106 protein-coding genes, 1 tRNA gene and 1 pseudogene (1 of these 108 cut by a window edge) are annotated in these 113,476 nt (G+C 67.7%); 56 read left to right on the forward strand and 52 right to left on the reverse strand.

Translation table 11 applies throughout. The features are described from left to right. The 15 genes and pseudogenes from JX613_RS04675 to recN all read left to right on the forward strand — a co-directional run. A pseudogene (locus JX613_RS04675) lies at positions 1-517 on the forward strand (hypothetical protein); the annotation flags it as partial. A 95-nt stretch (positions 518-612) separates the two neighbouring features. Continuing rightward, positions 613-1,356: a cytochrome c biogenesis CcdA family protein gene (locus tag JX613_RS04680; RefSeq protein WP_207100308.1), complete on the forward strand. Its 744-nt coding sequence runs from the start codon at positions 613-615 to the stop codon at positions 1,354-1,356. Between the two features lie 105 nt (positions 1,357-1,461). Next, positions 1,462-2,625 carry a putative lipid II flippase FtsW gene (ftsW, locus tag JX613_RS04685; RefSeq protein ID WP_207100309.1) on the forward strand — a complete coding sequence of 388 codons (1,164 nt, stop codon included), beginning with the start codon at positions 1,462-1,464 and terminating at the stop codon, positions 2,623-2,625. Next, a complete protein-coding gene (locus JX613_RS04690) occupies positions 2,625-3,725 on the forward strand; it encodes a UDP-N-acetylglucosamine--N-acetylmuramyl-(pentapeptide) pyrophosphoryl-undecaprenol N-acetylglucosamine transferase (RefSeq protein WP_207100310.1) in 1,101 nt (366 codons plus the stop codon). Before ftsW ends, JX613_RS04690 begins: the two co-directional genes overlap by 1 nt. After that, positions 3,722-5,149 carry a UDP-N-acetylmuramate--L-alanine ligase gene (gene murC, locus JX613_RS04695; protein ID WP_207100311.1) on the forward strand — a complete coding sequence of 476 codons (1,428 nt, stop codon included), beginning with the start codon at positions 3,722-3,724 and terminating at the stop codon, positions 5,147-5,149. Before JX613_RS04690 ends, murC begins: the two co-directional genes overlap by 4 nt. After that, positions 5,146-5,391 (forward strand): DUF2484 family protein, encoded by a 246-nt coding sequence (locus JX613_RS04700; protein WP_207100312.1) that lies wholly within the window; start codon positions 5,146-5,148, stop codon positions 5,389-5,391. The genes murC and JX613_RS04700 overlap by 4 nt, the downstream gene beginning before the upstream one ends. Then, on the forward strand, positions 5,388-5,756 hold the full coding sequence (locus tag JX613_RS04705) for a hypothetical protein (protein ID WP_207100313.1): 369 nt from the start codon (positions 5,388-5,390) through the stop codon (positions 5,754-5,756). The genes JX613_RS04700 and JX613_RS04705 overlap by 4 nt, the downstream gene beginning before the upstream one ends. A gap of 44 nt (positions 5,757-5,800) precedes the next feature. Further along, complete coding sequence (murB, locus tag JX613_RS04710; RefSeq protein WP_207100314.1) at positions 5,801-6,742, forward strand: UDP-N-acetylmuramate dehydrogenase; 942 nt, start codon at positions 5,801-5,803, stop codon at positions 6,740-6,742. A 197-nt stretch (positions 6,743-6,939) separates the two neighbouring features. Beyond that, positions 6,940-7,830: a D-alanine--D-alanine ligase gene (locus JX613_RS04715; RefSeq protein WP_237168370.1), complete on the forward strand. Its 891-nt coding sequence runs from the start codon at positions 6,940-6,942 to the stop codon at positions 7,828-7,830. Then, a complete protein-coding gene (locus JX613_RS04720; protein WP_336512269.1) occupies positions 7,818-8,768 on the forward strand; it encodes a cell division protein FtsQ/DivIB in 951 nt (316 codons plus the stop codon). Before JX613_RS04715 ends, JX613_RS04720 begins: the two co-directional genes overlap by 13 nt. A 3-nt stretch (positions 8,769-8,771) precedes the next feature. Continuing rightward, a complete protein-coding gene (ftsA, locus tag JX613_RS04725) occupies positions 8,772-10,106 on the forward strand; it encodes a cell division protein FtsA (RefSeq protein WP_207100316.1) in 1,335 nt (444 codons plus the stop codon). A gap of 221 nt (positions 10,107-10,327) precedes the next feature. Next, on the forward strand, positions 10,328-11,914 hold the full coding sequence (gene ftsZ, locus JX613_RS04730) for a cell division protein FtsZ (protein WP_207100317.1): 1,587 nt from the start codon (positions 10,328-10,330) through the stop codon (positions 11,912-11,914). Positions 11,915-12,135: 221 nt separating this feature from the next. Continuing rightward, a complete protein-coding gene (lpxC, locus tag JX613_RS04735) occupies positions 12,136-13,065 on the forward strand; it encodes a UDP-3-O-acyl-N-acetylglucosamine deacetylase (protein ID WP_207100318.1) in 930 nt (309 codons plus the stop codon). A 153-nt stretch (positions 13,066-13,218) separates the two neighbouring features. Further along, the gene (locus tag JX613_RS04740) at positions 13,219-14,067 is read left to right on the forward strand and encodes an outer membrane protein assembly factor BamD (RefSeq protein ID WP_207100319.1); all 849 of its coding nucleotides are present in this window, start codon (positions 13,219-13,221) and stop codon (positions 14,065-14,067) included. A gap of 35 nt (positions 14,068-14,102) precedes the next feature. Beyond that, complete coding sequence (gene recN, locus JX613_RS04745; protein WP_207100320.1) at positions 14,103-15,749, forward strand: DNA repair protein RecN; 1,647 nt, start codon at positions 14,103-14,105, stop codon at positions 15,747-15,749. A gap of 3 nt (positions 15,750-15,752) precedes the next feature. Here recN and JX613_RS04750 read toward each other — a convergent pair whose 3' ends face one another. From JX613_RS04750 to JX613_RS04780, 7 genes are all read right to left on the reverse strand, one after another. Then, a complete protein-coding gene (locus tag JX613_RS04750; protein ID WP_207100437.1) occupies positions 15,753-16,472 on the reverse strand; it encodes a sulfate/molybdate ABC transporter ATP-binding protein in 720 nt (239 codons plus the stop codon). Positions 16,473-16,482: 10 nt separating this feature from the next. Then, positions 16,483-17,346 (reverse strand): sulfate ABC transporter permease subunit CysW, encoded by an 864-nt coding sequence (gene cysW / locus JX613_RS04755; RefSeq protein ID WP_207100321.1) that lies wholly within the window; start codon positions 17,344-17,346, stop codon positions 16,483-16,485. Beyond that, entirely contained in the window at positions 17,339-18,178 is an 840-nt protein-coding gene (cysT, locus tag JX613_RS04760; protein WP_207100322.1) for a sulfate ABC transporter permease subunit CysT, read from the reverse strand. Before cysT ends, cysW begins: the two co-directional genes overlap by 8 nt. Positions 18,179-18,180: 2 nt before the next feature. Next, positions 18,181-19,170, reverse strand: a complete 990-nt coding sequence (locus JX613_RS04765; RefSeq protein ID WP_207100323.1) for a sulfate ABC transporter substrate-binding protein — start codon at positions 19,168-19,170, stop codon at positions 18,181-18,183. A gap of 24 nt (positions 19,171-19,194) precedes the next feature. Beyond that, positions 19,195-19,413 carry a hypothetical protein gene (locus JX613_RS04770; protein ID WP_207100324.1) on the reverse strand — a complete coding sequence of 73 codons (219 nt, stop codon included), beginning with the start codon at positions 19,411-19,413 and terminating at the stop codon, positions 19,195-19,197. A 170-nt stretch (positions 19,414-19,583) separates the two neighbouring features. Then, complete coding sequence (locus JX613_RS04775; RefSeq protein ID WP_207100325.1) at positions 19,584-20,714, reverse strand: aminotransferase class V-fold PLP-dependent enzyme; 1,131 nt, start codon at positions 20,712-20,714, stop codon at positions 19,584-19,586. A 75-nt stretch (positions 20,715-20,789) separates the two neighbouring features. Continuing rightward, positions 20,790-21,332 (reverse strand): LysE family translocator, encoded by a 543-nt coding sequence (locus tag JX613_RS04780; RefSeq protein ID WP_237168372.1) that lies wholly within the window; start codon positions 21,330-21,332, stop codon positions 20,790-20,792. On the opposite strand from JX613_RS04780, the gene JX613_RS19765 reads away from it, so the two are divergent. From JX613_RS19765 to JX613_RS04795, 4 genes are read left to right on the forward strand one after another with little or no spacing between them, the layout of a single operon-like run. Further along, on the forward strand, positions 21,217-21,534 hold the full coding sequence (locus JX613_RS19765; RefSeq protein WP_237168381.1) for a hypothetical protein: 318 nt from the start codon (positions 21,217-21,219) through the stop codon (positions 21,532-21,534). The two genes, JX613_RS04780 and JX613_RS19765, sit on opposite strands and share 116 nt — an antisense overlap. 21 nt (positions 21,535-21,555) lie before the next feature. After that, positions 21,556-22,254 carry a type 1 glutamine amidotransferase gene (locus tag JX613_RS04785; protein ID WP_207100327.1) on the forward strand — a complete coding sequence of 233 codons (699 nt, stop codon included), beginning with the start codon at positions 21,556-21,558 and terminating at the stop codon, positions 22,252-22,254. Next, complete coding sequence (locus JX613_RS04790; RefSeq protein WP_207100328.1) at positions 22,251-23,606, forward strand: glutamine synthetase family protein; 1,356 nt, start codon at positions 22,251-22,253, stop codon at positions 23,604-23,606. Before JX613_RS04785 ends, JX613_RS04790 begins: the two co-directional genes overlap by 4 nt. Then, a complete protein-coding gene (locus tag JX613_RS04795; RefSeq protein WP_207100329.1) occupies positions 23,603-24,910 on the forward strand; it encodes an NAD(P)/FAD-dependent oxidoreductase in 1,308 nt (435 codons plus the stop codon). The genes JX613_RS04790 and JX613_RS04795 overlap by 4 nt, the downstream gene beginning before the upstream one ends. Here the strand turns inward: JX613_RS04795 and JX613_RS04800 are convergent. From JX613_RS04800 to JX613_RS04850, 11 genes are all read right to left on the reverse strand, one after another. Continuing rightward, positions 24,907-25,353 (reverse strand): tellurite resistance TerB family protein, encoded by a 447-nt coding sequence (locus JX613_RS04800; protein WP_207100330.1) that lies wholly within the window; start codon positions 25,351-25,353, stop codon positions 24,907-24,909. The two genes, JX613_RS04795 and JX613_RS04800, sit on opposite strands and share 4 nt — an antisense overlap. A gap of 87 nt (positions 25,354-25,440) precedes the next feature. Next, positions 25,441-26,346 carry a polyphosphate kinase 2 gene (gene ppk2 / locus JX613_RS04805; RefSeq protein ID WP_207100331.1) on the reverse strand — a complete coding sequence of 302 codons (906 nt, stop codon included), beginning with the start codon at positions 26,344-26,346 and terminating at the stop codon, positions 25,441-25,443. Between the two features lie 60 nt (positions 26,347-26,406). Further along, on the reverse strand, positions 26,407-26,871 hold the full coding sequence (locus JX613_RS04810; protein WP_207100332.1) for a hypothetical protein: 465 nt from the start codon (positions 26,869-26,871) through the stop codon (positions 26,407-26,409). Between the two features lies 1 nt (position 26,872). Continuing rightward, positions 26,873-27,250, reverse strand: coding sequence for a monovalent cation/H(+) antiporter subunit G (gene mnhG, locus JX613_RS04815; RefSeq protein WP_207100333.1), 378 nt, complete (start codon positions 27,248-27,250; stop codon positions 26,873-26,875). Continuing rightward, the gene (locus JX613_RS04820) at positions 27,247-27,528 is read right to left on the reverse strand and encodes a K+/H+ antiporter subunit F (RefSeq protein WP_154763039.1); all 282 of its coding nucleotides are present in this window, start codon (positions 27,526-27,528) and stop codon (positions 27,247-27,249) included. The genes mnhG and JX613_RS04820 overlap by 4 nt, the downstream gene beginning before the upstream one ends. Beyond that, positions 27,525-28,010, reverse strand: a complete 486-nt coding sequence (locus tag JX613_RS04825) for a Na+/H+ antiporter subunit E (protein ID WP_207100334.1) — start codon at positions 28,008-28,010, stop codon at positions 27,525-27,527. The genes JX613_RS04820 and JX613_RS04825 overlap by 4 nt, the downstream gene beginning before the upstream one ends. Continuing rightward, complete coding sequence (locus JX613_RS04830; RefSeq protein WP_207100335.1) at positions 28,007-29,644, reverse strand: monovalent cation/H+ antiporter subunit D; 1,638 nt, start codon at positions 29,642-29,644, stop codon at positions 28,007-28,009. The genes JX613_RS04825 and JX613_RS04830 overlap by 4 nt, the downstream gene beginning before the upstream one ends. Further along, positions 29,641-29,988 (reverse strand): Na+/H+ antiporter subunit C, encoded by a 348-nt coding sequence (locus JX613_RS04835; RefSeq protein WP_207100336.1) that lies wholly within the window; start codon positions 29,986-29,988, stop codon positions 29,641-29,643. The genes JX613_RS04830 and JX613_RS04835 overlap by 4 nt, the downstream gene beginning before the upstream one ends. Next, complete coding sequence (locus JX613_RS04840) at positions 29,988-32,867, reverse strand: monovalent cation/H+ antiporter subunit A (protein WP_207100337.1); 2,880 nt, start codon at positions 32,865-32,867, stop codon at positions 29,988-29,990. The genes JX613_RS04835 and JX613_RS04840 overlap by 1 nt, the downstream gene beginning before the upstream one ends. Before the next feature lie 283 nt (positions 32,868-33,150). Then, positions 33,151-34,242, reverse strand: a complete 1,092-nt coding sequence (locus JX613_RS04845; protein WP_207100338.1) for an FAD-binding oxidoreductase — start codon at positions 34,240-34,242, stop codon at positions 33,151-33,153. 7 nt (positions 34,243-34,249) lie between these two features. Continuing rightward, on the reverse strand, positions 34,250-35,482 hold the full coding sequence (locus tag JX613_RS04850) for an aromatic ring-hydroxylating oxygenase subunit alpha (RefSeq protein ID WP_207100339.1): 1,233 nt from the start codon (positions 35,480-35,482) through the stop codon (positions 34,250-34,252). Positions 35,483-35,909: 427 nt separating this feature from the next. On the opposite strand from JX613_RS04850, the gene nrdH reads away from it, so the two are divergent. From nrdH to nrdF, 4 genes are all read left to right on the forward strand, one after another. Then, positions 35,910-36,131: a glutaredoxin-like protein NrdH gene (gene nrdH, locus JX613_RS04855; RefSeq protein ID WP_207100340.1), complete on the forward strand. Its 222-nt coding sequence runs from the start codon at positions 35,910-35,912 to the stop codon at positions 36,129-36,131. 7 nt (positions 36,132-36,138) lie between these two features. Next, positions 36,139-36,552 carry a class Ib ribonucleoside-diphosphate reductase assembly flavoprotein NrdI gene (nrdI, locus tag JX613_RS04860; RefSeq protein ID WP_207100341.1) on the forward strand — a complete coding sequence of 138 codons (414 nt, stop codon included), beginning with the start codon at positions 36,139-36,141 and terminating at the stop codon, positions 36,550-36,552. Next, positions 36,537-38,660, forward strand: a complete 2,124-nt coding sequence (gene nrdE / locus JX613_RS04865; RefSeq protein ID WP_207100342.1) for a class 1b ribonucleoside-diphosphate reductase subunit alpha — start codon at positions 36,537-36,539, stop codon at positions 38,658-38,660. The genes nrdI and nrdE overlap by 16 nt, the downstream gene beginning before the upstream one ends. An 81-nt stretch (positions 38,661-38,741) precedes the next feature. After that, entirely contained in the window at positions 38,742-39,713 is a 972-nt protein-coding gene (gene nrdF, locus JX613_RS04870) for a class 1b ribonucleoside-diphosphate reductase subunit beta (protein ID WP_207100343.1), read from the forward strand. On the opposite strand, the gene JX613_RS04875 is transcribed toward nrdF, so the two are convergent. Next, positions 39,710-41,317, reverse strand: coding sequence for an NAD(P)H-hydrate dehydratase (locus tag JX613_RS04875; protein WP_207100344.1), 1,608 nt, complete (start codon positions 41,315-41,317; stop codon positions 39,710-39,712). The genes nrdF and JX613_RS04875 overlap by 4 nt on opposite strands. A gap of 154 nt (positions 41,318-41,471) precedes the next feature. Here JX613_RS04875 and JX613_RS04880 point away from each other — a divergent pair, with 154 nt between their 5' ends. After that, a complete protein-coding gene (locus JX613_RS04880; protein ID WP_207100345.1) occupies positions 41,472-41,810 on the forward strand; it encodes a P-II family nitrogen regulator in 339 nt (112 codons plus the stop codon). Positions 41,811-41,889: 79 nt separating this feature from the next. Then, complete coding sequence (glnA, locus tag JX613_RS04885) at positions 41,890-43,296, forward strand: type I glutamate--ammonia ligase (protein ID WP_207100346.1); 1,407 nt, start codon at positions 41,890-41,892, stop codon at positions 43,294-43,296. 47 nt (positions 43,297-43,343) lie between these two features. Here glnA and JX613_RS04890 read toward each other — a convergent pair whose 3' ends face one another. From JX613_RS04890 to JX613_RS04925, 8 genes are all read right to left on the reverse strand, one after another. Beyond that, on the reverse strand, positions 43,344-44,225 hold the full coding sequence (locus JX613_RS04890) for a LysR family transcriptional regulator (RefSeq protein ID WP_207100347.1): 882 nt from the start codon (positions 44,223-44,225) through the stop codon (positions 43,344-43,346). Between the two features lie 82 nt (positions 44,226-44,307). Continuing rightward, positions 44,308-44,559 carry a hypothetical protein gene (locus JX613_RS04895; protein ID WP_207100348.1) on the reverse strand — a complete coding sequence of 84 codons (252 nt, stop codon included), beginning with the start codon at positions 44,557-44,559 and terminating at the stop codon, positions 44,308-44,310. A gap of 116 nt (positions 44,560-44,675) precedes the next feature. After that, entirely contained in the window at positions 44,676-45,185 is a 510-nt protein-coding gene (locus tag JX613_RS04900; protein ID WP_336512270.1) for a gluconokinase, read from the reverse strand. Continuing rightward, positions 45,182-46,558: a GntP family permease gene (locus JX613_RS04905; RefSeq protein ID WP_207100349.1), complete on the reverse strand. Its 1,377-nt coding sequence runs from the start codon at positions 46,556-46,558 to the stop codon at positions 45,182-45,184. The genes JX613_RS04900 and JX613_RS04905 overlap by 4 nt, the downstream gene beginning before the upstream one ends. A gap of 105 nt (positions 46,559-46,663) precedes the next feature. Further along, positions 46,664-47,542, reverse strand: a complete 879-nt coding sequence (locus JX613_RS04910) for a transglutaminase family protein (protein ID WP_207100350.1) — start codon at positions 47,540-47,542, stop codon at positions 46,664-46,666. Then, positions 47,542-49,929 (reverse strand): circularly permuted type 2 ATP-grasp protein, encoded by a 2,388-nt coding sequence (locus tag JX613_RS04915; protein WP_207100351.1) that lies wholly within the window; start codon positions 49,927-49,929, stop codon positions 47,542-47,544. Before JX613_RS04915 ends, JX613_RS04910 begins: the two co-directional genes overlap by 1 nt. Further along, positions 49,929-53,261 carry a transglutaminase family protein gene (locus JX613_RS04920; protein WP_207100352.1) on the reverse strand — a complete coding sequence of 1,111 codons (3,333 nt, stop codon included), beginning with the start codon at positions 53,259-53,261 and terminating at the stop codon, positions 49,929-49,931. The genes JX613_RS04915 and JX613_RS04920 overlap by 1 nt, the downstream gene beginning before the upstream one ends. Positions 53,262-53,336: 75 nt before the next feature. Beyond that, positions 53,337-54,257, reverse strand: coding sequence for an aminotransferase class I/II-fold pyridoxal phosphate-dependent enzyme (locus JX613_RS04925; RefSeq protein WP_207100353.1), 921 nt, complete (start codon positions 54,255-54,257; stop codon positions 53,337-53,339). Positions 54,258-54,459: 202 nt separating this feature from the next. On the opposite strand from JX613_RS04925, the gene JX613_RS04930 reads away from it, so the two are divergent. The 6 genes from JX613_RS04930 to JX613_RS04955 all read left to right on the forward strand — a co-directional run bounded on the left by JX613_RS04930 (position 54,460) and on the right by JX613_RS04955 (position 58,420). Next, entirely contained in the window at positions 54,460-54,963 is a 504-nt protein-coding gene (locus JX613_RS04930; protein WP_207100354.1) for a type III secretion system chaperone family protein, read from the forward strand. Positions 54,964-54,998: 35 nt separating this feature from the next. Beyond that, positions 54,999-55,811: a pyrroline-5-carboxylate reductase gene (gene proC / locus JX613_RS04935; RefSeq protein WP_207100355.1), complete on the forward strand. Its 813-nt coding sequence runs from the start codon at positions 54,999-55,001 to the stop codon at positions 55,809-55,811. Beyond that, the gene (locus JX613_RS04940) at positions 55,808-56,140 is read left to right on the forward strand and encodes a tRNA-binding protein (RefSeq protein WP_207100356.1); all 333 of its coding nucleotides are present in this window, start codon (positions 55,808-55,810) and stop codon (positions 56,138-56,140) included. Before proC ends, JX613_RS04940 begins: the two co-directional genes overlap by 4 nt. Then, positions 56,140-57,087: a 2-hydroxyacid dehydrogenase gene (locus tag JX613_RS04945; protein WP_207100357.1), complete on the forward strand. Its 948-nt coding sequence runs from the start codon at positions 56,140-56,142 to the stop codon at positions 57,085-57,087. Before JX613_RS04940 ends, JX613_RS04945 begins: the two co-directional genes overlap by 1 nt. 63 nt (positions 57,088-57,150) lie before the next feature. Further along, the gene (locus tag JX613_RS04950) at positions 57,151-57,354 is read left to right on the forward strand and encodes a CsbD family protein (protein WP_207100358.1); all 204 of its coding nucleotides are present in this window, start codon (positions 57,151-57,153) and stop codon (positions 57,352-57,354) included. 103 nt (positions 57,355-57,457) lie between these two features. After that, positions 57,458-58,420 (forward strand): magnesium transporter CorA family protein, encoded by a 963-nt coding sequence (locus JX613_RS04955; RefSeq protein ID WP_207100359.1) that lies wholly within the window; start codon positions 57,458-57,460, stop codon positions 58,418-58,420. Between the two features lie 13 nt (positions 58,421-58,433). On the opposite strand, the gene putA is transcribed toward JX613_RS04955, so the two are convergent. Continuing rightward, the gene (gene putA, locus JX613_RS04960) at positions 58,434-61,832 is read right to left on the reverse strand and encodes a bifunctional proline dehydrogenase/L-glutamate gamma-semialdehyde dehydrogenase PutA (RefSeq protein ID WP_207100360.1); all 3,399 of its coding nucleotides are present in this window, start codon (positions 61,830-61,832) and stop codon (positions 58,434-58,436) included. 110 nt (positions 61,833-61,942) lie between these two features. Between putA and JX613_RS04965 the strand changes: the two genes are divergently transcribed. Then, the gene (locus JX613_RS04965; protein ID WP_207100361.1) at positions 61,943-62,407 is read left to right on the forward strand and encodes an Lrp/AsnC family transcriptional regulator; all 465 of its coding nucleotides are present in this window, start codon (positions 61,943-61,945) and stop codon (positions 62,405-62,407) included. Here the strand turns inward: JX613_RS04965 and JX613_RS04970 are convergent. Together JX613_RS04970 and JX613_RS04975 are read right to left on the reverse strand one after the other, a co-directional pair. Further along, complete coding sequence (locus tag JX613_RS04970) at positions 62,400-63,332, reverse strand: ornithine cyclodeaminase family protein (RefSeq protein WP_207100362.1); 933 nt, start codon at positions 63,330-63,332, stop codon at positions 62,400-62,402. The two genes, JX613_RS04965 and JX613_RS04970, sit on opposite strands and share 8 nt — an antisense overlap. A gap of 42 nt (positions 63,333-63,374) precedes the next feature. After that, a tRNA-Ser gene (locus JX613_RS04975) sits at positions 63,375-63,464 on the reverse strand. Positions 63,465-63,555: 91 nt separating this feature from the next. On the opposite strand from JX613_RS04975, the gene JX613_RS04980 reads away from it, so the two are divergent. From JX613_RS04980 to JX613_RS04995, 4 genes are all read left to right on the forward strand, one after another. Then, positions 63,556-64,407 carry a DUF2059 domain-containing protein gene (locus JX613_RS04980; RefSeq protein ID WP_207100363.1) on the forward strand — a complete coding sequence of 284 codons (852 nt, stop codon included), beginning with the start codon at positions 63,556-63,558 and terminating at the stop codon, positions 64,405-64,407. Then, positions 64,404-65,486 (forward strand): NUDIX domain-containing protein, encoded by a 1,083-nt coding sequence (locus JX613_RS04985; protein ID WP_207100364.1) that lies wholly within the window; start codon positions 64,404-64,406, stop codon positions 65,484-65,486. The genes JX613_RS04980 and JX613_RS04985 overlap by 4 nt, the downstream gene beginning before the upstream one ends. Positions 65,487-65,567: 81 nt before the next feature. Next, positions 65,568-66,599: a cysteine synthase A gene (locus JX613_RS04990; protein WP_207100439.1), complete on the forward strand. Its 1,032-nt coding sequence runs from the start codon at positions 65,568-65,570 to the stop codon at positions 66,597-66,599. 6 nt (positions 66,600-66,605) lie between these two features. Next, positions 66,606-69,029 carry a DUF3772 domain-containing protein gene (locus JX613_RS04995; RefSeq protein WP_207100365.1) on the forward strand — a complete coding sequence of 808 codons (2,424 nt, stop codon included), beginning with the start codon at positions 66,606-66,608 and terminating at the stop codon, positions 69,027-69,029. A gap of 3 nt (positions 69,030-69,032) precedes the next feature. On the opposite strand, the gene JX613_RS05000 is transcribed toward JX613_RS04995, so the two are convergent. The 3 genes from JX613_RS05000 to JX613_RS05010 all read right to left on the reverse strand — a co-directional run bounded on the left by JX613_RS05000 (position 69,033) and on the right by JX613_RS05010 (position 73,460). Then, complete coding sequence (locus tag JX613_RS05000) at positions 69,033-70,100, reverse strand: AI-2E family transporter (protein WP_336512271.1); 1,068 nt, start codon at positions 70,098-70,100, stop codon at positions 69,033-69,035. Between the two features lie 50 nt (positions 70,101-70,150). Continuing rightward, on the reverse strand, positions 70,151-72,913 hold the full coding sequence (gene gyrA, locus JX613_RS05005) for a DNA gyrase subunit A (protein WP_419538810.1): 2,763 nt from the start codon (positions 72,911-72,913) through the stop codon (positions 70,151-70,153). Between the two features lie 73 nt (positions 72,914-72,986). Further along, a complete protein-coding gene (locus JX613_RS05010) occupies positions 72,987-73,460 on the reverse strand; it encodes a disulfide bond formation protein B (RefSeq protein ID WP_207100366.1) in 474 nt (157 codons plus the stop codon). Positions 73,461-73,642: 182 nt separating this feature from the next. On the opposite strand from JX613_RS05010, the gene ypfJ reads away from it, so the two are divergent. Next, positions 73,643-74,488 carry a KPN_02809 family neutral zinc metallopeptidase gene (gene ypfJ / locus JX613_RS05015; protein ID WP_207100367.1) on the forward strand — a complete coding sequence of 282 codons (846 nt, stop codon included), beginning with the start codon at positions 73,643-73,645 and terminating at the stop codon, positions 74,486-74,488. A 123-nt stretch (positions 74,489-74,611) separates the two neighbouring features. Here ypfJ and JX613_RS05020 read toward each other — a convergent pair whose 3' ends face one another. Next, positions 74,612-74,797 (reverse strand): hypothetical protein, encoded by a 186-nt coding sequence (locus JX613_RS05020; RefSeq protein ID WP_207100368.1) that lies wholly within the window; start codon positions 74,795-74,797, stop codon positions 74,612-74,614. Positions 74,798-74,876: 79 nt separating this feature from the next. On the opposite strand from JX613_RS05020, the gene JX613_RS05025 reads away from it, so the two are divergent. After that, positions 74,877-75,362 carry a type II toxin-antitoxin system RatA family toxin gene (locus tag JX613_RS05025; protein WP_207100369.1) on the forward strand — a complete coding sequence of 162 codons (486 nt, stop codon included), beginning with the start codon at positions 74,877-74,879 and terminating at the stop codon, positions 75,360-75,362. Between the two features lie 89 nt (positions 75,363-75,451). On the opposite strand, the gene metK is transcribed toward JX613_RS05025, so the two are convergent. The 6 genes from metK to JX613_RS05055 form a co-directional block, all read right to left on the reverse strand. Further along, entirely contained in the window at positions 75,452-76,633 is a 1,182-nt protein-coding gene (metK, locus tag JX613_RS05030) for a methionine adenosyltransferase (protein ID WP_473754212.1), read from the reverse strand. Further along, positions 76,630-78,021, reverse strand: coding sequence for an adenosylhomocysteinase (ahcY, locus tag JX613_RS05035; protein WP_207100371.1), 1,392 nt, complete (start codon positions 78,019-78,021; stop codon positions 76,630-76,632). The genes metK and ahcY overlap by 4 nt, the downstream gene beginning before the upstream one ends. 338 nt (positions 78,022-78,359) lie before the next feature. Beyond that, positions 78,360-79,007 (reverse strand): TetR/AcrR family transcriptional regulator, encoded by a 648-nt coding sequence (locus JX613_RS05040; protein WP_207100372.1) that lies wholly within the window; start codon positions 79,005-79,007, stop codon positions 78,360-78,362. Between the two features lie 299 nt (positions 79,008-79,306). After that, positions 79,307-81,127, reverse strand: a complete 1,821-nt coding sequence (gene typA / locus JX613_RS05045) for a translational GTPase TypA (protein ID WP_207100373.1) — start codon at positions 81,125-81,127, stop codon at positions 79,307-79,309. Positions 81,128-81,444: 317 nt separating this feature from the next. Then, entirely contained in the window at positions 81,445-82,200 is a 756-nt protein-coding gene (locus tag JX613_RS05050) for a hydroxypyruvate isomerase family protein (protein ID WP_207100374.1), read from the reverse strand. After that, positions 82,200-82,742 (reverse strand): DUF1285 domain-containing protein, encoded by a 543-nt coding sequence (locus tag JX613_RS05055; RefSeq protein ID WP_207100375.1) that lies wholly within the window; start codon positions 82,740-82,742, stop codon positions 82,200-82,202. Before JX613_RS05055 ends, JX613_RS05050 begins: the two co-directional genes overlap by 1 nt. Before the next feature lie 63 nt (positions 82,743-82,805). Between JX613_RS05055 and JX613_RS05060 the strand changes: the two genes are divergently transcribed. From JX613_RS05060 to lpxB, 8 genes are all read left to right on the forward strand, one after another. Further along, complete coding sequence (locus JX613_RS05060) at positions 82,806-83,813, forward strand: AAA family ATPase (protein ID WP_207100376.1); 1,008 nt, start codon at positions 82,806-82,808, stop codon at positions 83,811-83,813. Between the two features lie 7 nt (positions 83,814-83,820). Continuing rightward, entirely contained in the window at positions 83,821-84,705 is an 885-nt protein-coding gene (locus tag JX613_RS05065; RefSeq protein ID WP_237168368.1) for a DUF58 domain-containing protein, read from the forward strand. After that, positions 84,705-87,455 carry a DUF4159 domain-containing protein gene (locus tag JX613_RS05070; protein WP_207100377.1) on the forward strand — a complete coding sequence of 917 codons (2,751 nt, stop codon included), beginning with the start codon at positions 84,705-84,707 and terminating at the stop codon, positions 87,453-87,455. Before JX613_RS05065 ends, JX613_RS05070 begins: the two co-directional genes overlap by 1 nt. Beyond that, the gene (locus JX613_RS05075; RefSeq protein ID WP_207100378.1) at positions 87,452-89,572 is read left to right on the forward strand and encodes a hypothetical protein; all 2,121 of its coding nucleotides are present in this window, start codon (positions 87,452-87,454) and stop codon (positions 89,570-89,572) included. The genes JX613_RS05070 and JX613_RS05075 overlap by 4 nt, the downstream gene beginning before the upstream one ends. A gap of 60 nt (positions 89,573-89,632) precedes the next feature. Further along, on the forward strand, positions 89,633-90,112 hold the full coding sequence (gene fabZ / locus JX613_RS05080) for a 3-hydroxyacyl-ACP dehydratase FabZ (RefSeq protein WP_207100379.1): 480 nt from the start codon (positions 89,633-89,635) through the stop codon (positions 90,110-90,112). After that, complete coding sequence (gene lpxA, locus JX613_RS05085) at positions 90,105-90,887, forward strand: acyl-ACP--UDP-N-acetylglucosamine O-acyltransferase (protein WP_207100380.1); 783 nt, start codon at positions 90,105-90,107, stop codon at positions 90,885-90,887. Before fabZ ends, lpxA begins: the two co-directional genes overlap by 8 nt. Then, complete coding sequence (lpxI, locus tag JX613_RS05090; protein ID WP_207100381.1) at positions 90,884-91,696, forward strand: UDP-2,3-diacylglucosamine diphosphatase LpxI domain-containing protein; 813 nt, start codon at positions 90,884-90,886, stop codon at positions 91,694-91,696. Before lpxA ends, lpxI begins: the two co-directional genes overlap by 4 nt. 66 nt (positions 91,697-91,762) lie before the next feature. Continuing rightward, entirely contained in the window at positions 91,763-92,917 is a 1,155-nt protein-coding gene (lpxB, locus tag JX613_RS05095; RefSeq protein WP_207100382.1) for a lipid-A-disaccharide synthase, read from the forward strand. Here lpxB and JX613_RS05100 read toward each other — a convergent pair. Together JX613_RS05100 and JX613_RS05105 are read right to left on the reverse strand one after the other, a co-directional pair. Further along, positions 92,901-93,248, reverse strand: coding sequence for a RidA family protein (locus JX613_RS05100; RefSeq protein ID WP_207100383.1), 348 nt, complete (start codon positions 93,246-93,248; stop codon positions 92,901-92,903). The genes lpxB and JX613_RS05100 overlap by 17 nt on opposite strands. Before the next feature lie 2 nt (positions 93,249-93,250). Continuing rightward, positions 93,251-94,006, reverse strand: a complete 756-nt coding sequence (locus JX613_RS05105) for a sulfite exporter TauE/SafE family protein (RefSeq protein WP_207100384.1) — start codon at positions 94,004-94,006, stop codon at positions 93,251-93,253. 271 nt (positions 94,007-94,277) lie between these two features. Here JX613_RS05105 and JX613_RS05110 point away from each other — a divergent pair, with 271 nt between their 5' ends. The 6 genes from JX613_RS05110 (at position 94,278) to JX613_RS05135 (ending at position 101,132) form a co-directional block, all read left to right on the forward strand. Continuing rightward, positions 94,278-95,381 (forward strand): ABC transporter ATP-binding protein, encoded by a 1,104-nt coding sequence (locus JX613_RS05110; protein ID WP_207100385.1) that lies wholly within the window; start codon positions 94,278-94,280, stop codon positions 95,379-95,381. A 60-nt stretch (positions 95,382-95,441) separates the two neighbouring features. After that, the gene (locus JX613_RS05115; protein ID WP_207100386.1) at positions 95,442-96,512 is read left to right on the forward strand and encodes an ABC transporter substrate-binding protein; all 1,071 of its coding nucleotides are present in this window, start codon (positions 95,442-95,444) and stop codon (positions 96,510-96,512) included. Positions 96,513-96,604: 92 nt separating this feature from the next. Further along, a complete protein-coding gene (locus JX613_RS05120; RefSeq protein WP_336512272.1) occupies positions 96,605-97,681 on the forward strand; it encodes an ABC transporter substrate-binding protein in 1,077 nt (358 codons plus the stop codon). A gap of 56 nt (positions 97,682-97,737) precedes the next feature. Further along, positions 97,738-98,823 (forward strand): ABC transporter substrate-binding protein, encoded by a 1,086-nt coding sequence (locus JX613_RS05125; protein WP_207100387.1) that lies wholly within the window; start codon positions 97,738-97,740, stop codon positions 98,821-98,823. 56 nt (positions 98,824-98,879) lie between these two features. Beyond that, positions 98,880-100,178, forward strand: coding sequence for an ABC transporter permease (locus JX613_RS05130; RefSeq protein ID WP_207100388.1), 1,299 nt, complete (start codon positions 98,880-98,882; stop codon positions 100,176-100,178). A 3-nt stretch (positions 100,179-100,181) separates the two neighbouring features. Further along, complete coding sequence (locus JX613_RS05135) at positions 100,182-101,132, forward strand: ABC transporter permease (RefSeq protein WP_207100389.1); 951 nt, start codon at positions 100,182-100,184, stop codon at positions 101,130-101,132. A gap of 64 nt (positions 101,133-101,196) precedes the next feature. Here the strand turns inward: JX613_RS05135 and JX613_RS05140 are convergent, their stop codons facing one another. The 7 genes from JX613_RS05140 to JX613_RS05170 all read right to left on the reverse strand — a co-directional run bounded on the left by JX613_RS05140 (position 101,197) and on the right by JX613_RS05170 (position 107,259). Further along, positions 101,197-102,141: an AEC family transporter gene (locus JX613_RS05140; RefSeq protein ID WP_207100390.1), complete on the reverse strand. Its 945-nt coding sequence runs from the start codon at positions 102,139-102,141 to the stop codon at positions 101,197-101,199. Then, positions 102,138-102,956, reverse strand: coding sequence for an MBL fold metallo-hydrolase (locus JX613_RS05145; protein WP_207100391.1), 819 nt, complete (start codon positions 102,954-102,956; stop codon positions 102,138-102,140). Before JX613_RS05145 ends, JX613_RS05140 begins: the two co-directional genes overlap by 4 nt. Then, positions 102,953-103,747 carry a TatD family hydrolase gene (locus tag JX613_RS05150; protein ID WP_207100392.1) on the reverse strand — a complete coding sequence of 265 codons (795 nt, stop codon included), beginning with the start codon at positions 103,745-103,747 and terminating at the stop codon, positions 102,953-102,955. The genes JX613_RS05145 and JX613_RS05150 overlap by 4 nt, the downstream gene beginning before the upstream one ends. Before the next feature lie 3 nt (positions 103,748-103,750). After that, positions 103,751-104,857, reverse strand: a complete 1,107-nt coding sequence (locus JX613_RS05155) for a DNA polymerase III subunit delta' (RefSeq protein WP_207100393.1) — start codon at positions 104,855-104,857, stop codon at positions 103,751-103,753. Further along, positions 104,854-105,450: a dTMP kinase gene (gene tmk / locus JX613_RS05160; RefSeq protein ID WP_207100394.1), complete on the reverse strand. Its 597-nt coding sequence runs from the start codon at positions 105,448-105,450 to the stop codon at positions 104,854-104,856. The genes JX613_RS05155 and tmk overlap by 4 nt, the downstream gene beginning before the upstream one ends. Further along, positions 105,450-106,595, reverse strand: coding sequence for a D-alanyl-D-alanine carboxypeptidase family protein (locus tag JX613_RS05165; protein WP_207100395.1), 1,146 nt, complete (start codon positions 106,593-106,595; stop codon positions 105,450-105,452). The genes tmk and JX613_RS05165 overlap by 1 nt, the downstream gene beginning before the upstream one ends. Before the next feature lie 91 nt (positions 106,596-106,686). Beyond that, positions 106,687-107,259, reverse strand: a complete 573-nt coding sequence (locus JX613_RS05170) for a thymidine kinase (RefSeq protein WP_207100396.1) — start codon at positions 107,257-107,259, stop codon at positions 106,687-106,689. A gap of 96 nt (positions 107,260-107,355) precedes the next feature. Here JX613_RS05170 and JX613_RS05175 point away from each other — a divergent pair, with 96 nt between their 5' ends. Continuing rightward, the gene (locus JX613_RS05175; RefSeq protein WP_207100397.1) at positions 107,356-108,543 is read left to right on the forward strand and encodes a multidrug effflux MFS transporter; all 1,188 of its coding nucleotides are present in this window, start codon (positions 107,356-107,358) and stop codon (positions 108,541-108,543) included. A gap of 146 nt (positions 108,544-108,689) precedes the next feature. Here JX613_RS05175 and JX613_RS05180 read toward each other — a convergent pair whose 3' ends face one another. Continuing rightward, on the reverse strand, positions 108,690-110,060 hold the full coding sequence (locus JX613_RS05180; protein ID WP_207100398.1) for a DEAD/DEAH box helicase: 1,371 nt from the start codon (positions 110,058-110,060) through the stop codon (positions 108,690-108,692). A gap of 353 nt (positions 110,061-110,413) precedes the next feature. Between JX613_RS05180 and JX613_RS20135 the strand changes: the two genes are divergently transcribed. Continuing rightward, positions 110,414-111,373, forward strand: a complete 960-nt coding sequence (locus tag JX613_RS20135; RefSeq protein WP_207100399.1) for a calcium-binding protein — start codon at positions 110,414-110,416, stop codon at positions 111,371-111,373. Here the strand turns inward: JX613_RS20135 and dtd are convergent. Continuing rightward, a complete protein-coding gene (gene dtd, locus JX613_RS05190) occupies positions 111,370-111,819 on the reverse strand; it encodes a D-aminoacyl-tRNA deacylase (RefSeq protein WP_207100400.1) in 450 nt (149 codons plus the stop codon). The genes JX613_RS20135 and dtd overlap by 4 nt on opposite strands. Beyond that, the gene (locus JX613_RS05195; RefSeq protein WP_207100401.1) at positions 111,819-112,043 is read right to left on the reverse strand and encodes a hypothetical protein; all 225 of its coding nucleotides are present in this window, start codon (positions 112,041-112,043) and stop codon (positions 111,819-111,821) included. Before JX613_RS05195 ends, dtd begins: the two co-directional genes overlap by 1 nt. A gap of 108 nt (positions 112,044-112,151) precedes the next feature. Here JX613_RS05195 and JX613_RS05200 point away from each other — a divergent pair, with 108 nt between their 5' ends. Together JX613_RS05200 and JX613_RS05205 are read left to right on the forward strand one after the other, a co-directional pair. Next, on the forward strand, positions 112,152-112,403 hold the full coding sequence (locus JX613_RS05200; RefSeq protein ID WP_154762973.1) for a DUF2312 domain-containing protein: 252 nt from the start codon (positions 112,152-112,154) through the stop codon (positions 112,401-112,403). Positions 112,404-112,551: 148 nt separating this feature from the next. Beyond that, positions 112,552-113,476, forward strand: the 5' end (the start) of a protein-coding gene (locus JX613_RS05205; protein WP_207100402.1) for a DEAD/DEAH box helicase. Its footprint extends 932 nt past the window's final position; only the first 925 of its 1,857 coding nucleotides appear in the window; it begins with the start codon at positions 112,552-112,554; its stop codon lies beyond the right edge, outside the window.

Genomic DNA, 113,476 nt, shown 5'->3' on the forward strand with positions numbered 1-113,476 from the left:
CGCGGCCCCCGAGGGCGAGGGCAACGGCCGCCGCCGCCGCTCGCGGTCGCGCAACCGCCGCCGGGGCGGCGACCTGCCGCAGGCCGAGGGGCTGCCCGAGGTCGTCGATCTGCAGGATGCGCCCGGCGACCAGGCCGAATCGCTGCCCGGCCTGAACGCCCGGCCCGAGCCGGCCCTGCCCGCCGAGGAGGAAGGCGAGATCGTCCCCCTGTCCGAGATCGCGTCCGAACCCCAGGCCGCCGAGGCCGAGCCGCAGGCCGAGGCTTTCGTGCCCGCCGAGGTGGTCGCGGTGCATGTCGAGGAAACGGTGATCGAAGCCCTGGTGGTCGAAACGGACCGGCCCGAAGGCGCCGAGCCGGAGAGCGCCCGGACCGACGCGCCCCAGGAACAGCATGCCACCGCGCCCGAACCCGAGGCCGAACCGGCGGTGGAAGCCCCCGCCGAGCGCGAGCCCGAGATGGCCGAGGCCGAGGCCGAGCGGCCCAAGCGCCGCGGCTGGTGGTCGGGCAACCGCTGATGACAGGAAGGGCGCGGGGCAACCCGCGCCCTTTTCGCAGGAACGTGACGCAATGACCCATGGCCTGCCGCCCCGCAAAAGGTAAGCTGCGCGCCATGTTGGGAATCGAACTCGCCACCGCCGCCTTCCTGCCCGCCGCCCTTGTGGCGCTGCTGGCGGGCGTCCTGTCCTTTCTGTCGCCCTGCGTGCTGCCCATCGTGCCGCCCTATCTGGCCTACATGACCGGGGTGGGGGTGAACGGGCTGCGCGCGCAGGAACGCAGCGCCGTGCTGCCCGCGCTGTTCTTCGTGCTGGGCCTGTCCACGGTGTTCCTGATCATGGGCTTTGCGGCATCGGCATTCGGCCGGGCCTTCCTGCAATACCAGGACATGCTGGCCAAGATCGCGGGCGGCGTGGTGATCGTGATGGGGCTGCATTTCCTGCACGTGATCCGCATCCCCTTCCTGGATCACGAGGCGCGGATCGACGCCGGCCAGCAGGGCGGCGGCGCGGTGGGGGCCTATGTGCTGGGCCTGGCCTTCGCCTTTGGCTGGACCCCCTGCATCGGCCCGCAGCTGGGCATGATCCTGTCGCTGGCCGCCACCGGGGGCGAGATGTCGCGGGGCACGGCGCTGCTGGCCGTTTATGCGCTTGGCCTGGGGATCCCGTTCCTGCTGGCCGCCATTTTCATCAACCGCGCCATCGGGTTGATGAACCGCATCAAGCCCTGGCTGCACGTGATCGAGCGCGTGATGGGTGCCCTGCTGCTGGTCGTGGGCACGATGCTGCTGACCGGGGCCTTCTCGGCCTTTTCCTACTGGCTTCTGGAAACCTTCCCGGGACTGGCCAGCCTGGGCTGAACCGCCCGCGCAATCCCCAGTAGCGCCCACCCGATTTTCCCGCTATGCTGACCGGCAGACCCGGAAAAACCGGGCAGGATCAGAGGCAGTGACGGCGGTATCCCCATGACCGAGATGGTCTTTGGCACGACGCCCGTGCGGGCGGGCGACCCGATTCTTCCACGCTGGTGGCGCACCCTGGACAAGTGGTCGCTGGCCTGCGTGCTGGGGCTGTTCGCCATCGGCATCCTGCTGGGGCTGGCGGCATCCGTTCCCCTGGCGGAAAAGAACGACCTGCCGCGCTTCTATTATGTCCAGCGGCAGGGGGTCTTTGGGGCGATGGCGCTGGTCATCATGCTGGTGATCTCGATGATGTCGCCGCGCCAGATCCGGCGCATCGGCGTGATGGGCTTTGCCGCGGCCTTCGTCCTGATCCTGCTCTTGCCCTTCATCGGCGAGGATCACGGCAAGGGCGCGACCCGCTGGCTGTCCGTCGCTGGGATTTCCATGCAGCCGTCCGAGTTCCTCAAGCCCGGCTTTGTCGCCATCTGCGCCTGGTTCATGGCCGCGGCCCAGATGGTCGGCGGCCCGCCGGGCAAGCTTTATTCCTTCATCACCGCCATGGTGGTGGTGATCCTGCTGGCCCTGCAGCCCGATTTCGGACAGGCGTCGCTGGTGCTGTTTTCCTGGCTGGTGATGTTCTTCATCGCCGGGGCGCCGATGCTGTTCCTGATATCGGTGGCGGGGTTGGCCCTGGTGGGCGGCGTCTTCGCCTATGGCGCCTCCGAACACTTCGCCCGCCGCATCAACGGCTTCCTGAACCCGGAAATCGACCCGCGCACGCAGATCGGCTATGCCACCAAGGCCATCCAGGACGGCGGCTTCTTCGGCGTCGGCGTGGGCGAGGGCAGCGTGAAATGGTCGCTGCCCGACGCGCATACCGACTTCATCATCGCGGTCGCGGCCGAGGAATACGGCACCGTCATGGTGCTGCTGGTGATCGCGCTTTACTGCACCATCGTGGTGCGGTCCCTGCTGCGGCTGCTGCGGGAACGCGATCCCTTTGCCCGCATCGCGGGGGCGGGGCTGGCCTGCGCCTTCGGCGTGCAGGCGCTGATCAACATGGGCGTGGCCGTGCGCCTGCTGCCCGCCAAGGGCATGACGCTGCCCTTCGTCAGCTATGGCGGATCGTCCGTGATCGCGTCCGGCATCGCCGCCGGGATGCTGCTCGCGCTGACCCGGACCCGCCCCCAGGGCGAGCTGGCCGAGATCCTGCGGCGGGGACGCTGATGGCCCGCGACCTGAACACGGCCCCCCTGGCCCTGATCGCCGCCGGAGGCACCGGCGGCCACATGTTCCCCGCGCAGGCCCTGGCCGAACTGCTGCTGGCCGAGGGCTGGCGGGTGAGGCTTTCCACCGACGACCGGGGCGCGCGCTATGCGAACGGCTTTCCGGATGCGGTGGAACGCAGCATCGTGCGGTCCGCCACCACGGCGCGCGGCGGGCTGGCGGGCAAGCTGACCGCGCCCTTGAAGATCGCGGCGGGCGTGCTGGCGACCCGAGGCGCCTTTCGCGGGGACCGGCCCTCGGTCGTGATCGGCTTTGGCGGCTATCCGACGATCCCGGCCATGTCGGCGGCGCTGTCGCTGGGCGTGCCGCGCATGATCCACGAACAGAACGGCGTGATGGGGCGGGTCAACGGCCTCTTTGCCCGCCGCGTCCATCGCGTGGCCTGCGGCACCTGGCCCACGGCCCTGCCTGCGGGCGTCACCGGCATCCATACCGGCAACCCGGTCCGCCAGGCGGTGCTGGACCACGCCGCCACCCCCTATGCCCCGCCGGGTGACGGTCCGCTGCACCTGCTGGTGATCGGCGGCAGCCAGGGCGCGCGCGTGCTGTCGGACGTGGTGCCCGAAGCCATCGCGGCCCTGCCCGACGACATGCGCGCCCGCCTGCATGTCAGCCACCAGGCCCGGGCCGAGGACGGGGCGCGCGTGACGCAGGCCTATGCAGATGCGGGGATCGCGGCTGATGTGCAGCCCTTCTTCACCGACGTTCCCGAACGGCTGGCCCGCGCGCAACTGGTGATCAGCCGCTCGGGTGCATCATCCCTGGCCGACATCACCGTGATCGGGCGGCCCGCGATCCTGATCCCCTATGCCGCCGCCACCGGCGATCACCAGACCGCCAATGCGCAGGCCCTGGCCGAAACCGGGGCCGCGCTGATCCATCCCGAATCGGTGCTTGACGCCCCGGGCCTGACGCGCGACATCCGCGCGATCCTGAACGACCCCGCGCGCGCCGCCCAGATGGCCGCCGCCGCCCTGTTCCTGGCCCGGCCCGATGCGGCGCGGCGCCTGTACGACCTTGTCACGGAGATTGCCCGATGAACGCCGCCACCAAACTGCCGCACGAGCTGGGGCCGATCCACTTCATCGGCATCGGCGGCATCGGCATGTCGGGCATCGCCGAGGTGCTGTTGACCCTGGGCTATGACGTGCAGGGCAGCGACGCGAAGAAATCCAAGATCACCGACCGGCTGGAAACCCTGGGCGCCCGCGTCTTCGAGGGCCAGCGGGCCGAGAATATCGGGGCAGCGGGCGTGGTGGTGATTTCCACCGCCATCAAGAAGGGCAACCCCGAGCTTGAGGAAGCGCGCCGCCGCGGCCTGCCCGTGGTCCGCCGGGCCGAGATGCTGGCCGAACTGATGCGGATGAAGTCCAACATCGCCATTGCCGGGACGCATGGCAAGACCACGACCACCACCATGGTGGCGACGCTGCTGGACGCGGGCGGGCTGGATCCGACCGTGATCAACGGGGGCGTGATCCATGCCTATGGGTCCAACGCCCGGGCGGGCGCGGGTGAATGGATGGTGGTCGAGGCCGACGAATCCGACGGCAGCTTCAACCGCCTGCCCGCCGACATCGCCATCGTGACGAACATCGACCCGGAACATATGGAGCATTGGGGCAGCTTCGACGCGCTGCGCCAGGGGTTCTACAACTTTGCGTCCGGCATCCCGTTCTATGGCCTCGCCGTCTGCTGCACCGACCACCCCGAGGTGCAGGCGCTGGTCGGCAAGCTGACCGACCGGCGCGTCGTGACCTTCGGCTTCAACGCCCAGGCCGATGTGCGCGCGATGAACCTGCGCTACGACAACGGCATCGCGCATTTCGACATCGCGCTGCAGGGCGAAGGCCCCACGGAAACCGGCGATGTCGAGATGATCGAGGGCTGCAGCCTGCCCATGCCGGGCGATCACAACGTCTCGAACTGTCTGGCCGCCGTGGCGGTGGCGCGGCACCTGGGCATCAAGAAGGCCGAGATCCGCGAGGCGCTTGCCAAGTTCGGCGGCGTCGGACGGCGCTTTACCCGCGTGGGTGAAATCAACGGCGTCACCATCATCGACGATTACGGCCATCACCCGGTGGAAATCGCCGCCGTGCTGAAGGCCGCGCGCCAGGCCACCAAGGGCCGCGTGATCGCCGTCCACCAGCCGCACCGCTTTTCCCGCCTGTCCAACCTGTTCGACGACTTCTGCACCTGCTTCAACGAGGCCGATGTGGTCGCCATTGCCGAGGTTTATGCGGCGGGCGAGGATCCGATCCCCGGCGCGACCCGCGACGACCTGGTGGCGGGGCTGATCGCCCACGGCCATCGCCATGCCCGCGCGATCCTGGATGAAAACGACCTGGAGCGGCTGGTCCGCGAACAGGCCCGGCCCGGCGACATGGTGGTCTGCCTTGGGGCGGGCACAATTTCCACCTGGGCGAACGGCTTGCCGGAACGCCTGCAGGGGCGCGCCGCATGATCCATTCGGCGGTTCTTGCGCTGGCGGTGGTGGCGGGCTGGCTGATCCTGGCCCGCCTTGCCCGCAGCCTGCGCAGGCGCCAAAGGCAGCGCGCCCTGTGGGCCCTGGTCGCCACGGGCGTCCCGATCCTGGGCTGGCTGACCTATACCTGCGGTCCCTGGGCGGGCATCGCCTTCTTGTCGGTGGGCGTGCTTGTGCTGGTCCGCCTGCCGCTGCGGAGCCGGACCCGGGCCGCCCCGTGATCCCCTTCTATCTGGCCATCGCCCTTGTGGTGCTGTGGTCCGTCTGGACCGGGGCCACGCGCATGGCCGCGCGATCCTTTCGCCCCCTGCTGGCCGCGCTTGCCGTGCTGCTGGCGGGGGCAGGGGCCTGCTGGCTGATCGGGGCGCAAAAGTCCGACTATTCCGCCCTCTTCGCCACAATGATTGCCTTGCTGCCGCTGCTGGCCGCCGGGTCCGTCGCCTTTGGCGCGGCGCTGCGATGGGTGCATGACGTGACCCGCCGCCGCATCGCCTCTGATCCCGACTGGCCCCCGGCGCGTCCCTGGGACGTATGGGGCCTTTGCGCGCTGTCCGCCCTTTCGGTGATCGCCGCCCTTCTGGTCTGACCCGCCGGTTGACCCAAGGCCGCCCTCTGGCTACCACATCCGCCATGATGACCGATCTTCCCCCCGTTCGCGGTACCCTGACCCCCGACCGCCCCCTGGACAGCCTGACCTGGCTGCGCGTGGGCGGCCCCGCCGACTGGCTGTTCCAGCCCGCCGACGAGGACGACCTGGCGGGTTTCCTGCGCGACCTGGACCCTTCGGTGCCGGTCTTTCCCCTGGGCGTCGGCAGCAACCTGATCGTGCGCGACGGCGGCATCCGGGGCGTGGTGATCCGCCTGGGCCGGGGCTTCAACGCCATCACGGTGGACGGGGACCGCGTGACTGCAGGCGCCGCCGCGCTGGATGCGCATGTCGCCCGGCGGGCGGCGGACGGGGGGCTGGATCTGACCTTCCTGCGCACCATTCCCGGCAGCATCGGCGGGGCGGTGCGCATGAACGCGGGCTGCTATGGCAGCTATGTCGCCGACCAACTGGCCGAGGCGCGCGCCGTCACGCGCGCGGGCGAGCGAATCGTCCTGACCCCCGCCGACCTGCGCTTCGCCTATCGCCATGCCGACTTGCCCCCGGGCTGCGTGCTGACCGAGGCGACATTCCGCGCAGCCGCCGGAGACCCTGATTCCCTGCACGCGAAGATGACCGACCAGCTTGCCCGGCGCGACGAGACGCAGCCCACCCGGGAACGCAGCGCCGGATCCACCTTCCGCAACCCTGCGGGGTTCAGCTCCACCGGGCGGGCGGATGATGTCCACGACCTCAAGGCCTGGTCGCTGATCGACCGGGCGGGCTTGCGAGGGCACAGCTGGGGTGGCGCGCAGATGTCGGAAAAGCATCCGAACTTCCTGCTGAACACCGGCGGCGCGACGGCTGCCGAACTGGAAGCCCTGGGCGAACTGGTCCGCCGCCGCGTGCGTGAGGACAGCGGCCACGACCTGCAATGGGAAGTGATCCGCGTCGGCGAACCCTTGGCACAACCACAAGCTGATTAACGAATTACCCAACAATCTTTGGCAGATAGCGAAAATTACCCTTTTGTGATTTTCCTGCATCAGCTATCCTTTCGTCCAAGGGCAGGACCGGGGCAAACCCGGCTGCGCGGGGACAGAAAATCCCGGGTCAACCGGGACGAAAGGCGAAAAACGTGGCGGGCAGGTCGAGCAGGACAGCCCATACCGTAGCCGTTCTGATGGGCGGACCCTCGGCTGAACGAGAGGTCTCGCTGTCATCGGGGCGCGAATGCGCGAATGCGCTGCGGGTGGCGGGCTATGAGGTGATCGAGGTCGAGCTTGGGGCCGATCGCGGCGGCGACCTGGTCGCGCGCCTGGCGGGCCTGCGCTGCGATGTCGTCTTCAATGCCCTGCATGGCCGGTTCGGAGAGGATGGCTGCGTCCAGGGCATCCTGGAATGGCTGGACCTGCCTTATACCCATTCGGGGGTGCTGGCCTCGGCCCTGGCGATGGACAAGACACGCGCCAAGAACGCGCTGCGGGTGGCCGGTCTGCCGGTGGTGGACAGCGTCATCGCCTGCGCGGACGAGGTGCGCGCTCGCCATGTCCTGCCGCCGCCCTATGTGGTCAAGCCGAACGACGAGGGTTCCTCGGTCGGGGTCTATATCGTCCATGACGGCGCCAACCAGCCGCCGCAGCTGGCCCCCACCATGCCCGCGCATGTGATGGTGGAAACCTATGCGCCGGGCCGCGAGCTGACGACCGCCGTGATGGGCGACCGCGCCCTGGGCGTGACCGAGATCGTGACCGAGGGCTGGTACGACTATGCCGCCAAGTATTCCGTGGGCGGCTCGCGCCATGTGATCCCCGCCGGGATCCCGGCGGACATCGCGCAGGCCTGCCTGGATTACGCGGTGCGCGCCCACCGGGCGCTTGGCTGCCGGGGCCTGTCGCGCACCGATTTCCGCTGGGACGAATCGCGGGGCCTTGACGGGCTGATCATCCTGGAAGTGAACACGCAGCCCGGCATGACGCCCACCTCGCTGGCCCCCGAACAGGCCGCCCATGCGGGCATCGACTTTCCCGCCCTGATGCGCTGGATGGTGGAGGATGCGCTGTGCCCGAGGTGATCGATCACCGCCCGAACCGGGCCCTGCTGCCCGCTGACCGCATCAGGCGCGACCCCGCGCCGTCGCGCCTGCAATACCGGCTGGAACGCATGTGGCTGCGCCCGATCTGGCGGCGCGCGGTGCGGATCGGCGTCCCGGCCGCCCTGGCCATCCTGATCGGGGGCCTCTGGCTGGCGGACCCGGACCGCCGCGCGCTGCTGTCCGACGGCGTGCAGCAGGTCATGGACAAGATCCAGAACCGCAAGGAATTCCAGGTCACGACCATGGTGGTCGAGGGGGCCTCGCCCGTGGTGGACGCGGCGCTGCGCCAGATGCTGCCGGTCGATCTGCCGGCCTCATCTTTCGACATCGACCTGGCGGCGCTGCGGCTGCAGGTGATGCAGCTGGACGTGATCGAATCGGTGGACCTGCGCATCAAGCCGGGCGGCATCCTGTCCGCCGTGGTGAAGGAACGCGAGCCCGCCATCTTGTGGCGCCATGCCCGGGGGATCGAGATCCTGGACCGGACCGGCCACCGCGTCGCCTCGGTCACGTCGCGCGACGTGCGCGCCGACCTGCCGTTGATCGCGGGCGAGGGCGCGGATCTGGCGGTCCCCGAGGCGCTGTCGCTGATCGACGCCGCAGGCCCGATCCTGCCCCGCGTGCGCGGCCTGGTCCGCAAGGGCGAGCGCCGCTGGGATCTGGTGCTGGATCAGGGGCAAAAGATCATGCTGCCCGCGACGGGCGCGGTGATCGCGTTGCAGGCCGCGATGGCGCTGGACAAGGCGCAGGACATGCTGGGCCGCGACATCACGACGGTCGATCTGCGCGACCCGTCGCGCCCGGTGCTGCGGCTTGGCATGGACGCGCGCAACACCATCCGCGAGGCGCGGGGCCAGGCCCTGCTGGGGCCGGACGGCAAGGTCATCATTCCTGAAGACGACAAGAAGGGGGGCTGAACGATGGCGGAACTTTATCAAACGCAACGCGCGATGCGCAACATCCGCCGGGCCGCCCTGCAGCGTGGCGTGATCGGCATCCTGGACATCGGCACGTCCAAGATCGCCTGCCTGGTGCTGCGCTTCGACGGCACCGGCACCTTCCGCGAAACCGACGGCGTGGGGCCCATGGCGGGGCAGGTGAACTTCCGCGTGATCGGCGCCGCCTCGACCCGGTCGCGCGGGATGCGCCGGGGCGAGATCGACGTGATGGCCGAAACCGAACGCGCCATCCGCACGGTGGTCGCCGCCGCGCAAAAGGTCGCGGGCGTGCGCGTGGACCACGTCATCGCCTGCCTGTCGGGCGGGCGCCCGGCCTCATACGGATTGGCGGGCGAGATCACGCTGGAGTCGGGCCGCGTCCACGAACATGACGTGGCCCGCGTGCTGGCCGCCTGCGACGCGCCCGATTTCGGCCGGGGGAGAGAGGTGCTGCACGCCCAGCCGGTCAACTTCGCCGTGGACAACCGCAGCGGCCTGGGCGATCCGCGCGACCATGTGGGCAACCGGCTGGCCTGCGACATGCACCTGCTGACGGTCGATGGCGACGTGATCGGCAACCTGGTCCAGTGCATCCGCCGCTGCGACCTGGAACTGGCGGGCATCGCCTCGGCCTCCTACGCCTCGGCCCGCGCGGCGCTGGTCGAGGATGAACAGGAACTGGGCTCGGCCTGCATCGACTTTGGCGGCGGCGGCACGGGCGTGTCGATTTTCGTCAAGAAACACATGATCTTCGCCGACAATGTTAAGATCGGCGGTCAGCTTGTCACCCAGGATATCGCGCAAGGGTTGCGGGTGCCGCTGCCGGTGGCGGAACGCCTCAAGACCCTGAACGGCGGGGTCGAGGCGACGGGCCGCGACGACCGCGACATGCTGGACCTGGGCCCCGACGCGTCAAGCTGGGACGGCGAGCGCCGCGCGGTCAGCCGCGCCGACCTGATCGGCATCATGCGCCCCCGGGTCGAGGAAATTCTGGAAGGCGTCCGCGAAGTCCTTGATGCGGCAGGATTTGATTCGATGCCCAGCCAGCAGATCGTTTTGACCGGCGGGGGCAGCCAGATCCCCGGCCTGGACGGGCTGGCCGCGCGCATCCTGGGGCCGAACATCCGCTGCGGGCGTCCGCTGCGCATCGACGGGCTGGCCCACCAGTTCACCGATCCCGGCTTTTCCAGCGCGGTCGGGCTGGCCTTGTTCGCCGCCCATCCCCAGGACGAATGGTGGGATTTCGAGACGCCCGCCGACAGCTATCCGACCCGCAGCCTGCGCCGCGCCTACCGCTGGTTCAGGAACAACTGGTAAGTCCTTGAGGGCAAATATGTGGCAGCCCGGCCAGGGCCACCATATCCTGTCGCATTGGCAAGATACCGCCGAAATCACCTGCGAATACGGCCAGATTTTGCGGTTTTTGCGAGTTTTTTTGGTGACGGAATACTGGCTGCCCGCTAGGATTGAGACTGGCACGAGGGATTCGACGGGCGGCAGGTCATGACCCGATCGACATAGCAAAAACAGGCGGACTCATGAACCTCAATCTGATGATGAACGACGAGGATGAACTCAAGCCCCGGATCACCGTCTTCGGGGTTGGGGGCGCGGGCGGCAACGCGGTCAACAACATGATCGAGAAGAAGCTCGACGGGGTCGAGTTCGTGGTCGCCAACACCGACGCGCAGGCCCTGGCCGGGTCGCGCGCGACCAGCCGCATCCAGATGGGTCCGAAGGTCACCGAAGGCTTGGGCGCGGGCGCCAAGCCCGTCATCGGCGCCAAGGCCGCCGAGGAAACGATCGAGGACATCGTCGATCACCTGATGGGCGCGCATATGTGCTTCATCACCGCCGGCATGGGCGGCGGCACCGGCACGGGCGCGGCCCCGATCATCGCCCAGGCCGCGCGCGAGATGGGGATCCTGACCGTTGGCGTCGTGACCAAGCCCTTCCAGTTCGAGGGCACCAAGCGGATGCGCCAGGCCGACGAGGGGATCGAGGCCCTGCACAAGGTCGTGGACACGCTGCTGATCATTCCCAACCAGAACCTGTTCCGCATCGCCAACGAAAAGACCACCTTCACCGAAGCCTTCGCGATGGCCGACGACGTGCTGTACCAGGGCGTCAAGGGCGTGACCGACCTGATGGTCAAGCCGGGCCTGATCAACCTCGACTTCGCCGACGTGCGGTCGGTCATGGACGAGATGGGCAAGGCCATGATGGGCACCGGCGAGGCCTCGGGCGAGAACCGCGCCCAGGAAGCCGCCGAACGCGCCATCGCCAACCCGCTTCTGGACGAGGTCAGCCTGAACGGCGCCAAGGGCGTGCTGATCAACATCACCGGCGGCTATGACATGACCCTGTTCGAGCTGGACGAGGCCGCGAACGTCATCCGCGACAAGGTGGACAGCGACGCCAACATCATCGTGGGCTCGACCCTGGACCCCGACATGGACGGGTCCATCCGCGTGTCGGTCGTGGCGACCGGCATCGACGCCGCCGCCGCCGTGGCCGAAGTCCCGGCCCCCCGCCGCAGCATGGCCGAACCCCTGACCCAGAACCCGCCCGTCTCGCAGCGGGTCGAGATCGCGCCCCAGGGCGACGACCTGCCGCCGCGCCGCGTGGCCCCGCCGCTGGGCGAAACCCGTCCGGCCGCGCCTGCGCCTGCCCCCCGGGCCGAGGATGACATGCCGGCCCCGGCCTACCAGCGCAAGGAACCCGCGCAGCCTGCGATGCTGAACGTCCGCGAGGATGCGGGCTTCATCGCGCCGCGCGCCCCGCAGGGCGCCACGCCGCGCGGCCACGCCTCGCCCGAAACGCTGGAGCGTCTGCGCCGTGCGGTCGAACACAAGGGCGAACGCAACCAGCAGCCCACGCCGCAGCCCGAACCCGTTCGCGCCCACAGCCGTATGGCGGGTCTTGGCCGGATGCTGGAACGGATGGCGGGCCATGCCGACGCCTCGGCGCCCAAGCCTGCCCCGTCCTCGATCTCGGAACGGGTGAACGACCGCGTGGCGGTCCGCGCCCGCCAGCAGGAAGCCGATTTCGACGACCTGGCCAGCCCTGATGCGGCAGGCGACAATGTCGAAATTCCCGCCTTCCTGCGCCGCCAGGCGAACTGAGGCGGTCACAACTCGGATCCGGGAAAAGGCCGCGTTGCGCGGCCTTTTTCTTTTGCATTGTCAAGGTGCGTAGCCGTTTCGGCCCCCTTGGCGCAGGGCGGTCCCCGCGATTGTTTCATGCCGTCACAAAACGTTAATTGAAGGATCGGCACCCTGGGCCTAGGTCACTCGTTACTCCGGTGGACGATGTCGTTCCGGTTCAGGATGAAGGCGGGAAAGCCATGCAGGCGACGTTGAAGAAGATGGTGACCTTTGGGGGCGTGGGGCTGCATTCCGGCGCGCCCGCGCGGCTGGAGATCCGTCCCGCGCCCGCAGGCCACGGCATCGTCTTCCGCCGCGGCGACCTGAAGCCCGCGGTGGACATCCCCGCCCGCTGGGACCATGTGACGCCCTCGAAGCTGTGCACGCTGCTGGACGACGGCAAGGGCACGACGCTGTCCACGGTCGAACATGTCATGGCGGCACTTGCGGGCACGGGGATCCACAACGCCCTTGTGATCGTGGATGGCCCCGAGGTTCCGATCCTCGACGGGTCGGCCGCGCCCTTCGTGCGGGGCATCCTGCGCGCGGGCATCGCGATGCAGACGGCCCCCCTGCGCGCCATCCGCGTGCTGCGCCCGGTCGAGGTCCGCGAGGGCGAGGCCTTTGCCCGCCTGTCCCCCGCCGATCACCTGGAGATCGACTTCCAGATCGACTTCACGGATGCGGCCATCGGCCACCAGGAAAAGCGGCTGGACATGGCCAACGGCGCCTTCCTGCGCGAACTGGCCGACAGCCGCACCTTCTGCCGCCAGGCGGACGTGGACGCGATGCGCCGCAACGGGTTGGCCCTGGGCGGCACCTATCTGAACGCCGTGGTCGTGGACGGCGCGCGCGTGCTGTCGCCCGGCGGCCTGCGCCACCGGGACGAGGCCGTGCGCCACAAGATGCTGGACGCCATGGGCGATCTGGCGCTGGCGGGCGCGCCGCTGCTGGCGCGCTATACCGGCCATCGCGCGGGTCATGCGATGACCAACCGGCTGCTGCGCGCGCTGTTTGCCGATCCGGCGGCCTGGCAATGGGAAACCTGTTCCCCCGCGCTGGAAGATCGCCTGCCGGGCGCGGGCGTCGCGGCCTATGACCTGGCGGCCACCGCCTGGGCCGCCGCCTGAGGCGGCCTTTCGCGGCCTCAAGCATGGTCCCGGAAACGCACGCGACATTCAACGGATTGCCATTTTGCGCCCCCTGATGTTCTGTGCTAGTGGGTTCGGGCAGCGCGGCCCGAAGGTGTCGGCTGCAAGGAAGAAGTCTTAGGCAGGGTGAAGATGGCGCGCTCCAAAATTTCGGCTTCCGTGATGGCGGCGGTGCTGGCGGGTCTGGTGCTGACCGGCTGCGGGCGCGGCGGAACCGATTCCGACAAGCGCAACCTGGACCGCTTCACGGCCGAGGAAATCTACAAGCGCGGCGAGTTCGAGCTGGAAAACAGCCGCAAGCCCGAGGATGCGGTCTTCTATTTTTCCGAGGTCGAGCGGCTTTATCCCTATTCCGAATGGGCCAAGCGCGCGCTGATCATGCAGGCCTATTCCAACCACCGCGCCCAGAATTACGAGGAAGCGCGCGGGGCCGCGCAACGCTTCATCGACACCTATCCGGGCGATGAGGACGCGGCCTATGCGCAATACCTGCTGGCCTTGTCCTATTACGACCAGATCGACGAGGTGGGCCGCGACCAGGGCCTGACCTTCCAGGCGCTGCAATCCCTGCGCACCGTGATCGAGCAATATCCCGACAGCGAATATGCCCGCAGCGCCATCCTGAAATTCGACCTGGCCTTCGACCACCTGGCCGCCAAGGAAATGGAGATCGGGCGCTATTACCTGAAAAAGGGGCATTACAGCGCCGCCATCAACCGTTTCCGCGTCGTGGTCGAGGAGTTCCAGACCACCGGCCAGACGCCCGAGGCGCTGCTGCGCCTGGTCGAGGCCTATCTGGCGCTTGGCCTGACGGACGAGGCGCAGACGGCGGGCGCGATCCTGGGCCACAACTTCCAGTCCTCGCCCTTCTATCAGGACGCCTATCGCCAGTTGCGCGGGCGCGGGCTGTCGCCCGACGCGCGCGGCGACAACTGGCTGATGAACGTGTATCGCCAGATGATCCAGGGTCGGTGGTTGTGACGGTGGGGTGAAACCCCACCCTGCGGGGATTGCCGATGCTGAGATCGCTGGATATTCGGAACATGCTGCTGATCGACCGGCTGGATCTGTCCTTCGGCCCCGGTCTCAACGTGCTGACCGGAGAGACGGGGGCGGGCAAGTCGATCCTGCTGGATTGCCTGGGTTTTGTCCTGGGCTGGCGCGGGCGCGCCGATCTGGTGCGCCAAGGGGCCGCGCAGGGCGAGGTGACGGCGGTCTTCGACCTGCCCGCCGGCCATCCCGCGCGCGGCATCCTGACCGATGCCGGGATCGAACTGGATGACGACGACCTGATCCTGCGGCGCGTGAACGGGGGCGACGGGCGCAAGACCGGCTTTGTCAACGACCGCCGCGTCTCGGGCGAGGTCTTGCGGCAGTTGTCGGACACGCTGGTCGAACTGCACGGCCAGCATGACGACCGTGGCCTGCTGAACCCGCGCGGCCACCGCGCCCTGCTGGATGCGTTCGGGGCTATCGACCTTGGCCCCGTCCGTGCGGCCTGGGCGGCCCGCCGCACCGCCCGCCGCGACCTGGAGGGGGCCGAGGCCCGCCTGACCGCCGCGCGCGCCGAGGAAGATTTCCTGCGCCACGCCGTCAAGGAACTGGACGACCTGATGCCCGAGGCGGGCGAGGAAGCGATGCTGGATACCCGCCGCCGCGCCATGCAGGGGGCCATCCGCATCCGCGAGGATGTGGCGCGCGCGCTGAAGATGCTGGGCGGCGAGGGGGCCGAAGGGGCGATGGTCGATGCCGCCCGCTGGCTGGAAGGCGCCGCCGACAAGGCCGAGGGGCGGCTGGACGAGCCCATCGCCGCGCTGTCCCGCGCCCTGGTCGAACTGGGCGAGGCGCATCGCGGGGTCGAGGATGCGTTGTTCGCGCTGGACGTGGATCCCGCCGCGCTTGAGGCGACCGAGGAACGGCTGTTCGCCCTGCGCGCGCTTGCCCGCAAGCACAATGTCCTGGCGGACGATCTGGCGGGCCTGGCGGACGAGTTGCGCGGCCGCCTGGGCCAGATCGACGCGGGCGAGGCGCAGATCGCCGCCCTGCGGCGGCAGGTCGAGGACGCCGAGGCCCGCTATGACGCCGAAGCCGAGGAAGTGACGCGCGCACGGACGGAAGCCGCCACCGCCCTGGACCGCGCCGTCACCGCCGAGCTTGCGCCGTTGAAGATGGAACGCGCGGTGTTCCGAACGCTTGTGACACCGGGGGAACCCGGTCCCGACGGGCGCGACGACGTGGCCTTCACCGTCGCCACCAACCCCGGCGCGCCTGCGGGGGCGTTGGACAAGATCGCCTCGGGCGGGGAGTTGTCGCGGTTCCTGCTGGCGCTGAAGGTCTGCCTGGCGCGCGGCAACGACGCGCTTGTGCTGATCTTCGACGAGATCGACCGGGGCGTGGGCGGGGCCACTGCCGATGCCGTGGGGCGGCGGCTGAAGCGGCTGTCCGAGGATGCGCAGGTGCTGGTCGTCACCCATTCCCCGCAGGTCGCGGCGCTTGGGGCCAATCATTTCCGGGTGTCGAAGTCGGTCCATGACGACATGACGACATCCACCGTGGCGGCGCTGTCCGCGCCCGAACGGGTCGAGGAAATCGCCCGGATGCTGTCGGGCGACCGGATCACCGATGCCGCGACGGGCGCGGCACGGGCGCTGTTGCAGGGCTGACCGTCACGCGCTGATGAAGTCGCGCACGAAGGGGGTCGCGGGCTTGGCGCGGATGTCCTGCGGCTTGCCGATCTGTTCGATCCGGCCCATCGACATGACCACCACCAGGTCGGCCAGTTCCATCGCCTCGTCCTGGTCATGGGTCACGAAGACCGTGGTCAGGCCGGTTTCGTCATGGATGTCGCGCAGGCCTTGGCGCAGCTCCTTGCGCACCTTGGCGTCCAGCGCGCCGAAGGGTTCGTCCAGCAGCAGCATCCGGGGCTCGATGGCAAGCGCGCGGGCCAGGGCCACGCGCTGCCGCTGGCCGCCGGACAGTTGCGTGGGATAACGCCCCGCGATGTCCGGCAGCTGGATCAGGTCCAGCAGCCTGGTCACGCGGCGGGCGATTTCGGCCTTGGGCGGACGCTGGCCGCGGGGGCGGGCGCGCAGGCCATAGGCGATGTTGTCAAAGACCGTCATGTGCCGGAACAGCGCATAGCTTTGGAACACGAAACCCGCGCGGCGGTCCTGGACCGTCATGCCGGTCGCGTCCTGCCCGTTGAACAGCACCCGCCCCGAGGTCGGGAATTCCAGCCCGCCCAGAATGCGCAGCAGCGTGGTCTTGCCCGAGCCGGACGGCCCCAGCAGCGCGACCAGCGCGCCCGAGGGGATGTTCAGCGACACCGGCAGCAGGGCCGTTGTGCCGCCGAAACTCTTGGCGATTTCGTCGATGTCGATATGCAAGGCGGCCTCCTCAGTGGCGGCGGATGGCGGCAAGCTGGTCGGCATGGGTGACCTCCAGCAGGGTTTTCAGAAGCAGGGTGACAAGCGCAAGCGCGGTCAGCAGGGCGGCCATGCTGAAGGCCGCGACGGACAGGTATTCGTTGTACAGCATCTCGATCGTGATCGGCATGGTGGCGGTCTGGCCGCGGATCTTGCCCGACACGACCGCGACCGCGCCGAATTCGCCCATGGCCCGCGCGGTGCAAAGCAGCGTGCCATAGAGTAGCGCCCAGCGGATGTTGGGCAGCGTCACCGTGCGGAAGGTCCGCCAGCCGGATGCGCCCAGGGTCAGGGCGGCTTCCTCCTCGGCCCGGCCTTGTTCGATCATCACAGGGATCAGTTCGCGCGCGACAAAGGGGAAGGTCACGAAGATCGTCGCCAGCACGATGCCGGGAATGGCGAAGACGATGGGCCAGCCATGCGCCACCAGCCAGCCGCCCAGGACGGAATTGGCGCCGAACAGCAGCACGATGCACAGGCCCGCCACGACCGGGCTGACCGAAAACGGCAGGTCGATCAGGGTGATCAGGAAGGCCTTGCCGCGAAAGTCGAACTTGGTGATGAACCAGGCCGCCGCGATGCCGAAGGCGGCGTTCGCGGGCACGGCGATGGCGGTGATCAGCAGCGTCAGATGGATCGCGGAACGGGCGTCGCGGTTGCCCAACGATTGCACGGCGACCAGCCAGCCGTCCTTCAGCGCCTCGGCAAAGACGACGATCAGGGGGGCGAAGACCAGCACGGTCAGGCCCGCTACGGCGATGCCGATCAGGGCTGCGCGCAGCAGCGGCGCTTCCTCGGTCGCCGCGCGGAACCGGGGCAGGGTGGCGTCAGACATGGCCCATCTTCCTTCGGCTGATGATCTGGATCAGGTTGATCGCCAGCAGCATGGCGAAGGAGATCACCAGCATGGCGATGCCGATGGCGGCTGCGGCGTCATAGTTGAATTCCTCAAGCTGGATCACGATCAGCAGGGGGGCGATTTCCGTGCGCAGGGGGATGTTGCCCGCGATGAAGATCACCGATCCGTATTCGCCGACCGCGCGGGCCAGCGACAAGGCAAACCCGGTCAGTGCGGCGGGCATCAGCATCGGCAGGATCACATGGCGCAGCGTGTAAAGGCGGGATGCGCCCAGGGTGGCCGACGCCTCCTCGACCTCCTGCTCGATTTCCTCGATCACCGGCTGGACGGTGCGGGTGACGAAGGGCAGGCCCACGAAGACCAGCGCGATGAAGATGCCCATCTGGGTATAGGCGATCTTCCAGCCGATGCTTTGCGCCAGGCTGCCGAAGGTGCCGTTCGGGGCGTAAAGCGCGGTCAGCGCGATCCCCGCCACGGCAGTCGGCAGGGCGAAGGGCAGGTCCACGGCGGCGTCCAGCAGCCGCTTGCCCGGAAAGCGGTAACGGACCAGCACCCAGGCCAGCAGCACGCCGAAGACCAGGTTGAACAGGGCCGCCAGCAGCGACAGCTTGAAGGACAGGACCAGCGAGGCCGTGACGCGTTCGCGGCCCACCACCTCAAGCACGTTGGACAGGCCGAAACTGGCGCCCTTCATCAGAAGGGCGCCGATCGGCAGCAGGACGACGATGGACAGCATAGCGATCGTTATGCCCGCCGACAGGCCCAGGCCGGGCATCGCCGTCTTGTGGACCAGGGGACGCGCGGTCATGGTCACTTCGCCGTATAGATCTGGTCGAAGATGCCGCCGTCACCGAAATGTTCGGGCTGCACCTTCTTCCAGCCGCCGAAATCCTCGATGCTGACCAGATCCAGCTTGGGGAAGCGTGCGACATCCTCGGGGGCGGCGGCGCTGGTGTCCCAGGCACGGTAGTAATGCTTGAAGGCCAGCGCCTGTCCTTCGGGGGAATAGAGGAAGTCAAGGTAAGCCGTCGCCAATTCTCGCTGCGCGTCGCTGGCGATGTTGCCCTCGACAATCGCGACCGGCGGTTCGGCCAGGACGCTGACCGAGGGCACGACGATGTCGAACTGATCCTCGCCGATTTCCTTCAGCGCCAGATAGGCCTCGTTTTCCCAGGCCAGCAGCACGTCGCCGATGCCGCGCTGCGCAAAGGTGGTGGTGGAACCGCGCGCGCCGGTGTCCAGCACGGGGACATGGGTGTAAAGCTGGCCCACGAAGGCCTGCGGATCCTGGCCGTTCTTTTCCGCCCAAGCCCAGGCGGCCAGATAGTTCCACCGCGCCCCGCCCGAGGTCTTGGGGTTCGGCGTGATCACCTCGACCCCGTCCTTGACCAGATCGCCCCAGTCGGCGATGCCCTTGGGGTTGCCCTCTCGCACCAGGAACACGATGGTCGAGGTATAGGGGCTGGAATTGTGCGGCAGTTTCCCCTGCCAGTCGGCGGGCAGCTTGCCGGCCTCGGCGATGCGGTCGATGTCGGAGGCCAGGGCAAGCGTCACCACCTGCGCGTTCAGCCCGTCCATCACCGCGCGGGCCTGCGCGCCGGAACCGCCATGGCTCGTCTCGATGGTGGGGGCCTCATGACCCTCGGCAGTCCATTTCTGGGCAAAGGCCGCGTTCACGTCGCGATAGAGTTCCCGCGTGGGGTCATAGCTGACGTTCAGCAGCGTCTCGGCGCTGGCTGGGGCGGCGAGTGCCAGCCCCAGCAGCAGGGCACCGGCGCGGCTGGAATTCGATCGGAACATTTAACCGTCTCCTGAAGGGATTCGTCATGGGTGGGTGCGGGTGGCCAGCGGTTCGATCCGCGCCTCCCACAGGGCGGGGTCGCGGCCTTCCAGCAGGGACGCGGCGGCGGCCTGGGGCTCCCGGCTCAGCGCCAGAAGGGGGGCGCCGTTGACGCGGTGGACCTGGCCCGTGCGGCGGTCGAACAGGCGCACCGAATAGAGCGGGGGCGTTTTTGCGTCGATGGACTGGCTGATGTTCGTCATCTGCGTCGCTCCTGCGGTGGGCCGATCCGTATGCCACAAATAACGACAGACAAAGTCGTGTTTAGCAAGAGCAGAGATTTGCTGAAAATGCGGGTAGCAAGAGAAGATTATTCCCCCCATGAAAAAGGCCCGCCGTCCAGGCGGGCCTTACAAGTGGCGTGGCGGTCGCGTCAGGCTGGGATCACCTTGTCTAAGACCGCCCGAAGCCGGGCCAGGGTGCCGTCCACGTCACCCAGCTTGTCCAGCCCGAACAGGCCCAGGCGGAAGGTGGAAAAGGCGTCGCCCTCGTTCACCGCCAGGGGCACGCCCGCCGCGATCTGCATCCCTTCGGCGGCAAACTTTTTGCCATTCTTGATGTCAGGATCGTCGGTATAGCTGACCATCACCCCCGGCGCGGCGAAACCGGGCGCGGCCACCGACCGCACGCCGCGCTGCGCCAGCATCTCGCGCACCGCATTGCCCAACCGCCATTGCGCATCGCGCGCGGCGTCGAATCCCATCGCGCGCGTTTCCTCCATCGCGTCGCGCAGGCCCAGCAGGGCGTCGGTCGGCATGGTGGCGTGATAGGCGTGGCCGCCGTCCTCATAGGCCGCCATGATCGCGCGCCATTTCTTCAGATCCAGCGCAAAGCTGTTGCTGTCGGTCGCGGCCAGCCGCTCCGCCCCGCGTTCCGACAACATCACCAGGCCGGCGGCGGGGGACGCCGACCAGCCCTTCTGCGGGGCCGAGATCAGCACGTCCACGCCGGTGGCCGCCATGTCCACCCAGACCGCGCCCGAGGCGATGCAGTCCAGCACCATCAGCGCGCCCACGTCATGCGCCGCCTGGGCAAGCGCGCGGATATAATCGTCGGGCAGGATCAGCCCGGCCGAGGTTTCGACATGGGGCGCAAAGACGGCATCGGGCCGGGCCTCGTGGATCCTGGCCACGACCTCCTCGATCGGCGGGGGCGCATAGGCGGGCTGCGGCTCGTTCCCGGCGGGGCGGGCCATCACCACGCTCGTCTCGCGGGCAAAGCCGCCCATGTCGAAGATCTGGCTCCAGCGGTAACTGAACCAGCCGTTGCGCACGATCAGCGCATGGCCGGTGCCGAACTGGCGGGCGACCGATTCCATCGCATAGGTGCCGCCGCCCGGCACGATGGCAACCTGATGCGCGCCGTAAACCTCGCGCAGGGTGGCGGACAGGTCGCGCATCACCCCCTGGAACCGCTGCGACATGTGGTTCAGCGAACGGTCGGTGAAGACGACCGAGAATTCATCTAGGCCCTCGGGGTCGATATGGGGGTGCAGATGGGGCATCGCGTTCTCCTGTCCAAGCCGGGATCAGCCTAGCGTCCGGCAGGGGTCTGCGCCAGACAGCCAAAGGCCGCAGGGTCAGGCCGGGACCAGCGCGCTTGCCCCGACCGCGATCATCGCGCCCGCCGTGACGTAGCGCAAAAGGCGCGCCGTCCCGAATGTCCTGCCGCGCAGGGCGGTTGAAAACAGGATCGCCAAGGATGAATACCATAAAAGGCTTTGCAGGATAATCAGCGCGAATATCCGCGCATAATGATGATCAGGCGCGGTCGCGGGGATTGCCGCCAGAAAGGTGCCCAGCCAGAAGGCCATGGAGAAGGGGTTGGCGAGCGCCGTCAGAAGCCCGAGGATGAACGGCTGCCCCCCGCCCAGGCCCTTGCGCGGAACTGCGGGCGCGGCCAGCATCCGCAGGCCGATCCAGATCAGATACAGCGCCGCCACGACCCGAAGACCCAGGAAAAGCTGGTGATTCCAGGCAACCACTTTGCCCGCGCCGAACAGCGCGATGCCGATCCACAAGCCCGTCGCCGTCACCACGCCCGCTGCCGCGGACAATCCGTCCCGGCGCGATCCGGTGCTTGCCACCCAGCAGACCGCAAAAGTATTGGGACCGGGCGTCATCGCCACGGCAAGATGCAATCCTGAAACAAGAAACATATTCGATAAAAGATCCATTTCGCAAATCCCGCCGGATCATTCCATATTAAATAAAATCACGATAATTGATATTTTTATTATTTGCGCCATATTCGGGACTTGCACGAAAATGGCGAAAAACGCCCCCTTGCGGCCCACCCGTCCGGGCGACTACCTTCTGGCCTGACAGCAACATCGCAGGTTCTTCATGCGCATCGGCATCCTTCAATGCGGCCAGGCGCCCGCCGAATTGAAGCAGGACATGGGCGATTATCCCGATATGTTCGTCCGGCTTCTGGACGGGCGCGGCTTCGATTTCCGCACCTTTCACGTCGAGGCGATGGAGTTTCCCGCATCCGTCCATGACGCCGACGGCTGGCTGCTGACCGGATCGCGCCACGGCGCGTACGAGGATCACGCCTTCATCCCGCCGCTGGAACGCTTCATCCGCGACGCCTATGACGCCGCCGTCCCCATGGTCGGCATCTGCTTCGGCCACCAGATCATCGCGCAGGCGCTTGGCGGCACGGTCGTCAAGCATCCGGGCGGCTGGTCGGTGGGCACGCATGACTATGACTTCGGTGGGGAAACCGTGCGGCTGAACGCCTGGCACCAGGATCAGGTGGTGGTCCTGCCCAAGGACGCGCAGGTCGCCGCCCGCACCGAATCCTGCGAAAACGCCGCGCTGGTCTATGGCGACCGGGCCTTCACCGTGCAGCCGCATCCCGAATTTTCCGACGCTTTCATCCAGGGCCTGATGGACAAGCGCGGCAAGGGCCTGGTCCCGCAGCCGCTTCTGGACCGCGCGTCCGACCGCATGGGCGAGCCGAAAGGATCCGCCGCCATCGCCGACCGGATCGAGGCCTTCTTCAAGCAGCCCCGCGCCATCGCCAAAGGTGCCGCATGAGCGACTGGATCGACAGGCTGCCCCAGGCCGCCCGCGACTTCGTGGCCGGCCGCCGGCTGGACGAGGTCGAATGCATCCTGGCCGACATCGCGGGCGTCGCGCGCGGCAAGGCCATGCCCGCGTCGAAATTCGCGCGCCAGGACAAGTTCTATCTGCCCAATTCCATCTTCCTGCAGACGATCACGGGGGAATGGGCCGACAACCCGGCGGGGGCCTTCACCGAACCCGACATGATCCTGACGCCCGATTTCAGCACCGCGACCGCCGCGCCCTGGACCGCCGACTGGACGCTGCAGGTGATCCACGACGCCCATGACCAGCAAGGCAACCCGGTGCCCATCGCCCCGCGCAACGTGCTGAAGCGGATCGTGGCGCTTTACGCCGAAAAGGGCTGGAAGCCGGTCGTCGCGCCGGAAATGGAGTTCTTCCTGGTCGCCCGCAACATCGACCCGAACCAGCCGATCATTCCGCCGATGGGCCGCACGGGCCGCAGGGCGGCAGCCAAGCAGGCCTATTCGATGAGCGCGGTCGATGAGTATGGCAAGGTCATCGACGACATCTATGACTTTGCCGAGGCGCAGGGTTTCGAGATCGACGGCATCCTGCAGGAAGGCGGCGCGGGGCAGGTGGAAATCAACCTGAACCACGGCGATCCTGTCGCGCTGGCCGACGAAATCTTCTATTTCAAGCGCCTGATCCGCGAAGCCGCGCTGCGCCACGACTGCTTCGCCACCTTCATGGCCAAGCCCATCGAGGGCGAGCCGGGCAGCGCCATGCACCTGCACCATTCGATCATCGACGCGAAAACGGGGCGGAACATCTTTTCCGATGAAAGGGGCGCGGAAACCCCGCAGTTCCTGCATTTCATCGCCGGGATGCAGAAGCACCTGCCCGCCGCCGTGGCGCTGCTGGCGCCCTATGTGAACAGCTATCGCCGATACGTCCCCGACTTCGCCGCGCCCATCAACCTGGAATGGGGCCGCGACAACCGCACCACCGGCCTGCGCGTGCCGATTTCACCGCCCGAGGCGCGGCGGGTGGAAAACCGGCTGGCGGGCATGGATTGCAACCCCTATCTGGGCATCGCCGCCAGCCTCGCCTGCGGCTATCTGGGCTTGGTCGAGGCCGAGAACCCTCGCGCGGAATGCCTGGGCGACGCCTATATGTCCGAGGACGAGCTGCCCTATAACCTGGGCGACGCCTTGGACATTATGTCCGAAAGCGCCCCCATGCGCGGCGTTCTGGGCGAGGAGTTCACCGCCGTTTACGAATCCGTGAAACGCAACGAATACAAGGAATTCCTGCAGGTCATCAGCCCCTGGGAACGCGAACATCTGCTGCTGAACGTATGAAGCTGCTTTACGCCAACGACCGGCGCGGGGAATATCCGCCCAGCCTTTACGCCGAGACCTGCGCGCCCCTGAACCGCCTGTCCCCGCTGAAGGGGGAAACGCGGGCCGATGTGGCGGTGGTGGGCGGGGGCTATACGGGCCTGTCCGCTGCGCTGCATCTGGCGCGGGCAGGGCGCGACGTGGTGCTGGTCGATGCGCATCGGGTGGGCTTTGGCGCATCGGGGCGCAATGGCGGGCAGATCGGATCGGGCCAGCGGCAAGAGGTGGACTGGCTGGAACGCCAGTTCGGCCGCGACACCGCCCGCAGGTTGTGGGATCTGGCCGAGGAGGCCAAGGCCCTGGTCCGGTCGCTGGCGGCGGAAAGCGGCGTGCCCATCCGCGACGGCGTGGCCCATGCCTGCCGCAGCGGGGCCGAGGTTGCCCATGCCGCCCGGATGGCCGAACATCTCGCCGCGCATTACGGCTATGACAAGGTGCAGCCCCTGGACCGGGGCGCCTTGGTGGCGCATCTGGGAAGCCACGCCTATCTGGGCGGCGATGTGGACTGGGGCGCGGGGCATGTCCATCCGCTGAATCTGGCCTTGGGCATGGCGCGGCTGGCCTTGGCGGCGGGGGTGCGGATCCACGAGGGCACGCATGTCCACCGCATCGAACACGGGACCGCCACCACCAGGACCCGCGTGTTGTGCGACACCGGCAGGATCCTCTGCGATCACGTCATCCTGGCGGGGAACGGCTATCAGGGGCGGCTGGACGCGCGCGTCGCGGCGCGGGTGATGCCGATCAACAACTATATCGTCGCGACCGAACCGCTGGGCGATGACTTCCCCGAGATCCTGCCCCGGCATACCGCCGCCGCCGACACCAAGTTCGTGGTGAACTATTGGCGGCTGGACGACGACCGCCGCCTGATCTTCGGCGGGGGCGAGACCGCGACCTATCGGTTCCCGAAAGACATCGCCGCCCTGGTGCGCCCGCATCTGCTGTCGGTCTATCCGCAGCTGCGCGAGGTGGGCATCACCCATGCCTGGGGCGGCACGCTGGCGATCACCATGAACCGGATGCCGCATTTCGCCCGGCCCGCGCCGAACTGCCTGTCGGCGGGCGGTTACAGCGGGCATGGGGTGGCGATGGCGACGCTGGCGGGCAGGCTGATGGCCGATGCGGTGGGGGGGCAGGCGGACGGATTCGACGCCATGGCCGCGATCCCGTCGCGGCCCTTTCCGGGCGGGTCGATGCTGCGCAGTCCGCTGCTGGTCGCCGGGATGGCCTGGTACGGATTGCGCGACCGGCTGGGCTTCTAGCGTCCGGCGGCGATGCGCCGGCGTTCAAGGGCCGAGTCGCGGTCGTTCACGCCCAGAAGGCCGGACACCAGCCGGATCGCCGTTTCCTCGTTCGCGGCGCGGTGGTTGTCGGCCAGCGAAATCTCCCACATCGCGCCGACGATGGCGGCCCGGTCGTCCAGCGAGACGCGGTCCTTGATCAGCCGCGTGAAGCGCACGGTGTCGGGGGCCTCGGCCTCGATCATCTCGGCCACGGATCGGCGTTCGGCCGCGTCGGCCAGGCCAAGGCCGTGCATCCGGGCCAGAACCTGGTCGATGCGGCGCTTTTCGGCGCTGTGGTAATGGTCATCCGCACGCGCCACCCGCACCAGCAGGGCGGCCACCGCAATCTCGGCATCGTCCGTGGCCAAGGGCCTCGGATCGGGGTCTTCGGTGAAAAGACGGTTCAGAAGATTGCGGAACATGCAACCAGTGTAAGGCTTCGGCGGCAGTATTCAAGGAAGAAGAGCCAACCTGATCTTTGTTAAACCGCACGTTGAGGAACCCGCCCCTCAATATCGTTGCGGCACGTAAAGATCGCGGGCGATGACCTCGCGTTCATAATCCGGGTTGAAGACGCGGTCGGGCAGCGTCACCTCCTCGTGCGGGACATCCGCATAGGGGATCAGGCTCAGCAGGTGGCTCATGCAGTTCAGGCGGGCGCGCTTCTTGTCGTTGGCGGGCACGATGTACCAAGGCGCCTCGGGGATGTTGGTGTGTTCCAGCATGTCCTCTTTCGCCTTGGTATAGGCTTCCCAGCGGACGCGGGATTGCAGGTCCATGGGCGACAGCTTCCATTGCTTCAGCGGATCGTGGATGCGCATCAGGAAGCGAAGCTGCTGTTCCTCGTCGGTGATGGAAAACCAGTATTTCACCAGCCGGATGCCGGACCGGACCAGCATCCGCTCGAACTCGGGCACGTCCAGGAAGAACTGGTCCACCTCGTCCTCGGTGGCAAAGCCCATCACGCGTTCCACGCCCGCGCGGTTGTACCAGCTGCGGTCGAACAGAACGATTTCCCCGCCCGCGGGCAGGTGGGGGACGTAGCGCTGGAAATACCATTGGGTCTTTTCGCGGTCCGACGGGGCGGGCAGGGCCACGGTGCGCACCACGCGGGGGTTCAGGCGCTGCGTGATGCGCTTGATCGCGCCGCCCTTGCCGGCGCTGTCGCGGCCCTCGAAGATCACCACAACCTTTTCCTTGGTATGGGCGACCCAGTCCTGCAGCTTGATCAGTTCGGTCTGCAGCCGCAGCAATTCGCGGAAATACAGCTTCCGGTCCATCTGCTCGGGCCGGTTCTCGCGATAGATGCGCCGGATCTCCTCGGACAGGACGGCGTCTTCCAGCTCGATCTCGTAATCCTCGTCCAAGGTTTCCATAAGCTCGGCTTCCAGCCAGTCCTTGGGTTCGTCAGTCATGGTTCCCTCCGGCAATGCAGCGGTTGGTTCTAGGGCGGACTTGTAGCGATGAGGCGGCATTCAGCGCCCAAAGCGCGCGGCGCAGGCGGGGGTGACGGCCAGCACGAAGTCGGCGCGCCCGCCATCCACAGTGCCGCACCACTGGCCGGTGACGGTGAACAGGCTGCGCGTGCCGCCCGCCGGGCGATAGGCGATACGGCGGCCTGTCACGTCGAACAGGTTCAGCACGCCGCCGGCATTGGGGGCGTAATAGCCCAGCACGCCCCCGTCGGCGGTGATGATCAGCCGACCTTCGTTGTCGGGGTTAGACGGGCGGTTCTGCCAGGTGCTGCCCGCATTGGCGGGATTGCCCGAGGAATTCCACGCGGCGTTGGGCGAATTGGCGGGGCTGGCCGGGTTGTTCGACGGATGGCCCGGCCCCAGGTCGAAGGGCAGGCGGGTCTGGTCCAGCACGATCAGCGGCGCATCGGCCTGGGCGGCATTGGCTGCCAGGACCAGGGCAATCACGGCGGACAGGCTGCGCATCCTATTCCCCCGGGGCGTTCTTTTCGGGCCGGGCCAGAAGGCCGGGGGGCAGGGCGTCCGATCCCTCGGCCCGGTCGCGGTGCAGGGCGGCGCGGGCCAGCATCATCAGCGTCACGGGCGTGGTCACGACGATGCAAAGGCCGATCACGAATTCATGGATCACCGCCCGCCCCTCGAGGACGCTGAACATCAGGGCGGATGCGATGATGATCCCGCCCGTGCCCCAGCTGGTCGCCAGCGTCGGGGCGTGAAGCCGGTCATAGAAGCTGGCCAGCCGCGCGAAGCCAAGCGCCCCGATCAGCGTCAGGGTGGACCCCAGCACGACCAGGATGGCGACGGGGATGGCGATCCACAGGGGCACGGCCTCAAGCGGGCTCATTCGATCACCTCGCCCCGGAACAGGAACTTCGCCAGCGCGACCGAGGTGACAAAGCCCATGATCGCGACCACGGTCGCCGCCTCGAAGAAGAAGGCGGTGCCAAGCTGCATTCCCGTGACCAGGAACAGAAGCATGATCGAGACATACAGCGCATCCAGCGCCAGCACCCGGTCCTGCGCGCGCGGGCCGCGCAGGATCCGCGTGCCGACCAGGCAGCCCGCCAGCGCCAGGGCCACCTGGGCATAGCCCAGGGCGATGGTCAGGATCGTCGCGCTCATTCAAAGATCTCCATCAGCATGGGTTCATAGATCTGGCCGATCATCTCGCGGTAATGGGCCTCTTGCGCGGCATCGAAGATGTGCAGCGTCAGCGTGCCGGTTTCCACGACATATTCAAGCCAGGCGGTGCCAGGGGTCGCGGTCAGGATGATCGCCAGCACGGCCAGGGCGTTTTCGTCGGTGATGGTCAGGGGAACCTGGATGAAGGCCGACCGGCGCGTGCCCCGCCCCTCGATCAGCAGCAGGCGGGCGACGGTGATGTTGGACTGGACGATGTCCCGGAACAGGGTGGCGGCCAGGCGCGGAATGGCGCGCCAGCGCCTGACGCGGGGCTTGGCCGGATGCAGCGCCGAATAGGCCCGGCCCGCGACCAGCGACAGCGCGGTGCCCAGGATCAGGTAGCCCAGCGAAAAGCGCGTCAGCATCAGCCACAGCATCACCATCGAAAGCGACAGCACGGGATGGGGGATCAGCCTGGTCATGGCTGGGCGTCCTCCTCGGGGCGGTCGGCGACGCGGGGGGTCGCGAAGACGCCATAGGCATAGGCGACGGTGTCATGCAGCGCGGCGGCGGTGCCCCCGGTATAGCGCAACATCGCCTCGGCCTTGAAGCTGGTCAGGGCCAGGACGACCAGCAGCGCGACCACCGGGGCGATTTCCAGCGCCAGCACGCGGGGCAGGACCGAATCGCCCGCCCAGAAGGTCTGGATGCCGATCCGCGCCATGCCGATCAGCGTGGCAAAGCCCGACACGACCAGCAAGGCGATGAAGGCCCAGGCCAGGCCCGCGGGCAGGGCGGTCTGCGCGATCAAGGCCTGCACCATTGCCAGCTTGCCGATGAATCCCGGCAGCGGCGGCAGCCCCGCCAGCATCAGCACGCAAAGCGCAAAGCAGATGCCCAGCACGGTCATGGTGGCGGTGATCGCCAGGCCCGTATCCGGCACCTCGTCCAGGTCTTCGGAATCCAGGCCATAGGCGTCGGCGGTCAGGGCCAGCATCGCGGCGATGCCGCCATCCTCGCGGTTCATCGGCTCGATCAGCAAAAACAGCGCGCCCGTCGCCAGGACCGAGCCGATCAGGTAATACAGCGCCCCCGCCAGCATCGCGGGGCCCCCGCCCGCCAGCGCAAAGCCGGTGATGCCCAGCACCGTGCCCGAGGAGATCAGCACCGAATGCGCCGCCATCCGCCCCAGGCTTTGCGAGGACAGCACCCCCAGAAGGCCGAACAGCACCGTGGCCATCCCAAGGATGATCAGGATGCTGGCGCCGAAGCCCGCCGAGGCCCCGCCGGTTTCCCCGAACAGCAGCATCGACAGGCGCAGGATCGCGTAAACGCCGACCTTGGTCATGATCGCGAACATCGCGCCCACGGGCGCTGCGGCGGCCATATAGGCGGTGGGCAGCCAGAAGGACAGCGGCCAGCTGCCCGCCTTGACCAGGAAGGCCACCGCCAGCACGGCCGCGCCCGCGTGCAGCAGGGGCCGGTCCTCGACCGAGACGGCCGAGACGAGGTTTGCCAAGTGCGCCATGTTCAGCGTGCCGGTGACGCCATAGATCAGGCTGACGCCGATCAGGAACAGCAGCGATGCCGCCAGGTTCATGGCGATGTAATGCATCCCCGCCCGCACCCGCAGCTGCCCCGAGCCGTGCAGCAGCAGGCCATAGGACGCGGCCAGCAGGATCTCGAAAAAGACGAACAGGTTGAACAGGTCGCCCGTCAGGAAGGCGCCGTTCAGGCCCATCAGCAGGAACTGGAACAGGGAATAGTAATGCGGGCCCTGCCGGTCCCACCCCGCATGGGCATAGACCAGCGACGGGATCGCCAGCAGCGCGGTCAGCACCAGCATCATCGCGGCCAGCCGGTCCAGCACCAGCACGATCCCATAGGGCGCGGCCCAGTCCCCCAGCAGATAGAAGCTGATCCCTTCCGCGTCGCTGATGTCGCCGCCGGTCTTGGCGCGGACCACCAGTTCCACCGCGATCAGCAGCTGCGCGGCGGCCGAGACGATGGACAGCCAGAACTTCGCCTCGCGCCGCTGCCGGTCGTCGTAAAGCAGCATCAGGGCGCCAGTGACGAAGGGGATCAGGATCGGCGCGATGATCAGGTGTTCGTTCATTGCTGGCTGCGTTCCTTCCCGTCCACATGGTCGGTGCCGGTCATCCCGCGCGAGGCGATCATCACCACCAGGAACAGCGCCGTGGTGGCGAAGCTGATGACGATGGCGGTCAGGACCAGGGCCTGCGGCACGGGATCGGCGTAAAGCGTGGGGTCGATGAAGCCGCCCTTGGGCATGATCGGCGGCGCGCCCGGCGTCAGGCGGCCCATGGAAAAGATGAACAGGTTCACCGCATAGGACAAGAGGCACAGCCCGATCACCACCTGGAAGCTGCGCGGGCGCAGCACCAGCCAGATGCCGGATGCCGACAGGATGCCGATGGCTGCGGACAGGATGATCTCCATCAGGCGGCCTCCTTCCGGGGGGCGTCGTCGATCTCGCGCCGGCGGCTGGCGCGCAGCGACTGGTGGGCGATGGCGACCAGCATCAGGACGACCGCGCCCATGACGGTGGCAAAGACGCCGATGTCGAACAGCATCGCGGTGGCCGCCGGGACATCGCCGATCAGGGGAACGTGGACATAGCGCGCGTGCGCGGTCAGGAAGGGATAGCCGAACAGCCAGGCCCCCATGCCGGTCGCGCCCGCGATCAGCAGGCCGATGCCCATCCAGCGGATCGGCAGCACGGTGATGCGCGATTCCACCCAGCGGACATTGGTGCCGATATACTGGATCAGGAAGGCGATGGCCAAGGTGACGCCCGCAGCGAACCCTCCGCCCGGCAGGTCGTGGCCGCGGAAGAAGAAGTAACCCGAGACCATGATCAGCACCGGGAACATCCAGACCATGATGACCGAGGGGACGTAGAGATAATCGTCCAGCGACGGGCCGCCCACGGTCTGCTGGTCTGGCGCGGCGATGCTTTCGGGGGCGGGGCGGAAGCGGCGCAGCAGCGCATAGACGGTCAGCGCGACGATCGCCAGGACGGCGATTTCGCCGAAGGTGTCGAAGGCGCGGAAATCCACCAGGATGACGTTCACGACATTGGTGCCGCCGCCTTCGTAATAGGCGTTGCCCAGGAACCAGTCGCCCACATTGGTGATCACCGGCCGCGTCATCAGTGCGAAGGCGATGGCCGCGATGCCAAGGCCACCCGCAATGGCGATGACCAGGTCGCGCCCGCGCCGGATCTTGGCGGGCAGCAGCTTGTCCTCGGCGATCTCGGACCGGCGCTTGGGCAGCCAGCGCAGGCCCAGAAGCAGCAGGACGGTGGTCGCCACCTCGACCAGCAGCTGCGTCAGCGCCAGGTCGGGCGAGGAAAACCAGGCGAAGGTCAGGCAGGTCACGACCCCCGCGCCGCCCAGCAGGACCAGGGCCGCAAAGCGGTGATACTTGGCCTGCCAGGCCGCGCCGACGGCGCAGGCCGCGCCCACCAGCCACAAGAGCGCAAAGGCCGGGTTCGGCGCGTGCAGCCGCAGGTCGGATGCAAAGGTCAGCGCCCCCCACAGCGACCCGCAGGCGACCGCGATGGCCGTCAGCACCAGCAGGCGCAACTGCGGCTGCAACGCTTCGGTCGAGAAGATGCGCAGCGCCAGGCGCGGCAGGCGCCAGGTCAGGCGGAACAGGATCCAGTCGTAAACCCGCTGGCCCCGGATGCGGTGCAAAAGGAACGGGCCCTCGGGGCCATGCGGGATGGCCTTGGCGCTGAAGGCATAGATCAGCGTGCCCACCGCCAGCGCGATCAGGCTGAGGATCAGGGGCGCGTTGACCCCGTGCCAGACCGCGATATGGTAATAAGGCATGTGGGCCCCCGCGACGGACCGGGCGGCGGTGTTGATGATCGGCCCCAGCGTCAGCGCCGGAAAGATGCCCACCAGCAGGCAGATCAGGACCAGCAGTTCCACCGGGCGGCGCATCCAGGCAGGGGGCTCGTGTGGTGCTTTCGGCAGGTCGGTGGCCTGCGGGCCGAAGAAGACGGTGGCGATGAAGCGCAGCGAATAGGCGACCGACAGGCTGCTGCCGACGATGGCGAAATAGGGCAGGGCGTTGTCCAGCCAGGTGCCGTTGTGCCAGTCCACGGCCTCGGCCAAAAACATCTCCTTCGACAGGAAGCCGTTCAGCAGCGGCACCCCGGCCATGGCTGATGCCGCGACGATGGCCAGCAGCGCGGTGAAGGGCATGGGCCGGAACAGCCCCGACAGGCGGCGCATGTCGCGGGTGCCCGTTTCATGGTCGATGATGCCGGCGGCCATGAACAGCGACGCCTTGAAGACCGCGTGGTTGCAGATGTGAAAGATCGCGGCCAGGATCGCCACCGGCCCGCCGATCCCGGCCAGCGCGGTGATCAGGCCCAGGTGGCTGATCGTGGAATAGGCCAGCAAGCCTTTCAGGTCGTGGCGATAAAGCGCGACCGCTGCCCCCAGGATCAGCGTGATGCAGCCCGCGCCGGTGACGGTGAAGAACCAGGCCTCGGTTCCGCCCAGGACGGGCGAGAATCGGACCAGCAGGAACACGCCCGCCTTCACCATGGTCGCGGAATGCAGGAAGGCCGACACCGGCGTGGGCGCGGCCATGGCGCCGGGCAGCCAGAAATGGAACGGGAACTGCGCCGACTTGGTGAAGGCGCCCAGCAGGAACAGCGCCAGCATCGGACCATAGAGCGGATGCGCCCGCACCCGGTCGCCCGCCCGCAGGATCATCCCCAGGTCGTAACTGCCCGCCGCATGGCCCAGCATCAGCATCGCCACCAGCAGGCACAGCCCCCCGAAGGCCGTGATGATCAGCGCCGTGCGCGCCCCGTCGCGCGCCGCCGCACCCTGGTGCCAGAAGCCGATCAGCAGGAAGGACATGAAGGAGGTCATTTCCCAGAAGACCACCATCACCAGCACGTTGCCGGATATCAGGATGCCCTGCATGGCCCCGGTAAAGGCCATCAGCAGCGCATAGAAACGCGGCAGGCTGTCGCTTTCGCCCATGTAGTAGCGCGCATAGATCACCACCAGGACGCCGATGGACAGGACCAGCGTGGCGAACAGCCAGGCAAAGCCGTCCATCCGCAGCGCCATGTTCATCCCCAGCGAGGGCACCCATTCCATGCTGGCGCGCAGGACATTGCCCGCCTGGATGCCGGGCAGGAAACCGGCCAGCACCGCCAGCCCGCCCGCCAGCGACAGGGCCGACAGCCAGGTCGAGGCTCCGCGCGCCCTTGGCGGCAGGGTCAGCAGGATCAGCGAAGTCGCGAAGGGAAGGCAGGCCAGCAACAGGAACAGATTGTGTTCGGCCATCGTCGCCTTGCCCTCACCCCAATGAAATATGTCACCTTTCCCGGCACATGACGGCGCAACCTTGTTGCTTCATGCAAAGAAAACGGACCATGCCGGACGTGCGGGGGCAAGACCCGAATGCCTTCCGGGCCGATCAAGTTCAAGGCCAGATTGCCCGCAACGCCGGGATTTATCCAACATTTCCGTTATCGGCGCCAACAAGGCGGGCTTGGCCTGCGGCAGATCGTCCCGGCGGTGAACCGGGACGGGGGCGCCGTCGTTGGGGAACGGCCCGCGCGCGCGCTCAGACCTCGACGGCGATGGGGCCCATGGGATGGGAACAGCAGGCAAGGATATAGCCGTCCGCGATGTCGTCGTCGCTGATGCCGCCGTTGTGGACCATATGCACCTCGCCCGAGATCTTCTTGATCCGGCAGGTGCCGCAAAGCCCGAAGGTGCAGCCCGAGGGGATGTTCAGCCCCGACCGCTTGGCGACCGCCAGAACCGTGTCGGTTTCCGCGCAAGGCGCGGTGACGCCGCTGGCGGCGAAGGTGATCTGGGCCTTGGCGCCTTCCTCGGGGGCGACATCGTCGATCACCGGGGCGTCGGCCTCGGTCTTGATGGGAGCGCCGAAGCTTTCCTGGTGGTAATGGTCCATGTCGAAGCCCAGCGACACCAGCATGTCGCGGACCGCGTGCATGAAGGGCTCGGGGCCGCAGCAGAAGACCTCTCGCTCCAGATAGTCGGGGGCCATCAGGCCCAGCATGATCGCGTTCAGCCGCCCGCGATAGCCGGGCCAGGCCCCGAAGGCGTCCTGTTCCTCGACCGTGAAATGCAGCTGCAAGCCAGGGGTGCGGCTGGCGAACTGTTCCAGGCGGCTGCGGAAGATGATGTCGGACGGACGCCGTGCGGCATGGACAAAGGCGATGTCCGGCGCCTCGCCCGAATCCCATGCCCAGGTGGTCATGGACATCATCGGCGTGATGCCCGACCCGGCGGAAATGAACAGGTATTTCCGGGCCGGATGCCTGTGGAAGCTGAAGATGCCCGACGGCCCGAACGCCTTGATCCGCACCCCCGGTTTCAGGTGGTTCAGCATCCAGCGCGTGCCCACCGACAGGGGCTGCGCCTTGACCGTGACCGAGATGGACAAGGGCCGCGATGGCGAGGACGAGATCGTGTAGGTCCGCTGGACATTGCCCGCCGGGCCGCGCGCGGGATCGACGGGCAGGTCCAGCGTCAGGAACTGCCCGGGCTGGTAATCGAACCACGCCCCCGATGGCGCCCGGAAGGTGAAGGTGGCGGTGTCGGGCGTTTCCGGCACGACCATCGTGCATTCCAGGGGTTCGTCGTCGGACCAGGGCTCGGCCGCCCAGTTCAGGCGTGGTTTCTTCATCGGTTCCTTACTCCGCCGCGACGCTGGTGGGGGTCAGGCGGCGCGACATCAGCCCGCAATACCAGTCGATCAGGTGGATCACGCCCGCTTCCTGCGTCGGCGAATAGGGGCCGGGCTGGTAGGCGGGCGACAGGATCCCGCGCTGGTTTTCCTCGACCACCTGGCGGTCCTCGTCATTGGTGTTCAGCCAGACCTCGGTCAGGGCCTTCAGGTCATAGTCCTTGCCCTCGACCGCGTCCTTGTGGACCAGCCATTTCGACGTGACCTCGGTTTCCGTGGGGCTGATGGGCAGCACGCGGAAGACGATGGCATGGTCGGGCAGGAAGTGGTTCCAGCTGGACGGGAAGTGATAGAACATCAGGCTGCCCGCGTCGTTCCAGGGGATGGTTCCCATGCGGCGCGACACGGCGGCCTTGCCCGACATGGTGAAGCTTTCCTGATTGTCCATCAGCGGCACGCGGGCCATGCGCCACTGCATGTCGGGCGTGTTGGTGAACCGCGCAGGCAGGCCCGCCGCATCGCAGCGCGCCCAGTGGTCGAGGATCTCGGGGGACGCCGAGTTCGGACCCTCCATCACCGTCATCAGCGGATCGTCCGAATAGGTCCGGCAGAGCGAGGGGTGGGAACCGCCGCAGTGATAGCATTCGCGGTTGTTCTCCATCACCAGCTTCCAGTTGCCCTTCTCGATGATGGTCGAGGTGAAGGCGACCTTGCTGTCGGCGATGGCGCTTGGGGCGACATAGCGCGTCAGGTTCGCGGCCAGGTCGTTGATCGCGGGCGGGATCTGGGCCAGGCAGATGAAGACCATGCCGCCCAGATCGACGCAATGGACCGGCTTCAGCCCGTATTTGCCGGCGTCGAAATCGTCGCCCATGTCGCGGGCATACAGCAGCTTGCCGTCCAGGTCATAGGTCCACTGGTGATAGGGACAGACCAGTTTCGGGTTGGACCCGTTCGTCTTGGCGCAAAGCCGCTGGCCGCGATGGCGGCAGACGTTGTGGAAGGCGCGCACGCGCCCGTCGCCGCCGCGCACCACGATCACCGGATAGGCGCCCACGTTCAGCGTGACGAAGTTGCCGGTCTTGGGGATCTCGCACGAAGGCAGCGCGAAAAGCCATTCGCGGTACCAGATCTGTTCCAGGTCGTCCTGGAAGGCCTGCTGGCCGCAATACAACTCGCGGGGCAGGGAAAAGCCGGGGATGCGTTCGGCGATCAGGCTGGCGGTCGAGGTCGTGTTCATGTCTGGACCCATGGAGGTGCTGGCTGCTATGGGGTGCAAACTAGCCCGATTGTGGCGGAGCCGTGGCAAAATTGCGACCTTGCAGGGCGCGATTGAGACATGGGCCAAATCAGCGTCCTTGGGGCCGCCGGATCGCTTGGGAAAGTTATCCACAAGGAATTTGGCGAAGACTCTGGAACCTCATCCGCCTTCCATATATTGTTGGGGTGAAGATGATTTGCCCCAGATGATGTGGTTGCAACGATTTGTGGTTGTTCCGCAACAGATGGGAAAACGTCTGAACCGGATGGAAAGACACCGTTTGCCTGCCCTTGGCGGTTGCGGCAGTCTGACAGGAAAACGACACCGGGCAGGCCTGACAAAGCAGTTCGCGGGACTTCGTCCTGCGGCCTGTCCGGCCCTGCCCAAAGCAGAAGGAGCAGTGGGCATGACCATCACCGTTTATTCCAAACCTGCCTGCGTGCAATGCACCGCGACAACGCGCGCGCTGGATGCGCGGGGGCTGTCCTATGACGTGATCGACCTGACCGAGGACGAGGCCGCGATGGCCCGTGTCGTGGCGCTTGGCTATCGCCAAGCCCCGGTGGTCATCGCGGGGGATGCGCATTGGGCGGGCTTTCGGCCCGACATGATCGGCCGGCTGGGCTGATCGGCTCATGGCGGGGCTGGTCTTCTTCTCCTCGGCCTCGGGGAACACGGCGCGCTTTGTGGCGCGCCTTGGCCTGCCCGCGCTGCGGATCCCGATCCGGCCCACCGATCCGATGCCGGGCGTTGACGCGCCCTTCGTGCTGATCTGCCCGACCTATGCGGACGGTCAGGGGCGCGGCGCGGTGCCCAAGGCCGTGATCCATTTCCTGAACGATCCCCGCCGCCGCGCCTTGCTGCGTGGCGTGATCGGCGCGGGCAACCGCAATTTCGGCGCGACCTTCGCGCTGTCGGCCCGCGTGATCGCGGAAAAATGCAACGTCCCCGTGCTGTGGCGGTTCGAGCTGGCGGGGACGGACACCGATATTCAAAAGGTCCGCACGGGCCTTCATCAATTCCGGGGGTTGGAATGCTTGACGGCCTGAAGCCAGAGCTTGATTACCACGCGCTGAACGCGATGCTGAACCTGTATGACGCCGACGGGCGCATCCGGTTCGAAGCCGACCGCATGGCCGCGCGGCAATATTTCCTGCAGCACGTCAACCAGAACACCGTCTTCTTCCATTCCCTGGACGAGAAACTGGATTACCTGGTCGAGGAAGGCTATTACGAGCCGGAAGTCCTGGACCAGTATTCCCGCAATTTCCAGCGCGCGATCTGGGACGCGGCCTTCAAGCGCAAGTTCCGCTTTCCGACCTTCCTGGGCGCGTTCAAGTATTACACCAGCTATACCCTGAAGACCCGCGACGGGCAGCGTTATCTGGAACGCTATGAGGACCGCGTGGTCATGGTCGCCCTGACGCTGGCGCGGGGGGACGAGGCGCTGGCCATGCGCTTCATGGAGGAGATGCTGTCGGGCCGCTTCCAGCCCGCCACGCCGACCTTCCTGAACGCCGGCAAGGCATCGCGGGGCGAGCTGATTTCCTGCTTCCTCTTGCGGCTGGAAGACAACATGGAGTCCATCGGCCGCTCGATCAATTCCGCCCTGCAACTGTCCAAGCGCGGCGGCGGCGTGGCCCTGATGCTGACCAACCTGCGCGAGGCAGGCGCGCCCATCAAGGGGATCGAGAACCAGTCCTCGGGCGTGATCCCGGTGATGAAGCTGCTGGAAGATTCGTTCAGCTACGCCAACCAGCTTGGGGCGCGGCAGGGGGCGGGGGCGGTCTACCTCAACGCCCATCATCCCGACATCATGCGTTTCCTGGACACCAAGCGCGAGAACGCGGACGAGAAGATCCGCATCAAGACGCTGTCCCTGGGCGTGGTGATCCCGGACATCACCTTCGAGTTGGCCAAGAAGAACCAGGACATGTACCTGTTCTCGCCCCATGACGTGCAGAAGGTCTATGGGGTGCCGTTTTCCGAGATCTCCGTCACGGAAAAATACGCCGAGATGGTGGACGACAAGCGCATCAAGAAGCGCAAGATCAACGCCCGAGAGTTCTTCCAGACCATCGCCGAGATCCAGTTCGAAAGCGGCTATCCCTATATCATGTTCGAGGACACGGTGAACCGCGCCAATCCCGTGCATGGCCGCATCACCATGTCGAACCTGTGCAGCGAAATCCTGCAGGTGAACGAGGCCTCCGAGTTCAACGAGGATCTGAGCTATTCCCACCTGGGCACGGATATTTCCTGCAACCTGGGGTCGCTGAACATCGCGGCGACGATGGACGGCCCCGATTTCGGCGGCACGGTCGAGGCCGCGATCCGCGCCCTGACCGCCGTGTCGGAAATGTCGGCCATCGACGCCGTGCCGTCCATCCGCCGCGGCAATGACGAGGCGCACGCGGTCGGCCTGGGCCAGATGAACCTGCACGGCTTCCTGGCGCGCGAGCGGATCCATTACGGCAGCCCCGAGGGGGTCGAGTTCACGTCCGTCTATTTCGCCGCCGTGGCCTTCCACGCGATCCGCGCGTCGAACCTGCTGGCGCGGGAACATGGCCGGACCTTCAAGGACTTCGAGAAGTCGAAATACGCGGACGGGTCGTTCTTCCACAAATATACGGATCGTGACTGGCTGCCCACGCTGCCGGATGTGGCGCGCGTCTTCGAGGGTGTGACCCTGCCCACGCGCGACGACTGGGCCGCGCTGAAGGCCGAGGTGATGAAGCACGGTCTTTACAACCGCAACCTTCAGGCGGTGCCGCCGACCGGGTCGATCAGCTATATCAACAACTCGACTAGTTCGATCCACCCGATCGTGTCCAAGATCGAAATCCGCAAGGAGGGCAAGATCGGCCGGGTCTATTACCCCGCCGCCTTCATGTCGAACGAGAACCTGGAATACTATCGCGACGCCTATGAGATCGGTCCCGAGGCGATCATCGACACCTATGCCGCCGCGACCGAGCATGTGGACCAGGGGCTGAGCCTCACGCTGTTCTTCCCGGCCGAGGCCACGACGCGGGACATCAACCGCGCGCAGATCTACGCGTGGAAGAAGGGCATCAAGACGATCTACTACATCCGCCTGCGCCAGACCGCGCTGGAGGGGACCGAGGTCCAGGGCTGCGTGTCCTGCACGTTGTAATCCAGCGGTGCGTGTGAACACGCATCCTACCCAACCCGTAGGGTGCGTGCTTGCACGCACCATCCGAAAGGCCACCACCCGATGAAAGACCTTGCCCCGCAGACCGCCGCGCGCGCGATCAACTGGAACCGCCTGGACGACGAAAAGGACCTTGAGGTCTGGAACCGGCTGACGGTGAACTTCTGGCTGCCGGAAAAGGTGCCGCTGTCCAATGACGTGCAAAGCTGGGCCACGCTGCGCCCCGCTGAGCGGGAGCTGACGATCCGCGTCTTCACCGGCCTGACGCTGCTGGATACCGTGCAGAACACCGTGGGCGCGCCCTCGATGATGCCCGACGCGATCACCCCGCACGAGGAAGCGGTCCTGTCCAACATCGCCTTCATGGAGGCGGTTCATGCGCGGTCCTATTCGTCGATCTTCTCGACCCTGTGCCTGACCAAGGAGGTGGACGAGGCCTTCCGCTGGGCCGAGGAGAACCCGCATCTGCAAGCCAAGGCGCGGCTGATCCTGGAGGAATACAAGGCCGGGTCCGATCCGCTGAAGCGCAAGATCGCATCGGTGTTCCTGGAAAGCTTCCTGTTCTATTCGGGCTTCTACCTGCCAATGTACTGGTCAAGCCGCGCCAAGCTGACCAACACCGCCGACCTGATCCGCCTGATCATCCGCGACGAGGCGGTGCATGGCTATTATGTCGGCTACAAGTTCCAGCGCGGTCTGGAGCGGGTTTCCGAGGAACGGCGGGCCGAGTTGAAGGACTTCGCCTTCTCGCTGATGTTCGAGCTTTACGACATCGAGCAGCGTTACACGGCCGAGCTTTACGATGGCATCGGCCTGACCGAGGATGTGAAGGCCTTCCTGCACTATAACGCCAACAAAGCGCTGCAGAACCTTGGTTATGAGGCCCTTTTCCCGCCTGCCGCCTGCGAGGTGAACCCGGCGATCCTGGCCGCGCTGTCGCCCGACAGCGAGAACCACGATTTCTTCAGCGGGTCGGGGTCGTCCTATGTCATCGGCAAGGCGGTCGCGACCGAGGACGAGGACTGGGACTTCTAGGTTAAACTGCGCAAGACCTGCGGGATCATGTCCGGCAGGTCGTCGGCGATCAGGCCGGGGCCGAAGGCGCGGGCGGCCTTGGCGTGGATCAGCGCGCCCAGGCTGGCCGCGTCCAGCGGCTGAAAGCCCCGCGCCAGCAGGCCGGTGATGATCCCCGCCAGCACGTCGCCCGCGCCTGCGGTGGCAAGCCAGGGGATGTCGAAGGCGGAATGGATCCGGGCGCGGCCGTCTGGGGCGGCGATCACCGTGTCGGGGCCTTTCAGCAGGACCACCGCGCCGCAGCGGGCGGCGGCGTCGCGGACGGCGTCGAGCTTGGAGTAGGCGGGGCCTTGCAGGGGTGTCGCCTCCAGCTGCTGCGCAAGATCCGGGAACAGGCGGGCGAACTCGCCTATGTGGGGGGTGAGGACGCAGTCGCGGTGAAGCGCCGCCACAAGGGCAGGGTCGTGTGCAAGGGCCGTCAGCGCATCAGCATCCAGGACCATGGCGCGTCGGGCGGGCAGGGCTTGGGTCAGCAGGGCCGCGGCGCGGTCGATGCCGCAGCCGGGGCCGATGCACAGCGCGTTGATGCGGCTGTCCGTCAGGGCCTCGCGCAGGTTGTCGCCGCTGTCGATGGCGCGGCGCATCAGGGCATCCGGCTGGCCAGCATGTTCAGGCAACGCGTCTTGCGGCGGCGCGATGGTCACAAGTCCCGCACCGATCCGCAGCGCCGCGCGGGCGGACAGGCGCGCGGCACCCCCCTTGGCGGGGCCTCCGGCAAGGATCAGGGCATGGCCGTGGCTGTATTTGTGCGGACTTGCGGACGAATGTTTCCCCAGCCGGTCCGAAATCAAAATCCTGCTTCGCCGCCCGTCGGGGATGTCGAACCTTGGCCAGATCGCCTCCAGATCGGCTGGCCGCTGGCCTCGGCTGCCCGGATTGCGCTCTCTCCATTCCCGCAGCCCAATGTCCGCCACGACCAATTCGCCGCACAGATCCGGGCCAAGGCCGATCAGATGGCCGGGCTTGGGGCTGTCGAAGGCCACGGTTAGGCGCGCTGGACTGTCGAACGTGCCACGTCCCGCAGGAAGGGTGGGGGCTTTGCCGCTGTCCATGCAGAAGCCGCTTGGACAATCCACCGCAACCAGACGGTTGCAATAATAGGCTCCATCTCCGCATCGGCTGAGGACTTGGGCCAGAATGTTGGCAACCTCTCCCTCGGGCGGGCGGGTCAGGCCGGTCCCGAAGATCGCATCGACATAGACATCGCTTTCCGCCCCGCTGCGCAACTCCTGCTCCGTCAGCGGCCCGACACCCCCGATTTCCAGCCACCGCCGCTTCATCTCGGCCGCGTCCGGCCCGGGCGTGTTGTCCATGCCCAAGACCCGCACCCGCCATCCCGCGCCGTGCAGCAGGCGGGCCACCACATAGCCGTCGCCGCCGTCGTTGCCCGGACCGCACAGCAGCGTCGCGCGTCCCGCCTTGGGCCAGCGCAGGCGAATCTGACCTGCCACCGCGCGGCCCGCCCGCTCCATCAACTCCAGCCCCGTCACCTGCCCGCTGGCGATCGCGGCGGATTCGATGGCGCGCATTTGGGCGGTTGTCAGGACTTCGGTGCCTTCCAGCATGGCCTCTGCCCTTTCCTTCATCAGCACGCACAAAAAACAGGCACAAAGCTCTGGCCTGGCGGATTGCGTCGGCAATCCATGCCGTCGCCCGTTTACCCACGCCATGAAACCCGCCAATCAGGCGACAGGCAAGCCGCGAGGAAGGATCATTGCGATGAAGAAGGTCGAGGCGATCATCAAGCCGTTCAAGCTGGACGACGTGAAAGAGGCGCTGCAAGAGGTGGGCGTGCAGGGTCTTTCCGTCACCGAGGTCAAGGGCTTTGGCCGCCAGAAGGGTCACACCGAACTTTATCGCGGCGCGGAATACGTGGTCGATTTCCTGCCCAAGGTGAAGATCGAGATGGTCCTGCCCGACGACCAGGTCGATGCGGCGGTGGACGCCATCATCGGCGCGGCCCGCACCGAAAAGATCGGCGACGGCAAGATTTTCGTTTCGCCCGTCGAACAGGCAATCCGCATCCGCACGGGCGAAACCGGCGACGACGCGGTCTGACACAACAAGAACCATCCCAACAGGACTATCGCGCCCGGCACCGGAATGGCCGGGCCGCATCTACGCAGAAAGGGAAGAGATGACAGTCAATGACGTTTTGCAGCTGCTGAAGGACGAGGAGGTCGCCTATGTCGATGTGCGCTTCACCGATCCCAAGGGCAAGCTTCAGCATGTGACGCTGGATGTCGATCTGATCGACGAGGACTTCTTCGAGGAAGGCTTCATGTTCGATGGTTCCTCCATCGCCGGGTGGAAATCCATCGACCAGTCCGACATGAAGCTGATGCCGGATCCCGCCTCGGTCTACATGGATCCGTTCTATGCCGAAAAGACGCTGTGCGTGCATTGCAACGTGGTGGAACCCGACACGGGCGAGGCCTATCCCCGCGACCCGCGCGGCACCGCCGTCAAGGCCGAGGCCTATCTGAAATCAACCGGCATCGGCGACGCCTTCTATTGCGGCCCCGAGGCCGAGTTCTTCATCTTCGACGACGTGCGCTATCAGGTCACGCCACAAAAGGTGTCCTACCAGATCGACTCGGTTGACGCGGCCTGGAACACCGACACCGAATACGAGATGGGCAACCAGGGCCACCGCGCGGCCCACAAGGGCGGCTATTTCCCGGTCAACCCCATCGACGCGGGCCAGGACATCCGCGGCGAGATGCTGTCCACCATGAAGCGGATGGGCATGAAGGTGGACAAGCACCACCACGAGGTCGCCTCGGGCCAGCACGAGCTGGGGCTGATCTTCGGCGGGCTGGTCGAACAGGCCGACAACATCCAGAAATACAAATACGTCATCCACAACGTCGCACACGCCTATGGCAAGTCGGTGACCTTCATGCCCAAGCCCATGAAGGGCGACAACGGGTCGGGGATGCACGTCAACATGTCGATCTGGAAGGACGGCAAGCCGCTGTTCGCGGGCGACAAATACGCCGACCTGTCGCAGGAGGCGCTGTATTTCATCGGCGGCATCCTGAAGCACGCCAAGGCGCTGAACGCGCTGACCAACCCGTCCACGAACAGCTACAAGCGGCTGATCCCGGGCTTCGAGGCCCCGGTGCTGCGCGCCTATTCGGCCCGCAACCGCTCGGGCTGCGTGCGGATTCCGTGGACCGAATCGCCCAAGGCCAAGCGTGTGGAAGCCCGCTTCCCCGATCCGGCGGCCAACCCCTATCTGGCCTTCGCCGCGCTGCTGATGGCGGGCCTGGACGGGATCAAGAACCGGATCGACCCGGGCCCCGCGTCGGACAAGGATCTGTACGACCTGCCGCCGGAAGAACTGGCCGAAATCCCGACCGTCTGCGGCAGCCTGCGCGAGGCGCTGGAGGAGCTGGAGAAGGACATGGACTTCCTGCTTCAGGGCGACGTGTTCACCCGCGACCAGCTGGAAGCCTATATCAAGCTGAAGTGGGAAGAGGTCTATGCCTATGAGCATACGCCCCATCCCATCGAATACGCGATGTATTACAGCTGCTGATCCTTCGGGACAGCGACATGGAAAGCCGCCCTTCGGGGCGGCTTTTCCTATGACAGCCGCAGGCCCGCCGCGAAATCCAGGAAGCTGCGCATGGCCCCCGTCATCAGCTTGCCGGATGGATAGACCAGGTTCACCGGCAGGTCGGGCAGGGCGTAATCCGTCATCAGCACGGACAGCCTGCCCGCCGCGATGTCGTCGCCCACGATGAATTCCGGCAGCAGCGCCAACCCCCTGCCGTTCAGCGCCATGGAATGCAGCAGTTCGGTGTTGTTCGAGGAAAAGCTGGGCCGGACCGGCTGGCGGATGGTCCGGCTGCCGCGCCGCAGGGGCCAGGTCAGGTTGCCGGGCAGGTTGGTGTAGTGCAGGCAATCGTGGCGCAAGAGGTCGGCGGGCTTTTCAGGGCGCCCGCTGCGGCCCAGGTAATCGGGCGCGGCGACCAGCAGGATCCGCACTGAATGCAGCCGCCGGGCGTGCAGCGTCGAATCGCTCAGGTTGCCGATGCGGATCACCGCGTCGAAGCCGTCGCCCACGATGTCGCTGGCGCCGTCGTCCAGCACGACCTGCAACTGGATGTCGCGGAACCGCTCCATGAAGTCCAGCAGGTGCGGTTGCAGCACCTTCAGCGTGTAGAAGATCGGGCTGCCGATCTTCAGCGCGCCGGACTGGCTGGTGGTGGTCGCCTTGACGGCCTCGGTCGCGCCGTCCAGCCGGGCCAGGATGTCGCGCAGATCCTGGCTGTAGGCGAGGCCCGCGACGGTCGGCGTCACCTTGCGCGTGTTGCGCACCAGCAGGCGCACGCCCAGATGCGCCTCGAGATCGGCGACATGCTTGCTGCACAGGCTGCGGGAAATGCCCATGCGCCCAGCGGCGGCGGCAAAGCTGCCCTCGTCCACGACGCTGACGAAGGTCCGAAAGACATTGGTATCCATGGACGCCACCATGCACCGGGGGGTGAAAAAGGAAAACCGCCCCCGGATGGGGGCGGCGTCCGAAAGGCCGGGGCCTGCGCGATCAGCGGGTATAGGTCGAGCGCGGGCCGGGGGCGGAAAAATCGCTGACGGTCAGTTCCGCATCGGCGGACAGGCCGCGCTTGGCAAGTTCCTTGCCGGACAGCACATTGCCCGCCTTCACCTGCACCGGGTTCTGCGCGGTGACGGGCGCGGTCGGCATGTCGTTGTGGCGGTTGGTCTCGTTCAGGCCGGAGGCCTGGGCCGCGCCCGCCGCCAGAACCAGTGCGCCGATGAGGGTTGCGAGGTTTTTCATCGGGTCATTCCTTCTGTCTTAGTTCGATGATGGACAGATAAGCCCCTGAAAAGGCGATGATTAGCCCGGCTTTGCTGGCTTCAGTGTTCAACGATGCTGCACAATCGTCCTGCGGGTCAGCCTAGGTCCAGCAGGCGCACGGCTTGGGCCACCTGATCCTGGGGCGGCAGCGTCATGTCGATCACCGCGCCGTCCTCGTCCGGTGCCAGCGGCTCCAGCGTCGCCAGTTGCGAATCCAGCAGTTGGGGCGGAAAGAAATGCCCCGCGCGGTGGTTCAGCCGATCCGCCAGCAGGTCGCGCGTGCCGTGGACATGCAGGAACCGGACGCGCGGCGCGCCCGTGCGCAGGATGTCGCGATAGGCGCGCTTGAGCGAGGAACAGCCCAGGACCGAGCTTTCGCCCCGCGCCTCGGCCGCCGCGATCTGGTCGGCCAGGGCGCGCAGCCAGGGCGCGCGGTCGGCATCCGTCAGGGGCGTGCCATGGGCCATCTTGTCCACGTTCGCCTGCGGGTGAAAGGCGTCACCCTCGACAAAGGGCCAGCCCAGATGGGCGGCAAGCGCCAGGCCCGTGGTGGTCTTGCCCGCGCCCGACACGCCCATGACGACGATGTGCTGAACCCCGGTCACAGCAGCCACCAGCCCAGCAGGGCAAAGGCAAAGGCGGTCAGGCCGATGGTCGTTTCCATCACGGTCCAGGTGCGCAGGGTGGTCGCCTCGTCCATTTTCAGAAAGCGCCCGACCAGCCAGAAGCCCGAGTCGTTGAAATGGCTGAGAACCGTCGCCCCACCCGCGATGGCGATCACCAGGAAGCACAGGTCGAAGTCGGACAGCCCTTGGGTCGCGGCGACGGTGGGGGCGATCAGGCTGGCGGTGGTGGTCAGCGCCACCGTGGCCGATCCTTGCGCGACGCGCAGCGCCGTGGCGATCACGAAGGCCGCCACGATCAGCGGCAGGCCCACCGATTGCAGGCTGCCCGCCAGGGCCTCGCCGATGCCGCTGGCGCGCAGCACGCCGCCGAACATGCCGCCCGCCCCGGTGACCAGCACGATGGCGCAGATCGGCCCAAGCGCGCCGTCCACGATCTTTTCCATCCGTGCCGGGTCGTTGCCGCGCCCCAGCAGATACAGCGCGATCAGCAGCGTGATCAGCAGCGCGACCGGGGTCTGGCCCAGCATCCGCAGCAGGCTGACCCAACCGGCATCGCCATCCACGACGCCCACCGTCGCCAGCGCGTTCAGGCCGGTGTTCAAAAAGATCAGCCCCAGCGGCAGCAGCAGGATCAACAGGACGGTGCCGAAGGCCGGCGGCTCGCCCGTCAGGTGGTGTTCGTCATTCGCGCCCAGCAGTTCGGGCACCGGCACGTTGAAGCGCCGCCCCAGCACCATCGAGACCAGGTAGCTGCCGATATACCAGGTGGGCAGCGCCACGATGGTGCCGACGATCAGCAGCAGGCCGATGTCCGCGCCCAGCAGATCGCCCGAGGCCACGGGCCCGGGATGCGGCGGCACCAGCGCGTGCATGACGGCAAAGGCCCCGGCGGCGGGCAGGGCGTAAAGCAGGACCGATCCGCCGAACCGCAGCGCCACGCTGAAGATGATGGGCAGCATCACCATCAGGCCCGCGTCGAAGAAGATCGGAAAGCCGAACAGCAGCGAGGCCACGCCAAGCGCAAAGGGCGCGCGGCGTTCGCCGAACTTGTTGATCAGCCGGTCGGCCAGCACCTGCGCGCCGCCCGTCACCTCCAGCAACCGCCCGATCATCGCGCCAAAGCCCACCAGCAGGGCGACGGTGGCCAGGGTGTTGCCAAAGCCGGTCAGCAGGGTGGGCACCACATCGGCCAGGGGGATGCCGGTCGCAAGCGCGGTCAGCAGGCTGACCAGCACCAGCGCGATGAAGGCATGGATCTTGAGGCGCATGATCAGCACCAGCAGCACCGCGACGGCACCAGTGGCGACCGACAGCAGGAACAGGGTGCCGTGGACGGCTTCGACGTTTTCCAAGAGATCCCCCTCGTTCTGATGCCTTCGGGACAACCGCCGGTTTTGCGGCGGCACCAGGGTGCAAGTCCCCTGGCGGGACACGGGTTCCCTGCGGCGGGGGAAAGGTCAGTCCTCGGCCAGGATATCGACGCTGTGGCTGCCCGATTGCGACCCGGCCAGGCGCATGGATCCCGTGACGGGGGCCACGTCGCTGTAGTCGCGGCCATAGCCGATGGTGACGTGGTCCGCGGCCACGAAGCAGGCGTTGGTGGGGTCGTATTCGCACCAGCCCGCCTCGGCCCCGGTCCAGGCGCGGACCCAGGCGTGCATGGCGTCCGCCCCCTCCAGCCGGGGCTTGCCGGGCGGCGGGACCGTGCGCAAAAAGCCCGACACATAGGCCGCCGGAACGCCGATGCCGCGCAGGCCCGAGATCATGATCTGCGAGAAGTCTTGGCAGACGCCGTGCCGCCCGGCGAAGGCCTGGGCGATGGGGGTGTCCACCTCGGTGGCGTCGGCGTCGAAGCGCATGTGCGCGTGCAGCGCGCGGCCCAGGGCCTCGACCGCCTCGCGCACGGTCGCGGCATCGGCGCAGGCCTTGCGGGCGAAATCGGCGATGGGCGCCAGCAAGGGGATCCGGGGCGAGGCGCGCAGGAAATGATGGGGCGAATGGGGACCAAGGTCGGTGATGTCGTCGAGATCCTGGGGCAGGCGGTCCAGGCTGGCCGACAGGTCCAGTTCCGTTTCATCCGCAAGCCGCAGCACCCGGCCCGCCATGTCGAAGCGGATCTGCGTCAGCCCGGCGGGCAGGACCAGTTGCGTCACCTCGGTCCCGAAGAAATCGGTGAAGCGGCTGCGTTCCACGGGGGGCGGGGTGATGGTGATGCTGGTCTGCTGCACCTCTTGCACGCCGGGCAGGTCGGCGGGGCTGATGCGCAGAAGCTGCCGCCCCGCGCCGGTGGGGCGGGCGAAGTCATAGCGGATGGACAGGCGCAGGCGATACAGCATCAGGACAGATAGCTGGCGGTCAGCAGGTCCGACAAGGCCGCGATCCGCCCGCGCAACTGCCACAGGGCATCGGTGGTCAGGCTGTCGGGATCGGTGGTGGCCAGCTTCGCGTGCAGGCGCAGAACCTCTCGGGCCAGGGGGGACAGGGCGCCGTGGTCGTTGGCGGCGGGCAGCATGTCCACCTGTTCGCGCAGGCTGTCGATCTGGTGGCGCAGCGCGCGCGGGTTCAGCGGATCCAGCGCCAGAAGGTCGATCACCGTCCCACGCGAGGCGCTGAAGGAAAAGCGGCGGCGGTGGGTCAGCACGCTGTCGCCGACCTCGATGGCCAGGTCCAGCGCGCCTTCGGGGGCGGCGGGGTCGCACAAGACCGCCAGCAGCGCGGCCGTGCCCATGGCGCGTTCGTGCAGCCGCCCGATGGTCAGGAAGCGCCAGCCGACGAAGCGGTACATGTTTTCATGCACCAGGCCCGAGATCCCCGCCAGCTTGCGCAGCAGCCTGGACAGCGCCCGGGCCGCGTCGTCGCCGGGCGCGACCCTGGGCGCCATGGCCCGTGCGGTGCGGTCGATGTCGTGCAGCGCGGACCAGGCGTCGGGGGAAAAGCGGTCGCGCACGCTGCTGGCGCTGCCGATGGCGGCGGCCAGGTTGTCCAGCAGCCTTTGCGGAATGGCCTGGGCGGGATCGATGCCCATCTGGCGGAACAGGGGATCGAACCCCGCCAGCAGGGGGCCGCCCGCCTTGCCCGATTCGGCCAGGCGGGTGTGATAGGCGCGCATCAGGCGCACGACCCCCTCGGCCCGTTCGGCATAGCGGCCCAGCCAGAACAGGTTGTCGGCCGCCCGCGCAGGCAAGCCGCCGGGCACCAGGCGCTTTTCCGCGGCGGTGGCCTGGCGCGCCATGGTGATGGCCGGCACGGGACAGGGGCTGACGACCCAGACATCCGCCGCAGCGCCACCTTCCTGCATGGCGATGGCCGACACATCGTCGCCCGTCCCGATGCGCGCAAAGCCGCCCGGCATCACCGCCCAGCCATCGGCGGTGCGCGCCAGATAGACGCGCAGGGTCATGGGGCGCGGCACCAGCCTGCCTTCCACCAGGGCGGGGGTGGTGGACAGCGTTACGGCCTCTTGCGCGACAAGATCGCCGCCACCCTCGGCCAGCCGCCGGTCCAGCACGTCGGCGGGCAGTCCGACGGCGCGGGTCAGGTCGTCCTTGGGATCGAAGGGCAGGCGCGTGGTCAGCGCGTCGGCCAGCACCATCCGGCGCGGGCTGGCGCGCACCGCCGCGCGGGCGGATGGATCGCCGCACCACCAGGTCGCGATATTGGGCATGGCCAGGGGCGCGCGCACCAGTTCGGGCGCAAGCTGCGGCAGGAATGCCATCAGCGCCCGCGTTTCCAGGACGCCCGAGCCCAGGCAATTGACCATCGTCACCGATCCCGCCCGCAGCGCCGCGACCATGCCGGGCGTGCCGATGCGGGACGCGGGGTTCAGTTCCAGCGGATCGGCGTAATGCGCGTCCAGCCTGCGCCACAGCACATCGACCTGGCGCATCCCCTGGACCGTGCGCACCATCAGCCGGTCGCCCGCCACGCCCAGGTCGTCGCCTTCCAGCAGGGCAAAGCCCAGGTAGCGCGCGATATAGGCGTGCTCGAAATAGGTCTCGTTCATGGGGCCGGGGGTCAGGATCGCGATGCGGCTGTCCGTGTCGCGGGCCTGGCCCTGCAAGGCGTCGCGGAAATCGCGGAAGAACCCGGCCAGGCGGTGGACATTCTCGTCCGGGTAGAATTCCGAAAACGCCCGCGCGGTGGCGACGCGGTTTTCCAGGGCATAGCCCGCGCCCGAGGGCGCCTGCGTCCGGTCGGCCAGCACCCACCATTCGCCGTCCGGGCCGCGCCCCAGTTCGAACGCCAGGAAATGCAGGAAATGCCCGCCCCGGGGCCTGACCCCCACCAAGGGGCGCAGCCATTCCGGGTTGCCCGCCACCAGCGCCGCAGGCAGCCGCCCCGAGGCGACCAGTTCGTTCGGGCCGTAAAGATCGGCCATCACCGCTTCCAGCAGGTCGGCGCGCTGGCGCAGGGCGCGGCTGATCCTGGACCATTCCTCCTCGGCCAGAAGGACGGGGATATGGCTCAGCGGCCAGGGACGCTCGACCGATTCGCCGCCGCCGTATTGGCGATAGAAGACGCCGCTATCCAGCAGGTGGCGGTCGGCGCGCGACAGGTCGCGGGTCAGGTCGTCGTCCGACAGCGCGTCCAGATGCGCCACCATCCGCCGCCACAACGGGCGGATGGTGCCGTCGGGGGCGATCATCTCGTCCGGGACGCCGGGCAGGGGGCGATAGCCCGCCGTGCGCGAGCGCCGCATCGCCGGGGCCGGCCCGCCCGCCATCACACACCCGGGGCGCGCCGCAGATCCAGCGTCAGCGGGAATTCGCGGTGGATGCGCTCGGGCTGGATCCTTTGGTCGTGGCCGGGGCGGTGGCCATGGGGGCTGAAGCGGGCCAGCCTGCGCGCCTCGGCCTCGTTTCCGTTCACGGGGAAAGTGTCGTAATTGCGCCCGCCCGGATGGGCGACGTGATAAACGCAGCCGCCAAGGGGGCGGCCCGACCAGGTGTCGAAGATGTCGAAGGTCAGCGGCGCATCGACCGGCAGCACCGGGTGCATGGCCGATGCGGGCTGCCAGGCCTTGTAGCGCACCCCCGCCACGGATTCCCCCGCACCGATGGGGGTCAGCGGCACCGGGCGGCCATTGCACAAGACCTGATAGCGCACGGGATCCGCCGCCGCCAATTTGACCTGCAACCGTTCGGTGGAACTGTCGGTATAGCGCACCGTGCCGCCGATCGCGCCGGTCTCGCCCAGGACGTGCCAGGGTTCCAGCGCCTGGCGCAGTTCCAGGTGGACGTTCTCGACCTCGACCTCGCCGCAGAAGGGAAAGCGGAACTCGGCCTGGGCCTTGAACCAGTCCTCCTGCATGGGAAAGCCGTGGTCCGTCAGGTCGCGCAGCACGTCGCGGAAATCCCCCCACACGAAATGCGGCAGCATGAAGCGGTCGTGCAGCGCGGTGCCCCAGCGGGTCAGGTCGCCCGTCGCGGGTTCGCGCCAGAACCGCGCGATCAGCGCCCGCAGCAGCAGTTGCTGGGCCAGGCTCATCCGCGCGTCGGGGGGCATCTCGAAGCCCCGGAACTCGACCAACCCCAGGCGGCCGGTGGGGCCGTCGGGGGAATACAGCTTGTCGATGCAGATTTCCGCCCGGTGGGTGTTGCCGGTCACGTCGGTCAGGATGTTGCGCAGCAGCCGGTCGGTCAGCCAGGACAGGGGCGGCGTGCCTGCGCCGGGCGCGGGGATCTGCGCCAGCGCGATTTCCAGTTCATAAAGCGAATCGTGCCGCGCCTCGTCGATGCGCGGCGCCTGGCTGGTCGGCCCGATGAACAGGCCCGAGAACAGGTAGGACAGCGAGGGATGCCGGTTCCAGTGCCGGATCAGGCTGGCCAGCAGGTCGGGTCGGCGCAGGAAGGGGCTGTCGTTGGTGGTCGCACCCCCCACGACGACATGGTTGCCGCCGCCGGTGCCGGTATGCTTGCCGTCGATCATGAACTTTTCCGCGCCAAGCCGCGACTGGCGCGCGTCCTCGTAAACCCCTTGCGTGATCGCCACGCAGTCGTCCCAACTGGCGGCGGGGTGGATGTTCACCTCGATCACGCCGGGATCGGGGGCCACGCGGATCACGTTCAGGCGCGGGTCGTGGGGGGGCGCATAGCCTTCGACATGGACCTTCAGGTTCAGGCGCAGGGCCGCCGCCTCGACCGCGTGCAGCAGGTCCAGGTATTCCTCCAGCGTGGCCACGGGGGGCATGAAGACGCAAAGCCGCCCACCTTTCGGTTCCACCGACAGGGCGGTGCGGACCATGCCCTGCAACTCGGCCTCTCCGGTGGGGGCGACCTGCTGCACCACGTCCTGGCCCGGCGTGTTGGCGACAAAGCTTGCCATGGCCTGGGTCTTGCGGTCGGGCGCGATGCTTCCCGGCTGGGCCAGGGGCGCGCGGTCCACCGTGGGATCGGTCGGGTTGATATAGGGATAAACCGATTCCGGCAGATGCGGCAGCGAGGCCAGGGGCAGCCGGTATCCGACGGGGCTGTCGCCTGGCACCAGGAACACATGGCCCCGCCGCAACTGCCAGCGTTCGGAATGCCATTGCAGGCCCGCGCGCGACTGCCAGGCCTGGATCGGCAGCACGAAGCCCGTGGGCGTGGTCAGGCCGCGGTTGAAGACGGCGGCCAGGCGGTGGCGGGCCTCGGGGTCGGTCAGTTCGCTGTTTTCCGGCGTGACATTGGCGGGAAGGTTCGCTTCCTTGACCAGCCATTCGGCGGGATCCTCATAGGCGGGCAGCACGTTGTCGTCGGAAACGCCCAGTTCGGCGGCCATTTCCCGCAGCAGTTCCTGCGCCTGCAAGGGCGTCGCCGCGCCGGTGTCGGCTTCCCGCGCGATCAGGTCGGGGTTTTGCCAGACCGGCTGGCCGTCGCGCCGCCAGTACAGCGAGAAGGTCCATCGCGGCAGCGTCTCGCCCGGATACCACTTGCCCTGGCCGTAATGCAGAAAGCCGTTCGGGGCGAAGCGGTCGCGCAGCTTGCGGATCAGCACGTCGGCGCGGTCGCGCTTGGTCGGCCCCACGGCGTCGGTGTTCCACTCGGAGGCCTCGAAATCGTCGATGGACACGAAGGTGGGTTCGCCCCCCATGGTCAGCCGCACATCGCCTTCGCGCAGCGCCGCATCGACCTGGTGGCCCAGGCGGTTCAGGTCCGCCCAAGCCTCGTCGCTGAAGGGCCTGGTGATGCGCGGATGTTCGGCCACGCGGCGGACCTGCATGTCGAAATGGAAATCGACCTCGGCAAAGCTGGCCGCGCCCGAGATCGGCGCGCAACTGCGGTAATGCGGCGCGGCGGCCAGCGGGATATGGCTTTCCCCCGCCAGCAGGCCCGAGGTCGGGTCCAGCCCGATCCAGCCCGCGCCGGGGATATAGACCTCGGCCCAGGCGTGCAGGTCGGTGAAGTCGTGGGCGGTCCCCGACGGACCGTCCAGCGCCTGCAGGTCGGGCTTCAACTGGATCAGGTATCCCGAAACGAACCGCGCGGCGAAGCCCAGGTGGCGCAGCGCATGGACCAGCAGCCAGGTGGAATCGCGGCAGGATCCGCTTTTCGCGGTCAGCGTTTCCTCGGGCGTCTGCACGCCCGGCTCCATGCGGATCGTGTAAGCCGTGTCGCCCGCGATGCGGGCGTTCAGCGCCACGATGAAATCCACGGTGCGGGTCTTGGTCTTCGGGATGCTGTCCAGCAGCGCGCGCAGCATCGGCCCGGGGGTTTCGGTGGCGCGATAGGGGATCAGCTCCTCGGCCAGTTCGGGGGCATAGTCGAAGGGCCAGGTTTCGGCGCTGTCCTCGACGAAGAAGTCGAAGGGGTTGTAGACGGTCATGTCCGCGACCAGATCGACCTCGATCTTCAATTCGCGCACGGGTTCGGGAAAGACGAAGCGGGCCAGCCAGTTGCCGAAGGGATCCTGCTGGTGGTTCACGAAATGGCCGCCGGGCGCGACCTTCAGCGAATGGGACAGGACGCGGGTGCGCGAATGGGGCGCGGGGCGCAGGCGGATCACCTGGGGGCCAAGGACCACCGGGCGGTCGTACCTGTAATGCGTCAGGTGATAGATGCTGGCCTTGATCGACATGCGCGCCGCCTTCCGTGGTCTTTGTCCCAGCTTACACAATGTGGACTGCGGCGCGAGGGATCCCGGGGCCCTTGCCTAAATTTCGCGCAAGGCGGCCGACAGGCGGTCCCATTCGTCGCGGGTCGCGGGAATGCCGAGGCGCAGGCAGGCGTTCGATACGCGCCGCGCCCTGATGCGCGCCCGGGCCAGCCGGTCCTGCGCCGCCCGCGCGTCGCCTGTGTCAAACAGCCGGAACAGATGCGTGCCCCCTGCCGGGTGCCATCCCGCGCGGACGGCGATGCGGTCCAGGCGCAGCGCGGCCTCGGCATGGTAAAGGATCGTGTCCTCGGCCCAGGTCCGGTCGGCCAGCGCCAGCGCGCCAAGATGCAGCACGCGGTCATCGGCGGGGGCATCGGACAGGCGGGCGAGAAGCGCGGGATGCGCCAGCACAAAGCCAAGCCGCAGCCCCCAGAGGGGCCGCAGGCTGCGCAGCACCACCGCGTTCGCGGGCAGGGCAGGGGCCAGGGACAGGTCAGGCCGGGCATCGGCCAGGCATTCGTCCACGACCAGATGCCCGACGCGGCGCGCCAGCCGGGCCAGCGCCTCGGGCGGCCAGTCGCGGCCGTCGGGGTCGCGGGGGTTGGCGAGGACGGCCAGGTCGGCGCCCTCCATCTCCTCGACCGTTCCGGCCTGGGCCACCTGCCAGCCTGCCGCCCGCAGGATGGCGGCGTGGCGGGTGCAGCCGGGGGCCATGACCGCGGCGCGGCCCGCCGGACGCAGGCGGGGGACCAGCCGCATCGGCGGGCAGCCGACCGGCAGAACCTGGGCCGGCGGGCAGCCAAACCATCCGGCGGCAGCCCGGACAAGCCGGTCCATCGCCGCCCGCCCGTCCCCGCCGTCAGGCGGATCGGGCAGGGGCCAGGGGCGGCGGTTGATGCCTTGGGACAGGTCGATCCAGCCGTTCGGGGCAGGCCCTGCCGCCGTCCTGTCGATATCGCCGCGCTGGTCTTGGGGCATGGGCTTCGCTGCTTTCGGGGACGGTCGGCGCGACTTAGCCTGTTGCCGGGTTTTCCACAATCTTTTCAGGAAATCCGCTTTACAGCGGCCCAAATCGCGACCACGATGATGGGGGAACATTCCGGCACCATGCCTGGTCTTGTTCTGGAACAAAGGGTTTGCGGCGACAGAATCGCTTCCCGATCGAGGGCAGGACGCAGGAATGGCACAAACGGAAGCAATAATTCCGACCGATGAGATTCATCCCATCGACATCGTCGAACTGGTGGCGGCCCATCACGACTGGGATTTCGACCGCCTGACCGACGACCAGATCGCCATGACGGTGGAGGGACAGTGGCGCAGCTATTCGCTGACGCTGGCCTGGTCCGCGCGAGAGGCGGTGCTGCGGCTGATCTGCACCTTCGATCTGGACCCGCCCGCCGACCGGATGCCCCCGCTTTACGAGACGCTGAACCTTGCCAACGACCAGGTCTGGGACGGCGGCTTCACCTTCTGGTCCAAGCAGCGGCTGATGGTCTGGCGCTATGGCCTGGTGCTGGCGGGCGACGCCGTCGCCTCGGCCGAGCAGGTGGACCAGATGATCAGCAACGCGCTGGTCTCGTGCGAGCGGTTCTATCCGTCCTTCCAACTGGTTGCCTGGGGCAACAGCAGCCCCGCCGCCGCGCTGGACATCGCCCTGGGCGAGGCCTACGGACGGGCGTAAGGGGCGCATGGCCCCGCTGTGACATGGGGGACCGGATGGGCGATTTCGACGATATCAACGCGCGCGGGCTGGTGCTGGTCGGCTGCGGCCGGATGGGCGGCGCGATGCTGCGCGGCTGGCTGGCGCGGGGGCTTCGGGCGGATGCGGTCACGGTGATCGACCCGCGCCTGGCCCCCGAATGGCAGGACAAGGGCCTGCGCGTGAACGCCGCGCTGCCGGGCAATCCCGCCGTGCTGGTCCTGGCCGTCAAGCCGCAGATGATGGCGGATGCGCTTGGCACCCTGCCGGTGCTGGGCGACACGCTGGTCCTGTCGGTCGCCGCAGGCACCACCATCGCGACCTTTGAAACGGCCTTCCCCGGCGCCCCCATCGTCCGCGTCATGCCGAACACCCCCGCCGCCATCGGCCAGGGCATCAGCGCCATGATCGGCAACAGCCGCGCCACGCCCGCCCATCTGGATCTGGCCCAGACGCTGATGGCCGCCGTGGGCCGCGTGGTGCGGCTGGAGTCCGAGGACCAGATGGACGCGGTCACCGGCCTGTCGGGCAGCGGCCCGGCCTATGTCTTCCACCTGATCGAGGCGATGGCCAAGGCGGGCGAGGCGCAGGGCCTGCCCGCCGCCCTGTCCCTGGAACTCGCGCGCATGACCGTGGCGGGCGCGGGCGCGCTGGCGGTTCATGCCGACGAGGATCCGGCGAGCTTACGCGAAAACGTCACCTCGCCCGGGGGCACGACCGCCGCGGGGCTCAAGGTTCTGATGGACCCCGACACCGGCCTGGCGCCGCTGATGGCGCGCACGATTGCCGCCGCCACCGAACGCGGGCGCGAACTGGGGCGCGCGCAATGACCATCAGCTTCGACGACTTCCTGAAGGTGGATATCCGGGTGGCGACCATCACCCGCGCCGAACCCTTCCCCGAGGCGCGAAAGCCCGCGATCAAGCTGTGGCTGGACCTGGGGGACATGGGGGAACGCAAGTCCTCGGCCCAGATCACGCGGCATTACGAACCCGGCGCGCTGGTGGGCCAGCAGGTCTTGTGCGTGGTGAACTTTCCGCCCCGCCAGATCGGCCCCGTCCGGTCCGAGGTTCTGGTGCTGGGCGTCCCCGACCCGGACGGAGAGGTCGTGCTGATCCGCCCCGACAAGGACGTGCCGAACGGAGGAAGGCTGTTCTGATGAAGCTGCTTGTGACCCGCCGGATGACCGATCGCGCCACCCAGGCGATCCGCGACCGTTTCGACGTGACCTTCGGCGACGAGACCCCCCTGGGCCCGTCCGAGGCCGCGCAGGCCCTGGCGGATTACGACGCCATCATGCCGACCCTGGGCGACGCCTTTCCGGCGCAGGCCTTCCAGGGCCAGCCGCGCTGCCGCATCATCGCCAATTTCGGCGCGGGCCATAACCATATCGACGTGAAGGCCGCCGCCGCCGCCGGGGTGGTCGTCACCAACACGCCCGATGTCGTGACCGACGCCACCGCCGACATCGCCCTGACGCTGATCCTGATGACGATGCGCCGCGCCAGCGAGGGCGAACGGATCCTGCGGCGCGGCGAATGGACCGGCTGGAAGCCCACGCAGTTCCTGGGCGGGCATGTGACCGGGCGGACCCTGGGCATCGTCGGCATGGGCCGCATCGGCCGCGCCGTGGCCCGGCGCTGCCACTATGGCTTCGGGATGGATGTGGTGTTCTTCAACCGCTCGCCCGTCACCGACCTGGACTTTCCGGCCCGCCAGATCCCCGACCTGAACGCGATGCTGGAACAGGCCGACGTGGCGGTGGTGGCCGTTCCGGGCGGGGCTGGCACGCGCCACCTGATCGGGGCCCCGCAGATGGCGGCGCTTGGGCCGCAGGGCTATCTTGTCAACATCGCCCGCGGCGACGTGGTGGACGAGGCCGCGCTGATCGAGGCGCTGACCAGCCGCCGCATCGCGGGCGCGGGGCTTGACGTTTACGAACGCGAACCCTTCGTTCCGCAGGCCCTGCTGGACGCGCCGAACGCCACGCTTCTGCCGCATCTGGGGACCGCCACCGATGACGTGCGCACCGACATGGGGCTGCGCGCGCTGTCGAACCTGGTTGCCTTTGCCGAAGGGCGCGAGCCCGGGGACCGTGTGGCCTGAAGGGAACCCTTTCAAGTTGCGGAATGTTAGTTTTCCATGACGCAACTTCGAAAGGAGGCATCCATGAACTGGGACATCATCCAGGGGAAATGGAAACAGGTCCAGGGCTCGGTCAAGGAAAAATGGGGCGACCTGACCGATGACGAGCTGACCCAGATCGACGGCAACAAGGACCGCCTGGCGGGCAAGTTGCAGGAAAAATACGGCTGGACCAAGAACGACGCCGAACGCGCCATCGACGATCACTTCCGCGACCACAAGATCTGAGGCGGCCTGCGGACAGAACGGAAGGGGGTGCCATTCCGGCACCCTTTTTCTTTGTCCCCCGCCGCGCTACCAAGGCCGCAGGTCAGCGCCGGGGTTCGCTTCCATGATGTATTCCTATGTCATCCGCCAGGGCCGCATCGCGCGCCAGGACAAGGACGCCCCCCTGGCGGATGCGATCTGGATCGACCTGATCGCCCCCGACAAGGACGAGACCGCCCGCCTGCGCGACCTGGGCGTCGATGTCCCCACCCTTGCCGACATGGAGGAGATCGAGATCTCGAACCGCCTCTATCGCGAGGCGGGGATGGACACCATGACCGCCGTGCTGCCGGGCGAACGCGGCGACGGCACCCGCGTGGCGATGCCGGTCAGCTTCATCCTGTCGCCGCAGCGCCTGGTGACGGTGCGCCACCATTCCCCGCGCCCCTTCCTGACCTTTCCCGAACGCGGAGAGCGGTCCACGCTGGGCTGTTCCACCCCCCACCGCCTGTTCATCGGCCTGGTCGAGGAGATCGTCGCCCGCTTGGCCGATATCCTGGAAGGCTCGGGCCGGCTTCTGGACGACACCACGCTGATGATCTTCGAGACGCAAAGCCGGCGCGGCCAGAGCGACCGGCTGCAGGCCGCGCTGCGCCAGGTGGGCCGCGAGGCCGAGGCCATGGCCCGCATCCGCCTGGGCCTGCTGACGATCGAGCGGATGCTGGCCTTCTATATCGCCACCATCGACGAACAGCCCGAGGCCGCCCGCCTGCGCCCGGTCGTCAAGGGCCAGCTGCGCGACGTGCAGGCGCTGGAGGTCCATGCCGATTTCCTGGGATCGCGCGTCAGCCTGGCCGTGGACACGACGCTGGGCATGATCACCCTGGAACAGAACAACACCGTGCGCATCCTGTCGGTCGTGGCCGCGCTGTTCCTGCCGCCCACGCTGATCGCCAGCATCTATGGCATGAACTTCGACGTGATGCCCGAACTGCACAAGGCCTGGGGCTATCCCATGGCCCTGGTGCTGATGGCGGCGACCGCCGGGGCGACCTGGCTGGTCCTGCGCTGGAAACGCTGGCTTTAGCTGCCGGAGGCCGTCAGCCCGCCAGCAACGCGGCGTTTCCGCCCGCTGCGGTGGTATCGACGCAAAGATGGCGTTCATGGGCCACATGGGCAAGGTCGGGCAGGCCGGTGACAAGCTGCACGATCTCGCCATCCCGCGCGGCAAGGGCATTGGCATAGGCGCGGCCCTGCGCCTCGTCCCCCCACCAGAGAACGGCGGCCATGGCGGGCAGGCGGGTCAGGGCATCAGGCGGCAGGATGCCGTCCACGCCCACGGCATCCCCGCCAAGCGCCGCGACGGCGGCGACCTGTGCCGCGACCGTTTCCGAACCGGGCCCAAGGCAGAGGACCGGCGGTCGGGTATGCGCGGTCAGGCGGTTCAATTCCCCCGTGGGGCCGGGCATCAGCCGCTCATCGATCTTGCGCGACACATGGGCGGCCAATTGGGCGCGGATGCGGTCCTCGCTGGCCTGGCCTTGCCAGTTGCCGCCCCCTGCCGCAGGCGTTTGTGGCGCAAAAAACCGGGGGACATAGCGCGGCCCGCCCGCCTTGGGTCCGGTGCCCGACAGCCCCTCGCCGCCGAAGGGCTGGCTGCCCACCACCGCGCCGATCTGGTTGCGGTTCACATAGATGTTGCCGACATGGATCGCGTCCGAAACCTCTTGCACGCGCGAGTCGATGCGGGTGTGCAGCCCGAAGGTCAGGCCGAAGCCACGCGCGTTGATCTCGGCCACGACCTGGTCCAGCTTGTCGCCCTTGAAGGTGGCGACATGCAGGACAGGCCCGAAGATCTCGCGTTCCAGATCACTGATGCCGCCCACCCGCAGCATGGTCGGCGGGATGAAGGTGCCCTGCGCGGGCACGTCCAGCTTGTGGATCACGCGGTTGCCATTGGCGGCGACATAGCCCGCGATGTCGCCCTGCGCCGTGCTGTCGATCACCGGGCCCAAGTCGGTCGCCAGATCCCACGGATCGCCCACCACCAGTTCGTCCATCGCGCCCCGGATCATCTCGATCACATGGGGGGCGATGTCCTCCTGCACGTAAAGGCAGCGCAGGGCGGAACAGCGCTGCCCGGCGGACCGGAAGGCGCCGTTCACGATGTCGCGCACTGCCTGTTCGGGCAGGGCGGTCGAATCGACGATCATCGCGTTCAGCCCGCCGGTTTCCGCGATCAGCGGCGTGCCGGGCGTCAGGTTCGCGGCCATGGTGCGCGCGATGGTCTGGGCGGTCGCGGTCGAGCCGGTGAAGACCACGCCCTTCACGCGGCGGTCCCGGGACAGGGCCGTGCCCACCACGCTGCCGCGTCCCGGCAGCAGTTGCAGCGCAGGCAGCGGCACGCCCGCCTGGTGCAGCAGCTTGACGCCCAGGGCCGCGATGATCGGGGTGGCCTCGGCAGGCTTGGCGATCACCGCATTGCCCGCCATAAGCGCCGCCGCGATCTGGCCGGTGAAGATCGCGAGCGGGAAGTTCCACGGGCTGATCGCGCCGACGATGCCGCGCGCGTGGCCAGAGTTCGTCTCGCCCTCAGCCGCGTAGTAGCGCAGGAAATCCACCGCCTCGCGCAGTTCGGCCACGGCGTCGGCCAGGGTCTTGCCCGCTTCCTTCGCCAGGATGCCGAAGATCGGGCCGAAGTTTTCCTCGTAAAGGTCGGCCGCGCGGCGCAGGACGGCGGCGCGATCCGCGGCGGGGGCGTCCCAGGGGCGGGCATCGTCTATGGCGCGGGCGGCGGTCGCGGCATCGGCCATCATCACCGTGGCCAGCCTGTCGCCCGTGGCGGGGTTCACCACGTCCTGCACCTGACCCGCAGGCGGGGACACCGTTAGCGGCACCACATCGGACGGGGCCACGTCGCGGGCCGCGTTGATCCGGGCCAACGTCTGTTCGTCCGACAGGTCGAACCCTGCCGAATTGCGCCGCGAGGCCCCGAACAGATCGGCGGACGCCAGCAGCGAGGCCGGAGCCTTGGCCGTCGCCAGCGCGTCAAAGGGATCGCGCGCGACCTCCTCGGGCGTCACGCTTTCATCGACGATCTGGTTCACGAAACTGCTGTTGGCGCCGTTTTCCAGCAGGCGGCGCACCAGATAGGCCAGCAGGTCGCGATGCGCGCCCACCGGCGCATAGATGCGGCAGCGGCCGCCCGTTTCGCGCAGCACGATGTCGTGCAGGCGTTCGCCCATGCCGTGCAGGCGCTGGAATTCGAAGCGGATGTCGCCCGCCATTTCAAGGATCGCGGCGACGGTATGGGCGTTGTGGGTGGCGAATTGCGGATAGATGCGGTCGGCATGGTCGATCAGCTTGCGGGCATTGGCGATATAGCTGACATCGGTCGCGACCTTGCTGGTGAACAGGGGGAAACCCGGATGGCCGTCCACCTGGGCGCGCTTGACCTCGCTGTCCCAATAGGCGCCCTTGACCAGCCGCACCATGATGCGGCGGTCAAGCCGCACCGCCAGGTCGTGCAGCCAGTCGATGGTCTGGCCCGCGCGCTTGCCATAGGCCTGCACCACGACGCCAAACCCGTTCCAGCCGGCCAGAGAGGGGTCCGACAGAACCGCCTCGATCACCTTCAGCGACAGGACCAGCCGGTCCTGTTCCTCGGCGTCGATGTTCATGCCCATGTTCGCGGCCTTGGCGGCCTGCGCCAGCCGCAGCACCACCGGCACCAGCTCGCGCATCACGCGGGCCTCTTGTGCAACCTCGTAACGCGGATGCAGCGCCGACAGCTTGATCGAGATGCCGGGGTTCTGTTCGACCGACCCCTTGTCGCAGGCCTTGGCGATCGCCGCTATGGCATCGGCATAGGCGCGTGCGTAACGCGCGGCATCCGCCCCCGTCATCGCCGCCTCGCCCAGCATGTCATAGCTGTAGGTGAAGCCCTGTTTTTCGCGCGCCCTCGCGCGGTCCAAGGCGTCGGTGATGGTCTGGCCCAGCACGAACTGGCGGCCCATCTCCTTCATCGCCCGGCCCACGGCGGTGCGGATCACGGGTTCCCCGAGGCGGCGGACCATGCGGCGCAGCGTGCCCGCCTGGTCGTCGTCCAGCACCTTGCCGGTCAGCATCAAGGCCCAGGTCGAGGCGTTGACCAGCGACGAGGACGCCTCGCCCAGGTGCTTGCCCCAGTCGGAGGGGGCGATCTTGTCCTCGATCAGGGCGTCGATGGTGATCTTGTCGGGCACGCGCAGCATCGCCTCGGCCAGGCACATCAGGGCCACGCCCTCGCGGGTGGACAACCCGTATTCGGCCAGGAAATGCTCCATCAGCGAGGGGCGCGCCTTTGCCCGGATCTGGCGGACCAGGTCGGCGGCGCGGGCGGTGATGGCGGCGCGTCGGTCGGGGGACAGGGCGGCCCCTGCCGTCAGGCGTTCCAGAAGCTGCCTTTCATCCGCGAACTTGGCTTCGGTGGAAAAGACGCTGGAAGCAACGGGGGCCATGGCCTGTCTCCTTGACTGATCGGGGCTTTATATCAAAGGTCTGCTAGGCCGTGCGGCTAAAGATCACGCCCACCATGGGCGGATGGGATATTCTGGAAGGGATTTGCAGGATGAACGTCAAGCTGGATGCCCTGGACCGCAAGATCCTGGCCGAACTGACCCGCAACGCCCGCATCCCGGTCGCGGAACTGGCCCGTACCGTGGGCCTGTCCAAGACCCCCGTCGCCCTGCGCATCAAGCATCTGGAGGAGATCGGCCTGATCACCGGATACCGCGCGATCCTGTCGCCCGTCAGGCTGGGCCTGACCCATGTCACCTATGTCGAGGTCAGCATGAGCGACACGCGCGAGGCCGCCCTGCAACAGTTCAACGCCGCCGTCCGCGCCATCCCGGAAATCGAGGAATGCTACATGATCGCGGGGGGCTTCGATTACCTGATCAAGGTGCGGTCGCGCGACATGGCCGATTTCCGGCGCATCATGGCCGAACGCATCTCGGGCCTGCCGCACATCAGCAACACGTCGAGCTATGTGTCCATGGAGGCGGTGGTCGAGCAGACCTTCACCTTCAGCTGAGGCTGTCGATGATCCAGGACGCGATCATCAGGTCCAGATGCGCGCCGCCGCCGTTCTTGAAGACGGTGATGTCCGCATCCGACTGCCGCCCCCGCGCGCCGGGGCGCAGCAGGTCGTAGAGATCGCCCCGGACGCTTGCGGGCGTGATCGCGCCGGACGCCAGGGGCATCAGCAACTCGCCGATATGCGCGGTGGTTTCGCGGCTGTCCACGAACAGGCGCGCGCGGGCCATCAGCGCGTCGTCAGCCTCGCGCATGTCGGCCTTGTAGGCGCCGATCAGGTCCAGATGGGTGCCGGGACGGACCCATTCGCCAAGGATCACCGGATCGCGGGCCATGGTCGTGGTGGCGACGATGTCGGCCCGGCCCACCGCGTCCTGCAGGTCGGTTGCGACGGCCAGGCGGGCGGGGACTTCAAGGCGGTCCACCAGCGCCTGCGCCTGTTCCGGCCGCCGTGCCCAGACCGTCACATGATCAATGCCCGGCAGGACCGCCGGATAGGCCCCCACAAGACTGGCCGCGACCGTGCCCGCGCCGACGACCAGCAGGTGGCGGCTGTCGGGCCGGGCCAGCAGGCTGGCGCCCAGCACCGAATCCGCCGCCGTCTTCCAGGCGGTCACAAGCCCGCTGTCCACGACCGCCCGCAGATGCCCGTCGTCCTTGTCGAAGACCAGCATCGCCCCCTGCACCGTGGGCAGGCCCTTCGCGGCATTCGCGTCAAAGACGGTAAAGGGCTTGGCGCCATAGCCAAGGCCAGGAATGAAGGCCGACCGCGTCATCATCGTGCCCGTGGCGGGGCCAAGGAAAGTGTCGGCGATCTCGGCGCGCGGCAGGGCATGACCCGCCTTCAGCGCGGCAACCGCGCCCGGCCAGTCCAGCCGCCCGGCGGCGTCGTCACGGGTGATGAAAGGGGGAATGTCCCGCATCGTGCAAACCACCGTTGGACGTTCGCGCAAGGGAATGGATCATGGCGGAGAGGGTGGGATTCGAACCCACGGAACCCGTGAAGGCTCAACGGTTTTCGAGACCGCCGCATTCGACCACTCTGCCACCTCTCCGCGTCGTGGTGAGGCGGGGATTTAGAGGGGTGGGGGTTGAAGCGCAAGAGGTTTTAGCGAAAAAAACGCCTATACGCGGAAAGGATGCCGGATGCTGCGGTTTTTGTGTCTAAGCCTGCTGATCGCCCTGGCCGGGCCCGCCGCCGCGCAGCCGCAAACGCCGCTGCCGCAGCACCGGCAGGCCGCCGATGCGGTGTGGGACGTGATGGACCTGGACAGCCTTGCGCCCATCCTGCAAGCCGAGGCGGTGGCCGAGGGCGAGGAGATGGCCGCCACCCTGTTCCAGGGGCGCGGGACGGGCCGCTGGCTGGACCGGGTGGGCGCGATCCACCACCCCGCCCGTATCAAGGCCTTGTTCCTGGCCGGGATGGCCGCCGCTATGCCCGGGGCCGATCCCGCCCAGGTGAAGGCGGGTCTGGATTTCTATCGCACGGGCTTCGGGCAGCGGATGCTGGCGCTGGAAAGTTCGGCCCGGGTGGCGATGCTGGACGGGGATGTCGAGGACGCGGCCCGCGACGCCCTTGCGCAGGCCCGCAGCCGGGGCGATCCCCGCGCCGCGCAGATCGATCGGCTGATCGAGACCGCCGACCTGATCGAGCCGAACGTGGCCGGGGGCCTCAACGCCGCCATCGCCTTTTCCCGGGGCTTCCAGGCCGGGGGCGGCTTTCCCATGCCGATGACCGAGGCCGAGATCATCCGGGACGCCTGGGCGCAGGAACCGCAGATGCGCGCGGATACCGGGGACTGGATCGGGGCCTATCTGTTCCTGGCCTATTCCTCGCTGTCGGATAGGGAACTGGACGGCTATATCGCCTATGCCGGATCGGCCGAGGGACAGGCCCTGTCGCGGCTGATGTTCGCGGGCTTCGACGCGGTCTTCGGACAAACCTCGCATGACATGGGCCTGGCCGCCGCGGCCGAGATCCGGGCGCATCCGCTATGAGCGGCGACATCCTACTGGCGGGCCTTCTGGCAGATGCGCGGATGCTGGCGGTCCTGGGCCTGGCCGGGACGCCCGTGGCGCTGGCAGGCCGTCTGGAAGGCGGTGGACGGGCAGGGATCGACCGGGACGGCTGGCCCAGGCTGGCGGCAGGGCAGGGGACCGTCGCGGCGATGCGTGTCCGGCCCAATGCCGCGCTGGACCGCTATGCCGCCGTGATGGGCCTTGCGCCGCAGGACCGCCCCGAGGGGGTGGTCCTGGGTCTTGGCGCGGGCGGTGCCCATGGCGAACCGCAGGCGGACCTGGCCGCGGCGATCGCGCGTCAGATCCTGGCGCTGCCCGCCGACCGGCCCGCCGAGGACATCGCCAGGCGCCTTCCGGCCATCGGGGTCTGGGCGGCATCCGAACTGCGCGGCGCGCAAACCCCGCCCTCGGGCGGCGATCTGGTGGAACGTCGCGGGCCGGGGGATGTCGAGATCCTGCGGCAGGACGAGCCCTTTGCCAGCTTCTTCTCGGTCAATGTCAGCCATCTGCGCCACCGCACCCATGCGGGCGGCATGACCCCCGTGGTGCGGCGCGAGGCGCTGGTCCTGGGCGATGCGGTCGTGGTGCTGCCCTGGGATCCGGTCCGCGACCGCGTGCTGCTGATCGAACAGTTCCGCATGGCGCCCCTGCTGCGCCGCGACCCGCAGCCCTGGCTGCTGGAAACCGTGGCAGGCCGCGTCGATGCGGGCGAAACGGTCGAGGAGGCCGCCCGCCGCGAGGCGGTCGAGGAGGCGAACCTGACCCTGACCCGGCTGTTTCCCGCGCTGCATCATTACCCCAGTCCGGGCGTGCTGGGCGAATACCTGTATCTTTATGTCGGCATCGCCGACCTGCCGGACGGGATCGAGGGCGTGCATGGCCTGGAAAGCGAGGCCGAGGACATTCGCGGCCACCTGGTCCCCCGCGCGGATCTGACCCGGATGGCGATGGGGGGCCAGGTGACGAACGGCCCGCTGGCAATGCTTGCGCTGTGGCTGGAACTGCGCGGGGACGCGATCCGCGCTGAACTGGGCCGCACGGAATTGCGACCGGGTTGAACCGGGGGGTGGGGTTGTGCCCCTGACGGACCCGTGTGTAGGTAACGCGGAACTGGACCCCGACGGATAGGTTGCTTGACCATGCGAATTTGCCCTGACCTGGCCGACATGATCGGCAACACGCCCCTGATCCGCCTGCGCCAGGCCAGCGAGGCCACGGGCTGCGAGATCCTGGGCAAGGCCGAGTTCATGAACCCCGGCCAGTCGGTCAAGGACCGCGCCGCGCTGTACATCATCCGCGATGCCGTGGCGCGCGGCGCATTGCGCCCGGGCGGCACCATCGTCGAAGGCACGGCGGGCAATACCGGGATCGGGCTGGCGCTGGTCGGCGCGTCCATGGGCTTCCGGTCGGTGATCGTGATCCCCGAAACGCAAAGCCAGGAAAAGAAGGACATGCTGCGCCTGGCAGGGGCCCATCTGGTCGAGGTTCCGGCAGCCCCCTACAAGAACCCCAACAACTATGTCCGCTATTCCGGCCGCCTGGCCGAGGCGCTGGCCCGCACGGAACCCAACGGCGCGATCTGGGCCAACCAGTTCGACAACGTGGCGAACCGCCAGGCGCATCTGGAAACCACCGGGCCGGAAATCTGGGAACAGACCGGCGGCAAGGTGGACGGCTTCATCTGCGCGGTCGGATCGGGCGGGACGCTGGCGGGCGTGGCGATGGCGCTTCAGCACAAGGGCGTGAAGATGGGCTTGGCCGACCCGGAAGGGGCGGCGCTGCATTCCTTCTATACCACCGGCGAATTCGACGCGCCCGGCAGTTCCATCACCGAGGGTATCGGCCAGGGGCGCATCACCGCGAACCTGGAAGGCTTCACCCCCGATTTCAGCTACCGCATCCCGGACGCCGAGGCGCTGCCGGTGGTCTTCGACCTCTTGGAACACGAGGGGCTGTGCCTGGGCGGGTCGTCCGGTGTCAACGTGGCGGGCGCGATCCGCATGGCGCGCGAGATGGGGCCCGGCCACACCATCGTCACGATCCTGTGCGACTATGGCAACCGCTACCAGACCAAGCTGTTCAACCCCGACTTCCTGCGCGCCAAGGGACTGCCCGTGCCCGGCTGGCTGACGCGCGAAGCGCCCGACATTCCCGAAGTTTACGAAGGCTGAACCCCCATGATCCGTGCGTTCATGGCTGTCATCGCGACAGTCCTCGTCCTTGTCATGTCGCCCGCCTGGGCGCAGGAACCGTCCTTGCCGGATTATGGCCGCTGGGACCGGGTCGCCACCCAGGCCGAAGGGCTGACCCGGGACGAAGACACCGCGACGGCCCAGCTTGAATCGATCCGGGGCGATATCGTCGGATGGCGCGGCCGGTTCGAGGAAGCCCAGGGCGTCAACGGCGAACGCATCGCCACGCTGGAATCCCAGATCGCGGCCCTTGGCCCCGCACCGGCGGAAGGCGCGACCGAGGCCGAGGATATCGCCACCCGCCGCGCCGACCTGCAGAAGCAACTGTCCGAGGCGCAGGCCCCGCGCCTGGCGGCGGTCGAGGCCTTCAGCCGCGCCGACGCCATCGTCCGCCAGATCGACGACACGCTGGCGCGGCGCGCGGCCAGCCAGATGGCGCAGCAATCGACCTCGCCCCTGCTGCCCGCGAACTGGATCATCGCCGCCTCGGAAACCCGGCGGCTGGCGGCGGGGATCATCGAGAACACCGGCCTGCGCATTTCCGAACGCGCCACCTGGCCGGAACTGAAGCCGCGCCTGCCCTATGTGCTGGGCTATCTGGTCACGGCCTTTGTGCTGCTGACCTTCGGCCGCTACTGGGTCGAGACCCTGCCGCGCCGCATTTCCGCACGCACCAGCGATTATTCCCGCGCGGCCGTCACCTTCATCGTGTCGCTGCTGCAGATCATCCTGCCGATGATCGGCATCTACCTGATGATCAGCGCGCTGACGGCGACGGGCATCTTCGGCCCCTGGACGCGCCCCTTCCTGGAAGCCCTGCCGGGCGCGGGCGTGATCCTGTTCGGCAGTTCCTGGCTGGCGCGCCAGCTGTTTCCGGGGCAGTCGATCAACTACGACACCGTGAACATGGCGCCGAAGGACCGGCAGCGGGCGCGGTGGCTGACGAACACCCTCGCCACCGTCTTTGCCGTCCATTACGTCGCCTCGCAAGCCTTCCTGCCGCTGTCCGGCCTGGTCGAGCGCAGCAGCAACCTCCAGCGCATCCCGGTGGATTTCGCGGAAGGCGCGGCGGTCGTATTCAACTTCGTGCTGATCACGGTGGCGGCGGCGCTGCTGTTCAAGCTGGGCAACATCCTGCGCAAGCTGAAGCCCTGGTCCGACAAGACGGGCGCGTCCTATCGCCACCGCGTGCTGGCCTGGGCGGGCAAGCTGACGCGGGTCATGGCGATCCTGGCCGTCGCCCTGACGGCCTTCGGCTTTGTCAACCTGGGCAACCTCGCGACCTGGCCCTGGGTGCAATCGCTGGCGCTGATCGGCCTGCTGGTGCTGCTGCAGGACTTCATCGCCGACGTGTTCAACATGCTCAAGCGCGGGCAGGAAGGGGCACGGGAAGGATTGGCCCCGCTGCTGATCGGATTCGCGCTGATCGTGCTGTCGGTGCCGGTCTTCATGCTGATCTGGGGCGCCTCGGTCAACGAGCTTGCCGAATACTGGGTCCGCTTCCGCCAGGGCGCGACGCTGGGCGGGGTGCGGCTGTCGCCCGGCGCGGTGCTGATGTTCATCCTGGTCTTCGGCATCGGCTATTCGATCACGCGCGGGATCCAGGGGGCGATGCGCACGTCCGTCCTGCCCAAGACGAAACTGGACGCGGGCGGGCAGAACGCGGTGGTGTCGGGCATCGGCTATGTCGGCATCGTGCTGGCGGCGATGCTGGCGATCACCTCGGCCGGGATCGACCTGTCGTCATTCGCCATCGTTGCCGGTGCGCTGTCCGTGGGCATCGGTTTCGGCCTGCAGAACATCGTGTCGAACTTCGTGTCGGGCATCATCCTGCTGATCGAGCGCCCGGTCAGCGTGGGCGACTGGATCAGCGCGGGCGGCCAGCAGGGCATCGTCAAGCGCATCTCGGTCCGGTCCACCCAGGTGGAAACCTTCGACAAGCAGCAGGTGATCGTCCCCAACAGCGACCTGATCAGCCAGCCGGTCACCAACTGGACGCGGCAAAGCAAGACCGGCCGGATCATCATCCCCATCAGCGTCAGCTATGGCACCGACACCCGCAAGGTGGCCCGCATCCTGACCGAGATCATCGAGGACCAGCCGCTGGTCACCATCGACCCCGCGCCCGCCGTCCTGTTCCGGGGCATCACGGTGGACGGTCTGAACTTCGAGATCCGGGCCGTCATTTCCGACGTGGGTTCGGGCCTGTCCGTCACGTCCGAGGTGTATCACCAGATCGTCGAACGCTTCGTCCATGAAGGCATCGGCATGGCCTTCACCACCCGCGACATCTGGAGGGAAAGCCAGGATCTGCCGGATGCCGATCAGGATGACGGGGACAAGGTGCCGCCGCCTGCGCAATCGCCGGTGCGGACGCAACAGGCGGATCTGCCCGACGACGGCAAGTGACGCTCAGCGGCTGGTCGTGTCCGTATCGGCCAGCCCTTCGCGCGACAGCAGGATCGCCACGGGCTGCAGCCAGGGGATGTGCCAGCAGACGATCATCACCGCCACCATGATCGGCACCGCCAAAAAGGCCCCGGCGATCCCCCAGATCGCGCCCCAGAAGGCCAGCGACAGGATGATCCCGAAGCTGGACAGTTGCAGCGTCTGGCCGGTCAGCATCGGGTCCAGGATGTTGCCCACGACGAAATGCACGATCAGGCAGGCGGCGCCGACGACGACCGTGGTGGTGGGATCGCCGGTCAGCACGAAGGCCAGCGCCACGGTGATGGTCCAGGCGATGACCGAGCCGACATTGGGGATGAAGTTCAGCACGAAGGTCAGCCAGGCCACCGCGGCGGCCAGTTCCAACCGGCCCAGGGCGAAGATCAGCCAGACCGCCGCGCCCGTCAGCGCGCTGACAAAGGTCTTGACCACCAGGTAACGGTTCACCCGCCGCATGATCGAGGACATGATCAGCCCGATCCGCGCGGCCTGCGCCGGATCGCCGGTCAACCGCTCGACCTTGACGGGCAGCCAGGTCCGTTCGGCGAACATGAAGCCCACGAACAGGATCACCAGTAGGCTGCCCGACAGCAAGCCGGATGCCTGCCCCGCCAGGGACCGCAGCCAGCCGGTGATGTTGAACTCGGCCATGGCGGCCATCAGGCGGGTCTCGGCCTCGGGGCCGAAACGCTCGATCAGGGCCGACAACGCGATCTGCACCGATTCGGCATAGGCGATGGCGCGGCCGATGACGACGTTCACCTGGGACATGATGGTGGTAGACAGCCAGATCAGCCCCAGCGTGATGCCGATCAGCGCCAGCGTGGTCGCCAGCCAGTTGGGCACCCTGAGCCGCGTGGAAATCGCCTGGATCGCGTCCGAGGTCAGCGAGAACAGGATCACCGCGATCGCCAGGCAGATCAGGATGAAGCGCGCCTGGAACAGCAGGAACAGGACCAGCGAAAAGGCGATGATGCCCAGGAACCCGGTCTGGAGCCTTTGCCGCAGCACATCGTCGCTGGATGGAGTCACGCCGTCCCTCGTTGAAAGAAGGGCCCGGTCATTGCCGGGCCCTGGTTCGATCAATCCTCAGAGGTCTCCTCGCCGTCGCCCTGTTCCGCGATGCGGGCGACGGACACGACCTCCTCGCCCGGGGCGGTGCTGAAGACCCTGACGCCGCCCGCGCTGCGCGAACGGAAGCTGATGCCGTCCACCGGCACCCGGATCGACTGCCCGGTGGATGTGGCCAGCATGATCTGGTCGTCCATGTCCACCGGGAAGCTGGCGACCAGCGCGCCGCCGCGCATCCCTTTGTCCATCGCCATCACGCCCTGGCCGCCGCGCCCGCGCACCGGATAGTCGTGGCTGGAACTGATCTTGCCCGCACCGTTCGCGGTGATGGTCAGGATCAGATCCTCGGCCGCCGACATTTCGGCGTAACGCTCCTGGGTGATCGCGGCCTCGGCCACGGCTTCCTCGTCCTCGTCGGCCTCGGCCCCGTCGTCCAGCGCGCCGGCCACCGCGCGGCGCATCTTCAGGTATGCGGCGCGTTCCGCCGGGTCGGCCTCGAAGTGGCGGATCACGGACATGCTGACCACGCGGTCGCCATTGGACAGCCGGATGCCCCGCACGCCGGTCGAATCGCGGCCCTTGAAGACGCGCACGTCGGTCGTGGGGAAGCGGATCGCCCGGCCCGAATCCGTGACGAGCATCACGTCGTCGTTTTCCGTCGCCATGCGCACACCCACCAGTTCCACGCCCTCGGGCAGCTTCATGGCGATCTTGCCGTTCGACTTGACGGTGGTGAAGTCCGACAGCGCGTTCCTGCGCACATCCCCGTCCGAGGTGGCGAAGACCGCCTGGTAACGGTCCCATTCCGCCTCGGGCGCATCGACGGGCATCAGCGCGGCGATGGACACCCCCGGCTCGATCGGCAGGATGTTGACGATGGCCTTGCCCTTGGCCGTCCGCCCGCCCAGCGGCAGCCGCCAGGTCTTGAGGCGATAGACCATGCCGTCGGTGGTGAAGAACAGCAGTTCGGTATGCGTGTTGGCGACGAACAGGGTCGTGACGACATCGTCCTCCTTGGTCGCCATGCTGGCCAGGCCCTTGCCGCCGCGCCGCTGGCTGCGGAACTCGGCCAGGGCCGTACGCTTAATATACCCGCCCGAGGTGATGGTGACGACCATGTCCTCGCGCTCGATCAGATCCTCGTCCTCCATGTCGCCGGACCAGTCGGTGATCTCGGTGCGGCGGGGGACGGCGAACAGGCCGCGCACCTCGCGCAACTCGTCGCTGATGATGGCCATGATGCGTTCACGCGACCCCAGGATCGCCAGATAGTCGCGGATCGCGTCGGCCAACTGGCCCAGTTCCTCGGTCACTTCCTGCACGCCAAGCTGGGTCAGGCGCTGCAGGCGCAGGTCTAGGATGGCGCGGGCCTGCACTTCCGACAGGTTGTAGGTGCCGTCGTCGTTCACCGGGTGCAGCGGATCGTCGATCAGGCGCAGGTATTCCAAGATGTCATGGGCGGGCCAGCGGCGTTCCATCAGCCGCTCGCGCGCCTCGGCGGCATCCGAGGATGACCGGATCGTCGCCACGACCTCATCGACATTGCTGACCGCCACGGCCAGGCCGCACAGCACATGGCTGCGTTCCCGCGCCTTGCGCAGTTCGTAAGCGGTGCGGCGGGCGACGACTTCCTCGCGGAAGCTGATGAAATGGGTCAGGAAGTCGCGCAGCGTCAGTTGTTCGGGCCGGCCGCCGTTCAGCGCCAGCATGTTGCAGCCGAACGTGGTCTGCAGCGACGTGAAGCGGAACAACTGGTTCAGCACCACGTCGGGCGTGGCGTCGCGTTTCAGTTCCACGACGACGCGGACGCCCTGACGGTCGGATTCGTCCTGGACCGAGGCGATGCCTTCGACCCGCTTTTCCTTGGCGAGTTCGGCTATGCGCTCGATCAGGCTGGCCTTGTTGACCTGATAGGGAACCTCGTCCACGACGATGGCCCAGCGGTCCTTGCGCAACTCCTCGATATGGGTCTTGGCGCGGATGATGACGCTGCCGCGCCCTTCCAGATAAGCCTTGCGCGCCCCGGACCGCCCCAGGATCAGCGCCCCGGTCGGGAAATCCGGGCCGGGGATGATGTCCAGCAGGCGTTCGGTCGGCAGGTCGGGATTCTCGATCAGTTCCAGCGTGGCGTCGATCACCTCGCCCAGATTGTGGGGCGGGATGTTGGTCGCCATGCCGACCGCAATGCCGCCCGCGCCGTTGACCAGCATGTTCGGGAAGCGCGCGGGCAGGACGGTGGGTTCGCGGTCCTTGCCGTCGTAGTTGTCCTGGAAATCGACCGTGTCCTTGTCGATGTCCATCAGCAGGAAGTTCGCGGGCTTGTCCATGCGAACCTCGGTATAGCGCATGGCGGCGGGGGGATCGCCGTCCATCGACCCGAAGTTGCCCTGGCCGTCCAGCAGCGGCAGGGACATGGAAAAGTCCTGCGCCATGCGGACCAGCGCGTCATAGATCGCCGCGTCGCCATGGGGGTGATACTTGCCCATGACGTCGCCCACCGGGCGCGCGGACTTGCGATAGGCCTTGTCGGGCGTATTGCCGCTTTCGTCCATCGCGTAAAGGATGCGGCGATGCACCGGCTTCAACCCGTCGCGCAGGTCGGGGATGGCCCGGCTGACGATGACCGACATGGCATAGTCCAGATACGAGGTCCGCATCTCGGAACTGATGTCGATCACGGGGCCGTCATGGGGCATCACCTGGCGCGTCGCGGCGCCATTGTCTTCGCCCGCCTCGGGGGTCTCGGGCAGGTCGTCTTCGGGGGTGTCGGCCACGGGATTTCCTCAACGTCTTGTTGGGTCAGATATAGGCGACGCAGCCCCCAAGGGCAATGTTTTCCCCTGATTTTCAGCCTTTCGACGCCCGTTTTGCGGCCATTCCCCAGACCACTGCCAGGCCGGCCGAAAAGACCGCGTTCCAGGCCGCCATGGACAGGCCCAGGAAGCGCCAGGCAACCTCGTCGCAGCGCACCACGGGGGTGGTGTTCAGGCGTTCCAGCAGATCCTGGGCCGACATGGTGGCCAGGTTGCCCACGGTGCCCGAGCAATGCGTGGGACCCGCCCACAGCTTCAGTTCGACCCCGGTGTGATAGATGGCAAGGCCCATGGCAATGCTCGCGGCGACCATGCCCAGGACAGCCAGCCCGCGCACCCATCCGGTCCACCAGACCAGCAGCGCCACGGCGGCGGCGGCGACATGGGGCCAGCGTTGCAGGATGCACAGCTCGCAGGGCGCATAGCCCGCCGCCTGGAAGCCGAGTGCGGCGATCAGCAGCGCCGCCGATCCGGCCCCCGCCAGCAGGGAAAGTTGTCGTCCGTCCATGATCCCCTCGGTCCTTGTTCCGGCCCCGTGGATCGGCCCCCAAGGCGGCGGCGTCAAGCGCCTTGCGGATTTGTCGCGCCGCTGTGATCATCGGCCCTGGCCCGCCTTGCGGAACCCGCAGGTCAGGCTGGTGTTCTGGTGATGACAGCCCCACGGTCCGGGGCAACGGAGGGTCAAGGCTCATGCAATGGCGTGGTCGGCGCGGCAGCAGCAATATCGAGGATCGGCGCGGCATGGGCGCCGCCGGGGCAGGGGGCATGGGCGTCGTGGGGATGCTGGCGATCCTGGCGGTCGGCTATTTCTTCGGCATCGACATCACGCCCCTGGTGCAGGGCATGGACCAGGGCCAGCCGGGGCAAACCCGCCCCCTGACCGAGGAAGACCAGCAATGGGGCGAATTCGTGTCCGTCGTGCTGGCCGATACCGAGGAGGTCTGGGCCCCGGTCCTGCCGCAGCAGGCAGGGGTGACCTATCGCGACCCAACACTGGTGCTGTTCAGCGGCGCCGTGCAGTCGGCTTGCGGGGGCGCGTCGGCGGCCATGGGCCCGTTCTATTGCCCGGGCGACCAGAAGCTGTACCTGGACACCGACTTCTTCGACATGATGGCCAGCCGCATGGGGGCGGGGGGCGATTTCGCCTATGCCTATGTGATCGCGCACGAGGTCGGCCACCATGTCCAGAACCTGACCGGCGTTCTGGGCGAAACGCAACGCCTGCGCGGACAGGTCGGCGAACGCCAGGCCAACCAGATCTCGGTCCTGACCGAGTTGCAGGCCGATTGCTATGCCGGCATCTGGGCGCGCCACGCGCAGCAACGCTTTGGCACGCTGGAAGCCGGCGACCTGGAGGAAGCGATGGGCGCCGCCCAGGCTGTGGGCGACGACGTGATCCAGTCGAATGCGGGCCGCACGCCCATGCCCGACAGCTTCACCCATGGCAGCGCAGCGCAGCGGCAGGAATGGCTGATGCGCGGCTTCAATTCGGGCGACATGGCCCAATGTGACACGTTCAAGGCGGCGGGGCTGTAAGGCCCGCGCGGCGAAAAGGAGAAGACGGATGCTGACGATCTTCACGATCCTGACCATCGGGCTTGGCGCGGCGATGCTGCGCCGCCCGGAACCGCAGCGCGTCGCCGTGCGGGACCGCCGGCCCTAGCGCGGGATGCGCGGGGCGCGGCCTTCCTCCACCGTCGCCCAGTCGGGCCACAGGTCCAGACCTTCCAGCGCCGCGATGGCAAGGCCCGCCGCGACAATCGCCAGCACCAGCTTGACGCGGCGCGCGCTTGGCGGATTTCGCGCCCATTTCGAGGCCCGAAGCAGCCAGATCAGGTTGTTCATGGGGGCAGCCTCCTGCTAGATCGGGGCGACTCGACCACAACCCCCGTCGCCTTTCAAGACCGAACCCTGCGAGACCGTTTTGCCCAACCATCAGGATTCCCGCGATCTTCCCTACAGCGCCCGGCAGATGTTCGACCTGGTGGCCGATATCGAAAGCTATCCGCAGTTCCTGCCCTGGAACAGCGCCGCCCGCATCCGGTCGCGCGAAACCCGCCCCGACGGGTCCGAGGAGATCGCCGCCGACCTGGTGATCAGCTTCAAGGTCTTCCGCGAACGCTTCGGCAGCCGCGTGGTGCTGTGGCCCGCCGATCCCGCGACCGGCGCGCTGAAGATCGACACCGAATACCTGGACGGCCCGTTCAAATACATGCGCAGCGGCTGGACCTTCACCGACCGGCCCGAGGGCGGCTGCCGCGTCGATTTCTTCGTGGATTTCGAGTTCAAGAACCTGATCCTGCAAAAGCTGATCGGGGTGGTCTTCCACGAGGCGATGGTGCGGATCGTCCGCGCGTTCGAGGCGCGGGCCAAGGTGCTTTACGGGACGGTCGAAGGAAAGGTGGGGTGAAGCCCCACCCTGCGGGGGACTTGCGTGGAAACGCCCCGGATCGGCCCGGGGCGATCCCGCAGGGTGGGGTTTTACCCCACCAAACCCTCTCAGCTCAGCGCCGCCTTCAGCGCCTCGGCCCGGTCCGTCTTTTCCCAGCTGAACGCCGTTCCCCGGTTCAGCTGATACGGCTGCCGCCCGAAGTGACCATAGCTGGCGGTCGGGCGATAGATCGGGTGCAGCAGGTCCAGGTCGCGGATGATGGCAAAGGGGCGCAGGTCGAAGACCTCTCTCACCGCCTTGACGATCCTGTCATGGGGCACCGTTTCCGTCCCGAAGGTGTTGAGGCTGATCGAGGTGGGCTGCGCCTCGCCGATGGCGTAACTCACCTGGATCTCGCACCGGCTGGCAAGGCCCGCCGCGACGATGTTCTTCGCCACCCAACGGCCCGCATAGGCGGCCGAGCGGTCCACCTTGGAGGGATCCTTGCCTGAAAACGCGCCGCCGCCATGGCGCGCCATGCCGCCATAGCTGTCCACGATGATCTTGCGGCCCGTCAACCCGCAATCGCCCACCGGCCCGCCGATCACGAACTTGCCGGTCGGGTTGATGAAATACTTGGTCGCGTCCGACAGCCATTCGGCCGGCAGGACGGGCTTGATGATCTCCTCGATCACGGCCTCGCGCAGGTCGGACAGCGTGATTTCCGGGTTGTGCTGCGTGGACAGCACCACCGCGTCGATCCCCGAGGGGCGGCCATCCGCGCCATAGCGCAGCGTGACCTGCGACTTGGCATCCGGGCGCAGCCATTTCAGCGTGCCGTCGCGGCGCACCTTGGCCTGCCGTTCCACCAGCCGGTGCGCATAGGTGATGGGCGCGGGCATCAGCACGTCGGTTTCGTCCGAGGCATAGCCGAACATCAGCCCCTGGTCGCCCGCGCCCTGGTCCTCAAGGTTGTCGCGGTCAACGCCCTGGTTGATCTCGGGCGACTGCTTGCCGATGATGTTGATGACGGAACAGGTGGATCCGTCGAAGCCCACATCGCTGCTGGTATAGCCGATGTCGTTGATGACGCCGCGAACGATGCTTTCCAGATCGACCCAGGCAGCCGTCGAAATCTCGCCCGAGATGATGGCGACGCCGGTCTTGACCATCGTCTCGCAGGCGACGCGGGCGCGCGGATCCTCGGCCAGGATGGCGTCCAGGATGGCGTCGGAAATCTGGTCGGCGATCTTGTCGGGATGGCCCTCGGAAACCGACTCCGAGGTGAACAGCGAATATTCCATGATCAATACCGATAGTGATCTGATTTGAACGGGCCTTCGGGCGTCACGCCGATATAGTCGGCCTGTTCGCGCGACAGTTGTGTCAGCTTCGCGCCCACCTTGTCCAGATGCAGCCGCGCGACCTTTTCGTCCAGGGCCTTGGGCAGGATATAGACGCCGGGCTGGTATTCGTCGCCCTTGGTCCACAATTCGATCTGGGCCAGCACCTGGTTGGTGAAGCTGGCCGACATGACAAAGGACGGGTGGCCGGTGGCGTTGCCCAGGTTCAGCAACCGCCCTTGGGACAGCAGGATGATGCGGTTGCCCGAAGGCATTTCGATCATGTCCACCTGGTCCTTGATGTTGGTCCATTTGTGGTTGCGCAGGGCCGCGACCTGGATTTCGTTGTCGAAATGGCCGATGTTGCCGACGATGGCCATGTCCTTCATGGCGCGCATGTGTTCGATGCGGATCACGTCGCGGTTGCCGGTGGTGGTGACGAAGATGTCAGCGCTGTCCGCCACGTCTTCCAGCAGCACGACCTCGAACCCGTCCATGGCGGCTTGCAGGGCGCAGATCGGATCGACCTCGGTCACCTTCACGCGCGCCCCCGCGCCGCGCAGGGACGCGGCCGAGCCCTTGCCCACGTCGCCATAGCCGCAGACCACCGCGACCTTGCCCGCCATCATCGTGTCAGTGGCGCGGCGGATGCCGTCCACCAGCGATTCCTTGCAGCCATACTTGTTGTCGAATTTCGACTTGGTGACGCTGTCGTTGACGTTGATCGCGGGGAAGGGCAGCAGGCCCCGCTTGTGCAGATCGTAAAGGCGATGGACGCCGGTGGTCGTTTCCTCGGAAACGCCCTTGATGGCGTCGCGCTGGCGGGTGAACCAGCCGGGGGATTCGGCCAGGCGCTTGCGGATCTGGGCGAACAGCGCCTCCTCCTCCTCGCTGGTGGGAACGTCGATCAGGCCGGTCTCGCCCGCCTCGATCCGCGCGCCCAGAAGGACATACATGGTCGCGTCGCCGCCATCGTCCAGGATCATGTTGGCCGTGCCTTCCGCGAACTGGAAGATCCGGTCGGTATAGGCCCAGTATTCGGCCAGCGTCTCGCCCTTCACCGCGAAGACCGGCACGCCAGAGGCCGCGATGGCCGCCGCCGCGTGGTCCTGGGTCGAATAGATGTTGCAGGACGCCCAGCGGACATCGGCGCCAAGGGCGGTCAGCGTCTCGATCAGGACGGCGGTCTGGACCGTCATGTGCAGGCTGCCCGCGATACGCGCGCCGGCCAGGGGCTTCGCCGCGCCGTATTCGTCGCGCAGCGCCATCAGTCCGGGCATTTCCGTCTCGGCGATGTCCAGTTCCTTGCGGCCGAAATCGGCCAGCGCGATGTCGCGGATGATGTAGTCGGTCACGGCGGTTCGTCTTTCGTCTGTCCTGCGGTCGGGGACCGGATAGCCCAAGCCAGCCCCGATCAAAAGCGAAAATGGCGGACGGCCCCCGCCTGTCGCCGCAGGGCCCTGTGGCTGCGGCGGAACCCCAGATCCGCCGCAGCCCGGAAGGCGGCAGTGCGCTGTCCGCCTTCCTTCCACACGACACCCCTTTGCACCCGATGGCGGCAGGCCCGCCCTTTCATGCGACAGGGTGTCAGACCAATCTGAAAATTCTATTAAGACGATGCCAGCGACGTGGCCTGTCGCGTCACAATGGCAAAATGGACCTTATCAAACGGCGCGGCGTGACCCTGGCGGCCTCACGTGGCGCAGAGCGGGCGCTTTCCGGCGGTGCGCGCGAAGCGCATGACGAAATCGGCCAGGGCCAGTTCCGCCGCCTCGACCGGATCGCGGGACGGAAGCAGGCCCTGCATCCGGCCATCGACCACCATGCGGGCCAGGCCATAGGCAAAGACGCGCGACGACAGCAGGATCATCGCGATATCCTCGTCCTCGCGCAGGCACCCTGCGGCCCGGGCGCGTTCCAGCATCCGCGTCATCAGGTCGCCCACCGAATCCAGATAGCGGCGCAGTTCGGGGATCCGCATGGCGTCCAGGGTCGGATGGCTGGTGATCAGCCGGAACTGCATCCGGTGATCGGCGGCCCAGCGGATATAGGCCTTGCCAAGCGCCAGGAACTGGCCGACCGCATCGTCCGGGTTAACCCTGACGACCGCCTTCGTGCAGGCATCCATCAGCCGGACCAGGGCCTGTTCCGCCGCGGCGATCAGCAGGCTTTGGTCATCGGGGAAAATCCGGCGCAGGTCGCGGGCGGGCACTCCAAGGCGCCGGGCCACCTGGTCCAGGTCAGGGTCGCGGCTGCTCAGGTCCACCATCATCTCGATCGTGGCGACGACAGCCTGGCCGTGCAGGCCCAGTCCCTTCATGATGTCGTCGTGTCTGCTCATGTTCCGCTTCCGTATGGCGTGGCTCATGGCCGGGCAAATGGCGCGCCGTGGCACCCATTCCCCCAACCAGATGAACCGTTCTTCCGTTGTCGAGTTCCCTGCAGCACCCGCCGCGCGGCAATTATATGTGCAGACCAATAAAGAACCAGGGGCCTTGGCACCCCCGGCGGGACTGAAAAACCTGTCACCATGAACATGTGCCGATGACCCCGACAAGGTTCCCCAACAGGAACCTTATCACGGCATCAAGACGAGGCGAACTTCGCTAAAACTACAAGTTGACCTTGGGGAAGGATTCGTCAGCCTTCCGCGCGGGCCTGGCGCTTGCGTTCGTGCGGATCCAGGTGGCGCTTGCGCAGGCGGATGTTCTTGGGCGTCACCTCGACCAGCTCGTCGTCGTTGACATAGGCGATGGCTTCTTCCAGCGACATGCGGACCGGGGGGGTGAGGCGAACCGCTTCATCCGTGCCGGATGCGCGGACGTTGGTCAGCTTCTTGCCCTTGAGCGGGTTCACCTCGAGGTCGTTGTCGCGGCTGTGTTCGCCGATGATCATGCCCTGGTACAGCTGTTCCTGGGCGCCGATGAACATCTTGCCCCGGTCCTCCAGGTTCCACAGCGCATAGGCCACGGACACCCCGTCCTCCATGGAGATCAGCACGCCCTGGCGGCGGCCCTGGATCGCGCCCTTGTAGGGGGTCCAGCCGTGGAAGATGCGGTTCAGCACGCCGTTGCCGCGCGTGTCGGTCATGAATTCGCCGTGGTATCCGATCAGCCCGCGCGAGGGCACATGGGCCACGATCCGCGTCTTGCCGACTCCCGCCGGGCGCATGTCCACCATCTCGCCCTTGCGTTCGCCGGTCAGCTTTTCGATCACCACGCCGGTATAGTCGTCGTCCACGTCGATGATGACTTCCTCGACCGGCTCCATCCGCTGGCCGTTCTCCTCGCGGAAGATCACGCGGGGGCGCGAGATCGAGAGTTCAAAGCCTTCGCGGCGCATGTTCTCGATCAGGACGCCCATCTGCAATTCGCCCCGGCCCGAGACGACAAAGGCGTCGCCGCCCGGCGTGTCCTCGACCTTGATGGCGACGTTGACCTCGGCCTCGCGCATCAGGCGTTCGCGGATGACGCGGGACTGGACCTTCTTGCCGTCCTGGCCCGCCAGGGGGCTGTCGTTGATGCCGAAGGTCACGCTGATGGTGGGCGGGTCGATGGGCTGCGCGGGCAGGGCGGTGTCCACCTCCAGCGCGCAGATGGTGTCGGCCACGGTGGCCTTGGACATGCCGGCCAGGGTCACGATGTCACCGGCCTGCGCTTCGTCGATGGGGGTCTGGTTCAGGCCGCGGAAGGCCAGCACCTTGCTGATGCGGAACTGTTCGATCCGCTCGCCGTCGCGCGACAGCGCCTTGACGGTGTCGCCCGCCTTGGCGCGGCCCGCCTCGACCCGGCCGGTCAGCAGGCGGCCCAGGAAGGGATCGGCGCTGAGCGTGGTCGCCAGCATCTGGAACGGCTCGCCCGACCGGGCGATCTGCTTGGGCGGCTGGACGTGCTTCAGGATCAGGTCGAACAGCGCCGACATGTCCTTGCGCGGGCCGTCCAGCGTTTCGTCCGCCCAACCGCCGATGCCGCTGGCATAGACATGGGGAAAGTCAAGCTGTTCGTCATTCGCGCCAAGGTTCGCGAACAGGTCGAAGACATCGTTCAGCGCATTGTCGGGCTCGGCTGCGGGCTTGTCCACCTTGTTCAGCACCACGATGGGGCGCAGGCCAAGCGCCAGCGCCTTCGAGGTCACGAACTTGGTCTGCGGCATCGGCCCTTCGGCGGCATCGACCAGCAGGCAGACGCCATCGACCATGGACAGGATCCGTTCCACCTCGCCGCCGAAGTCGGCGTGGCCGGGGGTGTCCACGATGTTGATGCGGGTGCCCTTCCATTCGACCGAGGTCGCCTTGGCCAGGATGGTGATGCCGCGTTCGCGTTCGATGTCGTTGCTGTCCATCGCCCGTTCGGCGACGGCCTGGTTTTCACGGAACGACCCGGACTGGCGCAACAACTGATCGACCAGCGTTGTCTTGCCGTGGTCAACGTGAGCGATGATGGCGATGTTGCGGATATCCATGAGCGACCTTTTCAATTTGGGGCCGCCCTATCGAAACCGCGCCGGAAAGGCCAGATGCAATCGCGGCGCCGTCCGTCCGGGCTGGCGCCGCCGACCGGCCTCAGCGCAGCCCGAGGAAGGACAGGATGAACAGGACGATGACGACCAGGCCGACGATGTAGATGATCGAGTTCACGGCAATGCTCCTTGCTGTTGACTGCCACGCGCGCATCCCGCAAAGGCGCCGCCTGACCGATGTCCCACGAAGGGATTGTCCGTTCAACAATTTGATCTGCTTTGGGTTCCACGGGTCCGGCAGCCTTGGCGATCCGGGCCGGTCAGGAACGCGGCAGCCAGCCCAGACCCTCGGCCGTCAGCGAGGCGGGATCGTATTCCGCGCTGACCCACCCCTTGTAGCCGGAATGATCCAGCGCCGCGAAAAAGCCTGGATAGTCGATCATTCCGCCCAGGGGCTCGTGCCGCCCGGGAGCGCCCGCGATCTGGATATGCCGGACGATGCCCGCGTGCTTGCGCCAGACCGCCATGGCGTCGCCCGTGATCCGCTGGGCGTGATAGGTGTCGAATTGCAGGCCCAGATTCGGCACCCCGGTCTCGGCGATCAGGTCCGCCGCCAGGTCGAAGTCGGCCAGGAAATAGCCGGGCTGGTCCACGGGGTTCAGCGGCTCGATCGTCAGGCTGACATGGGGGGCGCGGTCGGCGGCCCAGCGGAGGTTGCGGGCGAAGGTGTCGCGCGCCTGGGGCCCCTGGGCATAGCCTGCCATGATGTGGATGTGGCGCGGCCGCAGCACGCCCGCAAAGCGCAGCGCCCGGTCGAAGTCGCTGCGGAACCGTTCCTCTCGCCCCGGTTCGGCGGCAAAGCCGCGCGGGCCGCCCGCCCAGTTCGGGGGCGGCGTGTTCATCAGCACGAAGTCCAGCCCCGCCGCGATGGCCGCGCGGGACAGGTCGCGGGCCGCGAGGTCATAGGGAAACAGGATCTCGACCCCCTGGAAGCCCGCGGCGGCGGCGGCCGCGAATCGCTCCAGCATGGGCAGTTCGGTGAACAGCATCGTCAGGTTGGCGGCGAAACGGGGCATCAGGGCTCCAGCGGGAAGAAGACGCCGCCCGAGCGGATGCCGCTGCGGCCGTCCTGTTCGATGGCGGCATCGGCCAGGCGGTAGAAGGTCTTGCGGTCGATCAGCGCCTCCAGCCCCGCGCGGACATGGACATAGGGGCGGGGCTCAACGGCGGTGCCGCGCAGGGTGATGGGGTTCTCCGGCCCCGCCGTCACCCGGTCGCCGACATTGGTGGTGAAGGTCACGGCGTCGGGCGCGATCTCGGCATCGACCGCGACAAAGGGCGCGTCCACCACGCGGATGCCCACCTTTTCAACGGGTGTGACCAGGAAGAAGCGGTCGCCCTCGCGCTTCAGGATGGTGGAAAACAGCCGCACCATGGCCGGGCGTCCGATGGGCGTGCCCTGATAGAACCAGGTGCCGTCGGCGCGGATCTCCATGTCCAGGTCGCCGCAGAAGGGCGGGTTCCACAGATGCACCGGTGGCAGCCCACCCTTGGACGCCTTGCCGGCGGCGGCGGCAATGCCTTCGGCGCTCACAGCTTTGTCACCGCGATCTGCCATTCCCTGTAGTCGCCTTTCGCATATCCTCTTATGGTTCGTCTAAAGCACAGAAGGGGCGTTGTCATGGCTTCGGATGAGATTCTGGTTACCCAGGTCGAACAGCTTGGGCAGGCCTTGGCCGATGCCCGCACCAGCATCGAACGCCGCTTCGTGGGCCAGCATCAGGTGGTGGAACAGGTCCTGGCCGCGATCCTGTCGGGCGGCCACGCGCTGCTGGTGGGCCAGCCGGGCCTTGGCAAGACCATGCTGGTCGATACGCTGTCCACCGTCCTGGGGCTGGACAGCCAGCGCATCCAGTTCACCCCCGACCTGATGCCCGCCGACATCCTGGGGTCCGAGGTTCTGGACGTGCTGCCCGACGGCAGCCGCGCCTTCCGCTTCATCGAAGGGCCGGTCTTCACCCAGCTTCTGATGGCGGACGAGATCAACCGGGCATCCCCCCGCACCCAGTCCGCGCTGTTGCAGGCCATGCAGGAGCGAGAGGTCACGATCAGCGGCCAGCACCGCCCCCTGGGCCGCCCGTTCCATGTCCTGGCGACCCAGAACCCCATCGAGCAGGAAGGCACCTATCCCCTGCCCGAGGCGCAGCTGGACCGTTTCCTGTTGCAGATCGACGTGGATTACCCCGACCGCGACACCGAACGCGCGATCCTGCTGGCCACCACGGGGGTCGAGGACGCGCGCGCCCATGCGGCCTTTGACTCGGGCAGCCTGATCGCCGCGCAGCGCCTGATCCGCCAGATGCCGGTGGGCGAGGGCGTGGTGGAATCGATCCTGGATCTGGTCCGCGCCTGCCGCCCGGGCGGGCTTGAGGCGGCGGGCTTCATCGGCGACGCGCTGGTCTGGGGGCCGGGCCCCCGCGCCGCGCAGGCGCTGATGCTGGTCACGCGCGCGCGCGCCGTGCTGAACGGCCGCTTCGCCCCGACGCTGGAGGATGTCGAGGCCATGGCCGCCCCCGTCCTGCGCCACCGCATGGCGCTGTCCTTCGCCGCCCGCGCGCGGGGTGAAACGGTGGACAGCGTGATCGCCCGCCTTCTGGACGGCCGCTTCGGCCAAAGCCGGGCCGCATGAGGTTGCCTTGAGCGCGTCCCCCGCCGACCTTCGCGCAGCCAACCTCCGTTCCGGGGCGCAAGGGGCAAGCGCGCATCTGCCCGCGCTGATCCTGTCGGCTGAACGGCTGGCGGCGATGGTTGCCCCCGGCGCGCATGGCTTGCGGCGCGGCGGCCCGGGCGAGGATTTCTGGCAATACCGCCCCGCCGCCCAGGGCGATTCCGCGCGGTCCATCGACTGGCGCAGGTCCGCCCGGTCGGATGCGCAGTTCGTGCGGGACCGAGAGGCGCAGACGGCGCAGGCCGTGGGGCTGTGGGTCTCGGCCGGGCAGGGGATGGGCTATTCCGGCGCGCCCGACCGCCCGACCAAGGCGGACCGGGCGCATCTGCTGGCGCTCGCGCTGGCCATGGTGCTGCTGCGCGGGGGGGAAAAGGTGGGCCTGCTGGGCCAGCCCGCCCGGGCGGGGCGGGTGCAGGCCGACCGGCTGGCCGAACAGATCGTGGCGCTGCGCCCGCGTGATGGCGACGGCGACGCGCCCGCGCCCGATCACCTGCGCCCGAACCAGCGGCTGGTGATCCTGTCGGATTTCCTGGACGACCCGGCCTGGGTCGATGCGCTGCTGGCCCGCGCGGCGGGCATGGGCGTCGGCGGCGTGCTGATGCAGGTGCTGGACCCCGACGAGGAGGTGTTTCCCTATCACGGCGCGGTCCTGTTCCGCTCTCTGTCGGGCGCGATCCGCCACGACAGCCGCGATGCGGGGGGCCTGCGCGACGCCTATCTGGCGCGGCTTGCCGAACGGCGCGACTGGCTGCGCCGCCGGGCGGAAGGCGCGGGCTGGCATTTTGGCCATCACACCACCAGCCACGCCCCGGCCGTCGCGCTGAGCTGGCTTTATCAGGTGCTTGCGGGCTGATGTTGATGCTTGGTCCCATAGGCTTCGCGGCCCCCTGGGTGCTGACCGCGCTGATCGCGCTGCCGGTGCTGTGGGTGATCCTGCGCGCCATGCCGCCCGCGCCGCGCCTTGTGGCGTTCCCCGGCGTGGCGCTCTTGCGCGGGCTGGTGGACCGGGTGCCGGTCGCCCGGCGCACGCCCTGGTGGCTGCTGCTGCTGCGGCTGGCCGCCGTGGCCGCGCTGATCCTGGCCTTTGCCGGGCCAAGCTGGAAGCCGGTGGTCGCATCCGGCCAGACCGGCCCCTTGCTGGTGGTGCTGGACGCGGGCTGGTCCGCCGCCCCCGACTGGCCCGCCCGCCTGACCCGGGCCGAATCCGCCCTGACGGATGCCGCGGCCGAGGGCCGCCCCGCCGCCCTGCTGCTGGCCGATGGACGCGCGGTGCCGGGCGCGCTGCCCTTCGCCCCCGCCGATACGCTGCTGGCACGCCTGCGGGCCGCGCAGCCGGTATCCTGGGCGACCGGCCTGCCTGACGATCCCGCCGCCGCCCTGGCCGCCGCGCCTGACGGCACGCTGGAAACGCTGTGGATCGCCGACGGGCTGGATCACCCGAACCGCGCCGCCTGGCTGTCCGCGCTGACGGATCGCGGGACCGTCACGGTTGTTCCGCCTGCCCGCGCCGTCCGGTCGCTGTCGCTGCACGCGGGCGACACGCCCTCGCTGACGCTGGCGGCGATGGACGAGGCCGCGCCCGCGATCCTGGCCATCGGCCCCGATCCGCAGGGCGTCGAACGCGAACTGGCCCGCCTGATCCCCGGCGATGCCGCCACCGCCGCCGGGATCACCACCCGCCCCGTGGCCATCGACCTGCCCCCGGAACTGCGCAACCGCATCACCCGCTTCCAGATCGAGGGCGAGGCCCATGCCGGGGCCGTGGTTCTGGCCGACGACCGCGTGAAGCGCCGCAAGGTCGGGCTTGTGGGCGATGCCGACCGCCAGGCCGAGGGGCAGGAACTGCTGTCGCAATTGCATTACCTGCGCCGCGCATTGACGCCCACGACCGACCTGGTCGAGGGCGGCCTGGGCGACGTGCTGGACAGCGCGCCCGACGTGATCGTGCTGGCCGACCAGGTGGACCTGGCCGAGGCAGGCGACCTGGCGGCTTGGGTGGACGACGGCGGGCTGCTGATCCGCTTCGCCGGGCCGCGCATGGCCGCGTTCGAGGATCTGCAGAACGAACCGCTGTTGCCGGTCGCCCTGCGCCAGGGCGGGCGCGACATCGGCGGCGCGCTGTCCTGGGGCGATCCGCGCGCCATCCTGCCCTTTGCGGCGAACGGCGTCTTCGCGGGCCTCACCCCGCCCGGCGATGTGGCGATCCGCGCGCAACTGATGGCGCAGCCCGCGCCCGATCTGGCGGAAAAGACCTTGGCCTCGCTGACGGACAACACGCCGCTGGTCACGCGCGCCCGCGCGGGGCAGGGGCAGGTGGTGCTGTTCCACGTCACCGCCAACGCGGAATGGTCGAACCTGCCGATCTCGGGTCTGTTCGTGGACATGCTGGACCGCCTGGTCCAGACCGCCCGCGTCTCGCCTGCCGCCAGGCAGGCGGACGACCGCGACCAGCCCTTCTGGACGCCGGAAACCGTGCTGGACGGCTTCGGCCGCGCACAGCCCGCCGAGGGGCTGGCCCCGGTGCCTGCCGCAGACCTGGGGCTTGGCCCCGGCCCGGACCGCCCGGCGGGCATCTATGCCGCAGGCGACCGGCGCGTGGCGCTGAACGCGGGCGGGCCGCTGGCGCGGGCCGACTGGCCGGGTGCCACCGTCGAGGCGACCGGCACCACCGGCGGGCGCGACGTGAAGGGACCGTTGCTGGCGCTCGCCGCGCTGATCCTGGCGCTGGACGCGCTTGGGTCCGCCGCGCTGGTCCGCGGCGGGCGGGTCGCGGCGGCCCTGCTGCTGGCGCTGCTGGTCCAGCCCGTGCCGCCCGCTGCCGCGCAGGAGGTGAACCCCGAACTGGCCCGCGCCGCCAACGAGGTCGCGTTGGCCTATGTCGTGACAGGCGATGCCCGTGTGGACGAGGCGTCCCGCGAAGGCCTGCGTGGCTTGTCGATGGTGCTGGCGCAGCGCACCTCGGTCGAGCCGGGGGAACCTGTGGCGGTCGAACTGGACGATGACGACCTGTCGATGCTGACGATGCTGTATTGGCCGATCACCGACACGCAGCCGCCGCCCTCGCCCCAGGCATACGTGCGGCTGAACCACTTCATGCGGTCAGGGGGCATGATCCTGTTCGACACGCGCGACGGCGATGTCGCGGGCGTGGGGGGGCCTGACATGTCGCAGGCCTTGCAGGCGCTGGCCTCGCCCCTGGAAATCCCGCCCTTGTCGCCCATCCCGCAGGATCACGTCCTGACCCGCAGCTTTTACCTGCTGTCGGATTTCCCGGGCCGCTGGCAGGGCAACCCCGTCTGGCTGGAGGCGCCCCCGGCAGGCGCCGAGGCGGCCGAGGGCGTGCCCTTCCGGCAGTTGAACGACGGCGTCAGCCCGGTCGTCATCGGCGGCAATTCCTGGGCCGAGGCCTGGGCCGTCGATGAAAACGGCTTTCCCGCCTATCCCATCGGCCGGGGATGGGAAGGAGAGCAGCAGCGCGAGATGGCCTTCCGCTTTGGCGTGAACCTGATGATGTATGTCCTGACGGGGAACTACAAATCCGACCAGGTGCATGTTCCCGCCCTTTTGGACCGGATGCGGGTCGAGGAGATGCTTGGCCCGTGACCCAGTTGCGCTTCGACCCCCTGTTGCCCCCTTGGGCCATCGCCGCGCTGGCCGCGCTTGCCCTGCTGGTCGCGGGCTTCGCGCTGTGGCGGGGCTTGCGGGGTTGGGGCTGGCGCGGGCTTGCCGGGCTTGCCGCCGCGCTGGCCCTGGCCGGGCCTGCGCTGGAAATCGGCAGCCGCACCGGCCTGTCGGATATCGTGATCCTGATCGACGACCGTTCCGCCAGCCAGACCCTGCCGGAACGGACCGCCCAGGCGGACGGGGCCGTCGATGCGTTGACCCGCCAGATCGCCGCGCTGCCCAACACCGAACTGCGCCGCGTCACGGTGGGCGACAACGACGACGGCACCTTGCTGGCGACGGAAATGGCCCGCGCCATCGCCGCCGAACCCGAAACCCGGCTGGCGGGCGTGATCGCCGTCACCGACGGGCGGCTGCACGACCCCGCCATGCTGCCCGCCTCGGTTCCCGCCCCGGTCCATGTCCTGCTGACCGGCAGGCCCCAGGATTGGGACCGCCGCCTGGTGATCAAGGAAGCCCCCGCCTTCGGCCTGATCGACCAGGAGGTCACCATCCGCCTGCAGGTCGAGGACCAGGGCAACGTCCCCCCCGAAGCCCGGACCGGATCCGTCAACCTGCGCCTGTCGCTCGACGGAGAGGATGAGCAGGTGGTGGCCGTCCCCCTGGGCCAGCCGATCAGCCTGCCCCTGACGCTGGATCATGCGGGCCAGAACGTCGTGCAGATCGCCTTTGACGCGCCCGAAGGTGGCGAGCTGACCGACCGCAACAACGCCGCCGCCATCAGCATCAACGGCGTGCGCGACCGCCTGCGCGTGCTGCTGGTCTCGGGCGAACCCCACGCGGGCGAACGGACCTGGCGCAACCTGCTGAAATCGGATGCGGCGGTCGATCTGATCCACTTCACCATCCTGCGCCCGCCCGACAAGTCCGACGGCGTGCCGGTCAACGAACTGTCGCTGATCGCCTTTCCGACCCAGGAACTGTTCATGGAGCGGATCGAGGATTTCGACCTCATCATCTTCGACCGCTACAGCGTCCGGGGCATCCTGCCGCCGGATTACTATGCCAACATCGCCCGCTATGTCGAAGACGGCGGCGCGATCCTGGTGTCCGCCGGGCCGGAAATGGCGGGGGTCGAGAGCCTCTACCTGTCGCCCCTGGGCCGCATCCTGCCCGCGCGCCCGACAGGGCAGGTGCTGGAGGAACCCTATCTGCCGCGCCTGACCGAGGACGGGCGGCGCCATCCCGTCACCGCTGGCCTGCCGGGTGGCGAGGGCGAGGATCCGACCTGGGGCCGCTGGCTGCGCATGGCCACCGTGACGCCCGATCCCGGCGCGCAGGTCGCCATGACCGGCGTGGACGACCAGCCGCTGCTGATCCTCGATCGCGTGGGAAAGGGGCGGGTGGCGCTGCTCACCTCGGACCAGGTGTGGCTCTGGGGGCGCGGGTTCGAGGGCGGCGGGCCGCAACTGGAACTGCTGCGCCGCATCGCCCATTGGTCGATGAAGGAGCCCGAGCTTGAGGAGGAGGCGCTGCTGGCCGATGTCTCGGGCGACTTGGCCGTCCGCTTCACCCGCCGCACCATGGCCGACAGCACGGGTCCGCTGATCGTGACCCGCCCCGATGGCGGGACCGAGGAGGTTGCGCTGGCCCCCGCCGGGCCGGGCCGCTTCACCGCCGACTGGACCGCGCCGGAACCGGGCCTCTACCGTTTGCAGGACGGCGATCTGCGCCGCGTGCTGGCGCTTGGCCCCGCCGCCCCGCGAGAGTTCGAGCAGACCGTGGCCGATGCCGCGGCGCTTCAACCCCTGGTCCAGGCCACCGGCGGGGGCGTCGTGACCCTGTCGGATGGGGTGCCCGACCTGCGGACCGTGGCGCCGGGACGAACGGCGCATGGCAGCGCGGGCCTTGGCGACTGGATCGCCATCACCCCGCGCGAGGCCGCATCCGTCACCGGGCTGGAACGCCGGCCGCTGCTGCCCGGCTGGGCCTGGCTTTTGCTGGTGGCGGGCCTGATCCTGACCGGCTGGCTGCGCGAGGGACGCGCAGGCCGGGGCAGCGGAGGGACGCCGAGGGCCGGGGCAGCCGCCCCCTGATCGGCTTGCCAACGGGCTAGCGCATTGCTAACCGGAACAAAACGTCCCGAAGGAACGCCCATGGCCGAAGAAACGCGCGCCCCCGCCCCTTATACCGAGGCCGACCTGTCGCTGATCAAGCGCATCATTCCGCACCGCTATCCCTTCCTGTTCATCGACAAGGTGCGCGACATCGTGCCCCACGAAGGCGGCGTCGGCATCAAGATGGTCACCTGCAACGAGCCGCATTTCCAGGGCCACTTCCCCGACGAACCCGTCATGCCCGGCGTCACCATCGTCGAGGCGATGGCCCAGACATCCGCCGTGATCGTCGGCATCAGCATGAACATCATCGACAAGCCGCTGGCGACCTATTTCATGGGCATCGACAAGTGCAAGTTCCGCCGCATGGTCGTGCCGGGCGACATGCTGGAGCTGCATTGCAAGGCCCTGCGCGGCGGCGGCAAGATCTGGAAGTTCGAGGGCCGCGCCCTGGTGGACGGCCAGCTTTGCGCCTCCGCCGAATTCACCGCCATGATGGCGCTGAAGGCCGATGAGTGACATTCATCCCTCGGCCATCATCGAGGACGGCGCGCAGATCGGCGCGGGCGTCCAGGTCGGGCCCTTTTGCGTGATAGGCCCCAGGGTGCGGCTGGCCGACGGGGTGGTGCTGAAATCCCACGTCGCCATCGCCGGGGACACAACGGTCGGCGAGGGCACGGTGGTCTTTCCCTTCGCCTCGATCGGCGAGGTGCCGCAGGATCTGAAATTCAAGGGCGAGGACGTGCGGCTGGAGATCGGCGCGCGCAACCGCATCCGCGAATATGTCACCATGAACCCGGGCACCCAGGGCGGCGGCGGCGTCACCCGCGTGGGCGATGACGGGCTGTTCATGGCGGGTTGCCATGTGGGCCACGATTGCCAGCTTGGCGACCGGGTGATCCTGGTCAACAACGCCTCGCTTGCCGGGCATTGCCACCTGGACGATGACGTGATCGTGGGCGGGCTGTCGGGCGTGCATCAGTTCGTCCGTATCGGACGCGGCGCGATGATCGGTGCGGTGACGATGGTGACGGCGGACGTGATCCCCTATGGGTTGGTGCAGGGGCCGCGTGGGCATCTGGACGGACTGAACCTTGTAGGGCTGAAGCGCCGGGGGGCCAGCCGGGCCGAGATCCACGAGTTGCGCGAGATGCTGGACCGGCTGGGCGGCGGCAGTTTCCGCGACACCGCCCGCCACCTGGCCGAGGGCGAGACGGGCGCGATGGTCCGCGACGTGCTGGACTTCATCCTCGGCCCGTCCGACCGCAGCTTCCTGACCCCGAAGCCCGCATGACCCGAACAGCCGTCATCGCAGGCCAGGGCGCGCTTGCCCCCGCCGTCATCGCCGCGCTGGACGCGCCGCTGGTCTATGCGCTGGACGGCTTTGCGCCCGAGGGGGTCGAGGCGCAGCCCTTCCGGCTGGAACGGCTGGTCCCGTTCCTGGACAGCCTGCTGGATCAGGACGTGTCGCGCGTGGTCTTTGCCGGGGCGATCCGCCGCCCGCGCCTGGATCCGGAACTGTTCGACAACCGCACCGCGCAACTGGTGCCGCGCATCATGATGGCGATGCAGTCGGGCGACGACGGGGCGCTGCGGGCGGTGCTGGACGTGTTTGGGGAACACGGGCTGGCCATCGCCTCGGTCGCCGAGGTCGCGCCCCACCTGATCCCCGGCGAAGGCGTGCTGGCGGGCGAACCGTCCGCCGCCGACAAGCGCGACGCGGCGCGGGCCGCGCTGATCCACGCGACGCTGGGGCCGCTGGACGTGGGGCAGGGGAACGTGGTGGCGCAGGGCCAGTGCCTTGCCATCGAGACGCTGCCCGGCACCGCCGCGATGCTGGACTTTGCCGCGCGCCATGCGGGCCTGCGTCCCAACCCGAACGGCGCGAAGGGCGTGTTCTTCAAGGCCCCGAAACCCGGCCAGGACATGCGCATCGACCTGCCGACGCTTGGCCCCGACAGCGTGACGCAGGCCGCCGCTGCTGGCCTTGCAGGGATTGCCTGGGCTGCGGGCGGCGTGATCCTGCTGGACCGGGCAGAGGCTGTCCGGCGCGCGGAAGCGGCGGGGTTGTTTTTGTGGGCGATGCCGGATTCGGGTATTTAGACAACGAGGAAACCGGCTTCTTCGTTGCATAAATACCCATGACGCATCAGCAGCGGGGCGAGGCGCATGAAGTTCTTCCTGATCGCGGGCGAGCCTTCGGGCGACCTGCTGGGCGCGGCGCTGATGGCGGGCCTGCGCGAGCTGGTGCCGGACGCCCGGTTCGTGGGCATCGGCGGGCAGGCGATGACGGCGCAGGGCCTCGACAGCCTGTTCCCGATGGGGGAACTGAGCGTGATGGGCATCTGGGAAGTGCTGCCCAAGTATCGCCATCTGAAACGCCGCATCGCTGAAACCGCTGCCCGTGTCGCGGCCGAGAACCCGGATGCCCTGATCGGCATCGACAGCCCGGATTTCTGCCTGCGCGTGGCCCGCGCGGCGCGGGCACAGCAACCGGGGTTGCGGGTGATCCACTATGTCGCGCCCTCGGTCTGGGCTTGGCGGCCGGGGCGGGCCTTGAAGATGGCCGAGGTGGTCGATCACGTCCTGGCGATCCTGCCCTTCGAGCCGCCTTTGATGCAGGCTGCGGGCATGACCTGCGATTTCGTGGGCCACCCCATCGCCACCGCCCCCGTGGCCGGTCCCGACGAGGCTGCGCTGTTCCGCGCCGGTCACGGCATCGTGCCCGAAAGCCCTGTAGTCCTGTGCCTGCCGGGTTCGCGCGGCGGAGAGGTCGCGCGCCTGCTGCCCCGGTTCGGGCAGGCGCTTGCGGATCTGCGCCATCATGTGCCGGACATGCAGGTGGTGCTGCCGACCGTGCCAGGCGTGGCCGGTCAGGTGCGCCATCTGACAGCCGCCTGGCCCGTCCGGCCGCTGATCGTCGAGGATGCCGACCAGAAGCGCGCGGCTTTCGCGGCGGCGGATCTGGCGCTGGCGGCGTCGGGCACGGTCAGCCTGGATCTGGCGGCGAACCGGGTGCCGATGGTGATCGGCTATGACATGGCGCCGCTCAGCCGGATGCTGGTGGGGATGCTGCTGAAGACCGACACGGTGACGCTGGTGAACCTGGTCAGCGAGACGCGCGCGGTGCCCGAGTTCCTGGGCCGCGACTGCCAGCCGGGGCCCCTGGCGCAGGCGCTGCGCAGGCTGCTGGACGACCCCGCCGCCCGGCAGGCCCAGCTGGACGCGATGGATCTGACCATGGACCGGCTGGGCAAGGGGGGCGAGGCGCCGGGTCTGCGCGCCGCCCGGTCCGTGCTGCGGGGGGTTACAGGACCGCGGTGACGATCACCTCGACCTTGTAGTCGGGGGTGGCCAGCTTCGCCTCGCCCGTGGCGCGGGCGGGGGTGTGGCCCTGGGGCACCCAGGCGTCCCAGACGGCGTTCATTTCCGCGAAATCGGCCATGTCGGCCAGCCAGATCTGGGCGGACACGATGCGGGTCTTGTCGGTGCCAGCCTCGGCCAGCAGGCGGTCCACCTGCTCCAGCACCACGCGGGTCTGGTCGGTGACGGATGCGCCGGGCTCGCCCACCTGGCCCGCAAGCCAGACGGTGCCGTTGGCGATGACCGCCTGGCTCATGCGCGGGCCGGTCTCGATACGGGTGATGTCGCTCATGTTCATGCTCCTTGAATGAGACGCCAGAAAAAGATCGCGGTCATGCCAAGGCCGATGACGGCGATCAGCAGACGCAGGGCAGGGCGCGGGATGCGCCGGGCCACGGGCGCGCCGGCATAGCCGCCGGTGATCGTGCCCGCCGCCATGATCGCGGCCGGACCCCAGGCGACCGCGCCCCCTGCCGCAAAGACCGCAAAGGCCACGATCGACAGCGCGAAGGACAGCCAGCATTTCAGCCCGTTCATCTGGTGCAGGTCCGTCATGCCCCACATCGCGAACATGGCCAGCAGCACGATGCCAAGTCCGCCGTTGAAATAGCCGCCATAGACCGCCACCGGCATCAGGATGCCCAGGCCGAAGGGGACCACCACCGACCGCCAGCGCGACGCCATGCGCCGCACGTCGTCGGCGAAGGAAAAGACCAGCGTGGCCGCCAGCAGCAAAAAGGGCACCAGGGCCGAGAAGGCCTTGTTGGAACTGACCAGCAGCAGCCCGCTGCCGATGGCTCCGCCGATCATCGTCCAGACCGTCAGCTTCAGGAAGGGCGCGTCGTGGATCGCGCGGATGTCGTTCCTGAACCCGATGGCCGAGGCGAGATAGCCCGGCAGCGCGGCGATGGTGCTGGTGGCATTGGCCGCGACAGGCGGGATGCCCAGGAAGACCAGGGTCGGAAAGGTGATAAAGGTGCCGCCGCCCGCGACGGCGTTCAGCATCCCGCCAAGCAGCCCGGCGAAGAACAGCAGGGCAGCGTCCAGCATGGGCGGCCTTCCGTGTGGTCACGGCGCAAGGGCCGCAGGATTCGGCCGCGACGCTAGCGGCAGGGTCGGAAAGGCACAAGCCCCGCTCTGGCCCAGGCCGCTTGCCTGACCCTGCGGTGGGCCTGCCTGTTTATCGGGCAGGGCCCACCGATGCATGTTAGCGACCTTCAAGGGCGAAGAAATGTCGCAAACGGTGTTGCGCCTGTCCCGTGGCGCTGCTTAACCTGCTGATGCGCTGATCAAGAAAACAGAAACACGGGGAGAGCGCCTTTTGCTGGACGACCGCCACGGCGATAGCTTCGTCGCTTTTGAACATGTGCAGAAAAGCTATGACGGACAGACGCTTGTCGTCAAAGACCTGAACCTGTCCATCGGCAAGGGAGAGTTCCTGACCATGCTCGGGCCCTCGGGTTCGGGCAAGACGACCTGCCTGATGATGCTTGCGGGCTTCGAGACCGCGACTCATGGAGAGATCCGGCTGGCCGGACGCCCCATCAACCAGGTGCCGCCGCACAAGCGCGGCATCGGCATGGTGTTCCAGAACTATGCCCTGTTTCCGCACATGACGGTGGGGGAAAACCTGTCCTTCCCGCTGGAAGTGCGGGGCATGTCCAAGTCCGACCGCGAAACCCGCATCAAGCGCGCGCTGGACATGGTGCAGATGGGCAAGTTCGCCAACCGCCGCCCCGCGCAATTGTCGGGCGGCCAGCAGCAGCGCATCGCCCTGGCCCGCGCGCTGGTCTTCGACCCGGAACTGGTCCTGATGGACGAACCCCTGGGCGCGCTGGACAAGCAACTGCGCGAACACATGCAGTTCGAGATCAAGCACCTGCACAACCGCCTTGGAATCACGGTGGTTTACGTCACCCACGACCAGGGCGAGGCCTTGACCATGTCCGACCGCGTGGCGGTCTTCAACGACGGCCGCATCCAGCAGCTTGCCGCGCCCGCCGACCTGTATGAACGCCCGGAAAACAGCTTCGTGGCCCAGTTCATCGGCGAGAACAACAAGCTGCCCGGCACCATCGAGGAGTTGTCGGGCGACAAGGCCCTGGTGCGCCTGGCCACCGGCGAACTGATCGACGCGACCCCGGTGAACGTCACCGCCAAGGGCCAGCAGACGCTGGTGTCGATCCGTCCCGAACGCGTTGAGTTCAAGCCCGAGATGATGCCCCCCGGCGCCCACATGATCGGGGCCGAGGTTTGCGACGTGATCTACATGGGCGACATCCTGCGCGCCCGTCTCAAGGTCGCGGGCAGCGCGGATTTCGTGATGAAGATGCGCAACACCATCGGCCAGACCCGGCTGGAACCGGGCCAGCAGATCCGGATCGGCTGGCATCCGGCGGATGCCCGCGCGCTGGATCCCGTGTGACGGCCGCCCCGGCCCACCAATGACGGCGAATGCCGCATGTCCTTGCAGTTGGAGTGATCAATGAAGAAGACGCTTGCCCTGACCACCGCGCTTGGCCTGATCGCCTGTCCCGCGCTGGCCGATGTGAACCTGCTGTCCTGGGGCGGGGCCTATGGCAACAGCCATCTGGAAGCCTATGCCAAGCCCTTCGAGGCCGAGACCGGCATCAAGGTGACGATGGCCGACGCCGACAACCCGGCCACGCCCATCAAGGCCATGGTCGAGGCGGGCAATGTGACGACCGACGTGGCTTCGGTCGAATATGCCGACGCGGTGCGGCTGTGCGACGAAGGGCTGCTGGAAACCATCGACCCCGCAATCCTGGTGCCCGCCGCGGACGGCACGGCGGCAACGGACGATTTCATCGACGGCGCGATCACCGAATGCTTTGTCGCGACGGACGTGTATTCGATGGTCCTGGCCTTTGACGACAGCAAGTTTCCCGACGCCAAGCCCTCGACCCCCGCCGATTTCTTCGACCTGGAAAAGTTCCCCGGCAAGCGCACCATGCGCAAGGGGGCCAAGTTCAACCTGGAACTGGCGCTGATGGCCGAAGGCGTTCCCGCCGCCGAAGTCTATGAGGTCCTGGGCACGCCCGAGGGCGTGGACCGCGCATTTGCGAAACTCGACAGCATCAAGGACAGCGTGATCTGGTGGGAAGCGGGCGCGCAGCCGCCGCAGCTTCTGGCCGATGGCGAAGTGACCATGGCCTATGCCTTCAACGGCCGGATCTTCAACGCCGCCCAGGGCGAGGGCAAGCCCTTCAAGATCATCTGGGACGGCCAGATCTATGAGATGGAAGGCTGGGTGATCCCCAAGGGCGCCGAGAACCTGGAGGATGCGAAGAAATTCGTGGCCTGGACGACCTCGCCCGCGCCGCAGGCCCGGGCCGCCGAATTCATCAGCTATGGCCCGCCCCGGCGCTCGGCCGCGGCCCTGGTCGGCAATGCCGAGGGCACCGACGTGCCCATGGGTCCGAACCTGCCCACGACCGAGGCGAACATGACCAATGCCCTGGGCTCCGACCTGGAATTCTGGGTGGACCGCGATGCGGAACTGAACGAACGCTTCAACAGCTGGCTGGCCAGCTGACGCGACGGGGGCGGGTTCCGGCCCGCCCCTTGCCCCCGACAGGGCCAAGAACAAGGGGCGAAAGACCCCATCACCAATGGGAGAAGAAGACCGTGAAAACCACTCTGGTCCTATCCACCGCCCTTGCGGGCATGGCCTTCGCGGCCCATGCGCAAGAGGTCAATGTCGTCTCCTGGGGCGGCGCCTACGAGGTCAGCCAGGTCGAGGCCTATAACAAGCCCTTCACCGAGGCGACCGGCATCAAGGCCAACATGATCGCCGCCGACGATCCGGCCACGCCGCTGAAGGCGCAGATCGAGGCGAACAACGTCACTGGCGATGTCTTCGACCTGGCGATGGCCGACGCGATCCGCCTGTGCGACGAAGGCGCGCTGATGGAATTCGACCCCGCCGACCTGCCCGCCGGGGCCGACGGCACCCCCGCCGCCGAGGATTTCGTCGAAGGATCGCTGTCCGACTGCGCCGTGGGCAACATCGTCTGGGGCACCGTGATCGGTTACGACAAGACCAAGTTCCAGGGCGAGGCCCCCACGACTGTCGCCGACTTCTTCGACACCCAGAAGTTCCCCGGCAAGCGCGGCCTGCCCAAGTCGCCCAAGCGCACGCTGTATCTGGCGCTGATCGCGGACGGTGTGCCGGCAGACCAGATCTATGACACGCTGGCGACGCCCGAGGGGGTGGACCGCGCCTTTGCCAAGCTGGACACGATCAAGAACGACGTGATCTGGTGGGAAGCGGGCGCGCAGCCCATGCAGCTGCTGGCCGACGGAGAGGTCGTGATGACCACCGTCTACAACGGCCGCATCTTCGACGCGATGGTGGGCGAGGGCAAGCCCTTCGACGTGATCTGGGATGGGCAGTATCTGGAAATCAACGCCTTTGTCGTGCCCAAGGACGCCCCCCATCCTGAACAGGCGGTGGAATACGTCAAGTTCGCCACCGGCACGCAGCCCCTGGCGGACCAGGCGAAATACATCGCCTATGGCCCGGCGCGCCAATCCTCGGCCCCGCTGGTGGGGATGTATCAGGATGGCAAGACCGAGATGGCCCCGCACATGCCCACCAACCCCGAACACCTGACATCGGCCGTGGTGGACAACCCGGAATTCTGGGCCGACCACGACGCCGAACTGTCCGAACGCTTCAACAGCTGGCTTGCCGGTGCCTGACCGGGCGGCGCCGCCTGTGGCGCCGTCCTTACCCCAAGGGTTCGAGAGAGCAGACCATGACCAGACGACTGATTGCGGGAACGGCACTGGCGCTGATCGCCGGGATGGCCGCCCAGGCTCAGGAAGGGCCGATCAACATCACCACCTATGGCGGCGCCTTCGGGGCCGCCGTGAACGAGGCCTTCGCCAAGCCCTTCACCGAGGCGACCGGCATCCAGACGACGATGGTGGATAACGACAACCCCCCCGCCACGCTGAAGGCTCAGGTCGAGGCGGGCAACATCACCAGCGATGTCTTCGATGTCGAGCAGTCCGACGTGCTGCGGCTGTGCGACGAGGGGTTGATCGAGCCGATCGATCCCGCCGCCCTGCCTGCCGCCGCCGACGGCACCCCCGCGACCGAGGATTACCTGCCCCAGGCCTTGCATGAATGCGCGACCGCGATCATGGTCTGGTCCACGGTGATCGCCTACAACACCGAGGCCTTTCCGGACGGTGCGCCCACAACGGTTGCCGATTTCTTCGACACCGAGAAGTTCCCCGGCAAGCGCGGCATCATCAAGCGGCCTAAATACGCGCTGGAATTCGCCCTGCTGGGCGACGGCGTGGCGCCCGACGAGGTTTATGACGTGCTGTCCACCCCTGAGGGCGTGGACCGTGCCTTTGCCAAGCTGGACAGCATCAAGGACAGCGTGGTCTGGTGGGAAGCGGGCGCGCAGGCGCCGCAGCTTCTGGCCGACAACGAGGTGTCGATGACGCTGGCCTATAACGGCCGGATCTTCGATGCCATCGTGTCGGAAGGCAAGCCCTTCGCCTTTGTCTGGGACGGCGTGAACCTGGACATGGATTACTGGGTGGTGCCGATGGGCGCGCCGAACAAGGAAGCCGCGATGAAGTTCATCGCCTTCGCCTCGGACCCCGCGCATCAGGCCGATCTGTCGAAATACATCGCCTATGGCCCGCCGCGCAAATCCGCCTCGGCCAGCGTCGGCACCTACAAGGACGGCAAGACCGCCATGGCGCCCTATCTGCCGACGACGCCCGAGAATACCGAACGCGCCCTGGTCAACGATGCGGGCTTCTGGGCCGACCACGACGCCGAACTGACCGAGCGGTTCAACAGCTGGCTGGCCGGGGCCTGACCTGACGATTGCCGCCGCCCACGCCGGGGCGGCGGCCCCAATACCTTGAGGAAGACATGGCGAACGCTTTAGATCCGCACGCAGCCATTGCGACAACGGCCACCGGCCTGACCGACGGCGCGTTGCGGACCGCCGATGGCAGGCCGCTGGTGCGCGCCCTGGCGCGGTCGCAATCGCTGGCTCGCCGCCGCGCCTTTCTGCTGGTGCTGCCGCTCTTGGCCTTTATCCTGATCACCTTCGTGGTCCCGATCGGGCAGATGCTGCAGCGGTCGTTCTATAACGACGGCTTTTCGGCCAACATGCCGCACCTGTCGCAATGGTTCGCCGACAATCCGCGCGGCACCGACCCCGACGAAGCCGCCTGGACGGCGCTTGCCACCGACCTGCAGGCCGCGGCCGAGGCGCGCACCATCGGCGTCGTGGGCACGCGCATCAACTATGACGTGCCGGGCACGCGGTCGCTGTTCACCGCGACCGGGCGGCAGGTGCGGCGCGGGCTGGAGCCGCCCTACCAGGCGGCGCTTGTGGAGATCAACGAGGACTGGGCCGACCCGCGCCTGTGGTCCGCCATGCGCGAGGCATCCAGCCCCGTGACCGGCAACTTCTACCTGGCCGCCGTGGACCGCAAGCGGGGCGACGACGGCAGCATCGTCCAGGTCGAGGAACGCCAGCAGGTCTATGTGATGCTGTTCATGCGCACCTTCTGGCTGTCGCTGGTGATCACCTTCATCACCTTTGTCCTGGGCTTTCCCATCGCGCATCTTCTGGCGACATTGCCGATGCGCAAGTCGAACCTGCTGATGATCCTGGTGCTGCTGCCCTTCTGGACCTCGCTTCTGGTCAGGACGACAAGCTGGATGGTGCTGCTGCAACAGCAGGGCGTGATCAACGACATCCTGGTCTGGCTGGGCGTGATCGGGGGCGGGCAGCGGTTGCAGATGATCTATAACCAGGCGGGCACGATCATCGCCATGACCCATATCCTGCTGCCCTTCATGATCCTGCCGCTCTATTCCGTGATGCGGACGATCAACCCGTCCTATGTCCGCGCCGCGCGCAGCCTTGGCGCGACAAGCTGGACCGCGTTCCGCCGGGTTTACTTCCCGCAGACGCTGCCCGGCCTGGGGGCAGGGGCGCTGCTGGTCTTCATCCTGGCCGTTGGCTATTACATCACGCCCGCGCTGGTCGGCGGATCCTCGGGCCAGCTGATTTCCAACATGATCGCGATGCACATGACCGACACGCTGAACTGGTCCATGGCCGCGGCGCTGGCTGCGCTGCTGCTGGGCGCGGTCCTGCTGCTCTACTGGGTGTATGACCGGATGGTCGGCATCGACAACCTGAAGCTGGGGTGATCCATGGCTGTTCCCACCTATGCAACCCCGCTGGAGCGCATCTGGCATTACGCCTATCTGGTGATCTGCGGGCTGATCTTCTTTTTCCTGATCGCGCCGATCATCGTGATCATCCCGCTGTCCTTCAACGCCGAGCCCTATTTCACCTTCACCGACCGGATGCTGTCCTTCGACCCCGAGGGCTACAGCCTGCGCTGGTATCGCAGCCTGCTGACCTTCGGGATGCAGAACCCGGATGCCACCGGCTGGGCCTTCTGGTCGGATGCCTGGGCCAACGCGAACTGGGTGAAGGCCGCCAAGAACTCGATCATCATCGGGGTGGCTTCGACGGTGGTGGCGACCGTGCTGGGCACGCTGGCGGCCCTTGGCCTGTCGCGCCCCGAGATGCCGTTCCGCCGGGCGATCATGGCGATCCTGATCTCTCCCATGATCGTGCCGCTGATCATCACGGCGACGGGGATGTTCTTCTTCTATTCGAACCCCTGCGAGTTGCTGGGCGTCTTCGGCCTGCCCACCAGTTGCGGGCGGCTGGCAGGCACCTATGTCGGCGTGATCCTGGCCCATGCGACGCTGGGGATCCCCTTCGTGATCATCACCGTGACGGCGACGCTGGTGGGCTTTGACCAGTCGCTGAACCGGGCGGCGGCGTCGCTGGGGGCGAACCCGCGCACCACCTTCTTTCGCGTGACCATGCCGCTGATCCTGCCCGGCGTGATCTCGGGCGCGCTGTTCGCGTTCGTGACCAGCTTTGACGAGGTGGTGGCGGTGCTGTTCATCGCGGGCCCGGAACAGCAGACCATCCCGCGCCAGATGTGGAACGGGATCCGCGAGCAGATTTCGCCCGCCATCCTGGCGGTGGCGACGCTGCTGGTGATCTTCTCGATCGCGCTGCTGACGACGGTTGAGTTGTTGCGCCGCCGGTCGGAGCGGATCCGGGGTGTGACGCCGCGCTAGACAAGCTGGGGGACTTCACGTCCCCCAGACCCCCTGTGGGATATTTAAGGTCCAATGCAGGAGATCAGGGTAGGATTGCCAGCCACATCCAGATCGTGGCGACCGAAATGGCCGTGCCGACAAGGACTGTGGTAGCCGCGACCCGCTTGGCGGCGCCATAGAGGTTGGCGAACAGATAGGCGTTCACGCCCGGCGCCATGGCTGCCGTCATCACGGCCGAGCGCAGGCCCGCATCGTCCAGTCCGGTGATCCAGCCCAGGGCATAGGCAATCCCTGGATGGACCAGCAGCGAACAGGCGCAGCACATGGCAATGGCGCCCGTGTCGCCTTCGGGGCGATAGCGGTAGAGGACGCCGCCCAGGCCGAACAGCGCGGCGGGCAGGGCGGCGTCGGCGATCATGTCCACGGCGGCCCAGAAACCTTCGGGCATGACAAGGCCCGCCTGTTGCAGCACGTTCATGGTCATGCCCGCAATGATGCCGATCACCAGGGGCGTCCGCAGCACGCCCGTCATGGCGCGCAGGGCGACGCGGCCCACGGACAGCCCGCTGCCATGGGCGCGGGTGAACTCCATGAAGGTGATGCCGAAGGTGTAGAGCAGCGGCGAATGGATCGCGATGATAGCCCAGTTACCCGACAGCGCGTCCGGCCCATAGGCGCGTTCCATGATCGGGATGCCCAGCAGCAGGCTGTTCGAGAACAGGCAGACAAAGCCGATCGCCACGCAATCCATCGGCGGGCGGTTGAACAGGAACCGCGCGCCCGCCCAGCCGATGAAGAAGCTGGAAAAGGCACCGATGTAGAAGGGAAGCAGCACGGCCGGGCGGAAATCCGCCCCCAGGTCCAGGCGCGACATGGACAGAAACAGCAGCGTGGGCGCGGCGAAGTTCTGGGCGAAGACCATCAGCCCGTCCACCGCGCTTTCGCGGAAGATGCCGCGCCAGGCCACCACGTAACCGAAGCCCACGATCAGGAAGACCGGGACGATGATGTTGAACAGCGCGCTCATAGCGCGGCGGGGTGGTCGGGGGTGTCCGATGTGGCCTCGATCACCAAGCCGTCGAAGGCGGGGATGATGTGGTCGGGCGTGGTGGCCGCGACCGTGGCATAATCCATGTCGATATGCATGTTCGTCAGCACCCCGCGCGGGCATCCCGAGCGCGCGATCCAGTCCAGCGCCTGCGCCAGATGGGCGTGGCTGGGATGGGGCTGCGGGCGCAGGGCGTCGCAGACAAAGACCTCGGCCCCGTAGATCAGCGGCCAGGCGGCCGGGGGAATGTCGGATACGTCGGGCAGATAGACCAGGCCGCCGATGCGCAGGCCCAGGGCGGTGATCTCTCCGTGCTGGGCGCGGAAGGGGATCAGCGTGACGGGGCCGCCGGGGCCCTCCACGGTGATCGGCCCGTCGATCAGGTGCAGGTCGCAGATCGGCGTATAGTAGCTGCCGGGCGGGGTCTTGAAGATATAGCCGAAGCGGTCCAGCAACTGTTCCGAGGTCGGCATGTCGGCCCAGGCAGGGATCAGGCGTCCCGCGTTGAAGGCCACCTGCCGCAGGTCGTCGATGCCGTGGATGTGGTCGGCATGGGGGTGGGTATAGACCACCGCGTCCAGCGTCGCCACGTTCGCATCCAGCAGTTGCGGCACCAGGTCGGGGCCGGTGTCGATCAGCACCTGCGTCACGCCGCCGGGGCCGGGGCGTTCCACCAGCAGCGAACAGCGGCGGCGGCGGTTTTTCGGTTCGTTGGGATCGCAGGCGCCCCAGCGGTTCCCGAGGCGCGGCACGCCGCCCGAGGAACCGCAGCCCAGGATCGTCGCCCGGATCATGCTGCCTTCCAGAACAGGCGGTCGAAATTGGCCGAGGTTTGCGCCGCAAGCTGCGGATAATCCATGCCGAAGGCATCGGCCAGGATGGCGGCGGTTTTTGCCACATAGGCGGGTTCGTTGCGCTTTCCGCGATGCGGGGGCGGGGCGAGGTAGGGGCTGTCGGTTTCCACCAGAATGCGGTCCAGGGGGGCGGCGGCGAAGATCGCGCGCAACTCGGTTGATCGGGGGAAGGCGGCGATGCCCGAGATCGAGAGATAGAAGCCCAGGTCCAGCGCCGTCTGCGCCAAGGCCGCGCCCGAGGTGAAGCAGTGCATCACGCTGGTGAAGGCGCCCGCGCGGTGTTCGTCCGTCAGGATGCGGGCCATGTCACCGTCGGCGTCGCGGGAATGGATGATGAGGGGCAGGCCCGTGCGGCGCGCGGCCTCGATATGGACCGCCAGGCTTTCGGCCTGACGGGCGGCGCTGTCGGCGGTGTAGTGGTAATCAAGACCTGTCTCGCCGATGCCCACGAATTTCGGATGGGCGGACAGGGCGACAAGCTGGTCCACAGTTGCCATGGGTTCTTCGGACGCGCTCATCGGGTGGGTGCCTGCAGCGTAGAAGACGCCGTCAAAGCGTTCGGCCAGGGCGCGGACCTGCGGTTCCTGGCGCAGGCGGGTGCAGATCGTGACCATGCGGGTGACGCCTGCGGCGCGGGCGCGGTCGATCAGGGCGTCATGTTCGCCGTCGAAGTCGGGGAAATCCAGATGGCAATGGCTATCGACAATCGGCGTGGGGGCCGCGTGGGACATGGATCAACCTTTGGCTGGCAGGGCGGATCGCGCGGGCGGCAGATGCGCCAGTTCGATCAGCATATCCATCACCAGCGCGGCAGGGTCAAGGTTGACCGCCCGCCCGGTGCGGGCGCGGGCCGACAGCCGCGCCTGCGCCTCGGCCCAGGCACGGGCGGCGTGATCGTCGGGCGAGATGCGGGCCAGCAGCGCGCCCTCGCCGCGCGCGGCCTGGGGCAGGGGGGCGCCCATCAGCCCCGCCCGTGCGGTGCGGGCCAGGAAGCGGTCCAGCACGGTCATGGTCAGGTCGAAGGGATCGCCGTCAGCCCCGGCGCGCCCTGCCGCCGCGTCGGCAAAGGCGGCGGCCTGCGGGCGATCCAGGCGGGGCAGGGTCGCCATCAGGTCCACAAGTTGCTGGTAACGGTCGAGGCCCCCTTGGCCCGCCAGCCGCAAGGCCTCGCCCACCGAGCCGTCGGAGAGCGCGGCAAGCGCCTCGGCATCCTCGTCGATGCCCAGGTGCGACAGGACATTGCCCATCTGCGCCGGGTTCAGCGGCGACAGGCGCAGGGTGCGGCAGCGGGACCGGATGGTGGGCAGCAGGCCCGCGGGCTGGTGCGCGACGATCAGGATCAGCGCGTCGGCGGGCGGTTCCTCCAGCACCTTCAACAGGGCGTTGGCGGCGGCCACGTTCATGTCGTCGGCGGCGTCGATGATGGCAATGCGGCGTCCGCCCTCGGCTGCCGAGAGGTGGAAGAAGGACAGCAGGCGGCGGATTTCGTCCACGGTGATCTGGGCGGACAGGCGCCCCGCCTTGTCGTCCCAGGGACGGCGGACCAGATGCAGGCGCGGTTCCGAAAGCGCCGCGATGCGCCGGGCCTCGAGTGTATCGGACGCGCCGAAGGGGCCGGTTGCCCCCGCCAGCATCCAGCGGGCGATGGCCCAGGCCAGCGTCGCCTTGCCCACGCCGCGCGGGCCGGTCAGCAGCCAGGCGTGGTGCAGGCGTCCCCCTTGGGCGGCCTCCATGAACTCGGCAATGGCGCTGTCCTGGCCGATCACGCGGTCCGTGTGGCGCGGATGCGGCGCGCCGGGGACGCGGTCGGGTTCGGGGATGTCGTCGGGATCGGCTTTCACAGCGCGGCCCGGATGCGGGCGGCGACCTCGGCCTGGGTGCCGCTGCCGTCGATCAGGCGCACGCGGGCGGGAAACTCCTCCGCAAGGGCGCGGAACCCCTGGGCCAGCCGCTGCTGGAAGGACAAGCCCAGGCTTTCAAACCGATCCTCGGCCCCGCCGCGCGCGTTGCCCCGGCCAAGGGCGGTCGCCGGGTCCAGGTCGATGACGAAGGTCAGGTCGGGTTCCACCCCGATCGCCAGGTCGTGCATCCGGTCCACGAAGGGGCGCAAATCGCCCCGGGTCGCGCCCTGATAAACGCGGGTCGAATCGGCGAAGCGGTCGGTGATGACGGTCTGCCCGGCGGCCAGGGCCGGGCGGATGGTGCGTTCCAGGTGATCGCGGCGGGCGGCGGTGAACAAAAGGCATTCGGTTTCCGCCGACCAGCGTTCGCCCGCGCCCATCACCAGCAGGCGGCGGATTTCCTCGGCCCCCTCGCTGCCGCCGGGTTCGCGGGTCAGGACGACCGCGCGGCCTTCCGCGCGCAGCGCCTCGGCCAGCAGGCGGGCCTGCGTGGACTTGCCGCAGCCGTCGATCCCCTCGAAGCTGATGAACATCAAAGGCCGGCGGCCTCGACCGCCTTGTGGCCAAGGCGCATGACCGCGCCCTTCATGCGGCCTGCGAAACCGGCCTCGGGCACGTCCTCGGCGGCCAGCAGGGGGGTGACGGCCTCTTGCGTGCCGGGCATGGTCACGACCAGGCGGCCGATGGGGTCGCCCTTGGCGATGGGCGCGGGGATGGGGGAGTCGTAAACCGCTTCGACCTTGACCTGGTCCTGCGATCCCGCGGGGACCAGCACGTTGACGCCGTCCTTGGTGGTCAGGCCCACGCGCGACTGCGTGCCCAGCCAGACCGGAGCCTCCAGCACTGTTTCGCCCGCAGGAACCAGCGTTTCCATGCTGAACTGGCGGAAGGCCCAGTTGGCGATGCGTTCGGCTTCCTCGGCCCGGGCGGTGTCGGTGGGCAGGCCGCTGATGACGAAGATCACCCGGCGCCCGCCCTGGACGGCGGACCCCACCAAGCCGTAACCCGCTTCCTGCGTGTGCCCGGTCTTCAGCCCGTCGGCGCCGATGTCCAGCTTCAGGATCGGGTTGCGGTTGAAGCGGTTCGACGGCACCCGGTCCATGTAGCGGAATTCCGTCAGCGAGAAGTCGCCGTAATACTGCGGGAAGTCGTGGATCAGGTGCATCGCCAGCATTCCCAGATCCTCGGCCGACATCACATGCCCCTCGGCGGGCCAGCCGGTCGCGTTCTTGAAGACCGAATGCTTCAGCCCCAGCGTTTTCGCGCGTTCGGTCATCTGGGCGGCAAAGGCTTCCTCGGTCCCCGCCAAGCCCTCGGCCAGGACCACGCAGGCGTCGTTGCCCGACAGGACGATCACGCCCTTGATCAGCTGTTCCACGGTCGGCGTGTCGCGGGGTTCGACGAACATCTTGGACCCGCCCATCTGCCAGGCCCGCGTGGACACGGGCAGCGTGTCGGTCATCTTCAGGCGGCCGTTCTGCAGCGCCTCGAACACCATGTACAGCGTCATCAGCTTGGACATGGATGCGGGCGGCATGGGCACGTCGGCGTTCTTCGACATCAGCACGGTGCTGGTGTTGACATCGTAAACCCAGGCAGAGGTCGCATTGGTCTCGAACGCCTGAACCGGGGCGGCCAGGCACAGAAGGGCCAGAAGCCTTGTCAGGAATGCACGCATGGAAAGTCCTTTGCCTGTTTGGCGCCGATGGTTACAGCATGGCCCCGCCCCTCGCAACGCGGGCCCACACGTATTCCGGGATATTTGAACGTCAGTTCCCCGTCGCCTCGCGCCAATGGCGCCGGCAGAGCGAGACATAGGTCTCGTTTCCCCCGACCTGCACCTGCGCGCCTTCGGTGATCGCGCGGCCCGCCTCGTCGCGGCGGATGACCATGGTGGCTTTCTTGCCGCAATGGCAGATGGTGCGGACCTCTCGCAGGTCGTCGGCCAGCGCCAGCAGGGCGGCGGATCCGGGGAACAGCTCGCCCCGGAAATCGACGCGCAGGCCATAGCACATGACGGGGATGCGCAGGTCGTCGGCCACGCGGGCCAGCTGCCAGACCTGGGCGGGGGACAGGAACTGCGCCTCGTCCACGAAGACGCAGGCGCAGCCGGTGCCGCGGTCCCTGACCAGGGCGAACATGTCGGTGTCGGCGTCAAAGGCCAGGGCGTCCTCGCCGATGCCGATGCGGCTGGCGATGCGGCCCGGCCCCGCGCGGCTGTCGATGGCCGCCGTCAGCAGCAGCGTCCGCATCCCCCGTTCGCGATAGTTGTAGGACGCCTGCAACAGCAGCGTGCTTTTGCCCGCGTTCATCGTGGAATAATGGAAATAGAGCTTGGCCATGACGCCAGTTACCCCCCGGCGCGGCCCTCATCAAGCCTTGCCGCCGCGCCGACAAGCTGGCACCAAGCAGGCACAAGCCAATCCCGGAATATCCTGATGCGCGATCCCCTGTTCCGCATGGCCCTTGTGCTGGGCGTCCTGTCCGCCGTCGGCCCCTTTGCCATCGACATGTATCTGCCCGCGCTGCCGCAGGTCGCAGCCGACCTGGGCACGACCGAGGCGGGGGCGGCGCTGACGCTGACCTCGTATTTCATCGTCTTCGGCATCGCGCAGATGATCTATGGCCCGATGGCCGATGCGGTGGGCCGCAAGACGCCGCTGGTGGTCGGCGTGGCGATCTTCACCGCCGCGACCGTGGCGGCGGCCCTTGCGCACACCCTTGGCTGGCTGATCGCCGCCCGCGCGATGCAGGGCCTTGGCGCGGCCACGCTGATGGCCGTGCCGCGCGCGGTCATCCGCGACGTGGCGACAGGCCCCCAGGCCGCGAAGGTCATGTCCACCATCATGATCGTGATCGCCGTCAGCCCGATGCTCGCGCCCCTGACCGGATCGCTGGTCCTGGCCTGGGGCGGCTGGCGAGAGATCTTCGCCGTCCTCGCGGTCGCGGCGCTGGTCAGCCTGGCCCTGATCCTGTTCGTCCTGCCCGAGACGCTGGCCCCCGAACAGCGCCGTCCCGTCAGCCTGCGGCCCATGCTGTCGGGCGCGCGCCGCCTGCTGACCGACCGGCGCTTCATGGGGCTGACGATGATCGGCGGCTTCGGCATGGCCAGCTTCTTCGTGTTCCTGTCCTCGGCCAGCTTCGTCTATACCCGGCAATACGGGCTATCGCCCACCGGCTTCTCGCTGGCCTTCGCGGTCAATGCCGTGGGCTTCTTCGCGGCGTCCCAGTTCGCGGGCCCGACGGCGCAACGGCACGGGATGGAGCGGGTGATTTCCCTGGCGATCACCGGATTTGCCGGGATCATGATCGCGCTGGCGGCGGTCGTCTGGCTGGGCCTCGATGCGCTGCCGGTGGTGATGGCCGGGCTGTTCCTGGGCAATGCCTGCCTGGGGCTGGTGATGCCCACGGCCATGGTGATGTCGCTGGACCCGCATCCCGACATCGCCGGGCTGGCATCATCCCTGGGCGGGACGTTCCAGATGCTGACCGGCGGGCTGATGATCGCGCTGACCGGCCCCTTCATGGACAACAGCGCCGCCAGCATGGTCACGGCCATCGCGCTTTGCGCCGCATTGGCCTGGTGCGCCGCCGCCGCATCGCTGCCCCGCCTGCGCCTGGCATGACAAAAGCCGCAGGGCGAACCCTGCGGCTTCTTCTTCATCTGAATATCCTCTGGGGTGAGGCGCGCCCGGAAAAAGGTCCAGTGGACCTTTTTCAGCGGCGAACGCCTGCCGCCGCGCGGCAGGCTGGGGGGCGAAGCGCCCCTGGCTTACGCCTGCCGGCTTTTCGGGGCCCGCGAGGGACGCCGGGCCGGCCGCTTGTTGGCGCCAGCGCCCATCGGCTTGCCCATGCCCGGACCACGCCCGCCCTGCGGACGGGCCGAGGGCACCGGCCCCACCGGCACCTCGCCGCCGATCACCGGGATCGGCGCCTTCATGGCCTTTTCGATGGCGCGCAATTCGCCGACCTCGCCCGGCGCGCACAGCGCCACGGCGCGGCCGTCGCGGCCCGCCCGCGCGGTGCGGCCGATCCGGTGGACATAGTTTTCCGGCACATTTGGCAGGTCATAGTTATAGACATGCGCGACCTCGGGAATATCCAGCCCCCGCGCCGCCACGTCGGTCGCCACCAGCACCTGCGTCTGCCCCTTGCGGAAGGCGTCCAGCGCGCGTTCCCGCTGGCCCTGCGACTTGTTGCCGTGGATCGCGGCAACGGCAAAGCCCCACTTTTCCAGCAGCTTCGCCAGCTTTTCCGACCCGTGCTTGGTGCGGCCAAAGACCATCGCCAGCTCGCCCGGGTGCTTGGACAGGTATTCCGCCAGCAGCGTGGCCTTGTCGCCCTGGCTCACGAAATGCACGCCCTGCTCGATCTTCTTGGCCGCCTGGCCCGGAGGGTTCACGGCGACCCGGACCGGATCGGTCAGGTAGGTGTCGGCCAGTTCCTCCATCAGCTTGGGCATGGTGGCGGAAAACAGCAGGGTCTGGCGGTCCTTGGGCAGCATCCGCGCGATCTTGCGCAGGGTGTGGATGAAGCCGATGTCCAGCATCTGGTCGGCCTCGTCCAGCACCAGATAGGTGGTGGCCTCAAGGCTGATGGCGCGGCGGTCGATCAGGTCCATCAGGCGGCCCGGCGTGGCGATCAGCACGTCCACGCCGCGCGACAGCCGTTCGGTCTGCACGTTGATGGACGCGCCGCCCACGACCCGGAACGACCGGATCGGCGTGCCTTCGGCATAGGCGTCGATGTTCGTGGCGATCTGGGTCGCCAGTTCCCGGGTCGGGGCCAGGATCAGCGCGCGGCAGGTCCGGGGATCGGGCTTCTTGCCGAAGTTGATCAGCCGCGTCAGCATCGGCAACCCGAAGGCCGCCGTCTTGCCGGTGCCGGTCTGCGCCAGGCCCAGCACGTCGCGGCCCTTGACCACGGCGGGGATCGCCTCGGTCTGGATCGGCGTGGGCTTGGTCAGCCCCATCGCGGCCACGTTGGCGTTGATGCGGTGGTCGATGCCCATGTCCGCAAAGGGGCCGGTGGGCAGCGGATCGCGGGCAGGGGCGCGGCGGCCTTCGTTCGCGTCGAAGTTGGGCAGGTTGCGGGGCCGGGGCTTCTGGCCGCGAGACGGGCGGCGGGTGGTGTTCTGTTCCATCAAACTCTCATCCTCGCATCCCCCGTATCGGACGCAAGGCAGGGGCCGCGTCCGATGCGCGGCGATCAGCAGGGATGCGGGCGCGATAGGGTGCCCGCAAGCCTCCCCGCGTGAATGGGAAACTGGAATGAAATGCCGGACCCTGGGCAAAAAACGCGGCTGCTCACGCGGCAGCGGGTGGCGACAGGAACCACATGGGGCTTCATGACTTGCAAGTCAAGCGGGATCGGCGGCGCCGAGCGTTCATTAAGGATGATTAAGATCTCGCTGGTGGAGGGATGGCGTTGCTGTCAGAATGACGCCGAATCGCCCCTAGTCCATGCAATCGTTAATATTTTTCACAGGAAAATGCCATGGCGAACTTCAAGGCCCATTACGGCGTCGATAGCCGTCTGATGGATCTGAACTTTTATTCCCGGTGGTTTTATGAAGATTTATTCCTGGAAGACTTTTATCACGAGATTTCCGGGAAGACGTTTCAAGACGTCTATATCGTTAACGGGTGGGACGGATATAACGACCTGCTCCTCGGCTTTGGCGGGTCCGGCTTCGGCTTCACCGCATGGGGCGCTGTGACCCGGGGAACCGTCACATTCATGTCCGAGGAGATCTACGATGGGCCGGAGATCTGGTCCATGCAGAACATTTCCGTCTCGGCCGCGCGCCTCTACAATGCGGCTCTGACCTACAGCAACGCCGACGACCGGGCATTGTTGGCCTCGATCATGGCGGGCAACGACACGATCACCCTCAGCGCCTATGACGACCGCTTTGAAGGCTGGGCAGGCCACGACCGGATGTCCGGGCAAGGCGGGAACGACACGCTGATCGGCGGGACCGGCAACGACACGCTGAACGGCGGCGGGGGCTATGACCGCCTGGCAGGGGGCGACGGGAATGACCGCCTGATCGGCGCCGTAGGAAACGATATCCTGAAGGGCGGAAACGGCAGCGACACGCTGGACGGCGGCACGGGGCGCGACCACTTGTATGGCGGCCCTGACGCGGCCCGGGACGTGTTCATCTTCCGCGCCGCTGCGGAAACCACCGTCGGCGCGCAACGGGACCAGATCCTGCAATTCAGGGCCGGTCATGACGACATCGACCTGTCGCTGATCGACGCCAATGCCGCCCGCGCGGGAAACCAGGCCTTCGCCTTCACGGGCACGGCGGCCGCCGCCCATTCGGTCTGGTATGTGAAACAGGCGGACGGCGTCCTGGTGCGCGGCGACATCAACGGCAACAAGACCGCCGATTTCGAGATCTGGGTGGACGATGCGACGCGCCTTGGCGCGGGCGACTTCATTCTCTAGGCGCGGTCCGCCGTGTCCAGCCAGATCGTCACCGGCCCGTCATTGACCAGCCGCACCCTCATGTCGGCGCCGAAGCTGCCGGTCTGGACCGCGATCCCCTGCGCGGCAAGGCTGGCCGCGAAGCGTTCGTAAAGCCGCCGCCCCTCCTCGGGCGCGGCGGCCGAGGAAAAGCCGGGGCGGTTGCCGGTGCGCGTGTCGGCGGCCAGGGTGAACTGGCTGACCACCAGGGCGCCCCCGCCGATGTCGAGGACGGATCGGTTCATGCGATCCTGATCATCGCGGAAGATGCGCAGTTTCGCCACGCGCAGGGCCAGCTTGTCGGCAGCCCCTTCGTCATCGCCGCCCATGGCGCAGACCAGCACCAGAAGCCCCGGCCCGGTCTGGCCGATCACGGCGCCCTCGACCTCGACCGACGCCTCGGCCACGCGTTGGACAAGCGCGCGCATCAGCCCAGCACGATCCCGGTGATGACCAGCAGCAGCCCCATCATCGACAAGGCCAGCGCGCCCATGTTGACGGCCAGCACCGGCCGCATCCGCGCGCGCAGCGCGGCGTCGTCCAGCCCGGCCCTGCGGGCGCGGGCCACCGTCACGATGCACCACACCAGCGCCGCGACCCCCGCCAGCGTCAGCGCCGCGCCGCCCCAGATCAGCCCCTCGAAAACCGTCATCGCACACCCCTATTGATGGCCATGCGCCCTAGCGGCGATTGCGCCGCGCGGCAAGACCGCCTAACAGATGCGCCCAAAGACGGGCAGGATCAAACGGAAGGACACCCCATGAAGGACGAGCAGGCCTACAGCGTCGCGGCGGATGAGCTGCGCCAGTTCATCGAGCAGTTCGAGCAGCTGGAAGCGGAAAAGAAGGACATCGCCGAACGCCAGAAAGAGGTGATGGCCGAGGCCAAGGCCCGCGGCTATGACACCAAGGTGATGAAGAAGATCGTGGCGCTGCGCAAGCGCGACCGCGACGACATCGCCGAGGAGGAGGCGATCCTGGAAATGTACAAGCAGGCGCTTGGCATGGGCTGAGGGCCTATTTCCTTTGACTTCCCGGGTCTGATCCCCTAAAAGCCGGTCCTTCGGCCCTGACATCCAGGGCGGCGGACGCGGGGAGATGTCTGTCGCAAGGATCGCGGTGCCTTCACGGGTGTCCGCACCCCCCATCCTGGCGAAGTTTATGACGAACGATATGATAGCCGCGCCCTTGGCCGCGGCGCTGGCGGCCAAGGGCTATGCCAGCCTGACCTCGGTTCAGGACGCGGTCCTGGAAAGCAAGGCGCAGGGGCGCGACATGCTGGTCTCGGCCCAGACCGGATCGGGCAAGACGGTGGCCTTCGGGCTTGCCATCGCGCCGCAACTGCTGGACGGCGACATGCTGCCCGATGCGGTGGCCCCCCTGGCGCTGGCCATCGCGCCCACGCGGGAACTGGCCTTGCAGGTCGCCGCCGAACTGGGCTGGCTTTACGCGCAGGCGGGCGGCCGGATCGCCACCTGCGTGGGCGGCATGGACTATCGCGGCGAACGCCGCGCGCTGGAACGCAATCCCCAGATCGTCGTCGGCACCCCCGGCCGCCTTCGCGACCATATCGAGCGTGGGTCGCTGGATCTTTCGGCCCTGCGCGTCGCGGTGCTGGACGAGGCCGACGAGATGCTGGACCTGGGCTTCCGCGAGGATCTGGAATTCATCCTGCAATCCGCGCCCGAGGATCGGCGCACGCTGATGTTCTCGGCCACGGTGCCGCCCGCGATCGAGCAACTGGCCCGGACCTTCCAGAAGGACGCGTTGCGCGTCGCGGCCCAGGGCGAATCGCGCCAGCACGGGGATATCGAATACCGCGCCTTCACCGTGGCCGCCCGCGACCGCGAGCCCGCGATCTTCAACCTGCTGCGCCTGCACGAGGCGCAAACCGCGATCATCTTCTGCAAGACGCGGGCCAACGTGAACCACCTTCTGGCCCGCATGGGCAACCGCGGCTTCAAGGCCGTGGCGCTGTCCGGCGAACTTTCCCAGCAGGAACGCACCCATGCGCTGCAAGCCTTGCGCGACGGGCGCGCCAAGGTCTGCGTGGCGACCGACGTGGCCGCGCGCGGCATCGACCTGC

It is taken from the genome of Paracoccus shandongensis (genome assembly GCF_017315735.1).
Classification (GTDB): Bacteria; Pseudomonadota; Alphaproteobacteria; order Rhodobacterales; family Rhodobacteraceae; genus Paracoccus; species Paracoccus shandongensis.

Coding starts and splice junctions, on each gene's coding strand:
- JX613_RS20135 (WP_207100399.1), top strand. CDS start 110,414: ATGGCGAACTTCAAGGCCCATTACGGCGTCGATAGCCGTCTGATGGAT.
- JX613_RS04875 (WP_207100344.1), bottom strand. CDS start 41,317: ATGCTGGAAGGCACCGAAGTCCTGACAACCGCCCAAATGCGCGCCATC.
- JX613_RS04740 (WP_207100319.1), top strand. CDS start 13,219: ATGGCGCGCTCCAAAATTTCGGCTTCCGTGATGGCGGCGGTGCTGGCG.
- JX613_RS05070 (WP_207100377.1), top strand. CDS start 84,705: ATGTTGATGCTTGGTCCCATAGGCTTCGCGGCCCCCTGGGTGCTGACC.
- JX613_RS04700 (WP_207100312.1), top strand. CDS start 5,146: ATGATCCATTCGGCGGTTCTTGCGCTGGCGGTGGTGGCGGGCTGGCTG.
- JX613_RS04970 (WP_207100362.1), bottom strand. CDS start 63,332: ATGCGGGACATTCCCCCTTTCATCACCCGTGACGACGCCGCCGGGCGG.
- JX613_RS04715 (WP_237168370.1), top strand. CDS start 6,940: ATGGGCGGACCCTCGGCTGAACGAGAGGTCTCGCTGTCATCGGGGCGC.
- ppk2 (WP_207100331.1), bottom strand. CDS start 26,346: ATGACTGACGAACCCAAGGACTGGCTGGAAGCCGAGCTTATGGAAACC.
- lpxC (WP_207100318.1), top strand. CDS start 12,136: ATGCAGGCGACGTTGAAGAAGATGGTGACCTTTGGGGGCGTGGGGCTG.
- JX613_RS04780 (WP_237168372.1), bottom strand. CDS start 21,332: ATGACGCCCGGTCCCAATACTTTTGCGGTCTGCTGGGTGGCAAGCACC.
- JX613_RS05195 (WP_207100401.1), bottom strand. CDS start 112,043: ATGACGGTTTTCGAGGGGCTGATCTGGGGCGGCGCGGCGCTGACGCTG.
- nrdH (WP_207100340.1), top strand. CDS start 35,910: ATGACCATCACCGTTTATTCCAAACCTGCCTGCGTGCAATGCACCGCG.
- JX613_RS19765 (WP_237168381.1), top strand. CDS start 21,217: ATGCCGATCCACAAGCCCGTCGCCGTCACCACGCCCGCTGCCGCGGAC.
- JX613_RS04690 (WP_207100310.1), top strand. CDS start 2,625: ATGGCCCGCGACCTGAACACGGCCCCCCTGGCCCTGATCGCCGCCGGA.
- lpxA (WP_207100380.1), top strand. CDS start 90,105: ATGAGTGACATTCATCCCTCGGCCATCATCGAGGACGGCGCGCAGATC.
- fabZ (WP_207100379.1), top strand. CDS start 89,633: ATGGCCGAAGAAACGCGCGCCCCCGCCCCTTATACCGAGGCCGACCTG.
- nrdI (WP_207100341.1), top strand. CDS start 36,139: ATGGCGGGGCTGGTCTTCTTCTCCTCGGCCTCGGGGAACACGGCGCGC.
- JX613_RS04840 (WP_207100337.1), bottom strand. CDS start 32,867: ATGGCCGAACACAATCTGTTCCTGTTGCTGGCCTGCCTTCCCTTCGCG.
- JX613_RS05010 (WP_207100366.1), bottom strand. CDS start 73,460: ATGGACGGACGACAACTTTCCCTGCTGGCGGGGGCCGGATCGGCGGCG.
- JX613_RS05060 (WP_207100376.1), top strand. CDS start 82,806: ATGGCTTCGGATGAGATTCTGGTTACCCAGGTCGAACAGCTTGGGCAG.
- JX613_RS04890 (WP_207100347.1), bottom strand. CDS start 44,225: ATGGATACCAATGTCTTTCGGACCTTCGTCAGCGTCGTGGACGAGGGC.
- JX613_RS04965 (WP_207100361.1), top strand. CDS start 61,943: ATGAACGTCAAGCTGGATGCCCTGGACCGCAAGATCCTGGCCGAACTG.
- recN (WP_207100320.1), top strand. CDS start 14,103: ATGCTGAGATCGCTGGATATTCGGAACATGCTGCTGATCGACCGGCTG.
- JX613_RS05050 (WP_207100374.1), bottom strand. CDS start 82,200: ATGCCCCGTTTCGCCGCCAACCTGACGATGCTGTTCACCGAACTGCCC.
- JX613_RS04795 (WP_207100329.1), top strand. CDS start 23,603: ATGAAGCTGCTTTACGCCAACGACCGGCGCGGGGAATATCCGCCCAGC.
- JX613_RS04790 (WP_207100328.1), top strand. CDS start 22,251: ATGAGCGACTGGATCGACAGGCTGCCCCAGGCCGCCCGCGACTTCGTG.
- JX613_RS04770 (WP_207100324.1), bottom strand. CDS start 19,413: ATGACGAACATCAGCCAGTCCATCGACGCAAAAACGCCCCCGCTCTAT.
- nrdE (WP_207100342.1), top strand. CDS start 36,537: ATGCTTGACGGCCTGAAGCCAGAGCTTGATTACCACGCGCTGAACGCG.
- JX613_RS04945 (WP_207100357.1), top strand. CDS start 56,140: ATGAAGCTGCTTGTGACCCGCCGGATGACCGATCGCGCCACCCAGGCG.
- JX613_RS04785 (WP_207100327.1), top strand. CDS start 21,556: ATGCGCATCGGCATCCTTCAATGCGGCCAGGCGCCCGCCGAATTGAAG.
- JX613_RS04955 (WP_207100359.1), top strand. CDS start 57,458: ATGATGTATTCCTATGTCATCCGCCAGGGCCGCATCGCGCGCCAGGAC.
- JX613_RS05040 (WP_207100372.1), bottom strand. CDS start 79,007: ATGAGCAGACACGACGACATCATGAAGGGACTGGGCCTGCACGGCCAG.
- JX613_RS04940 (WP_207100356.1), top strand. CDS start 55,808: ATGACCATCAGCTTCGACGACTTCCTGAAGGTGGATATCCGGGTGGCG.
- JX613_RS04930 (WP_207100354.1), top strand. CDS start 54,460: ATGGCACAAACGGAAGCAATAATTCCGACCGATGAGATTCATCCCATC.
- JX613_RS04990 (WP_207100439.1), top strand. CDS start 65,568: ATGCGAATTTGCCCTGACCTGGCCGACATGATCGGCAACACGCCCCTG.
- typA (WP_207100373.1), bottom strand. CDS start 81,127: ATGGATATCCGCAACATCGCCATCATCGCTCACGTTGACCACGGCAAG.
- murB (WP_207100314.1), top strand. CDS start 5,801: ATGATGACCGATCTTCCCCCCGTTCGCGGTACCCTGACCCCCGACCGC.
- lpxI (WP_207100381.1), top strand. CDS start 90,884: ATGACCCGAACAGCCGTCATCGCAGGCCAGGGCGCGCTTGCCCCCGCC.
- JX613_RS04850 (WP_207100339.1), bottom strand. CDS start 35,482: ATGAACACGACCTCGACCGCCAGCCTGATCGCCGAACGCATCCCCGGC.
- ftsZ (WP_207100317.1), top strand. CDS start 10,328: ATGAACCTCAATCTGATGATGAACGACGAGGATGAACTCAAGCCCCGG.
- ftsA (WP_207100316.1), top strand. CDS start 8,772: ATGGCGGAACTTTATCAAACGCAACGCGCGATGCGCAACATCCGCCGG.
- JX613_RS05175 (WP_207100397.1), top strand. CDS start 107,356: ATGCGCGATCCCCTGTTCCGCATGGCCCTTGTGCTGGGCGTCCTGTCC.
- JX613_RS04830 (WP_207100335.1), bottom strand. CDS start 29,644: ATGAACGAACACCTGATCATCGCGCCGATCCTGATCCCCTTCGTCACT.
- JX613_RS04845 (WP_207100338.1), bottom strand. CDS start 34,242: ATGAAGAAACCACGCCTGAACTGGGCGGCCGAGCCCTGGTCCGACGAC.
- JX613_RS04985 (WP_207100364.1), top strand. CDS start 64,404: ATGAGCGGCGACATCCTACTGGCGGGCCTTCTGGCAGATGCGCGGATG.
- mnhG (WP_207100333.1), bottom strand. CDS start 27,250: ATGAGCCCGCTTGAGGCCGTGCCCCTGTGGATCGCCATCCCCGTCGCC.
- JX613_RS04880 (WP_207100345.1), top strand. CDS start 41,472: ATGAAGAAGGTCGAGGCGATCATCAAGCCGTTCAAGCTGGACGACGTG.
- JX613_RS05170 (WP_207100396.1), bottom strand. CDS start 107,259: ATGGCCAAGCTCTATTTCCATTATTCCACGATGAACGCGGGCAAAAGC.
- JX613_RS04835 (WP_207100336.1), bottom strand. CDS start 29,988: ATGGAGATCATCCTGTCCGCAGCCATCGGCATCCTGTCGGCATCCGGC.
- JX613_RS05130 (WP_207100388.1), top strand. CDS start 98,880: ATGGCGAACGCTTTAGATCCGCACGCAGCCATTGCGACAACGGCCACC.
- dtd (WP_207100400.1), bottom strand. CDS start 111,819: ATGCGCGCGCTTGTCCAACGCGTGGCCGAGGCGTCGGTCGAGGTCGAG.
- ftsW (WP_207100309.1), top strand. CDS start 1,462: ATGACCGAGATGGTCTTTGGCACGACGCCCGTGCGGGCGGGCGACCCG.
- JX613_RS05105 (WP_207100384.1), bottom strand. CDS start 94,006: ATGCTGGACGCTGCCCTGCTGTTCTTCGCCGGGCTGCTTGGCGGGATG.
- JX613_RS04950 (WP_207100358.1), top strand. CDS start 57,151: ATGAACTGGGACATCATCCAGGGGAAATGGAAACAGGTCCAGGGCTCG.
- JX613_RS04995 (WP_207100365.1), top strand. CDS start 66,606: ATGATCCGTGCGTTCATGGCTGTCATCGCGACAGTCCTCGTCCTTGTC.
- JX613_RS05150 (WP_207100392.1), bottom strand. CDS start 103,747: ATGTCCCACGCGGCCCCCACGCCGATTGTCGATAGCCATTGCCATCTG.
- putA (WP_207100360.1), bottom strand. CDS start 61,832: ATGGCCCCCGTTGCTTCCAGCGTCTTTTCCACCGAAGCCAAGTTCGCG.
- tmk (WP_207100394.1), bottom strand. CDS start 105,450: ATGTTCATCAGCTTCGAGGGGATCGACGGCTGCGGCAAGTCCACGCAG.
- JX613_RS05055 (WP_207100375.1), bottom strand. CDS start 82,742: ATGGCAGATCGCGGTGACAAAGCTGTGAGCGCCGAAGGCATTGCCGCC.
- JX613_RS04920 (WP_207100352.1), bottom strand. CDS start 53,261: ATGTCGATCAAGGCCAGCATCTATCACCTGACGCATTACAGGTACGAC.
- JX613_RS04925 (WP_207100353.1), bottom strand. CDS start 54,257: ATGCCCCAAGACCAGCGCGGCGATATCGACAGGACGGCGGCAGGGCCT.
- JX613_RS05200 (WP_154762973.1), top strand. CDS start 112,152: ATGAAGGACGAGCAGGCCTACAGCGTCGCGGCGGATGAGCTGCGCCAG.
- JX613_RS05135 (WP_207100389.1), top strand. CDS start 100,182: ATGGCTGTTCCCACCTATGCAACCCCGCTGGAGCGCATCTGGCATTAC.
- JX613_RS04915 (WP_207100351.1), bottom strand. CDS start 49,929: ATGGCGGGCGGGCCGGCCCCGGCGATGCGGCGCTCGCGCACGGCGGGC.
- JX613_RS05180 (WP_207100398.1), bottom strand. CDS start 110,060: ATGGAACAGAACACCACCCGCCGCCCGTCTCGCGGCCAGAAGCCCCGG.
- JX613_RS04810 (WP_207100332.1), bottom strand. CDS start 26,871: ATGCGCAGCCTGTCCGCCGTGATTGCCCTGGTCCTGGCAGCCAATGCC.
- JX613_RS04980 (WP_207100363.1), top strand. CDS start 63,556: ATGCTGCGGTTTTTGTGTCTAAGCCTGCTGATCGCCCTGGCCGGGCCC.
- JX613_RS04800 (WP_207100330.1), bottom strand. CDS start 25,353: ATGTTCCGCAATCTTCTGAACCGTCTTTTCACCGAAGACCCCGATCCG.
- lpxB (WP_207100382.1), top strand. CDS start 91,763: ATGAAGTTCTTCCTGATCGCGGGCGAGCCTTCGGGCGACCTGCTGGGC.
- JX613_RS04765 (WP_207100323.1), bottom strand. CDS start 19,170: ATGTTCCGATCGAATTCCAGCCGCGCCGGTGCCCTGCTGCTGGGGCTG.
- JX613_RS05020 (WP_207100368.1), bottom strand. CDS start 74,797: ATGAACAACCTGATCTGGCTGCTTCGGGCCTCGAAATGGGCGCGAAAT.
- JX613_RS05140 (WP_207100390.1), bottom strand. CDS start 102,141: ATGAGCGCGCTGTTCAACATCATCGTCCCGGTCTTCCTGATCGTGGGC.
- JX613_RS05125 (WP_207100387.1), top strand. CDS start 97,738: ATGACCAGACGACTGATTGCGGGAACGGCACTGGCGCTGATCGCCGGG.
- JX613_RS04910 (WP_207100350.1), bottom strand. CDS start 47,542: ATGCTGTATCGCCTGCGCCTGTCCATCCGCTATGACTTCGCCCGCCCC.
- JX613_RS04895 (WP_207100348.1), bottom strand. CDS start 44,559: ATGAAAAACCTCGCAACCCTCATCGGCGCACTGGTTCTGGCGGCGGGC.
- JX613_RS04825 (WP_207100334.1), bottom strand. CDS start 28,010: ATGACCAGGCTGATCCCCCATCCCGTGCTGTCGCTTTCGATGGTGATG.
- JX613_RS05100 (WP_207100383.1), bottom strand. CDS start 93,248: ATGAGCGACATCACCCGTATCGAGACCGGCCCGCGCATGAGCCAGGCG.
- JX613_RS04820 (WP_154763039.1), bottom strand. CDS start 27,528: ATGAGCGCGACGATCCTGACCATCGCCCTGGGCTATGCCCAGGTGGCC.
- JX613_RS04775 (WP_207100325.1), bottom strand. CDS start 20,714: ATGCCCCATCTGCACCCCCATATCGACCCCGAGGGCCTAGATGAATTC.
- JX613_RS05165 (WP_207100395.1), bottom strand. CDS start 106,595: ATGCGTGCATTCCTGACAAGGCTTCTGGCCCTTCTGTGCCTGGCCGCC.
- nrdF (WP_207100343.1), top strand. CDS start 38,742: ATGAAAGACCTTGCCCCGCAGACCGCCGCGCGCGCGATCAACTGGAAC.
- JX613_RS05115 (WP_207100386.1), top strand. CDS start 95,442: ATGAAGAAGACGCTTGCCCTGACCACCGCGCTTGGCCTGATCGCCTGT.
- ypfJ (WP_207100367.1), top strand. CDS start 73,643: ATGCAATGGCGTGGTCGGCGCGGCAGCAGCAATATCGAGGATCGGCGC.
- cysT (WP_207100322.1), bottom strand. CDS start 18,178: ATGACCGCGCGTCCCCTGGTCCACAAGACGGCGATGCCCGGCCTGGGC.
- murC (WP_207100311.1), top strand. CDS start 3,722: ATGAACGCCGCCACCAAACTGCCGCACGAGCTGGGGCCGATCCACTTC.
- cysW (WP_207100321.1), bottom strand. CDS start 17,346: ATGTCTGACGCCACCCTGCCCCGGTTCCGCGCGGCGACCGAGGAAGCG.
- JX613_RS05145 (WP_207100391.1), bottom strand. CDS start 102,956: ATGATCCGGGCGACGATCCTGGGCTGCGGTTCCTCGGGCGGCGTGCCG.
- JX613_RS04680 (WP_207100308.1), top strand. CDS start 613: ATGTTGGGAATCGAACTCGCCACCGCCGCCTTCCTGCCCGCCGCCCTT.
- glnA (WP_207100346.1), top strand. CDS start 41,890: ATGACAGTCAATGACGTTTTGCAGCTGCTGAAGGACGAGGAGGTCGCC.
- proC (WP_207100355.1), top strand. CDS start 54,999: ATGGGCGATTTCGACGATATCAACGCGCGCGGGCTGGTGCTGGTCGGC.